Genomic DNA, 115,343 nt, shown 5'->3' with positions numbered 1-115,343 from the left:
AGGGATGAAATCCTTCTTTTTGCAGTTGTTTGGAACGCTCCAGCATGGGAAACCATAGAAGGACGGCCATTAAAAAAGCAGGGGTCACAGGTTTTTCATCCCGAATACGGGTATCCGTATTTCCCAAGGCAATACCCAAAAAAGCATTGATTGGATAATTACTGTTCAGCAGTTCAAAAGTTAAAGGAAATAGCCGTTCAAATAAACCGTATTTCAGTAGTAATCGTTGGACGGACTCAGCCTCTCCACATTGATATAATTTGGTGATTTCATCGAATAATCGTGAACCTGAAACATGAGTGATCAGATGATTAAGCTTTAATATGAATTGGGAGGTATCTTCGGCCAATTCAAAACCAAGTTTGGCGCTGAAACGCAATGCACGTAACATCCGTACAGGATCTTCCTGGTAACGCAACTCAGGGTTACCTATCATTCGAATGATGCCTTGCTCTATATCATTAACACCACCTGTCAAATCAATAATAGATGAATCATTAATGTTGTAGTAAAGAGAGTTAATGGTGAAGTCCCTTCGCCAGGCATCCTGCTCCAGCGTGCCGAAAACATTATCACGAATTAACATGCCGCGTTCATTGGTTTCAATAACATCACTTTGTGCACGAAAGGTGGCAACTTCAATGATTTCACGATGAAAAAGAATATGAACCAGCTTAAAGCGCCTTCCAATGATACGGCCATTACGAAAAAGTTTTTTTACTTCACTGGGTGTGGCATTGGTTGCGACATCAAAATCTTTCGGTACCTTATGAAGCAATAAGTCTCTGACGCTGCCACCTACAAGATAGGCTTGAAAGCCAGCGCCGGTAAGACGATTAAGTACTTTAAGAGCATTGGAGCTGATATCAGTTTTGGATATACAATGTCTGTTACGTGGGACAATATGTTCAGACTTAACCGCAGTGTTTGCAGATGCTTTGGATTTTCGCAACAGCTTTTTTACAAAATTGATGATTGTATCACCTGATAAGCTAATTAAAAATGAGCAATATTATAACCAAGCTCCTTAAGAAAGTGAATCATTTACCTTTAGTAAGTTTTTAAGGACAATAGCAACATTCAAGTTTTAAAGGTTTGAGAGATGGATATCATCGATATTATTTTAAGTTTATCAGCATTGGTTATCCTTGAAATTATCTTGGGGATTGATAATCTTGTTTTTTTGTCCATTTTGACAGAGAAACTTCCTAGAGAAAAAAGAAAAAAAGCCAGACGATGGGGATTAACCTTTGCTTGGGTAACACGTCTGTTGCTTTTGGCCTCGGCTGTATGGTTGGTCAAATTAACACGACCATTTCTGAGTCTCGGCGATTTCTCGCTATCTGTACGTGATGTGTTTTTATTGTGCGGAGGCGCTTTTCTCATCGCTAAAGCTACTCAGGAAATACACTTTGAGGTCGGTGAAGAAAGCATCGCCGAAAAAACGGATATCGATAAGGGAAAACTGACGTTTAAAGCGGTTATTTTTCAGGTAGCCATCTTGGACATTATTTTTTCACTGGACAGTGTTTTAACGGCTGTAGGTTTAACGAGTCGTTTCTGGGTCATGGCTCTGGCTATCACCGTTGCCATTATCGTCATGATCTATGCAAGCGAGCCGGTGAGCGCTTTTATTGAAAAATATCCCACCGTTAAAATGCTGGCTTTAAGTTTTTTAATTTTAATTGGAATGGTACTTGTTGCAGACGGACTATCTTTTCATGTACCTAGAGGATATGTTTATTTTGCCATGGGTTTTTCGTTAGGGGTAGAAGCTTTAAATATGCTGAAACGTACCCGGCGAAAATTAAATAAGGATAAATAAGTTGTTAGTGTATAAAGCATTTCATATTATTGCCATGGTGGCATGGTTTGCAGGTTTGTTTTATTTACCTCGTCTTTTTGTTTATCATGCTGATGCTACGGATGAAATCAGCATCAGACGATTCAAAATAATGGAGCGAAGGCTTTATTATGGGATCACCTGGCCTGCAGCCATTGTTACAACTGTTTTGGGGATCATTTTATTTTTTTATAATCCACATTATTATCTAATGGCAGGATGGATGCATGGTAAACTGATGTTTGTGGCCTTATTGTGGGTTTATCATTTAGCCTGCGGTCATTATTTAAATGCTTTTGCAAAAGATGAGAATCGTAAAAGCGCTCGTTTTTTCAGAATTTATAATGAATTACCTACTTTATTGTTAATTGTTATTGTATTGTTGGTGGTATCAAAACCTTTCTAAGAGATTTTTCTGCATTAGGTTCTGCGTACTTATCTCTTTGTCGCAGCGAAAATCTGGATGATACCGGCCTTCACCGGCACAAAGATTATGTGAAAACCATCCGCCATTATGATCTCCTGTTAAGTAAATTACCTAAATCAATAGCACAGGATATCGCTTATAATAATATGTTACGGTTATTACCCCAACAAAAAGCCATATTGACGGAAAAGGAACTTCAGGAATTAGACATCGCTAAAGAGAACATCTGAATGATTAAAGTGCTGTCTTAGCCCTTTTTACGGTTAATCTATTTCTACCATATCAAAATCTTCTTTACCGGCACCACAATCAGGGCAAAACCAATTCTCAGGGACATCTTCCCAACGTGTTCCTGGTTCAATACCATCTTCTGGCCAGCCTTCAGCTTCGTCATAGATAAATCCGCAAATCACACAAATATACCGTTTATATTCTTTCATTCAATTTATCTCAAGATTAAAAATGGCTTAATTTATCGGCTGCGAGCCTGAATGTAAAGTGTTATGGTCGAACACCTTGCCACCCAAGGTATAATCTTGCCTGGAAAATGATTACAGAAATTTTGACAACAAAATAAACATCCCGTAAAATTAGCTACTTATTTTTCTATGAGTTTAATAATGTTTCGTTTTGTTTTTTTATTGATCTGTATATTTTCGGCTGTTAGCGGTTTACAGGCTCAGGATCTTTCTTGCGGAGAGCATTATTGTGTAGCTGTCGTCGATGCCGGCAGTACGGGTTCAAGAGCTCATATATATAGCTACGATTTAGATAAAACCAATAGTCCGGTAAATATTAATGAAGTCTGGTCTAAAAAAATAAAACCTGGATTAGCTACTATCGAACCTAATCAGAATACAATTTACTCTTATTTACATCAGTTGTTTTCCGATGCCCCTGAGCAAAATATGCCCGTTTATTTTTATGCAACGGCGGGCATGCGACTTTTGCCGCAACCAAAACAACAAGTCTATTACCAATGGCTACAACAATGGTTTGCTCAGCAAAGTCAATGGCAGCTCATCGATGCCAAGACTATTACAGGCAAGCAAGAGGGTGTTTTTGACTGGCTTTCAATGAGTTATCAATCCGGTGCTTTGCTGTCAAATGAGAAGGAAACGCCAGGAGTCATAGATATAGGTGGGGCTTCAACGCAGATTGTATTTCCTGTTCAAAATAACACACAAATTAAGGAATCTGATAAGGAAGAACTGGATTTGTATGGTCGGCATTTAACTCTCTTTGTTCATAGCTTTTTGGGCTTAGGTCAAACTGAAGTGACCCATCAGTTCTTAGATGTTCCTGCCTGTTTTGCAAACGATTATCAAATGCCTGACGGATTACCTGCTCAAGGCGATGCAGTGGCTTGTGAGCATGAAGTAGATTCTTTGATGAATGATGTACATAATGTAAATAAAATTGTGCAGCCTGCCTTAACCGCAAATCCAGTAGATTCCTGGTACGTGATGGGCGGAATCGTGAATCTTGCTGAAGATAAATTATTCCAGTTTGATAATAATCAGCTAACGAACCAAAGCTTAATAGAGCAAGCCGACAGAGAAGTTTGCCATCAACAGTGGGATATTTTAAATAAAAAATTTCCAGATAATGAGTATCTGTATGGTTATTGTCTTTTTGCTTCCTATTATTATTCTTTAATGGTGGATGGCTACGGTTTGAATCCCGAACAAACCATAAAATATATGACTGGAAATAAAACAGCGGATTGGACTTTAGGAGTTGTGTTACATCATAATTCCTGAGCGATATTGAGCCGTTTCATCGTTGCGTTGCTGAAAATGAAGAAAATTGAACCATCAATATTTATGATTTAGTGAGCTATTTTCTCTTTTAAATCTTCTCTATTTTTAGCAAAAAGTTATGCTGCTGCCTGTAAATATCAGATCCGACAACAAAATGAACAGGAAAAATATCAAGGAGTATATATGAGTCGTTCTCAGGATTTGTTTCATCTTGCCCAAACAGTTATTCCTGGCGGTGTAAATTCGCCGGTAAGAGCATTTAAAGGGGTGGGTGGGGAGCCTGTTTTTTTTAAAAAGGCTAAAGGAGCTTATCTTATTGATGTAGATGACCGTCATTATATAGATTATGTTGGGTCCTGGGGTCCTTTAATTCTTGGTCATTGTCATCCTGCCGTTACACATGCGGTCAACCAAGCCGTTTATCAAGGACTCAGTTTTGGGGCGCCAACGGAACTTGAAATTAAACTGGCTCAGAAAATTATTTCTTTGATGCCTTCCATTGATAAACTGCGAATGGTTAATTCCGGTACAGAGGCAACAATGACAGCCATTCGTTTAGCAAGAGGTTTTACCGGTAAAAACAAACTGATTAAGTTTAACGGTTGCTATCATGGTCATAATGACAGTTTACTGGTGAAAGCAGGTTCAGGTCTACTCACTTTAGGTATTCCATCTACACCAGGTATTCCTGCAAGCATCACTGAGCATACATTAACGGTAGACTTCAATGATCTTGAAAATACATCAAGGTTATTTGAGCAGTATCAGGATGATATTGCTGCTGTTATTGTGGAACCTGTTGCTGGAAATATGGGTTTCGTATTGCCCGAACCTGAATTTTTACAAGGTTTACGAGAATTGTGTAACACGTATAACGCTGTTTTGATTTTCGATGAAGTGATGACCGGATTCCGAGTGGCGCTTGGAGGAGCTCAGCAAATTTACAATATTACTCCTGATTTAACGACTCTGGGCAAAGTTATTGGCGGTGGAATGCCAGTAGGGGCTTTGGGTGGGCGGGCAGATATCATGGCTCACTTATCTCCTGAGGGGCCTGTTTATCAGGCTGGAACACTTTCGGGTAATCCTCTGGCAATGGCTGCTGGTTTGGCAACTTTGTCTGAAGTTGAAAAACCAGAATTTTATGAACAGCTTACACAAACAACAAAAGATTTAATGAAAGCCTTACAAGATGTGGCTGATTCTTTTCATATCCCATTTTGCACAGCTTCTTTAGGCGGTATGTTTGGCTTCTGTTTTAATCAGAAAAAGCGGGTTTATCATTATGAAGACGTGGCAAGCTCCGACGAAGTTTTATTCAAGCGCTTTTTTCATGGTATGTTGCAAAAGGGTATTTATTTCGCTCCTTCCATGTATGAAGCAGGGTTTGTCTCCAGTGCGCATCAGCAGGAGGAAATTCGATTAACCCAAATGGCTGCCGAATCTGTTCTGGCTGCCTGTATCGCTATCAACTGATTTTTTGATTTTAATGAGCTTATTTTATCTTTAAATCAAATTTAGGCTGTGCATATTTAAATCATCAATGAACAGGCTATGATTTAAAAAATATATGCAAAATTGTGGCCAACTGGACATGACTTTTATTACGTGGCATAGTCCTTGATATCCTCAGCAAAGGAAAGCAAAAAATATGTCGATATTGAACCGTAGAAAAATGTTATGGAGTTCAATGCCCGAAGGTATGGTTCCGCTTTTTTTTATTCAAATTGTCGCCACATTGAGCTTTAGTGTTCTTTATTCAACCCTGGTTTTGTTCATGAAAGGAAAACTGGGATTGAAACCAAGCTCTGCCAATAGCATCATGGGCGTGTTTGTAGCGTTTAATTACGGCTTACATTTATTAGGTGGCTATTGGGGAGGACGATTATTTTCAAATCGTGCATTATTTTGTATTGGCATGGTCGCCCAGATTATCGGATGTATTTTTCTGTCATTCAGCTCTCAGGATTTTCTCTATTATGGACTTGCAGCATATTTAACAGGTGCGGGATTAAATGTAACCTGTCTGAATTGTATGTTGACACAACGTTTTAAGCCTGAGGATTCGCGGCGTGAAACTGCTTTTTTATGGAATTATTCCGGAATGAACATTGGTTTTTTTGTCGGTTTCACCATGAGTGGTTATTTTCAATTAACAGAAAATTATCAACGGTTGTTTTTGTTAAGCAGTATTGGAAATTTAATTGCTTTATTGATATGTCTTTATTATTGGCATCTCCTTGATGACAGGCATACAGCCTACTCCTGCAAGAATAAGAAAGCTCAAAAACGCAGTGTAATGGCAGGGCTTATGATGGTTATTTTATTACCCTTTGCATTAAGTCATATGCTGCATCATGCGGAGTGGGCCAACAGATTGGTATTACTGACATGTGCCGCCATGTTATATGTCATCTGTTGGCTTGCCTTCCGTCAGAAAAACAAAGAAGACAGAAATAAAATGCTGGCTTTTTCAATGCTTATGGGGGCAGGAATTATATTTTGGATGATGTATCAACTGGCTCCAATGGGTTTGACGCATTTTATAGATCACAACGTCCAGAGGCAATTTGGCAGCCTGATAATTCCGCCTCAATGGTTCCAGAACATCAATACCATCACCATTGTGATAGGTGGCCCTTTAATTGGTAGCCTCATGTTGCACATGCGAGCCAGAGGTATAAAAATAAATATTCCTTCACAATTTGCAGTTGCTCTTTTTTTAATGGCAATGGCCTTTATTATCTTACCTTTGGGAATTAATCGAGCTAATGCACAAGGTCTGGTAAATCCAGGTTGGGTGGTGCTGTGTTATTTTTTGCAAAGTGTTGGTGAGTTACTGATTTCCCCTATTGGCTATGCCATGATAGGTCTATTGGCTCCTGTCTCATTACAAGGAATTATGATGGGAATGTGGATGTTGGGGACAGGTGTGGGTGCAACGTTGTCAAGCTACAGTTCTAACTGGATGACTGCGGGCTTTGAAACAGTAGAGCCACTTTTAACGAACAGTAGTTATAGTTATGTTTTTATGATACTTGCGCTCTTTACTCTCATGGCTTCATTTCTTTTATTTATATTAATACCTAAATTAAAAACCTTGATGAAAGAGAAGCAAGATGACACAATTGCTGAGGTTGATTTAGCAACGGTTTAGCGTGAGTTGTCCTTTTATACCTATTGACACGGCAGAGCTGGAATGGCGTAACGGCCTGCCTTATTCCAAATTATTTGATGATATTTATTTTTCTGGCGAAAATGGTCTTGAAGAAAGCCGACATGTTTTTATAGATGGCAATCAACTTACTGAACGATGGCAAAAAATGCCTCTTTCAGGCCATTGTTCATTTGTTATTGCGGAAACAGGTTTTGGTACGGGGTTAAACTTCTTATTAACCTGGTCGTTATGGCTTAAACATGCTCCTGAGAGTTGCTGTTTGCATTTTATTTCCTGTGAAAAGTTTCCTTTATCCAAATCCGATTTAGCAAAATGTCTTGCACTTTGGCCGGAACTGACAGAACTTGCTGCACAGTTAATGCGTAAATATCCTGTTTTGACCCCTGGATTTCATACCCTTAATTTTAATGAGCGAAGAGTTAAATTAACCTTGATGTTAGGGGATGTAGTAGATTGTTTCCAACAATTGCTTATTTGTGGAGATAGGGCTCTGGAGGAGAAGTTGCGCGGATCGTTTATTGACGCCTGGTATCTGGATGGGTTTGCACCTGGTAAAAATGAAGATATGTGGACAAAGGAATTGTTCTCTCTTATGCAACTTTTATCTAAAAAAGGAACGACCATTGCCACCTATTCAGCAGCAAGACTTGTTAAAGAGCATTTGCAGCATTTTGGTTTTTCAGTGTCGAAGAGAAAAGGGTATGCTCGTAAACGCGATATGACCATTGCTTATTTTCATCATTCGCCACAGCCTGAAAATAAAAAACGTCAAACACCCTGGCATATCAGCAAACCTTTAAATCCAAAAAAGAAAAAGGCCATTGTCCTTGGCGCCGGACTTGCCGGCTGCTTTCTAACTCATTCTTTGACGAAAAGAGGGTGGAAGGTGAGTTTAATTGAAGCGAGTGATAAATTGGCGAGCGGAGCATCTGCTAACACGCAAGCGGTGTTGTTCCCAAAATTATCGGCCTATCGCTCACCTTTAACGGAATTTATGTTGGCTGGTTTTTTATTTTCTGTGGATTTTTATAAAGATTTATTGAGCCAAATTTCTTTGGGATGTTTAAACGGTATATTATTGCTCGCTTATCATGAAAAGGAAAAAAATGCTCAACTTGCTTTAAAAAACTGGTTGCGCCACTATCCGGAGCTTGCCTGCCTGGTGAGTAAAAATGAGGCTTCGGAATTGGCAGGTGTTCATTTGCCTTGTGGCGGTATGTTTATCCCTTATTCAGGCTGGATCAACTCACAGGCTTTATGCAACCACCTTATTCACAGTATAAATGTGGATTTATGTTTGAATACCAAGGTGGAAAATATTCAGTATGAAAATGGGCTATGGCACGTAGCGGACCAACAGGCTGAAGTACTGGTCATTGCCAATGGTTATCAAGCTACACAATTTCATCAAACCTCTTATTTACCCATTAAACCTATTCGGGGGCAAATGTCAGCTATCGCCGCAACATCAGAAAGTAGTCGCTTAAAACTTGCTGTCTGCGCCAATGGTCATGTTCTGCCTGCAACAAATGCAAGTCATTGGATAGGAGCTACGTACGATCTTGGTGAAGAAAAGAATGTTTATAAAATAGAAGATGATCAAAAAAACATACATCGTTTAAGGGAATATATCCCCCACTTGAATTGGTCCGACACTATCATTGACTCCTGGACAGCGGTTCGTGCAACGACTCCAGATTACTTGCCTCTGGTAGGTCCTGTGGCAAATACGGATAGTTTTAAAAATCAATATAAAAAATTTGCTGTAAATGCCAATATCTGGCTTCCGGAAATAGCTGATTATTACCAAGGCTTATTTCTCTGTACTGGATTTGGTTCAAGAGGATTAACGACAATTCCATTAGCAACGGAGTTTCTAGCCTCCTTAATCAATAATGAAATAAGTGTAGTGCCAACTAAGTTGAGCAAGGCAATTTCACCGGCGCGTTTTCTCAGAAAACAACTAATCAGAGGACTATAACGGCCTGGTTCGGTAAAAAATCTTGTTCACGGACCTTTATGATGGCAAGTTCAATATTAAAGTTAAAGAAATCCTTTATATAGCCGAATTCCTTACGCTTTAAGGCATGTTCAACTATACTGAAAATAAGTAGGTAACAAGGAGTTAGCTATGAGGACGACGACATGGAAGTTGAATAATTATTTATTGGCTTTAAAACAAGTAAGCAAGAAAGATACCATTCGACCATTTGACAAACATTCTCATGTTCAAGTAGAGCTCGGCCATGAGGCTAATCACCTCTCTCTACCGGAGCTTTCTCCTGAACAATATATTCCACCCAGTTTAAAGATTATAAATCAATTTTACCAAATTTTGCAGCCGGTTCTTTTGGAGCTTGAAGAGACCGATGAGTTTGATTGGGATGCTGGATACGGTAATTTATCGGCTAAAGATATCGCCAAAGCTTATTTATATTCTGCTTTCAACAACATTATACAAAAAAAAGAGTTATCGGCTATAAAGAAAAAAATGGATTGTCAAGAGTTTTTTCACGATCTATGCGATGCACTGGTGGAGGGGAAATCTGCCGAGGAGGTTTTAGAGCATGTAGCACATCGTCATTATATCAGCAAGACCTTCGATATATTAATAGATAGTTTATCTATTGATTATCCGAGCAAAGCCGCCTTGATTGTATATTTTAAAAATAAGCAGCTTTTTAATATGGCTTATAAAACCAGTTTATTTGAAGCAGAGGATATCGAGCAGGCCTTAACATTACGCTTGCAAAAGGTATTATTAAATGCAATTCACTATGTAAAATTAAGAAAATCTTTAAAGAAAAATGATATTTGTCCTTTACCGGATAAAAATATCATTGAAACAACAAATGATCTGACAAAAATACTGGATTATTATGACTCACTTATGGATGTATTACTAAAACTGGATTCAGAAAGCATTAAACGTAATGTGATTAATGAAATTGGAGCATCAGCATTTTTTAAAAAGCTGATTCCTGATGAATGGAATAGCAGCTCTAAATCAGTTATTAGTTGCATTAAGAATATACAACTTGCCATCGAATCTGCAAATAAACATCTTTTATCTCAGCATAAGAGGAAGTTATGGCTTGTTCATTATGAGAAGTCGCAGGAAAAGCCAAAGAACATTTAATATTATGCCTGTTTTGCCTCATTTCCGCGCAAGTCTGCTCGGAAATGACAAACTTTAATTCCTCTAAGAAACATTTATTAATCACCCCAGTTCTGAACTGGGGTTAATCAAAAGAGCATGAGCAGTGTATGATCTTCTCCTGTATGCTGCGAAATGTCGAGGTAAAAGTAAGCTTAAATTGTGAAGGATATCTTGCTTTTTTATCATTAGATCGTTAATCTTCGCTCTCCATTGTTTCCATTGAGGTCCCGGATGGATCATATTGAGATTTTTCAAATTGATGCATTCACCGATAAGGTGTTCTATGGCAATCCTGCAGCCGTTTGTTTGCTGGATGAATGGTTGAATGATGAACTAATGCAGGCCATTGCCGTTGAGAATAATTTATCTGAAACTGCGTTTGTCATTAAAGATGAACAAGGATTCAATATTCGTTGGTTTACTCCTAAATGCGAAATCAATTTATGTGGACATGCAACACTTGCAGCAGGATTTGTTTTATATGAATTAGGGAAATGCAGTGGCAACTTTGTCTCATTTTCCAGTTTAAGCGGTAAATTGGCTGTAGCAAAAAATGACGATATATATACCCTTGACTTTCCTCGATTAAATTACCATGAATGTTTAAATCCTGAACTTATCCATTCATTAATTGATAAATCTCCTGTCGGAACGTATGAAAGTGAGCTGGATTATTTGGTAGAACTTGCTGATGAAAGTCAGGTGGCTCAGGTCCAGATTAACTTGTCATCTCTGGCCAAACTGCCGAAAAGAGGTTTAATTGTTACTTCACAAGCTCAGGATATGGATTTTTATTCCCGATGTTTTTATCCCAAGCATAATATTGCTGAAGATCCTGTGACCGGTTCAGCACATTGTGTGCTAACACCTTTTTGGGCAGAAAAGCTGGGTAAAAATGTTTTGACAGCTAGACAAGGCTCATTTCGAAAAGGCACAGTCTCTTGTGAACTGAAGGAAAATCGCGTATATATTTCGGGTCATTGTCGCTGGTATTTAAAAGGGCATCTAGTGATATAGTCATATCCTAACCCCAGTGTTGACAGTAGTATAAACGACGGATTTGGGTTCAGGTTGCAAGAAAGAGAGTTCTAATAGGAAAAGTCAACGCCTAAATGGATAACGTGTTCCGTTCTATCCGCTGAAAAAAAATATCGATTTAAATAACCTACTCTAATGTATACATTTTGATTTATTTTACCCAGAATACCAATATAACTTCGATTTTGATCGAATGCTCCAGGAGCAACCCACACAGGATTATTCAAATTTATAAGGATTTCATCGAACCCATCTATATCGAGATGATCGGAAAGGGGGAGTAAAACCCTGACCCTCTCCCGAAGTTTAAAATTCCAGCTTTTAAAGGTTAAATGCCTGCGTTCCTCCAATCGTGTTCTGGAATAAAAATCATAAAGCCGATACTTGGAACCTACCGTCAATTGCTGCCATAATCGTAATATATTTTCACTTCCCGTTGTTTCTTTCTCATAACTCCAGGTTAGGCCTTGACTTAAAATGGTATGTTTTGCAACAAGATAACCTATTTCTCCGTGGCTGACTGACTCGTTATACTGCAGGCTTAAATTCTTAAAACGGGTTTGGGTACGAAGTGAATATAGAAAATCATTGTTTTTTTTGTTTACAGAGGCGAAAGTCCAGAGTCTGGTCTCTGCAGAATTCGAAATTCCTGAAATAAAAAAAATAAGAAGAATCAGGAAAATAAAAAAGATTTTATGATATTCAAGGTGTATTTGTTGCCTATGATCAAGCATAATAGTCATTTCTTTCGTGTGAAATAATGCTCGAATAACTGTGATTTTACAAACATAATGAAGTAGTCTGGATAGTCCTCAGAAAAGATAGACTATATATTGAAGAATAAAAAAAATACTTTCAAGGAGTGAATGGATAATGATTAACTCTCCTGGCAAACATTTCCGGCAAGCTATCCTGGATCACAAACCTCTCCAGGTTGTAGGCACAATTAATGCGTTTTCTGCGATGTTGGCTGACAAAGCTGGCTTTAAGGCCGTTTATTTATCTGGTGCAGGTGTGGCGAATGCATCTTATGGTCTACCTGATTTGGGCATGACCAACTTATCCGAAGTGCTAGAGGACGCCTGGCGAATTACACAAGCCTGCTCACTGCCCTTATTGGTCGATGTAGACACAGGGTGGGGGCATGCATTTAATATAGGCAGAACGGTAAAATGTATGGAGTCAAACGGTGTTGCGGCCATTCATATTGAAGATCAGATAGTAGCCAAACGTTGCGGCCATCGACCAAATAAGGCCGTCGTATCCATGCAGGAAATGGGCGATCGCATTAAAGCTGCAGTGGATGCCAGAACGAATCCTGATTTTGTGATTATGGCACGGACAGATGCGTATGCTGCGGAAGGAATGAATGCCACCATTGAGAGGGCATTATATTGTATTGAACTTGGCGCTGACATGATTTTCCCCGAAGCCATGAGCACCTTGGATGAGTATAGGAAACTCACCAGGCAATTGAATGTACCGGTTCTGGCTAACATTACCGAGTTTGGCAAAACACCTTTATTTACAAGAGATGAACTTGCCGAGGCAGGTATTTCAATCATTCTTTATCCTTTAAGTGCTTTTAGGGCCATGTCCAAAGCGGCATTTGAAGTGTATGAGGCTATTATCCAACAAGGAACGCAAGCATCCATGACAGAACGGATGCAGACAAGAAATGAGTTGTATGATGTGCTTGGATATTATGAGTACGAAAGAAAGCTAGATCAATTAATGGAGGATGAATATGGGCAGTAAAGCTGGAGGATTAGCCGGCGTCGTAGCAGGGCAGTCAGCCATTGCTACAGTAGGGCAATCAGGCAAAGGGTTAAACTATCGAGGGTATTCTATAGATGATTTGGCAGCAAAGGCGAGTTTTGAAGAAGTCGCTTATCTTCTGCACTATGCTCAATTGCCTAATCAACAACAGATTGATCAATACACAAAAAAATTAATGGGTTTGCGTCAGCTACCTGCACCGTTACAAACCCTATTAAAGCTTATCCCAAAAAATACACATCCTATGGATGTATTAAGGACGGCTTGTTCAATGCTGGGAACATTGGAGCCGGAAGAAAATTTTGAGCAGCAGTTTGACATTGCCGATCGTCTGTTGGCAGTTTTTCCAAGCATTATATGCTACTGGTATGCCTATCATTTTAAGAATAAGGAAATTGATACAGACAGTGACGAAACTAGCATTGGCGGACATTTTCTACATTTACTGCATGGACGAAGACCAGAGAAGATTGAAACTGATCTAATCAATGCTTCACTGATACTTTATGCAGAGCATGAGTTTAACGCATCAACCTTCGCTGCTCGTGTGACTGCGGCAACATTAGCTGATTTTTATTCTGCCATTACAACGGCCATTGGTACATTGCGAGGCCCTTTGCATGGAGGTGCTAATGAGGCGGCAATGGAACTGATTGAGCAGTTTGAAAGTCCTGATGAAGCTGAAGATAAAGTCATGCAGATGTTGGCGAACAAAGAGAAGATCATGGGGTTTGGTCATCGAGTATATACAGATTCTGACCCTCGCTCAGATATTATAAAAGCTTGGTCTAAAAAAATGGCGGAATTTAAAAATGACATGTTGCTTTATCGCGTGTCCGAACGCATTGAAGAAATTATGAGGCGTGAGAAAAAACTGTTTCCCAACCTCGATTTTTACAGTGCCTCAGCTTATCATTACTGTGATATTCCTACCTGCTTATTTACACCAGTATTCGTGATGTCACGAGTGACTGGTTGGTCTGCACACGTATTTGAGCAGCGCGCTGATAATCGCCTGATAAGACCTGTTTCGGAATATACAGGACCAGAAGCACGATCCTTTATCGCTATTGAAGAGAGAGAATGATATATGCGTTCTTATGTAGAAGAGAATATTAAACCCGAATATGATCAGGTGATGATAGATATTGCAGATTATATTTTGGATAAAGAGCTCCACAGTGAGGAAGCGTATGAAACAGCCAGGTTATGTCTGATGGATACCCTCGGATGTGGAATACTGGCATTGAATTTCCAGGAATGCACTAAGCTGCTTGGCCCTATTGTACAGGGCGCTAATTTGCCTGGGGGATCAAGGGTTCCTGGAACTCGTTACGAACTGGATCCGGTAAGGGCGGCATTTAATATCGGAACGATGATACGTTGGCTGGATTTTAATGATACCTGGCTGGCTGCTGAATGGGGACATCCTTCAGATAATCTGGGATCTATTCTGGCTGTTGCGGATTATGTCAGTCGTCAAAATGAAAAAAATAACCAGCCATCCTTGACCATGTATGATGTATTGACAGCCATGATTAAAGCTCATGAAATTCAAGGGTGCTTTGCTCTTGAAAACAGTTTTAATCGTGTGGGCCTTGATCATGTTATTTTGGTTAAACTGGCCAGCGCCGCTGTAGCTGCTCATTTGTTTGGCGGAGATCGCGATCAATTATTGAGAACATTGTCTCAAGTGTTTGTGGATGGTCAAAGCTTAAGAACTTATCGCCATGCCCCGAATGCCGGGTCAAGGAAATCTTGGGCAGCGGGAGATGCAACTGCACGGGCCGTGAATTTGGCACTTATTGCCAGGCAAGGTGAAATGGGCTATCCCAGTGCTTTGACGGTTTCCAATTGGGGCTTCTATGATGTATTGTTTAAAGGAAAGCCTTTCCAATTTCAACGCCCTTATGGGAGCTATGTTATGGAGAATGTGTTGTTTAAGCTCTCATATCCTGCGGAATTTCATGCTCAGACCGCTGTTGAATGCGCTGTGCAGTTGCATCCTTTAGTGAAGGAGCGATTTGAAGATATTCAATCCATTGAATTGACAACACATGAATCAGCTATTCGTATTATCAGCAAGAAAGGCCCTCTGCATAATCCAGCAGACAGGGATCATTGCTTGCAATATATGGTTGCGATCGGTCTTTTATATGGTGATCTGCGTGCTGAACATTATGAAGCTGATGTGGCCTCTGATCCGAGAATCAATCAATTAAGAGAAAAAATGCAGGTTGAGGAAAATAAACAGTTTTCCCATGACTATCTTGATCCGGAGAAACGTTCCATTGCAAACAGTATAAAATTAATATTTAAAGACGGCTCTGAAAGCGAACAGATAACTATTGAATATCCCATTGGTCATAAACGTCGCAGAAAAGAAGGAATACCGGTCCTGTTGGATAAATTTAAACGCAATCTCGCCACACGTTTTTCAGCTTCAGAATGTGAAAAAATATTAAATGCCATGAATGATACTCATTCATTAGCAAAGATGCCCGTGACTAATTTTATGTCTTTATGGGTGGTTTGAAAGATAAGTAAATAAGCTCGTTATAATCCACTGAATTTCCTCTCCCGAATCAAGTCAGGGAGAGGGGGATCTGATGTAAAGAAAGCTATTTAAAAAATCACATGGTACGTTAGAGCCTGTCGACAATCAGTATTTTCGTATGTAAATCATATCCATTTTCGCTTCGAAAATCTAATTGTCGACAGGCCCTAGTTTTTTTATATTTTTCGCTTAATTCCGGCGATACTCAGAACTTTAGTTGAAATTTCTTCTATAGAATATTTTGTGGAATCAAGATAAGGAATATTTTCTCGTTTATACATGGCCTCAACTTCAGACGTTTCCAACTGGCACTGAGTAATGGAGGCATAACGGCTGTTTGGACGGCGTTCATTGCGAATTTGCTGTAAGCGATTACAATCGATGGTTAAACCAAAAAGCTTCTTTTTATGCTTACGCAGGAGCTCAGGTAAATGAAAATGATTTAAATCCTCTTCAGTAAAAGGATAATTTGCCGCCAAAACACCGTATTGCAGTGCCATATAGAGGCAGCTTGGTGTTTTCCCACATCGTGAAACCCCAATTAAAATAATATCGGCTTTATCATAATCACGTGTTTTTATACCATCATCATGTGAAAGGGCATATTCAACGGCCTCAATGCGCTGACCATATGACTCATTATTAGCCACACCGTGTGTCCGTCCCACCTTATAGGAAGACTTGATGTTTAATTCTTCTTCAATCTGGCCGAGGAATGTGTTAAATAAATCGAATATACAGGCTTTGGCTGTTTTTATTTTTTGACTGATCTCTGGATTAACCAAGGTCATGAAAACCAATGGTTTCTGACCGCTTTCTTGATAGGACTGATTGATATTTAAAACGACATTATCGGCTTTTTCCAGCGTGTCCACATACGGGATGGTTATTTTTTCAAATTGTATATGTTCAAACTGCGTAATTAAACTGGTTCCCAATCCTTCTACTGTAATTCCAGTACCATCTGAAATCATGTAAACATAACGTTTCATTTTCTGCCTTTTCTATTTAATTCCAACGTGAATTATTTGTTGATTTTGACTCAGAAACCATTGCAGAATGCTGGTATTTCAATCCATGTATCATAAGATCGCAATAAACACCTATGTAGAATAGCTACACGCACATTTTTTTTCAATCATAAAATGTAACTCCAAACCTCATTCAGGTGAATGGGTAATAGTGCAAAGGCTGAAAGGTATAAATCATTTGTGATGCGAATAGACTTCTGCTATCTTCAAAATAACCCTTTTTACTGTGGAGCTGATGGATTGAGAATTTAGTTCATCATTGACGACTATGGAATACGATCGTTATCAAGTAAATCGCAAACTATTTATATTAGGGATAATCTGTTTGATTTTAAGTATAGTATTACTTTTATTCAGCGCATATATCCTTCCCTTTTTAGTTTGGCAGTTGGCCTATGATGTACCAGAGTTTATTGTTCACTGGCTTTATTGGTTCCAGGACGAACTCAGATGGCCTTATAATATCGGAGCGTGGATTATATTTTTGGTTTTTTTTGTTCCAGGTTTAATCGCCGGAATTATTTCTTATTATTCTTCAAATAAGATTGATGATGAAATTTACCATATGAAGCCTGAAAAGCAGGAAAACTTACCGTATAAACCTCGAACACGACAATGGAAATCATTTTCGTTTGGATTTAAGCTTTTGTTTTTGGTCGTTATGGTTTTTATTCTGGCAGAAATTGTTCATTGGCTAATATATATTGAACCTGGAACAGTCACTTCACCATAAATGGAGACAGCATGTTTAGTTTAAAACGATGGAAAATCAGGAAGCTTACCAAAAAATTGAAAGCCTTGAAGCATAACCGCTTAAGCGAACAACCCAGAGATGAAGTTATAAAAAAAGAAATTTCCTATTATTTTGAGCTGGCTGCTTTATATAAAACAGTCATCGGTAAAAAGAAATTTCCATATGCAAAACTTATGCTTCTTGAATGTTATCGGGCTGCCGCGGCCCTTGATGACTCTACAGCTAACTTTAATCTAGGTTACCATCTTTTGGAAGAAGCAAAATATCGGGACGCTTTACAAAAAGAAGGTCTTTTTGATAGTCAAAGAAATGAAGTTCGTATGTCGCAACTTTATGAAGAAGCCCATGCTTATCTTAAAGCCGCTGAGCAATTAGGACACATAGAAGCCAAACGCCTTAGAGGTCTGTGCTATATCAATGGTTGGGGAGTTGATGTCGATAAGGAAGGCGGGTTTGAATTAATTGTGGCCAGTATTGAGCAAGAAGGAAGCTGGGACAGGGTCCCACAGATTTTTGCTGCAATTGGTCTTAATAAGCCGGAATTTTTTTCGGCTATTATGCAACGAAGAAAAGGGCAGTAAGCAGTATTTTAATAAACCAATATTACCTTGCCTACTTATCTTTATCGAATCACTCATGTTGCGCAGCTTCGTTTTTTTTGCATTTTTGGACGCATTTTGAAATTTCAAATGCTCATTTACTCCATGTAAATTGCGCTTTAAAATTCCAAAATGCATCCAAATTCTCTAAAAAATTGCTGCGCAATATAAGTGAATAAGAGCTTCGCCCGCATTTTTTAAGATCAATTAATAAAAATGTAGATACCAGGAAATCAGTGAATGCCCCCAGAAAAGTGAAATCAGTCCTGCAATGCAGAGAAAAGGGCCAAAAGGTATTGCTGTGTCTTTTGATTTATTTTTCAGGTGCAGATAAATCAAACCAATGACAGCACCAGTGAAGGATGACAGCACTAGAATTAAAGGCAATTGAGTCCATCCAAACCAGGCTCCCATGGCAGCAAACAGTTTAAAATCACCATGCCCCATGCCTACCTTACCCGTGAGCAAATAAAACAGTTTTACAAAAATCCACAATGCGAGGTAAGCACCGGCAGCAGAAAGCACAGCGTTGGGCAGAGTGGTAAAAAGATCAGCGGTATTGGCAATTAAACCAAGCCATAATAGACTTAATGTCAAACTGTCAGGTAATAACTGATGTTCAAAATCAATAAAAATGAGACATATGATTATCCAGATAAACAACAAGGCAAAAAGGAGATTGAGATTCATCCCAAAGTGCAGGAAGCAATAAATGGATAGTATAAGTGTAAGGAGTTCAATGAAAGGATAACGTAAAGAAATGGATTTTCTGCAATAATAACATCGTCCTTTAAGAAACAAGTAACTGAATAATGGAATATTTTGCCAGGCTTTTACTGTTTTGTTGCAATTTGGACAAAATGAGCGGGGGTAGAATAAATTGATTTGTTTTATTTTATTTTCAGGCTTTATTTGCAACAGCTCATAACATTGTTCAGTCCATTCTGCTTTTAGCATTAATGGAACTCTGTAGATGATGACGTTTAAAAGACTGCCAACCGCCAGGAAAAAAAGACCGATAATGAGGTATGTTAGAAGGGGGTTTTCCAATAGTAGTATTTCGAACATTATTTAAACCACTGATCCAAGTTTGAAGATAGGTAAATACATGGCCACAACCAGCCCACCAACCAGAATGCCTAATATAGCCATAATAAGAGGTTCAAGTAAACTGCTTAATGAATCAACGGCATTATCCACTTCTTCTTCATAAAAATCAGCCACCTTGGACAGCATTTGCTCCAAAGCGCCCGATTCCTCACCAATCGCTACCATTTGTACTACCATATTGGGAAACATATGAGTATTTTCCATGGCGAGTTGCATTTGTTGGCCGGTCGAGACTTCTTCTCTGATTTTATCAGTCGCCTTGGCAAAAAGAATATTACCTGTGGCTCCGGCAACTGATTTTAAAGCATCAACCAAAGGCAAGCCGGCTGCAAACGTGATGGATAGCGTACGTGAAAATCGAGCAATGGCTGCTTTTTCAAGAATAGGACCTATAACAGGAAACTTAAGCATGACGCGATCTACCCCCTGAGCAAAATTAGGAGAATGATTTTTAGCGTAGATAAAAGCATAAACAGCAAGTGCTAAAACACCGAAAATAATATACCAATAAGCCTGGAATGTCTCAGATAAGCGAATGACCATCCGGGTCATGGCCGGTAAATCAGCTCCAAAACCTTGAAATAAAGACTCAAACTGAGGAACGACAAAAATCAACAAACCTGCGGTCACAAGAAAGGCTATCACCATAACGGCTATAGGATAAGTCAGCGCTTTTTTAATTTTCTTTTTGATGGATTCTATTTTTTCCTTATAAGTTGCGACTTTATTTAACATGACCTCCAGTGAACCTGATTTTTCTCCGGCATCGACCAGGTTGCAAAATAAATCATTAAAATAAGCCGGATGTTTCGCCAATGATTCAGCAAGTGTAAGTCCTGTTTCAACATCATTTTTTATGGTATTAATTAAATCCTGAACGCGCTTATTGCTTTGACCTTTTGCCACAATATCAAACGATTGTACCAAAGGAATACCGGCTTCTATCATGGTGGCCAACTGCCGACTGAAAACGGTAATATCAGCCTGAGTAATTTTTTTATTGGCTTTATCAAAAAGAGATTTTCTTTTCTTGATGACTTTTTTGGTAATAATTCCTTGTCGGCGAAGATCCGCTTTGGCAATAGCCAGACTCCTGGCTTCTATTTCACCTTTTGTTTTTTCTCCTGAACGATTGATGCCTTCATATTGAAAGGTAATCATTGGATTCGCATTTTTAGGCATGATTCTTAATCAACGGTTACCCGGTTGACCTCCTCAATCGTCGTTACCCCTTCCAATATTTTTTTCAATCCGGATTGAAAAATAGTTAACATGCCCTCATCTTGACCTTGTTTGAGTATATCCAAGGAATTCCCTCCTGACATAATGAGTCTTCCTATTGCCTTTGACATTGGCATGACTTCAAATAATCCTACTCTGCCCCGATAGCCACCGTTGCATTGATTACAACCCACAGCTTTGAATATGGGCTTTTTAGCTTCTTCTTCACTAAATCCTAATTCAATCATTCCTTTCTCAGTGATATCGTCTCTTTTTGTTTTACATTGTTCACAGAGGCGTCTTGCCAGACGCTGAGCGATGATTAAGCTTACCGAGCTTGCAATATTGAAAGAAGGCACACCCATGTTAACCAGGCGAGTCAATGTTTCTGCGGCACTGTTTGTGTGAAGAGTGGATAAAACAAGATGGCCTGTTTGAGCTGCCTTTACTGCAATTTCAGCTGTTTCAAGATCCCTAATTTCTCCAACCATGATGATGTCAGGATCTTGCCGTAAAAATGAACGAAGTGCACCAGAAAAAGTGAGTCCCGCTTTAGGGTTAATATTGACTTGATTGATACCGGGGACTTTAATTTCAACGGGATCTTCAGCGGTAGAGATGTTCCTCTCTTTGGTATTGAGAATATTCATGGCTGTATATAAAGTTACGGTTTTACCGCTTCCTGTAGGCCCTGTTACCAATATCATACCTTGCGGGCGTTCGATGGATTTTAAAAAATGAGTTTTTTGAATATCGCTAAATCCCAAAGCTTCGATTCCTAATTTTATACTTCCAGGATCAAGGATACGCATAACCACCTTTTCACCTCCCACGGTGGGGCAGGTACTTACCCTGAAATCTATAGCTCTCGATTTTGATAATTTCATTTTAAAGCGTCCATCCTGAGGCACACGTCTTTCAGAAATATCCAGATTTGACATGACCTTGATTCTTGCAGTGATACGTCCGGAAAGACTGACAGGAGGTGATGCGACTTCAGTTAGAACACCATCTTGGCGATATCGGATTCTATATGTTTGTTCATAAGGTTCAAAATGAATATCCGATACTGAATTTTTAATGGCATCAAGCAGAATTTTATTTACAAATTTGACTACAGGGGCATCTTCTGAAGCAGAGGCAGCTGATTCAATATCATGCTCTTCTTCTTCCGAACTGATTTCAAGGCCATCGAGGTCAACGGACTCATCGACATAATCATGCAGACCCTGGCTTTCTTTTTCCCGCAATAAATGCTCAATAAGTTGTGCTAACTTGTCTGTTTCAACGACAACAGGATGAGCATGCAGACCGGTGTGAAACTGTATTTCTTTCAGAGATGCCTGTTGACTGGGATCATCTGTTGCAAGGTATAAATGATTACCGCGGTGAAAAAGTGGAATCATATGATGGCGCCGGATAAGTTTTTCACTGACGAGTGTGGAGGGTATAGAATCAAACTCGATACAGTCCAAATCCAACAAAGGTACACCAAAATTTCTGGCAATCGCGGAAGCAATATTAACGGCACTGAGTATACTGTTATTGACCAGATATTGGAGTAAAGTTACATTATCGGCACTGGCTAATTGCTGATATTTCAGAGTCTTGTCTTTTTCCAGGAGTTGCTCAAGAACCAATAATTGGCCTATGCCTTGCAATCGTTGTTCTTCTGCGAGTGTTGCCATAAAATCCATTAGCACTGTTTTAATGATAACTATAGCTAAAAACTGGCAATTTTGCATTAAAGTATTGATCTGTTTCTATAAACATCTTACCAGAGTTAAGACATATTTGCGTGTTTAATCGCGTGTATGATACAACTAATTAAATTTCCACTTGTCAGGACAGGTATTTTGTCTATAGCTCAACAAATCATTAAATATCGCGCCCTTGATCAATGGTTTCAAACTCCCCAGGGCATGTGTGTTGAAGAAGCCATTGCCCAGGAGCTAATGCGCTTTAATCGGCTTGTTCGTGGAAAAAATCTATTGCAGCTTGGTGCGTGTGGAGACAATGCGTGGATGGATGTTTTTAAGCCGACTTCGTCCTGGATTGTATCCCCTGACAAATCGAATGAAAATGTGGATTTCATAAGTTTAATGAATCAATTACCTTTAGATAGAAATTGTATTGATATTGTAATTGCCCCCTTAAGCATGGAGGCATGCATTGAAAAAAACGCTTTAATTGATGAAATTGATCGAATATTAAAACCTATGGGTTTTATCATTATCATAGGAATTAATCCTTTTGGTCTCTGGAGTCTGGCTGCGAAACTTGGTTTTTTTTCCTGTTTTGGCGAAAAAAAACCAATTATACATTCTCCATTGAAGATGAATCGACTGTTTTTACAAAGGGGGTACAGGCAGTGTACACTGAAAGGTTTTTGGTATATTCCGCCTTTTAAAAATAAACAATCGATAAAGCGATTAAGTTTTTTAAATGAAGTAGGTAAAATGCTTTGGCCATTTCCAGCGGGTTTTTACTTTTATATTGCTCAAAAATATGAAGCTGCTCATCCGGATATGGCAATCGAGCTAAACGAAAAATCACTGGTGAAAGATTACAAATCCGGATTGCAGCCTGTTGCCAATTTAAGCTCAGAGTTGCCTCTAAATCAGAATGAAAATTAGCAATTTTCAAAACAGAATCTGGAGCAGATCGTCAACTCATATGAAGGTCGTAGATTATAATAATGCTTATAAGTTATAATACGCTATCGCTAATTATTTATTTTTAATTTGATGAGGCTTGGCCCATGACAAAAAAGTCATTGTACCGTATTACTTTCGCTAATCAGGATGCTGTTTATGAGATATATGCACGTTCGGTTACTGAAAGTGAGATGTTTGGTTTTTTACAGGTTGAAGAGTTGACGTTTGGTGAAAATACCTCTTTGGTGGTTGATCCTTCGGAAGAACGCTTAAAAATGGAATTTAATGGCGTCAAACGTACATACATTCCCATGCATTCGGTTTTTCGTATCGATGAAGTTAACAAGCAGGGACTTGCGAAAGTCAAAGAGAAAGGGTCAGATAGTAAAATCAGCCATTTTCCCGGAATAGAAGCCAAAAGAAAAGAATGATTTTTTAGAAACTGTCATCAGTTCTTCTGAAATATCCACTACGCTGTTTTTGTGAGCCATTTGTCAGTGTTCTTTCAAAGCGGTAATCTTTTGTAATTTATAATGTCGTTTATAGGTAATTTATGAGTATCCCAAATAAAATCAAAGAAGTGTATGAAAAATCCACTTGCTTATTTACAACCAATGAAGTTGAAGCTGCTTTGGATAGAATGGCCATTAATATTCATGAAAAACTGCATGATCAGAATCCCGTTCTTCTTTGTGTTATGGTGGGTGGTCTTGTTCCTTTAGGAAATTTATTGCCTCGTCTTGATTTTCCTCTTGAACTGAATTACGTGCATGCGACGCGTTATCGTGGTGATATAAGAGGAGGAGAATTACACTGGAAAGTTAAACCCTCTGTGGATTTAAAGGGAAGAACGGTGTTGGTTGTTGATGATATTCTCGACGGAGGGATAACTCTTGCAGCTATTATTGCGGAGATAGAACGCATGGGAGCCAAGAAGGTTTATAGTGCTGTTCTTGTGGACAAACACCATAAGCGCGTTGAGCATGGCTTGAAAAATGCCGATTTCGTCGGCCTTGAAGTGGATGATCATTATATTTTTGGTTACGGTATGGATTACAACGAATATTTGAGGAATGCGCCGGGAATATTCGTGGTTCATCCTGATCATGAGGCAGAAAGTATAGAATAATAAAATGACGTGATGTCTTTTTTATCGTTCTCTTAGAGCAGTTTTCTGAGCTTTTATGATAGGTTTTAAAATATATTCCAATACTGTTTTTTCACCTGTCAGAATGTCAACGGTAGCCAGCATGCCGGGAATGATGGGTAGTGGATTCTTTTCTGTGCCAAGGTGATTTTTTTCTGTTCTGACACGGATAACATAAAAACTTTCTTCTTTATTGTTGCTCTTTTCCTCGGTAATGGTGTCGGCAGAAATTTGCTCTACTTTTCCTTCCAGACCTCCATAAATGGAGAAATCGTAGGCGGAAATTTTCACCATGGCCTTTTGTCCCGGGTGGATAAATCCGATATCCCCGGGACGTATTTTAGCCTCTATAAGCAAGGTGTCCTCTAAGGGTACAATTTCAATAATATCCATTCCAGGTTTTATAACACCACCCATGGTATTTATTTTTATACGATTAATAATACCCTTAACCGGTGAACGAACGGTCGTTCGCGTTACTCTGTCTTTATCAGCCATATGAGCCTCTTTAAGAGCCAATAGTTCAGAGCGAGCCTGATTTAAACGCTCCAGCGCCTTGGATTTAAATTCGGAAATTTTACCTTTAAGTTCATTGATTGTTCTTTCAAGGCGTAATACTTCAACCTCAGAGACAGCACCTCGGGAAACCAGCGGCCGTGTCAGTTTAAGCTCTCGCTCAGCCAAGGCAAGTGCTTTATTCATCTGCTCTAATTCCTGTTTTTTGCTTTTGTCCAGAGCTTCTGCTACTTGCACCAGATTCGGCGAGCTTTTTATATATTTTTGCGGAATGGAAAGCGGTTTGTTCTGCATTAAGGCGTTCAGTCGTATAATTTCCAGTTCAAGAGCCGTCATTTTTTTTAATGCTTCATTATAAGTTGCCATGAAAAGGGTGTTGTCAATTTGCATTAAAGTTTGTCCTTTTTTGACAATATCGCCTTCAGAAACCATGATTTTCTCAACAATTCCACCCTCCAGGTTCTGGATAACCTGAATTTCGCTGGAAGGAATAACTTTGCCGCTCCCGGTCGTGACTTCATCAAGCTTGGCATAATAAGCCCAAATTAAAGCAGCAGCGATAAACAAGACTGACGTCCATAAGATAATATGTCCAAATAAGCGAGATCGATGTCGTTTTGCCATAATTTAAACCTTTTTAACTGCAACACCAGACTTAAGGGCATTTAAAACGGATTCTTTGCTGCCATCAGCAACAATTCTTCCGTAATCAACAACAATAATGCGTTCAACCAACTCAAGCATGGACATTTTATGAGTGATTAAAACCAATGTTCCATTAGCCGACAGTTGTTCCTTTAAATGCTTTTTTAAACGTCTTTCACTATTATCATCCATAAATGCGGTGGGTTCATCCAGGACCAATAGATTGGGCTTTAATAACAGCGCGCGAGCCATGGCTATGGCTTGACGTTGGCCACCGGAAAGTTCGTTGCCTTTTTCTCCTACTTGTCGGTCAAAACCCTGGGGATGGTGTTTTGTAAACTCAGTGACTCCTGCAATTTCGGCAGCCTTTAACAATGACTTGTCCTCAATAAAAGGTGCTCCAACTGAAATATTTTCTTTTATTGTTCCATAAAAAAGTGTTACATCTTGGGAAACATAACCGATTTGTTGTCGTAAATCATCAGGGTTTAATTGTCTATAATCCGTTCCATCCATATATATGACACCTTCCGTGGGCTCGTATAGTTTGACAATTAAACGGGCAATTGTTGATTTGCCTGATCCAACTCGCCCAATAATGGCTATTTTTTCACCTGATTTAACTTTAAAACTGACGTTATTCAATGCGCTTATTTTTTCTGAATAATAAGAAAAAGAAACGTTTTTAAACTCAAGTTCTCCTTGGATGGCTGGACGATGCAAATAATGATCCTCCTCGTCAATGTCTGTATTTAACTGCATGATTTTATCAAGAGATTTAAGTGCATTGACCGATTGATAATAACGGGTAAACAGGGAAGCGACCTGAGCCATGGGGGCTAAGGCACGTCCTGTTAAGATGGTGCAGGCGATAAGTCCACCAGTAGTTAATTCACCTTCACTAATCATATAAACACCGGCAATGACAACAAATATGGTCGCGACTTGCTGGGCAAGGGTGGTGATGTTTAAGCTTGAATTGGATATGAAGCGTAATCTCATACCGTTTTCTGATGCCAGTTTTATAATTTCTTCCCAACGATTCTGCAACTTTGATTCTGCTCCCGTTGTTTTAACCGCTTCAATGGCTGATAAGGACTCAATAAGAGTTGCCTGTTTTTCAGCGGAAAGTTGATATGATTTTCGTGTTAAACGAATAAGAGGTAACTGCAGAAGAAAACCTATCAAAAAAATCGTAGGAACGACAAGCATAGGTATCCAGAACAAGCTGCCGCCAATTAGATAAATCACCAGTAAAAAAATAACGACAAAAGGCAAATCAACCAATATTGTCATTGTCCCTGAGGTAATGAAGTCTCTGAACAATTCAAAGGATTGAACGGTATTGGCAAGAGCACCCACAGATTTTGGTCTTTCATCCATGCGCAGTCCAAGTATTTGTTGAAATATTTTTGCAGAAAGCTCTCTATCACTGTGTTTACTGGCGACATCAATAAAATAGGCTCTCAATGTTTTGAGGAGCATATCAAAGATAAACACCAGCCCGACCCCGCTGGCAAGTACCCACATGGTTTCAATGGCGTAATTGGGTACAACGCGATCATAGACGTTCATGATAAAAAGTGGGATGACTAAAGCAAAAAGATTAATCAGCAGAGAGGCAACCAATACTTCTGAATAAATCGACCAGGATTTAAACACCACTTTCCAGAACCAGTTTTTATGCTTTCTGTGAAGGGTTTCTTTTGCTCTTGCACTTTGTTTATATTGAGGTTTGACCACAATGATTTCACCACTATATTGATCAATGATTTCATCAGGGTCAGTAAACATTTTGGGGTTGTGAGGATGGATAACTTTTCTTTTACCTTCATCATCTGTAACAAGTAAACAGGCTTCATGGTTTTTCATCAGCAAAACAGCAGGAAGATCCTCTTTCTCGATTTTTTTAAATTTGCACCGGATAATTTCAGTTTCAAGGGATGCACGGGCTGCAGCCCGCTCAAACAAGTCAACGGTTAGTTGTCCTTTTTTTACCGGCAAACGAGCAATCAATGATTTGGCCGTAAAAGGATTTTGATAATATCTTGTCAATAAAACCAGACAAGAAAGCAAAGAATCTTTTTCAGATTCGAGCTCCATGTTGATATGAGACCAAGATTGTGTTCTGGCAAGTGGCATAGATATTTATAATTATTAGATGGTTATTTAAGATCATATTTAAAAAATAGACTATTTTAAGTGCTTTATCATTAAAATTGGGTATTTACTCAGAATTGATAAATTTATAACTCATGTTACGCAGCTTCCTCTTTTTTGCCTCTTTGGACGCATTTTGAAATTTTAAATGCTCATTTACTCCATGTAAACAGCGCTTTAAAATTTCAAAATGCGTCTAAATGTTCTAAAAAATACAGTGCTGCGTAACATGAGTTTATAAGTAAATTTCTTGTCAGAAGAATCGAACACTCTTTATATAACCATCTTATATTGATAAGATGATTGCTATCTATCATTAATAGAGGATCATAGTATGGGTGATTATTCAAAATTTCTTGCTGATAAAGAAACTGAATTGCAAGATCGTATAAAGCAAAATATAAACTCTCAACTTAAGGCTATTACCAGTAATTCTTTTTTGAATAATTTTCTTTTTTTTCTCAAAGATCCTAGTAAAGAATTTCTAAAAAAGATTCTAAATTCCCCTAGTTTAACACCCATGGAGAAGTTTGGGGCCGTAGCGGAGCATTATTCGAACTTAAAAAGTCAGGATCCATGGAAGCGTAAAATAGCTATGATATTTCAAAAACTGGGGGATGGTATTCCCACTGATGTTGCGTTACGTATTGAAAATGCAGCAATAACTGCTTATAAAAAGAAATGGGCCGCTCAGTATGAATATAAGTGTAACCCTCCCTTAAAATAGCACCATTTTCAATTAGAGTTTCTCCGGCATAATAAGCAAAAAAGAGGAGGAACGATGAAACGCAGTCGCTTTACAGAAAATCAAATTTTAAACATATTAAAATCAGTTGAAGTAGGACGATTGGTAAAGGATGTATGCCGGGAACATGGGATATCCGATGCCACCTATTACAACTGGAAAGCAAAATACGGTGGGATGGAAGCCTCAGATATTAAACGCATGAAGCAACTTGAGGAAGAAAATGCAAAGCTGAAACGGATGTTTGCTGATTTGTCTCTGGAAAACCGTGCACTGAAGGATGTTATAGAAAAAAAGCTTTGAAGCCGGCTGAAAAGAGGGAAATGGCTGATTATCTGGTGCAGGAACATGGTCTGAGTCTCAGGCGAAGCTGCTCGGTATTACGCTTAAGTCGTACAGCTTACTACTATCAGCCGGCGATGGATAAGGATGAAGCGGTGATAAAAGAATTGGTGACCATAACCGAACACTATCCGCGTTATGGTTTCAGGAAGTTGTTTATCAAATTGCGGCAGGCAGGTTTCTCCTGGAATCATAAAAGAGTATACCGTGTTTATTGTGAGTTGAAGTTAAATATAAGGCGAAAAGGAAAACGCAGATTAGCTTCCCGTCACCCGGAACCTCTTGCTGTGCCTGATTCCCTTAACCATACATGGTCAGCTGATTTTATGAGTGATGCCCTCAATTGCGGCAGAAGATTCAGGACTTTTAATGTGGTAGATGATTTTAATCGGGAAGCTTTGGCAATTGAAATTGATTTGAGCTTGCCTGCTCTAAGGGTTATTCGGGTACTTGACCATATTGCCGCCAATCGAGGATATCCTGCAAGGTTGCGACTTGATAATGGACCTGAGTTTATTTCCCTTGCGTTAGCGGATTGGGCAGAAAAGCATGGTGTTATTCTTGAGTTTATTCAGCCGGGAAAGCCAACTCAAAATTCATTTGTGGAGCGGTTCAATAGAACTTATCGGAATGAAATATTGGATTTTTATCTATTTAGAAGTCTCAATGAGGTACGTGATATTACCAGAAATTGGATGAAAGAATATAACGAAGAAAGACCACATGAATCACTCGGTGATATGTCACCTTTGGATTACAGATTGATTAAAAACAGGTCGGAAAACTCTAATTATAACTGGCACTAAAAAAGGGAGGTTTACATAAGGATTTTGCTGAAAAAAGTAAGGCTGATTTGAAAAATCGTATAAACAGCCAAATTGAGTCACTTCTTAAAAATGTGATTCATAATCCTTTATTTCCTTTTTTCAGAGATAGTAATCCTGATCCTATCAATGATTCCCTTAAGAAAATTAAAAATGATCGTAACCTAACTGCTTTTGAAAAGTTTGGTGCGATAGCAGAATATTATTCACAATTAAAAAAACAAAAAGATATTTCTGCCCAGGAGAAATCTTGGCTGGGTAAAATCGGTACCGTTGTATTCCAGCCACTAGGAAATGGTATACCTGCTGATCAATTTCTTGCAGTGGAATTAGAGGCAAAAAACGCTTATCGTAAAATTGAGCCATTAGCCGATACTATGGAAGTTAACCTTTAAGTAACCATTTAACAGAGTCTAAACCATGTTTCGACTCTGTTTGTTACTTTTTCACGTAGTTTGCCAGGGCGATTTCATCAAAGTTCAAAAATCCAATCACTTTTTTCAAATATTGAGTAGAAAGGGCAGCTTTCATTCGTTTTAAAGCAATGCCATCTTGGTTTGAAGTATCCTGGGTTAATAATTTAACTCATGTTACGCACAATCGACTTTAACGAGCCATATTTTTTAACTCCTGCATAGCAATTTGGTTAGCCCTGAGTATTAATTTGTACTTGATGGCAAAGTGATTCAATTTTGTCTTTATTTTCATCATTTCCAGTTTGCAGTATGCAATGATTGCGGCAAAGATATGGTTGGATTGTGTTTTAACCGTACGGGTTGGAGACTTGTTCAGGCTTGCATTTTGTTTAATTGACTTGTGATACTCTTCAATCCGCCACCGTTTCTGGTACACTTCATAAAGACGTTCGGCACTGCTGGTCATGTCATTAGAAACGAGATAGAGAACCCCTGTAGAACCATTTTCGTTTTTGAAAATTTTCTTCAAAAGCCTCACTGGGAAGTCTAATCCCTTGAGATAGACTGTGTGGGCTATGTCCTCTTCAAGCTCTAATTCTCTGACTTTTGTGTACCGTCCGTTGTTGGCGTCGTTTTTGGATAAAGCTAAGGTTCGATTAGATTTAATCCCAATAATAAACGATTTTTGAAGGTCATTATGGATGTAAGCCATATTGGCCTTCGAGCCAAACCAATTGTCCGCAAGTACAAAGTCAAACAACACATGATTACTAACCGCTTGTGCGATAAGCTTGCGAAAAAGTTCATTTTTAGTCGTGGATGACTTTCTGCGAGCTTGCCTTGTTTCAATGTCACAAAAAGCAACGTCTTTTTTGATAACTTCATAACCAACAGGAACACTGAAGTCACCATACCGAACCATGCAGGTCAGGATATTAATCCCTTTGACCACATCACCTTTAGCATGGGAATAATGCCAACAATTAATTTCATTCTCATCCGTGTAAGGCTTCTCCTCAATCGAGTCATCCAATAAAAGAACACCGTCTGATGCTTCACTCTCCCTGACTGACTTCTTGACATAATTCCAGAGCGCTTTGGAACCAAAATCTTGTAGTCGTAAAAATCGTGTCACCTTGTCGTGAGCAAATTCACCATCCAACATCTCCGATAAACCTGTAGCTGTTGCATATTTATTCTGGCAAATCAAATAGTCACTATAAATATCAAGCATATCCATTAAATCTTCCTCCCTAAAAATCAGGGATGAAATTTTAATTAAATTTCAGGGAGCAGCAAGGTTTAGTGCGTAACATGAGTAATTTAAGGACTATTTTACGCATAATGCTCAAATTTCTATCTGCATAGCCGCGATATATGGGGCATTGATCTTCGTTCATACCGACATCCAACTTATAGTGTAAGCCATTCTCTATTTGCCAATGGTCGCGAATTGCCTGACGCATTAAGTTGTGTTTTTTATAAGGCAGGGATGTCATGTAGTAACGTGTAGCCGTTTCAATGTCTCCTGTGGGTAGATGAGATGCCGCGTGGATTGCACACGGATATAGGCGCTTAAATCTTTCCATTGTTGACCGCAGGAAGGAAGGTACATGGCTGGTAATACGGTGTATGTTCTTTCTTCAAAACGGCTGTGGTCATAATTATTGGTGTCTTTTTGTTGGAAAACCATGGCCTTGTAATTTAAGGAATCCGCTTTTTGAAAGAGGTTATCCACTTTCCGGTGCATGCGTTTATGATTCTTTTTTTAAAGCAAGCACATAATGAGCTTGTTTGAGACGTATTAAATTGGCAATTCCCTTTTGCGTTCCCATTGCATCAATTGTTATTACTTTATCTTTGATATTGAGTGCTTTTAGTAGTACAGGTATCCCCTTTATTTCATTAGACTTGTCAGGTGTAACCGTGCTGCCAAGCGTCGCGGATAAGCGTGCGGAGTAAGCATTCACCAGATGGGTCGCCTTCTTATGGCCCCTTTGATAAGAGGAGCCACGACTTGTCTTACCATCAATCGCAATCAGCTCATCCATAAAAAATTGACTGATTCCTTCTATCCATGAACTTAAACAACGCTCAAATTCTAAAGGGTCAATCAGAGAAAATACCCGTGCCAATGTGTGATGGCTTGGCAAACCTTCACTGACGTCAATAAATTGGCTTAACCATCGCTTGCGGCTCCTGGCAAAAATCTCCATGGCTTTCCAACTGTCACAGCCACATATTAATCCGCATAAAACAATAATCAGTATCGTTAAAAGTGAATACGTGCAACGACCTCCAACTCGTGGATCGCGGATGGACAGAAAACAATGAAACAAATATTGATTTTTTCCAAATTTACGCGTACTTTCTAACACAATCAGGCTCCTTCTTAAGATTTTTATAATCTACGTCGGTCAACGTAGGTGACTGATTATTAACACTTTCTATTTTAATTTGCCAGATAAATCAACTCTCTCTTCTACAGTTGAGATACTCTTATCGTTTGATTTTTGAACTTTGATGAAATCGCCCTGGTAGTTTGCTGGTTTTGGATTTTTTGTAATCAAACTTTCTTCTTTACTTTTTGTACACGAAAAGGCTTTAGAGCGGTTTTAATTTGGGCATACAGCTCGGTCAACCAATTAGGTTGGCCGTAATGAGGTGTAATTGGCTTTTGATATCTTAAGTCATTGGGAGCAATAATCACTTGGACATGATCAAGCCCGACTCTTCTTGTCAACGTAAACAGTTGTTCAATGGCTTTATTTCCTATGGCAAGACAACCTACTGAATAGTGGCTTCCGTGGATAAAAATATTATTTCCTAGTTTCCTGCGCCTGTCCTGTTGGCCTTTCATTTTATCAAAATAATTTGGGTAATTGATCATTAGAGACAGATGCATGCTGCTGAAGGGATTAAAACTCACCAGTTTGTAAATACCTTCAGGTATCTGTTTGTCGTTTTCCTTAAGTTTAGGGCCTGAATGCCCACTGAAGGCTGTTAAAGGATACTTATGAATACGTGTCCATGAATGATTTTTGTCTTTAGCCCATAACTCAATCACTTTTTCAGATTTAAAGGCCAATAGCGCAATATCTTCGGCTGGATAGTCTATACCGACTTTGGAAAAATAATTTTTAAGCCGAGATTCCGCTTCCTGGCCATATCGTTCAACGGCATTATCAATGGCCTTTTCCCAATTGACTTTTGGTGCCATTCCGTAACTGACGATTTGATGAATCAATAAAAGAAGGGCGATAACTTGGCGCATAGTAATACATATTTAACCAACTGAACGCATTTTAACAATTATCTTTTAATAGAACAAATTTTTTACATTCAACATAAGATACTCATTATTTGTCCTCACTTGAAAAGTGTTCTGAGTTGTATAGTCAACCTCAATTTATAGCTGAGCTATCTCATGATGAGGACTATGGTGAACGGGCTTTATTTTGCTGTTTATCCAGAATATTTTTTAATATCGCGGGGGGCAATTGATGGGCAATAAATTCTGGTAATAAATGGAGTGTTCCTATTCCTGGAAGTAAGCCGTATTTGTTGGGGCATAAGTATCGAATCGAACCATCTTTGGTTACTGTATAAAAAATGTAGTGGTGTTTACAGTGACTGTTTATTGTATTATTCAGGTTTGCGACCTGCATCACTGGCGTGCCAGGCATACGATTTTCAATAAAATAGGCATTTATCCATACATTAGTAATTAACAGCAGGCAGCCTATGATGAAGACAGCTTTAAGCAAATGATTCAGAGATCTCCAGATATTGCCTTCTATTTTTATTTGCGATAATAAAAAAACCAAAGCGATTAAAACAATGATGATATTAATACTGTATATTGCTGCATTCATGTAGTTGAAATAATTTCCCAGAAGCTCACCGCCTGAAATTTCATAATGCAGGAGTAAGGTAATTAAACTTATCCACAGAGCAGTCGACACAGCTGTGTTTTTTCTTTGTTTAATACCGTATAGCAGGAAAAATGCAGCAATTACAGGAAAAAGGATGTGTATGATTTTAGCTAATAGATACATGTATTTCTTCCCTTAAATTGAGAATGTTTTTTATTTATTTATATCAATCTTTTACAATCTTATCCAGGCTCTATTGTGTTTTGCCCGGAGAAAGTCATGGTCGTTTAAATAATCAGTCAATTTGTTTTTCTTTCACAAGGAGAATTGAGTTTATACCAGATTTTTCATACATATTTTCAGGTATTTGTAGTTTTCTAACTTTAAAAGATTTCAGAATAGGCTCAATGTTTTTTAAAACATTTTTATCGGAAGAAATAGCGTCCAGCTTTCCTTTTTTAATCAGTTTATTCTGATTATTTCTATGAATACTCCCAATCCATATATATTTACCCAAGCGATTAAGATGATAATTTGACCGCCAGATTCGTAAAACAAACAGACAGTCACACTCACGGTCATCATAAGTCATCAGCAAAACAGGGCGTCGGTTATTATAGAGCTGAGTTAAAAGAGGTAACGCATCTTCTCGGGACTGGGCTGACATTCGTTTGAGGATTTCAGTCAACATGGATTCATCATATTTTTTCCATCCATATTTCTCTAAAGACTGCTTTAACAATGAAATGGAACCAACATACTGAATATTCAGTAAACTGGCAACATGACCAATTCGATTGTGCCTGTAAACCGGCAATACAGGCTGGCTCTGATTCCACCATTTTTCTTCAGTAATGAGAAATTCCTTTTGGTAGGGCGTGTGATTATGAACAAGTGTTTGATAATTAACTGAAAAATTAACAATGGTTGAGAAAAGTATCACCAGTAGAAAAATATTGGCTGGAAAAGATGTGGAATGTTCTTTGGACAGTTTTCTTCGATAAAAAATCCAGTGGATCAATGAAATTAGAATGCCCAAAATAAATGCAGCAATTACATCACTGAGCCAGTAATCACCTAAATAAAGTACTGCAAAGCCACTTGCAGGAAGAATGGATAGCAGAATAGTGATATGAATTTTTCGAAGCACTGAGTTTGAGGTTTTATTTAGATAAAAGCTTAAAAAGGAGAAAACTGCAGTTGCGAAACAAAGATTAACTTCTGGAAACGATGAGCCTGGTAAGTTAACAAGAATACCGTGTGGTCTGGGATATTTGATTAAAAAGGATAAGCCTTTGGCAATTAGAAAAGAACTGACCATAATACTTATCAAGTAACTTAATACTCTGATATTCTTTTTGTAAATAAAAAAAAGAATGACTGCCAGAGAAGAAGTGATTAAAGTTGCTGCGCTGATTAACTGGCTCAATAGAAGCATGAAACTGTCAATTTCTGTGATTCTTAAACTCTGTAAAAACAGATGAACAGAATAATTGACTTTGTTAATCCAGTTTTGTTCTATAAGAAAGATCAGCAAGGCCAAGAGAAGAAAAATATTGAAAGTGGTTAAAATGACCAATGCTGCCGTAGGGTAATGATCCTGTTCATCTATCGGAGTGATGGCTAAAAAATATTTGGACAGGGCAGGATGTTTTCGGGACCAAAGCCAGAATTCATGCAGATTAAGAGAGAGTATACGTTTAGCATAAGTAAGAAACTTTTTAATAATTATACTGAGCAACCAAATACAAATCAGCAAAACGAGAATAAATAAAAATAATCTAGTGGCATTTTCTGCTGAAAGTTCATTGCTGGCAGCTCCTATAAGAATACCGGGCACAACATAAACAATCGACCAGCCAATGGCCGAAATAACATTGGCAATTAAAAATTTCCACTGGCTCATGTGCATCATGCCTGCAATAACAGGAATGACAGGCCGCAAAGGGCCAAAAAAACGACCGATTAAAACACTTTTCCCTCCATGACGAGAAAAATAATGCTTGCCTAAAGTAAGCCAATGAGGGTGGCGACTAAAGGGCCATACATTAATCAGTCTATCGCGAAAATAATATCCTAGAAAATAACTGGCATTGTCACCAAGTATTGCTCCTGCTATGGCAGCCAGAAGGGTTAAATCGATGCGCATGACGCCTGAACCCGCTAAAATGCCAATCGCTGTCATGGTGACTGAGCCGGGAACAATGCTGCCAATGATAGCCAGCGATTCCCCAAATGATATGGCAAAGGTAATGGTTAATGCCCACTGTGGGTTGTCATGAAGCCAAGTTGTTAAAGGTTGAACGTAATCTGCGAATAAATTCATGGCAATCTATTGCTCGAAAAAGTTAATAAAATTTTTTACAAATTGTTCGCAAACCTGTTCCATTTGAATGTCAGGAGAAAAGGCAGAAATCTGGGTCATTTCCATTTGTCTGAATCCGCAAGGATTAATGCCTTTAAAAGGGGTTAAATCCATATTGACATTAAGGGCAATCCCATGATAAGTGCAACCATTTTTAACACGCAAGCCAATAGAAGCAATTTTTTTATCATCAACATAAACACCTGGCGCGCCACAGCGAATGTTTGCTTTTATATCAAAATGACAAAGAACAGCTATTAGGATTTTTTCAAGTGAGGAAACCAAGGTACGAATACCTATGTTTTTTCGTTTAATATCCATTAATACATAGACAACCAATTGCCCTGGACCATGGTAAGTGATCTGGCCACCTCGGTCAGTTTGTATGACAGGAATATCTTGTGGATTAAGAATGTGTTCGGCTTTACCAGCCTGGCCTTGGGTATAGACAGACATATGCTCAAGCAGCCATAGCTCATCGTCACTAAATGGATTGCGCTCCATAGTAAAGTTCTTCATCTGTTGCCAGATGGCCTGATAGGGTTGCATTCCAAGCTGTTTTATTCTAATCATAAGATCATATGAACCTGCGGGTGACTGCTTACTTCTTGATAGAATGCATCAAGACAGGTTTGATTTAATACATAAACCGTTATAGTTAAGCTTATATAATTCTTATTCCTGCTCTGTTTGTGTAGTATAGTTTCCAGATCAAAATCAGGAAAGTGTTTTACGATAATTCCTCTCATTTCCCCAATAAAATCAGCGTGATTATTCCCGATGATTTTTATGGGGAAATGGCAAGGAAAATCAATCTTTTCTTTCTTGTTGGTCATTTTGTTTCTTCACCAGTTTTTGATACATGGAATTGATTTTAGTCCAAAGAGGACCAGGCTTTCCTGTACCAATTAATTCGCCATCAACATAACTGACAGGATAAATTTCTTTTGTTGTGCTCGTTATCCATATTTCCTGTGCGTTGAGAATATCTGATTTGGAAATTTTATCCTCAAATACCTTCACTTGTAACTCAGCAAGCAATTCTATAGTGATTTGCCTTGTTATTCCAGGTAGGCAATCTTCATTCAAAGGAGAGGTTCTGACTTTCATGGCATTATCAATGACAAATACATTTGAAGTGCTACCTTCTGATAAAAATCCATTCCGCAATAGTATTGCAGTGTCATTGCCCTGGCTGACAGCTTCATCATTAAGTAGGATATTGGCTAATAGCGAGATCGATTTAATATTGCATTTATGCCAGCGAAAATCCTCAACCAGGCTGGCATGTAGACCTTTTTGTTTCTTTATTTCAGATGGAAAAGGGTTATGCAGGGTAAATGCTACAACGGTTGGAGGAAGATTATCAGGAATATCATGAGTTCTTATGCCCTGATTACCGCGTGTAACCTGCAGATAAATCTGCAAATCTCCTCCGCCATTGAGTTGAATTAATTTTTGGCAAATATCTTGCCAATTATATTGAGGCGAAGGAATTTTACTTTGTTTCAGACTGGATGCTAATCGTTGGAAATGCCTGTCCGCAAAACACAGTAGACTTTGGTATACAGGTATGACCTCATAAACACCGTCGCCAAAAAGAAATCCACGATCAAATATAGAAATTTTTGCTTTGGTGGATTCAATGTACTCGCCATTAACAAAAGCTGTTTTCATTTTGTCATCAACGGGCCTATCAGGAGCCAAACCAGTTCTTGAAAGTCAGGCTGATAGAGTCTTTAATGCGTTTAAAAAAACCGCCTGAAGGTACGGATTGCAAAGCATATATAGGTTTGGTCTCAATAATATTCTCATCAAATTTAATGATTAAATAGCCGACTTTCTCACCTTTTTTTATAGGAGCCTGTAGATAGGCAGGGACTTTTGTTTGAACATGCAGACGTTGATATTGACCGCTGGGAATGGTTACATATTGATCGGTTTTCAATCCGACACTGATGCTGTTTTGAATTCCTTTGTATAATTTAAGATCCGTGACTGGTTGTTGGCTGTTATATAATTTATGGGTTTCATAAAATCTGAAACCATAATTAATAAGTCGCTCGCTATCATCGGCACGAGAACTTTCACTCGGCGCACCCAAAACCACAGCAAGCAGACGCATGTTGTCCCGCTTTGCGGATACAACCATGCAGTAGCCTGCTTTATCGGTATGACCTGTTTTTATACCATCAATCTGTTTGTCACGCCATAACAGACGATTACGATTTGGTTGTCGTATCCCGTTATAGGTAAACCATTTTTGCTTGTACCAATGATAATATTGAGGAAAATCAGTAATTAAAGCACGACCAAGAATAGCAAGATCTTTAGCTGTGGAATAAAGCTCGGGATCCGGGAGGCCGGTACTGTCAGTAAAATGCGTATTTTCCATGCCTAAAAGCTGAGCGCGCTGGTTCATAATATCACTAAAGCTTTCTTCACTTCCGCTTAGATGTTCTGCCATGGCTACACAAGCGTCATTACCCGAATCTACAATAATGCCTTTCAATAGATTTTCAACCGTTACTTGCTCACCTTCTTTGACAAACATTCGTGAACCGGTGATTTTCCAAGCTTTTTTGCTGATTCTTACCGTATCTTTTAAAGAAATTTGCTGATTTTGCAAAGCGCTGGATATGACATAAAGGGTCATCATTTTCGTAAGGCTGGCTGGTGGAAGTCGTTCATCACTGTTTTTTTCAGCAATAATTTTTCCACTATTGACATCGATGAGGATGTAGGATTTTGCATTGACAGAAGGCGGGGAAGGAATGGTAAGCGGCTTTTTAGCAACAGAGGAAGCACGAGACAAACCTCGCGGTAAAATTTGTCCTGACTCTGCACTGGTGTATTGTATTGGGAAAACAACCAGAAAAAAAGAAGCGATAAAAATTAGCGTAGCTTTGGACATTTACTCAACTCATGTAGTTAAAAATAAAAAACACAAGCATTTATTTTGCAGCAATCAACTTCTCTTTTGCAAGCACAATAAACGCGTTAAAGCAGATTTGCCAACAATTCTGTCGTGTCAGTTTTATTTGACGTTAGAATATTATCACAGGCTTTTATAGCTGAACAAATAATAATTTTTTTAAAAAAGTTTTTTCCAGAGCCATTTAATTGTATATTCAAAAATTATTTCATGAATTAAAATTGACTTAAAAATGCGACATTTAATCTTTTTGTTCCTCCTGCTACTTAGCTCATGCAATTCACATCATCCTATTAACAATGAAAAAAAAATAAAACCATTAACCGAAAAGATAGAGCCGGCAAGCACATTGGAGGAGGATGGCCCTCCGCGTGCAATGAAAGAAGCTTCTTTTATAGAAGCGGTACCTGTCAGTGAACCGCTGAGTCGATATGGTAATCCTCAAGCATATGACGTTGAAGGCAAAACTTATAATGTATTGCAAACAGCAAGTGGGTATAAATCGCGAGGAATTGCGTCCTGGTATGGCACAAAGTTTCACAAGAAAAGAACCTCCAGCGGCGAAGAATACAACATGTACGCCATGACTGCCGCCCATAAAACACTCCCTTTGCCCACTTACGTGAAGGTTAAAAATTTGAAAAACGGACGCGTGGCTATTGTTAAAGTCAATGACCGCGGTCCTTTTCGCAAAGACAGAATCATCGATCTTTCTTATGCTGCCGCGGCGAAATTAGGATTGCTTCCAGAAGGTACGGCTCCCGTTGAGATTGAAACTTTAAAAAGTGCAGAAAAAAAAGCACTTTATTATATTCAAGCCGGCGCTTTTCATTCAGAGAAACTGGCCAAGTCATTACAAAAAAAGTTAGCCTTGTTGATATCATCGCCCGTTTTTGTTGCTCATTTTGATACGCATTTTCTGGTAAAGGCCGGGCCTTTCAAAAATATAAGTCATATTGAAGAGGCTCAGAAAGTGTTAGATGCGAATGGAATAAAAGGCAGTTTTGCGACCTTGAATTAGGAATCGTTCTGGAGTGCCACGCAGAAAATTTTTCCAACTACCGCTTTATACGAGCTGTTATTTTTCAATAAACGAAGGCTGATTTTCTCAACTTTGCCATTTTTTAGGGATAGAACCTCAGCTACTTGATAGCGGAGTCCATACGACACTTTGCAATACCACCGTAATTCGTGCCATTCCATTTTCTCAAGTCATCGATTTACAGTGACTTTGATAAATACAACGATGCGCTTGTATGGTTTTTAATCTATTGCTTTCCTTAAAAAATGGTTAAAGCCCAGTATTTTACTCATGAGTTTTTTAGTGTAACGGGGAAAAACATGTACTCAGCGCCTGCTATGGACAAATAATTCATGCTGTTATACATTGACACTTTTTTATGTGGGAAAAAGTAAATGCGTATTGCCTTAGGGGTAGAATACGATGGTAGCCAATATCATGGTTGGCAAGCGCAAGCGGGTTTGCACACAGTACAACAAGTCATTGAAAACGCCTTATCCAAAGTTGCAGATGCTTCAGTATCTGTAATTTGTGCTGGACGGACAGATACGGGTGTTCATGCAACGAATCAAGTCATCCATTTTGATACGGAAAAGGAAAGAACCACACGCTCCTGGATCCATGGGGCCAATTCTTTTCTGCCAAAAGATGTCTGCATAAAGTGGGCGAAGGAAATGCCAGAAGATTTCCATGCGCGTTATTCGGCTTTATCAAGACGCTATCGCTACATAATATATAATGGGCCTATCAGGCCTGCCATATTAAGAAGTGCTGTCACTTGGCAGCACCGACAACTGGATCACCGGATCATGAATGAGGCGGCCCAGCATTTAATCGGCGAGTTGGATTTTACTTCCTTTCGTTCCGTTGAGTGTCAGTCGAAAACACCAATGAGAAATGTACATCAGATAAAAATTACACGCTCAGCCGATTTGGTGATAATAGATATTACGGCAAACGCCTTTCTGCATCATATGGTTAGAAACATAGCCGGTGTATTGATAGCCGTTGGCTCTGGAAAACGACCGGCAAAATGGGTAAGAGAGGTGCTTTTGGCAAAAGATCGTAAACTGGGTGCGGAAACTGCGCCACCCTATGGTCTATATCTGGTCAATGTCGTTTATCCAGATCGGTTTTCAGTGGTTAAACCCCCTCCGGGTCCTTTATTTCTTTGGGAGTAATGCATGTCGAGGATCCGGATTAAATTTTGTGGAATGACTCGAAAAGAGGATATTATTCTCGCTACGTCTCTTGGGGTTGATGCAATTGGGTTGATCTTTGCTTCGGAAAGTTCTCGTTGTGTAACGGTTCAAAAAGCTAAATATTTATTATCCGATATTCCCCCTTTTATTGATGCTGTCGCTGTACTGGTCAATCCTAAACCGGATCGGGTAAAGCAAATTTTGCAAGAAATTCCAGTACAATTATTACAGTTTCATGGAAACGAATCTCCCGAGTTTTGCGAGCAGTTTAATTTTCCTTATATTAAAGCCGTGGCAGCAAACACATCAGAGATCCTCACAGAGTCGGCGCAGTCCTATCGTTCATCATCGGCAATATTGCTTGATACACCTTCCACAAAGATACATGGTGGGACAGGGCGGACTTTTGATTGGCAGATGATTCCCGAGATCTTGCCCAAGCCATATATTTTGGCAGGCGGGCTGAATGACGCTAATATTAAAAGGGCTTTGCAGTATAATCCTTATGCTGTTGATGTTTGTAGCGGCGTAGAACTATCACCTGGCATTAAAGACCATGATAAAATGAAACGTTTTGTAAAATTAATGAGAGTGAACAATGATCAATAAACAACTTCCTGATGAACACGGACATTTTGGCCCTTACGGTGGGATGTTTGTTGCTGATACCTTGATGAATGCCCTTCAACAATTGCAGGAGGCGTATCAGAATTATCATGATGATCCTGCTTTTCTTGAAGAATTGCAGCAAGAGTTAACAGATTATGTTGGTCGTCCTTCACCTCTTTATCATGCTCATCGTTTAAGTGAACAGGCAGGGGGTGCACAAATTTATTTAAAGCGAGAAGATTTAAACCATACTGGTGCGCATAAAATTAACAATACGGTAGGTCAGGCTCTGTTGGCCAAACGGATGGGAAAAAAAAGAATCATTGCTGAAACTGGTGCTGGCCAGCACGGTGTAGCCTCCGCCACAGTGGCAGCCAAGCTGGGAATGGAATGTGTCGTTTATATGGGCTCAGAGGACATCAAGCGCCAATCCAGTAATGTTTATCGGATGAAATTATTAGGTGCTGAGGTTATATCAGTGGATTCTGGTTCCAGAACTTTAAAAGATGCACTGAATGAAGCGATGAGAGATTGGGTGACTCATGTGGATGATACCTTTTATATTATTGGTACCGTTGCAGGACCGCATCCTTATCCAAAAATGGTGCGGGATTTTCAGGCAGTCATTGGTCGTGAAGTACGTGAACAATTGTTGACAAAGATAGGTCGATTACCTGATGCGCTTGTAGCTTGTGTCGGTGGTGGTTCAAATGCAATTGGATTATTTTATCCCTTTCTTGAGGATGCTTCAGTGCGCATGTACGGTGTAGAGGCTGGCGGCAAAGGTTTGCAAACAGGGGAGCATGCGGCCTCCTTGTTAGCTGGAAAGCCAGGCGTTTTACATGGCAATCGTACCTATCTTTTATGTGATAAAAACGGTCAGGTTCAAGATACTTACTCTATTTCTGCGGGTCTGGATTATCCAGGAGTAGGGCCGGAACATGCTTATTTGAAAGACATTGGACGTGTAAATTACGTGGCTATTAATGATGATGAAGCATTATCAGCATTTCATACTTTAACGAGGGTTGAAGGCATCATCCCTGCACTTGAATCCAGCCATGCAGTAGCCTATGCGATGAAGTTGGCCAAAACGATGAAATCGGATCAACATGTTATTGTAAATTTATCAGGCCGTGGCGATAAGGATATTCATACGGTTGCAAGTATAGACGGAGTAACGATATAACCGACACCGCAAACCGAGACTTTTGCCAAATTTTCAATAAAGCCAATGTTTTTGACGAACTTGAAAAGCGTTTTTTCATTTCGATGTTTATCAAAGATGGTCTATAAAATACTGTGCTGCGTAACATGAGTAAGTTATGATTTTCTTTTCAATTTATTTTGGGATACGTTATGAATCGAATTGATAAAAAGCTTTCCTATTTAAAGGATAATCATCGGAAAATGTTGAGTCCCTATATCACTGCAGGAGATCCACGTCCGGATTTAACGGTTCAATTAATGCATTATCTCGTTCAGGAAGGCGCTGATATCATTGAGCTTGGAATTCCATTTTCTGATCCCATGGCAGAAGGGCCTGCCATCCAGTCAGCTATGGAAAGAGCGCTTGCTTTTGAGGTAAACTGCAACGATGTATTGAACATGGTGGTTGAATTCCGAAAACAAGATGGTGAAACCCCCATCGTGCTTATGGGTTATCTTAATCCTGTTGAGCAATACGGTTATGAGAATTTTGCCCGCGATGCAAAGAAATCTGGCGTTGACGGTACGATTTTGGTGGATTTACCGCCCGAGGAAACGGAGACTGTAGCAAATATATGGGAAAAAAATAATTTATACAGTATATATTTATGTTCACCGACCACTTCAGATAACCGTATGAAAAAGATTAATCAATATGGAAAAGGTTATCTGTATTATGTATCGCTAAAGGGTGTGACAGGAGCAGATACATTTGATATAGAGCAGGTCAAATCGGATTATATGCGCAGAAAGTCACAAACGGATTTACCTCTGATGGTAGGATTCGGTATAAAAACAGCAGAAATGGCAAAAAAGGTATCTGAATTTGCTGATGGTGTGATTGTCGGTGCCGCACTTATTTCTCAAATTTTAACGGCTTATGAAAAAGATCAAAAGGATATTCGTGCCGGTGTTACACTTATAGGTAATATGAGAAAAGCCATTGACTATAATGGAAAATAATGATGACAGATGTAATTGAAAAACGACCACATTTTATTCGCCAGTTAATAAAAGATGACTTGGCTTCTGGACAGTATGAAGCGATCGTAACCCGTTTTCCTCCCGAGCCAAATGGTTATCTTCACATTGGACATGCCAAATCGATTTGCCTGAATTTTGAATTGGCCAGAGAATTTAACGGACGATGTTATTTGCGCTTTGATGACACCAATCCCATAAAAGAAGAAAAAGAATTTGTGGAGGCCATTATTGATGATGTCAAATGGCTCGGTTATCAGTGGCACGACATTACTTACTCTTCTGATTATTATCAGAAACTTTATGAATATGCTGTTCATTTAATCAAGCAGGGTAAGGCTTATGTTGACAGCTTATCCATGGCTGAGATTCGTGCCTACAGGGGAACTTTGCAGGAACGGGGAATAGAAAGTCCGCAGCGTAACCGTCCTGTTGAGGAAAACTTAGAGTTATTTGAAAGAATGAAAGCCGGTGAATTTGCCGATGGTGCCTATGTATTGCGGGCTAAAATAGACATGTCTTCCGGTAATATTAACATGAGGGATCCGGTCATGTATCGAATTCGCCATGTTCATCATCAACGCACAGGCGATGAGTGGTGTATTTATCCCATGTATGATTATGCTCATCCTGTCTCCGATGCTTTGGAGTATATTACCCATTCACTTTGTACCCTTGAATTCCAGGATCACAGGCCTTTATACGATTGGTTTATTCATCATTTGCCTGTGCCTTCAAAACCCGTGCAAACTGAGTTTGCCCGATTAAATTTATCTCATACAGTAACCAGTAAACGTAAATTACGTGAACTGGTTGAAAAAAAGGTGGTAAGTGGATGGGATGATCCACGTATGCCAACATTAAAAGGCATGAAAAAACGTGGTTATCCACCTGCTGCCATTCGTCAATTTTGTGAAATGATAGGTGTATCTCGCAGTGACTCGGTGATAGATATGTCCCTTTTGGAAGAGTGTGTACGTAATGAATTAAATCTTACGGCTAAAAGAGCACTTTGTGTGACTAGTCCTATCAAGGTGATTATTGAAAATTACCCGGAAGATAAAGTTGAAGAATTTTCTGTAAATTATTCGCAAAATAATCCTGATTTAGGACATCGTACTTTACCCTTTACGCGGGAAATATACATTGATCGAAATGATTTTATGGAAAATCCGCCAAAAAATTATTTCAGACTTTCGCCTGGAGCCGAAGTGCGCTTAAGACATGCCTATGTTATTAAATGCGAACGCGCCGTATATGATGATAAAGGTCAAGTGATTGAATTGCGTTGTACTTATGATGAAAAAACACTGGGTCAAAAGCCTGAAGGTAGAAAAGTGAAGGGTGTTATACATTGGGTAAGTTGTAAATATGCTTATCCAGTGACTATTTATCAATACGACCGTCTATTTAATGATCCAAATCCTGCCCGAGAAGAGGATTATTTTCAGTTTTTAAATCATGATTCACTGAAGGAGCAGAAAGGATTTTGCGAGCCTTCACTGGCTTTTCAGCCGGAAGGTGAGGTTTTTCAATTTGAGCGACTGGGTTATTATTGCGTCAACAAAGTTACTGAGAGAAAAGTTCAGGCTTTTCACCGCGTGGTAGACTTGAAAGATACCTGGGGAAAAATAAGTTAAGGGGATCATAAATGTTACAGGTATATAATTCATTAACACGTACCAAGGAAAAGTTTAAACCCATAACACCCGGGAAAATTGGGCTTTATGTATGTGGCATTACCGTTTATGATCGTTGCCATCTAGGGCATGCTCGCTCAATGGTTTGCTTTGATGTCATGGTCAGGTTTTTGCGCTCCCAGGGCTTTAAGGTTAAATTTGTCCGTAATATTACCGATATTGATGATAAGATCATTGCCCGTGCTGCAGAAAGAAATATATCCATAGAAGCATTGACCGAGCAATATATCACCGCCATGCATGAGGATATGCGGGCTTTAAACATTCTTCTGCCAGATATCGAACCTCGTGCTACTACACATATCGATTCCATTATCCAGTTAATTGAGCGTCTGCTCAAAAAAGGGTATGCCTATATCAGTGAAAATGGAGATGTCTGTTATCAGGTAGAGAAGTTTAAGGATTATGGAAAATTGTCTCATAAAGACATTGAGGGTTTAATGTCTGGTGCTCGCGTAGACATTGTTAAGGAAAAACGCTCTCCGCTCGATTTTGTTTTATGGAAAAAGGCAAAACTCGCAGAGCCCAGTTGGCCTTCGCCCTGGGGTGAGGGTAGGCCGGGGTGGCACATTGAATGCTCTGCCATGTCCATGCATGAGCTTGGGGAACATTTTGACATTCATGGAGGAGGATTGGATTTGCAGTTTCCTCATCATGAAAATGAAATTGCTCAAAGTGAAGCTGTTAGTGGTAAAGCCCTTGCAAATTATTGGATTCATGTAGGGATGTTACAAGTCAATAATGAAAAAATGGCCAAATCCTTAGGAAATTTTTTCACCATTCAGGATGTTTTAAAAGTACATCATTCTGAGGTGGTTCGTTATTTTCTATTAAGCAGTCATTATCGCAGTCCTCTCAATTATTCTGAAGAAAACCTGCACAATGCTGCCAGAGGATTAACTCGACTATACCAAACCATTAAAGATGTACCTTTAGAAGATCATGCACAACATCTCGATGAGCAATGGCTGAGCCAATTTAATGAGGCCATGAATGATGATTTTAATACGCCTGAGGCTTTATCTGTTATGTTTCAACTAAGTCACGAAGTGAATAAAAGATATGATCCCGTCTTAGTAGCAACCTTAAAACATATGGCTTCCATATTAGGTATTATGCAGAGTTCCGCTATTTCTTTCTTGCAGGGTGGTCTTAAAGAAGTTGATAAAAAAGAGATAGAAGACTTGATTCAACAACGACTGGAAGCCCGTGCCCAACGCAACTGGCAAAAAGCAGATGAAATAAGGGATTTACTGATTTTAAAAGGAATTGAACTGGAAGATGGTCCTACAGGAACAAGTTGGAGAACAAAAAAGAATAACCTATAATATTCATTTTGCCAGTAAAAGCAAATAGGTTAAAAGATATTGGTAGCGTTATGTTTATCAGAATCCTCTACGAATTGATAAGTTGAAAGTTAAGCCTACGAATTACCGCGGCATCAACAACCGCGGTCTATTGCATCTAAATTTATCGTCCTCCTCTAACCCATGCGAGCTGCTCTGCCAGTGACAGATCTGAGCCGTTTGAATCTGAAGGATATTCAGATTTAAGGTCTGAAATTATCTTGTCCCAATCCTGCTTTGACAGGTTTGTTTCCTGAATCTGATTAAAATAATTTCCTTCCTGAATATCGTATTCATCATCCATGACAGATGTAGAATCATCATAGGATTTGGAACTTCCTTCTGCCAAATGAGCGCTTTTTAAATGCTCCTTGCCGATGACAAGATCTAGATCAAATGTAGTTTGAATATCTTGTGCCAAGACAAAAACATAATTTCGGAAGGAATGTTTTTTGTGGCTACTGGATTTTATGTTTTTAAATAATTTTAAGAAGGATCGTTTGATTTCTTGATTTAAAATATTTAAACACTCAGTGGCATCTTGGCCGTCAGTGATTTGATTATTATAGGTAGACAGGCAATGCCATAGGTCTTTATTCCAGGCTTCCATTGCTTGAAGGGCGATTTTTCTTCCATTAGCATTATGTTTGAAAAACATTGAACGATCAAAGTTTTTGGCCTTATCGCAATAATCTTTTAGTGCGATGGCGCCCATGTTAATTATTTTACTGATTTTTTTAAATTGAATGAATTTTATTACTTCGTCCTGATTGAGTTTAAATGAATAATTCTCGTTAGAGGAGTCTTCTTCATTAAAGAAATCATCAATATCAATAGAGGATTCATCAATAAAGAGAGTTTTTTGACTTTCATAAGCCTTGCTCCTCACAGTAGAATCCTCTAATGATGAATCCTCTTCCTTAGAGAATGGGTCAACATCAATAGATGACTCATTACCAATAAAGAGACTTTTTTGCCATTGATATGCTTCTCTCCGCAAAGCAGGATCCTCAAATAGAGCATCTGGATAATTATGGTTACCAGGAAGCAATAATTCTGCAATCACTCCAAATGAATAGTAATCAGACCAGGGGCCTATTGTGTCACTCGAGGCGTTGGGGTCCATGTACTCTGGCGCAACATGTGGCTGCAGAGATAATTGTATCTTTCTAAATATTTTGTAAGCTGTATTTGAACTTTGAAAGGAGTCAAACAAGCTGTATTGTGGATCACTGTCATCGATGTTTATCGCCCGGCCAAAGTCAATAATAGTACAGGTTTGTGTTTCAGGCTCATAAAAAATATTATCCAGCTTCAAATCGCGGTGGATTATGCCATGTTCGTGGAGTTCTAAAAGCTTTGAAAATAGAGATTGGAGAAATTGTTCTTTTTCTTCATCTGTTCTTTCCTGATTAAAATAATCTTGAGCAGAGCTGCCCGGTGCTCTTGGAATTTCAAAGGCAAAAGAGCCTTTGAGCCTGTATATCTTTAATTGCTTATTTTTGTTGAGTTTTTTAAGTATATTGTATTCATGGGATGCCCGTATGGGATCTTCATCGGTTTTTAAGCATTTATCGCCTAATTCATTGTTTTCAGTGTACAGTGAATACACCACTCCACGATTTCCCTTCCCGATTAATTTATAATCAACAATGCCAGTCAATGAATGATCGACAATCAACTCATCAATGGAATCATGTGGCCTGAGAGAATTGTCCGCAACATTAAGGCGTTGATAGACTTGAATAGCCTCGAGCATTTTATTTGGTTTGGCGTTGGGTACAGGGATTCCGGCATCAAGTAAGGCCTTTTGTATTTCTTCTAAAGCATAAAACAGCTGTTGAATGCCCGCCGGATCAAGCTCTTCGCTTTTAAAATACTCTGAAAGAAAGCTGATATAAAATACATGTAAAGTTTGTAATTGATTTTTTACCGTTTCAAAATGACGATCATCTATTCCCTTAATAATTTTATCTTTTGTTAAAATAATATATGGAAACAGACTCGATCTGGTGTCTTCATAAGGTAAATCACTGTTTTCAAGGAGCGATGAAGTTAAACTTTGAATATTTGAAATAACAATAGAATCTTGAACATGAGAGGTGCTTCCTAACATAGAATTAAATAAAGAAGTAGACATGGCTACTTTAATTGAATCTAAAGTAAGTTGTTCATCAATTTTTAATTCTTTTAGGGCGTTGAAATATTGTTCCACATCATCCTGTTCACTGCCATTACTGGGTTGCAATACAGTGTTAAGCATGGCATCGATATATTCATCCAGAATTTCGCCTAAAAACAAAATCTTTTTGTATTTTTTAGACAGATTTTCTGTTTTTTCTTTTAATCGATTAACTGTATTTTTAATTTCTGAGGGTTGCTCGAGCTGTAACTTTTGAGAGACGCGCAGCATTTCCGAAAGTAAGGTACTCATTCGCACGGTAAATAAGTTAGGAATCGTGCTGTCATTGTTTAATGGTATCCATTGATTTTTATCTTCAATTCCTGAAAGCAAATGCTGCATGCTTTTACTAAATAAACGAGTATGCAACATAGCTGCCATTTGATTGGTAAATTCTGGATTGGATGTTTGTTCATAACGATGAAAAGAGCTTAATTTTTCCATTATGGTGGAAATTGTAGAGAGACACTTTAGCAATGATTCATGCTCTTTTTCTGTAGCGTCATTTTCAAAATCAAGTTGACGCAGGAGTTCAATTTGCTCAGTGATAATGGTTTCAATATTATTCCCATCAAGCATTGTATCGGAGAGAACGTTTTTACTCAGGATTTCATAGGATTGATTAAGTTCACTTTGTTTACTGTCGGCCCATTTGATTTCTTCAGACTGAATAACCCGCTGGCTCACCAGGGTCATATTATTGTAGATGGTAAAAAATTCAGACAACTGTTGGTACAAGGTGATTAAGATTTGTTTTATTTCATTTGCATTCATGGCAGGTTCCTACTGAAATTATGATTTTGTGTGAGTGACTTGGGTAGACGACTGTGTATAAGGGATTGTAAATTTCGTTTATTAATAAAAAATTAATGGACTGTCGTATAGTTGCCATCAGCTCTTTGCAAAATAAAGTTTTGCACTTAAGACATAAAAAGTAAAAACAGGGAATGGAATAAATAACTCACTGATTTAATTCAAATAATTTATGCTTTGTTTTGTGAAAAAGGAGGTATAAATAAAGAACAGGACCTTATTTGAATTAGTTTCGACTTAATCTGACATAACCACTTGAAAAGGTGAGAGTTTCCGGTTTTGATAGAAGTGCAAACTTTAACAAAACCAAAAGGAAAACTCTCATGATAGATAATAACGTTAAAATTATTAAACACAAAGTTGGCTTACTAAATTTAGCTGAAGAATTAGGCAATGTATCGAAAGCCTGTAAGGTAATGGGTTTATCACGAGACACCTTCTATCGTTATAAATCAGCGGTAGAATCTGGTGGGGTAGATGCCTTATTTGATAAGTCACGAAGGCAACCTAATCACAAGAACCGTGTTGACGATTCTATAGAGCAAGCGGTAAAAGAGTACGCCATAGAATATCCAGCTCATGGTCAACTACGCACCAGTAATGAGTTGCGTAAGAAAGGGATTTTTGTATCCCCTAGTGGCGTTCGCAGCGTCTGGCTTAGGCATAATTTAGCTAACTTTAAAGACCGTTTGAAGGCACTTGAAGCCAAAGTAGCATCAGAGGGCATTATTCTCACAGAAGCACAAATTGCAGCTTTGGAGAAGAAGAAGTTTGATGATGAGGCTTGCGGCGAAATTGAAACAGCACATCCTGGCTATCTTGGTTCCCAAGATACATTCTATGTGGGAACTATCAAAGGAGTTGGCCGCATTTATCAGCAGACTTTTGTTGATACTTATAGCAAAGTGGCATTTGCCAAGCTCTATACAACAAAAACGCCTATTACATCAGCAGATCTCCTTAACGACAAGGTCTTGCCGTTCTTTGAGCAGCAGCAGTTACCTATGCTGCGTGTTTTAACTGACCGGGGTACAGAGTATTGTGGGAAAGTAGAACAGCATGACTATCAGCTTTATTTAGCTATTAACAACATTGATCACACGAAAACTAAAGCACAATCACCGCAAACAAACGGTATTTGTGAGCGTTTCCACAAAACGATTTTGCAGGAGTTTTATCAAATCACATTCCGTAAGAAAGTTTACGATGACATGGATGAACTGCAAAAAGATCTGGACGTATGGCTTCATTATTATAATAATGAGCGCACCCATCAAGGCAAAATGTGCTGTGGACGTACTCCAATGCAAACATTGATTGATGGCAAACAAATCTGGAAGGAAAAATTGATAGGCTGAATTTGACCTGACAGACACTTCTGAAAAACCGGTAACTGTCAGATCAAGTTTGAACTACTACACCTTATTTACAGGCTAAAACTATTTTCCTGAACATTTTCAAATTCGAAAAAGCGCTCTGTTCCCGTTACTTGAAAATAACACTCAGTAGTGATCTCACTTATATTTGGGTTGAGAGCAATCAATTCATCTAATTTTTCTCGATAATTTGAATACAAACCAGTCTCTACATAATATTGCTCTGCAATCCTTAGACGATCATTAGCTGAGAGTTCTTCTAGATCATCAACAGGAGTTTCCATTTGAATCTTAAACTGAGTGTTCGCCCATGGATCTGCTACGATTAACCAATCAGAATGACCATCCTTTGCAATCACAAAATGATGAGCTCCACCCAAACCAAATATTTTTGCCTCAATGTCCTGGGCTAACAATGCATCGCATAAAAAACAAGCAAGTGTTGTACAATTTGCATAATGTATACTCTCAGCCTGTTGTCGGTATTCAGTCATACTACTGGATAATGCCCTCGCTTCTATTAATTGCTCATCCAGGGCGCGGTATTCCTCTTCGGTTTTTCGGTTGCTTCCATAGGATTCTGTAAATATATCAGGAAGTTCCTTGCCATTGGTGAGAGGGGTCTCCCCACAAAGGTCAAGCAATTCAACACCGGTTCTGCTAATAAAAAATGTTGAGGTAAGTTTTTCTATTTCTCTTCTTGTAATCTTCTCAGCGTCTTGATGGGTATATCTTGCAAGAAAATCTTTTTCACTCTCATGACGGTGCCTCACGGTATTTTGATATTGTTCTTTAAAAAAGGCAAATGTCTGTTTTGTCATACCGGTTCTACCAAGGCTGATTTTATCAGCGGCTTTTGAGCCTAATTTTTCAACAGCATGCAATAATTTAACCCAGCTTATGTTTTTACCATTTGACTCAGCGAGAGATGCATTTGAAATCATTTTCATTATTTTCGCAATATTTTTAGGTACGGTGGCTTGATGTGTTACGAGACCATTTTTATCTTGAATGTCGATATTCACGCCGCCACTTCCGGTGTCCCATTTTGTGTATGCGAATGTTTCGAAAAGCCCTTTTAATACTTTGTGTGCCTGTTCTTCTGCTCCTTCATGACATAAGTCTTCATTTGGAGAAGAAACAATCTCAGCCAAATGATGTAGCTGGTAATCTAACAGTTTTGATCTGGCCTTCTTTTTTTCATCTTCACTTAGTAGTGAATGATCAATATCAATATTTATTTGCTTTATCGCACCATTACGATGATGTATATCACGCAAAAAATCATCTCTATAGTCATCATTTAAAATTAATCCAACTCCATATTCATTCGTAATAATATTTTCGTGATCTACTCGCGCACAAAGGGGGGCGATGGGTAACTCATCACTTGCATCGAGTATCTCTTCAATATTATGTTCGCTATCGTCAAGATAGTGTATGGTGCATGAATTACTTCTATATCTCTTTTGAATATCTTCACACAAATATCGAAACTGCAATACTTTCCCGCGTGGATGAATAAGATCCACGTTATCGGCCTCAAATTGAATTGTATCTAAATCTAAAGGTTCATATTCATCAAATAATTGCTCTATTAGATGAGGTTCAATAATCTCACCCAGCTTTTGTTTTTTTATATCTTCATCTGTATCCTCAGCTAATATTTCATTTATTCTATTTTTAATATGGTCTAATTCCTCTTGCGTAATGTCTAAAATGTCTTCAGAAGTTCTCCCTTCAGCAATCAATGGATCTTGTAATACTTTATTTTCAAATTCATTTAAGTGCTCAGAAAAATAGCTTGTGGGTTTACCGTATAAATGGTCCATTGATGTAGAAACTTTAATCTCTTTACCGGTAAGCTCCTGTAGTTCGTTCACAATGCTTGAAGTCGTGGGAAAATAATCGGTTTCATCATGATAAGCTCTGGATATTGCCGGCCTTTGAATGATGCGACTTCTTTGTGTGAATAAAATGATTTCATCGTAATTTTCTTTTTGGATATGCTCAATAATTGCAGGGTTTAGTTGCCCATTTACTTTCAGACAATTATCAATGTCTAAGATTAGGATTTTTGGATTTGGATTTCTTGCAATTAAATTAAATTTTTCTCCCTTTGCAATATTTGGAGAATCTATACTTAATTTTTCTCCTTTTGATAATGATTTAGGCAGGCGAATATCAAAGTGATCAATACAAAATTCGTGTAGCTCAGAAGCAAAAATACTATTTGACTCAAGACCCAGGCGTCCTTTACCTCCGCTTCTTAAAATATGCCTGTACTCCTTGAGGATGGCTTCGGTAAAGGTATAGATTTTTCCTTCAGGTGATAAATCCATCTTTTCGATAACATCTAATTGCTCTAACAACCTTTTAGCGCTATTTCTTTTAGAAGGTACATTTTCAGCCAGCTCTTTAAAAGAATCACGGACGTTTTCCCAATGTTCCTCTACATTTATCTCATGTATGTCTTCATAGGAATCCGAATTTGATAAATCAGGTTGATTGTTTTCCACCCATTCAACTAACCAAGGACAGTTGTTGTTGATATATTCTGCATGTTCACCATGAACTAAATGATTAACAGCATTCCAAAATCGCTTGGTATGATTATTCATACCTCTTCCTTTTACCAGGACTGCAGCAGCATGCATTCCTCGTTCGAATTCTTCTTTTGTTAACGGGTTTTCTAACAAAATCGATTTCATTAAATTATAATAAAGAGATTGTACTGCTGCTCTATCAATACCATCCTTGCATTGATCACTTATAGAAATTGGGTTTAATTTTTCTATAATGTAATTTTTTAACTCATATTTTGAAAAATGAAACAGTATTGCTTGTTGTTCGCTTGAGCTAAAACTGGTTTTATTCTCAAGACCTAATGCATGCAAAGTATTGTCATAAAGCTCTTCAAGTATTGCTTCTTGATCATCTTCAAAAATTAATTCACGAGCTTTGGGACTGATATGGAAATCATTAAGCTCCTCTGAAAGACTAGGATCTTCACTTGCAAGTTTGATTATAAAATCTTTAAATTCTTCTTTTTCAATGGGCACAAACTGCTTTTCCAGTCTCTCTATACTCATTAAACCTAGATCAGCGGGTAAGGTAATCACCACGACGTTTGGATGCTCATTCTCTAATTCATGAAGTTTTGAAGACATTTCTTTTTCGATATTGCGCTCAAACTTAGCTTTTCCAGTTAGTCCTTTATTGGAATAACCCAGCCCGTTGAAATAAATATGGGTAATACTTGCAGGATACTTTTGTTCCTGAACTTCGAGATATCGCTTAAATAGGGGACTTACGATAGGATCACGTATATGCCGTTGGGCTTGTGTACCCATTCTGATTTCAATGGGTAAGTCCAATTCTTGTTTATATTGATAATGTTTAACAGAAGGCTGACTGGTTGTTCTTTGCGGTTTAAAACTTGGAGCGAGCGCAGTATCCCATACTCTGGTTAATGTTTCCTCTCTTTTAACGGGGGTGATGCTGTTCCGTTTATAACCCGATTTTTTCATGCGTTCTTTGAGCGCAACATTAAATTCATCTGATGTTTGATTAATTAATAGTTCTTCCCCTATCATAGTGTGCGCTCTCTCGAGAGCATGATTTTCGTTTAAATAAATACATTCAACAATACCATCCAGCTTACTTAACTCTTCCTTATCAGTGGCTTCTCGTATAAAACTTTCTATTTTTGACATGAATTTAGTATATAAATCACCATAAGAGAATGAGTCATTATATTCCTCACATTCATTGTAAATTTGGTTAAACAATTTCTTTAAGTCTTGAGGGAAAGAAGCGGGATTTTCGAAAAAGTCCAGATTGTGTTCTACGATATAACGCAAGTATTCATAGCTATTAATATTACGTAACTGATCGCTGTTTTTTATATAAAAAATGCCGTAGTTATTGGAAAAATCTTTTTTCTCGCGATCTTCATTGATCATGTAATAAAAATTAGTTTCAGCATCGACATTATGTAGATTTAACTCAGTGCTTTTCTCTATACTGCGAGGCAGGTTTATAAATAAATGATCTTGACAGAACTGCCTAAATTCTTTTGCCAGTCTGCTATTTGATTCAAAACCTAAACTTCCTTTACCTCCTGTCGTCAAAATTAATTTATATTCATCAAGGAGTTCTGATGTAAATTCTATAATTTTGTCTTCATCCGATTTTTCTTTGTCATTTATTCGTTCGATTTTAGTCAGTAAACGTCTCAGCCCTTGTCTATTTGTATTTGAGTTGTCGGCTAATTCATGGAAAGATTGGCGAATATTCTGCCATTCGGGAATAAGAACTGAATCATTTTCAAAGTGTTTTATTACACCCAATAAACCACGAATTTTCCTATAATCTTCATGTTCCATGAGATATTGCTTTCTGCTAATATTAACGTCTTTAACATGTTGCTCATATTCACGTAACTTTCTTGCATATTCAGCATACTCTTCTTCGTATTGCGGGTTACGTACTTGAGGAGGATCTATCCATATAGAGATTGGATTAAAATGAGGATCATCGATATATTCTTCTGGTGGAAAGGGTTTTCTAATCTGCGGAGGATATTTGTTTCTCGCCTCTTTAATGATCTCACTTAATCTTTCATTAAGTTCTGTTTGTATTGCTGATAACCAATCAGAAAATTCTTCTTCATTGTTAATATCAGGAATATCAATGGTGGGATAGATATCAAAAAGTGCTTGATATATATCTAATTCATTATAATCATTAATTTTCTGACCATTAAGAAAACGTTTCATTTTATTATCCTGATATTTTGTTTTTGTGTTTGTATCCACAAATTAATTAATAAAATTTTAAAATTAATACTGTCATAAGATGGAATAATATATTTGCAATATGCCTTATATTATAACAAAAAGTCAGTGTTTACCCCAAATAGTTTATTTGTAAATAGGATATTAAAGCGCAATACCTCATTGCATTATCTAAAAAATCGATGGTTTTAAATGTTAATAAATTGCGCAGAATTTTTTAAAAATGATGAATTATCAGTTGGTTATCTTTTTCATGCTGAATGGTTCGGTTTAATAGTGACAACTCCACCGCAGTATATGTCGAATTTCCGCCATACAATTAATAAATTCTTTAAATAATTTGTGTAATATTTAATCTAAGAAAATTATTAATTTCAAATTATGCCTAACAAAGCTACGGTCAAGTCCAAAAAGTGCTGTAAATTCCCATTAATTCAGCCTATCAAGTTAGTACGTTATTTAGTCAAAGCATTCATCCCTACAACATTAGACTTTCCGGCTTCATTCTCAGCCAGCCAGTCATTAAATTCGTCCATATTAAGATAACGCCTTGATTGCCACTGCTCGTTTTGTTCAGCTAATAAAGCGCCAATCAGCCGCCATGCAGAATCATCATTAGGAAATATCCTTATCACTCGTTCTCGGCGCCTGATTTCCTCGTTAATTCGCTCTTGCATGTTGGTGGTGCGAAGTCGCTTCCTGTATTTCTCCGGCAACGCCATAACTACCATGGCATCGTCAAAAGCCTCCTCAAGGCAGGTAACTGATTTTGGTGCTTTTTTCTCAAAGGCATCAATAAAATCATCGCGTCTACGCCTGGCTTCTTCCATATCAGGTGCCTGAAAAACAAGCTTTGCCTTTTCAGCAACATCTTTGCGGTGTCTGACAGAGCAGTGCCCGAGGATGTTGCGCATCAAGTGAACTTGGCATCGTTGCCAGGTTGCACCTTGAAAGTGCTTTCTAGCCGCTTCCACAAGCCCTGCATGCTGGTCTGACACAACATACATCACGCCTTTTAGCCCACGAGATTTTAGCCATTTAAACGCTTCATCCCATGTAGCATAGCTCTCAGTGTCACCAATGCGAAGGCCCAGTATTTCACGGTAGCCATCACTTCTGATACCCGAGATGGTCAAGGCTGCTCGAGACACGACTCTGTCACCATCACGACACTTGATAAACATCGCATCAACCATGATAAATGGGTAGTTGTCACCATCAAACCGACGCTCGTTGAAGGCTCTGACTCTTGCATCAAGACCAGAACACAGTTGACTGACGGTTGACTTTGAAAAACTAGCACCGCAAAGTTCTTCAGTAATGTTATTAACTTTTCTGGTTGATACGCCATTAACAACCATTTCCATCAGAGCCAATACAAAAGCCTGCTCACTGCGTTGATAGCGCTTAAAAATATCGGTAGAAAAAGAGCCATCACGTGTCTGCGGCACTTGAAGAGTGACTGGTCCCACACGAGTGTATAGTTGTCTTGGACGGTAACCGTTACGATAGCCTATACGTTCACCTGAACGTTCATGCTTGTCTGCTCCCAGACTTTCTGACACCTGTGCCTCCAATACCTGATTCAATACACCTTCAACAAGCTTTGCGAGCCCATCCTGGCTTGATAAAAGTTCTGGAAGCAATTCCTTTCCAACTGTAATATTGTAATCCGTCATCGCTAATCTCCTTCGATAGTTATTGTTTTTCACAACTCAATAGTACCGAATTTTAGCGATGACTCCACTCCTAAAAAGTCAACCTGAATTTACAGCAGTTTACGGACATAACCAAAGCTACACCTCAATCTCTATTTAAAGATGACAATCAAGCAAACAATCCACTGCATGATGCGATTTTAGATTGTGATGTTAAAGTGTTTCGAATTTTATTGAGAACTACTGATGCCGATACGCTTCAATTCTGGCTAAAAGAAAAATCATTTGGTAATACCCCCTTGCTCTTGGCTACTAAAACCTGCGCAGTAGATATAGTAAAAGAAATCAGTGTTCTTTCCTCTGAAGGTTTTGATATCGGAGTTGAAGAAGAAGATAGCTCTTACTTAAGGCCCCTGCACTGGGCTGCATTATTTAAATCAAAAGAAATGATAGAGTCATTGGTCAAATCTGGGGCGCATCCTAAGAATGGTTATAGAATAAATTGGGATAAGCATCTGATAGCGTCAGACTTATTAAGGATACCCCCAGCATACTATGCAAAAGCATTTGAAAATGTTATCGCTTTAGAACGTATAAAAGAAAAAGATCAGGAGTTTCTGGAAGCCAGTCAATTAAACGATGGAAAGTACAAAATAAATTTTTCGGATGCTTTTTTCCACTGGGATAGAATTTGTATTAATTTAGGGCTAATTGATAAAAATCAATTTTTCAACAGAGATGTGCGGCAGTCAGCAAAGTATTTTATGGAAAATACTATTGATGCGCGATATCTTTTTATCAATTATTTAGAAGGACAGCAACAAGAATTAGAAAGTATAGACGATGTATTAGGGAGCACAACTATATCTTCGAAACAAAATTTATCTGTATATATGAATATGATTGCACAAGTAGAGCTTGATGATGCTCCAGCCTATTTACAGGATCAAACTGATTTTAAAAAGAAACTACTGAGTATTGGGGCAGATTGTTGTCGACAGGATAACTTCATTAAAGCTTGTGAAGAATTAAATGATGTAACACAAGATTATCGAAACGAACGAGATAATAACATCAAATCCTTGAAAAAATCGGGTAAAAAGGTATTGGTTTCTTTCCAAAAACTGGCCCATGAAGGTAAATTAGATACACCAGATAAAATCACTCAAGCCACTCGTTATATACAAGGAACAACAAATGTAGTATGCAATCCAACCGTAGACAATATAAGACGACATGCTCAAAATACTTCCGCCATGATAGGCAAACATCGGAATTGGGGAAAGATGGCTTGCTCAGCCATGTTAGCTGTTCTTGGCTTAGGTATGATAGGCACGGCCATAACTTTGGGCATCCTGTCATCTGGATTTTCAACCCCTTTATCTATTGCAGGGATAAAAATTGGAGCAGCATTGGTGGCCAAAGCAGCAATAGGAGTCAGCATTGCTGGTACAGGTTTATTGGCAGAGGGTGGATTTTTTGCAAATCGAGGCAGAAAAGGCGATGTTGCAGTTGAAATGGAAGACTTCGCTGACAAAGCAGATAAAGTTGAACGGAATCTTCAATTTATTTAGAACCCCCGGGTTCGGAGTTTTTTCAGCAGCTCATATGCAGTGGGCGAAGGTGGTTTTTGTTGTTTACAGCAGAAATTTGCAAAGTCGTCATATTCATTGGGTAATCCCCCATTTTTCCCTGTGATTTTAAGTTTTGACCGAATTTGTTTTCAATTTTCGCGGACGAGCTTTAGCAAAAGCCGTAACAAACAGCCCTAAAAAGATAACTATTATTCCAAATACTTCGGGACTAGTGGGTATCTCATCTAATAAGAAAAATGCTAAAAGCAGTGTAATAGCAGGTGATAGAAGTGAAAGTTTCGACACTAAATTTAAAGAAATATTCAATTTTAGTGCCTTAAGCCAAAGTACATCAGCCAGCACAATAGTTAGGCCAGCATAAACCAACATAATTATCCAAAGTTCGCCATGAAAAACTCCTAGGAAGTGTTCCCAACCAAAAGAAAGATAGGTAATCCAAAAGAAAATAATCGCAGAAAATAAATTTGTTACGGAAGTTATCGTCATGAAAGAGCAATCCTCGATAAGTCTTTTATCTATCACCTCTATTGCATTAATACAAATCGTAGCCAGAACAACAAGCCAATCGCCGATTCGAAAAGTAAAACCGCTTTTATAGAAAAGAATAGAAAATGTACCAATGGTAATAATGGAATATCCCCAAATTTCATTGCGCGAAACTTTAATACCAATAATTAACGTGCTGATAATAATGAAAAATACGCCGTCTAATTGCGAAATAAGCGTGACATTAATGACCGTGGTACGTTCTAACGCAAAATAAATTAACATAGGATATAAAAAAGTGAAAAACGTGCTTCCCATAAGAAATAAAAAGGTTCGGCGTGGTATGTACCAAACTTCTTTTGCAATAGCCGCTGGGTTTTTAAATAAAAATGGAACAAGGCCTGCGCACAAATTACCTACGAACAAAACATTACAAAACCGGATAGCATCTGGATATTTAAGTGTAGTAGTTCAAACTTGATCTGACAGTTACCGGTTTTTCAGAAGTGTCTGTCAGGTCAAATTCAGCCTATCAATTTTTCCTTCCAGATTTGTTTGCCATCAATCAATGTTTGCATTGGAGTACGTCCACAGCACATTTTGCCTTGATGGGTGCGCTCATTATTATAATAATGAAGCCATACGTCCAGATCTTTTTGCAGTTCATCCATGTCATCGTAAACTTTCTTACGGAATGTGATTTGATAAAACTCCTGCAAAATCGTTTTGTGGAAACGCTCACAAATACCGTTTGTTTGCGGTGATTGTGCTTTAGTTTTCGTGTGATCAATGTTGTTAATAGCTAAATAAAGCTGATAGTCATGCTGTTCTACTTTCCCACAATACTCTGTACCCCGGTCAGTTAAAACACGCAGCATAGGTAACTGCTGCTGCTCAAAGAACGGCAAGACCTTGTCGTTAAGGAGATCTGCTGATGTAATAGGCGTTTTTGTTGTATAGAGCTTGGCAAATGCCACTTTGCTATAAGTATCAACAAAAGTCTGCTGATAAATGCGGCCAACTCCTTTGATAGTTCCCACATAGAATGTATCTTGGGAACCAAGATAGCCAGGATGTGCTGTTTCAATTTCGCCGCAAGCCTCATCATCAAACTTCTTCTTCTCCAAAGCTGCAATTTGTGCTTCTGTGAGAATAATGCCCTCTGATGCTACTTTGGCTTCAAGTGCCTTCAAACGGTCTTTAAAGTTAGCTAAATTATGCCTAAGCCAGACGCTGCGAACGCCACTAGGGGATACAAAAATCCCTTTCTTACGCAACTCATTACTGGTGCGTAGTTGACCATGAGCTGGATATTCTATGGCGTACTCTTTTACCGCTTGCTCTATAGAATCGTCAACACGGTTCTTGTGATTAGGTTGCCTTCGTGACTTATCAAATAAGGCATCTACCCCACCAGATTCTACCGCTGATTTATAACGATAGAAGGTGTCTCGTGATAAACCCATTACCTTACAGGCTTTCGATACATTGCCTAATTCTTCAGCTAAATTTAGTAAGCCAACTTTGTGTTTAATAATTTTAACGTTATTATCTATCATGAGAGTTTTCCTTTTGGTTTTGTTAAAGTTTGCACTTCTATCAAAACCGGAAACTCTCACCTTTTCAAGTGGTTATGTCAGATTAAGTCGAAACTAATTCAATTTAAGTCCAATTTCTTTGCCGTGATCAATGAGTAGCTTTAAAGCAGGGCTGCTCAACGCAAATAGAAGTATCGAGCAAATAAAAAGCAACACAGCCTTTTTTTTCTTTTCCATAAGAAGGAATTGTCCAATTTTTGATTGGTTTTACTTAATCTGTTAGATTATAGGATATCCGAATTTATCGTCAATTTAATTTGCTAACTAAAGAAGAGTCATTTTCTTCTTCTTTTTCTTCTTTTTGTTGTGAGTTCATTTTTTCTTCTTTAAAAGCTCCCATTTTTTCTTTAATTTCCTGTTGGTTTTGCTGGTTTCGCATTTTTTTTACATCTTCGATATCTTGTGAACCGTTGGGAAGCATTGCCATATTTTTATTAAATAATCGTTGCATAAATTCATTTGCAGAAGCTTCATCAGGAAAGGTAAATACATGCACAGTAGATGGACCATCTAATTTTTCATATTTGAAACTTCCTTCTGGAAATACAGGATGACCTTTCTCATCTTTTTTATCCATTTGTTCTTTTTTAAAATCCTCAAATTCATTGATGATCTCTTTTATACCTACGAGAGGGACGAAGCTAATGCCTTTCTTGTCTTCTGTTTTTAAGTCCATAGAAGGATGGCTGGTTAATGCGGTATCATATCTTTTTCTTTTTTCTTCATCTTCGAGAATTTCAAGAGCTCTCTTCATTTTTTCAAGATTGGCTTGTTCCAGTTCTGTTATGTTTTCTTTCTTATTTTGTATTTCTTGAATTTTAGTATTTAATTGTTTAATAACTTCTTGCTGATTGTTGATGGCTTTTTTTGCAGCCAAGCGGTTTTCATTTTCCAGGTTTAACAGTTCATTAAGATATTTGTAATGATCTTTACTATGTGGATTATTAATCATAATACGACTCCAGAGGGTGCTCTTTATTAATTTTAGCTCATTTACTATATTCATCTGAGTGCTTATCCTAATATAAATTATCAGCTTGAATTAATTTTTATTTAGAATTTTACTGATATTTTACAAAAAGAAAATTTACAGATCTCTTTGTCTTGAAAGGAAACATCCGAAAAATGCTCTAAGCCAGAGATTGAAAAAATACTTATTTAAATATTGATTTTATTCAATTTTTTTGGTGGTTATAAGATTATTTTTCCCCATATGCGCTGATTGCTGTTTGAATCGTTTTTCGTTGTTCCAGCTTTTTATACCATTGCATAAGATGGGGAAATTTGCCTTCATCGACTTTGCTTTCATAAAAATGTTGATAACAATGAAACCATGGCCAGATAGCCATGTCGGCTATGGTATAGGCTGAGCCACTAATAAACTGGTGATTGAATAACTGTTTTTCCATAACGCTCATCAAACGTTCACATTCATCCGCATAACGCTTTTTGGCATAAGGGATATCTTCATCCGCATAGCGGTGAAAATGACCGTACTGGCCAAACATGGGACCAATATGACCTACCTGAAAATAGCACCATTGCAAAACGGTAAATTTACTTTTCAGATCCTGGGGAAGAAATTGCTGATGTTTTTCCGCTAAATATTGTAAAATAGCCACACTTTCAAACAGGTTCAAATCATTTTCATCATCATGCATGGCAGGAATTTTATTGTTCGGTGATATCTTTAAAAATTCAGGATTAAATTGCTCGCCTTGAGTGATATCCACAATTTTAATTTTATAAGGAACCTGTAACTCTTCAAGCATAATAGTGGGTTTAAAACCATTAGGTGTGCCAAAAGAATAAAGTGTATACATAGGATACGTCCTTGTCTGAATAAGCGTTCAAATTATCTTTTTAGATATAGGATAAATGATTTTATACCGCAAATTTATTTTTTTATACCCTTTATATCTTGATATTGAATTTTTTTCAGGTATTTTACAGTTAAGAAAATAAAGGTTAGAATGTCAGCATGAAAATTTTAGCCAAATTTTTTCAAATAATATTCATGCTTAGTCTGGTTTTAGTATTGATAAAACCTACGCTATTCATGGAAATGAATTCATCGCCTTCAAAAAGTGCTCAATATTCCATTCATCACGAATGCTCTTCACGTACTTCAGTGATTTCATCTTCCTGCCAGCTCTCCGCATGGTATTTGCAGGAGGAGCAAGCCTCTGCACAATTGTATTCCTTTTTATTTTTAGGATTATTGATTTTTATTCTTTTTCAATTTAAATATCGTTCACCCATCGAATCTATCGATAAACCTCCCATTTTTCCTTTCTAAAGCAACTATTCGTTGAGTTTCTCAGTTCAGAGATTTTTGTCCGCGTAGCGATAAAAAGCAATGCTCTCACATTTAATGGTGCATCATGCGGGATGAAATCAAAAATAGCGAGCGATCAAGGAAACTTAACACCAGCGGTTTGTACTGACGATTCTCAAGAGTGCTATCAAATCCTCTTACGATAGAGGTTTATTAATGATGCATAGAAGGATGTTGTTCAGTACACGATTTACCTGAAATATATTAATTAATTTATAGAAAGGAAAAATATGAAAAACATTAAACATTTAACGATGTTGTTTGCATTATGTCTGGTATCGCAGATGGTTTGGTCTTCACCTGGATTTGAAAGTTCGAATCCAGCCATGATTATGCAATTCATACAAGGTCACAGTGCTATTGTTTATTTGGCTGCATTTTTTGGCCTGGGTATCTTATTGGCTTTTACTCCTTGTGTCTTACCCATGGTACCTATCTTGTCCGGCATTATTGTCGGGCAGCAATCATTATCTCCTGATAAGGCATTTAAGCTTTCGCTGAGTTATGTTTTAGGTATGGCGATAACTTATGCTGTTGCGGGTATGCTTACAGGGTTAATGGGTAGCACAATACAAACCATTATGCAGACACCTTCAGTGATTATTGGCTTTAGTCTCGTCTTTGTTTTAATGGCTCTTTCCATGTTCGGTCTATTTGAATTACGCCTTCCTGCCAGATTAAACACCAGGCTAAATGCTCTAAGCCAATCTGGTAGCCGACAAAATTATATATCCGTAGCCTTAATGGGGGTTATTTCAACCTTGGTTGTTTCTCCTTGTGTGACTGCTCCTTTGATCGGTGTTTTGACTTACATTGGCCAGCAAGGTGAGGTCATGATGGGAGGTCTAATTCTTTTTGTTATGGCGTTGGGAATGGGAATTCCACTGTTGCTTGTGGGTTCTGGATATGGTTCAATTTTGCCAAAAACGGGTGCATGGATGTTGAAAATTAAACAATTGTTTGGTTTTATGATGCTGGCTATAGCCATTTGGATGTTGTCAAGAGTTTTTCCACATGGACTTACAAATTTGCTATGGGCAGCATTATTGATTATTTCCAGCATAAGTATGGGAAGCTTAAAAACACAGACTGGAAAACCAGCAAAATTTTTCCAGATCATGGGTGTTTGCATCATGATGGCTGGTGGAGTAATTGCATATAATACCGTAACGGCAAGTTTTGAGGTCTCAGCAGAAAAACCGGTAACGGCTTTTACTCTGGTGCACAGTGAAGCTGAACTGCAAGAAAAACTCAATATGGCCAGAAAGGAGCATAAAAAAGTGTTTGTTGAGTTTTTTGCCGGTTGGTGCAGTGACTGCCAGGCCATGGATAAAACCGTTTTTAATCAACCCGAAATACAGCAGGCAATGAACAAGCTAGTGAATGTTCGAGTTGATATCAGCGAGAAAACAGAGGAAGTGAACCGTATTAAAAAACATTATGGTATTTATGGTATACCGACCTTGATGTTTTTTGACGGTCAGGGAAATCCACTAAGTCAATTGCAGGCAGCAGGATTTGTGAGTAAGAATGAGATGCTTCGTTTGCTAAAAGCGGTGAATGAAATTTCCTGAGTTCATGCCGGATTAAGCAACGCTTGAATTTATCTTGATGAAGACAATCTGAAAAGATTCAAGAGGCATCTTAAATTTGTAATATTTGAATGGCCGACGAAAGTCGGTCTTCATTGTAATAACACCAACTATTGACAGAAAATACACATGAATCCATCTTTTTGGAATTTAAATACCCGTGTACAGGCTCTAAATGGTTTTCCGGAAAATTGCTATGTTAAGCGTGATGATGAGCTTTCATGTACTATCAGTGGTACAAAACTAAGGAAATATGCATCCCTGATACCCGCTTTGATCCGACAACAAGTAAAGCGTTTGCTGGTTATAGCCGGACCACAGTCCAATAATTTATTGGCAGCTGTTCAGCTGGCACGTGAAAACAAAATGCAAATCACCGCCTTTCTGATTAAACCATGGAAGCCTATATATCAGGGGAATTATATCTTCAGTCGTTTGTTTATAGAGGATGAAGATATCGTATGGATTGAGAGAAAGAACTGGCCTGCAGTTGAAACTTTGGTGTCAGAATATGCTAAAAATTTAAAAGAAAATTATTTTATCTTAAAGGAAGGCGCAAGTGTTGCGGAAGCTATGCCAGGCGCCATGACTTTAGGGGATGATATTGTTCGCAATGAAAAAGAATTGAACATTGGCTTTCAACATATTTTTATTGATGCGGGAACGGGATTTTCCGCCATTGGTTTGATTAAATCATTAACAGAAAAGAAGCATTCTGCTTATATTCATGTTTTATTACTTGCAGACAATGAAGCATTGTTTTATGAAAAACTATCTAAATGGATGGAAGTAAAGCCAAAATCCGTTAAATGTTTTTATCCTCAGACAGCCAAAGCGTTTGGTTCGGTAAATCAGCAGATTAAAAATGAGATAAGAAAGATTGCCAAAGAAGAAGGCATATTGCTTGATCCTGTTTATTCAGCAAAATTGTTTTACGAAGCAAGACATAAAATCATCAATGAACATCTTCAAGGCAATAAACTGCTTATTCATTCAGGGGGATTATTGTCTTTATGTGGTTTTGATATATGCAAGATGTTCCAGATAGGAGATTAATATGAAGCGGATAAAGGGAAGTAAAAATGGCCATCAAGAAAGACCCTTATCTGCCATAAAGGCGAAACATATGATTGATGGACATTTTTTGGTGATGATATAGGGGGTTTAAGATGTTAACGGTGATACAAAGGGTAACAGAAGCTTCTGTACGAATTGATGAAAAGGTCGTGGGGAAAATTGAGGGGGGGTTATTAATCCTCTGCGGTTTTGCCCCTGAGGATAACTCAGATACATTGAGTAAAATGTTGACTAAATGTCTTCAATATCGCATTTTTTCTGATAATGAAGGAAAAATGAATTTAAATCTGAAGAAGATTGAAGGTGGTTTATTGTTGGTTCCGCAGTTTACCTTAATGGCGGATACCAGCCGCGGTTTACGTCCTGGCTTTTCCAGAGCTGCACCCCCAGAGGAGGGAAAACAATTATTTGCTGAATTAATTGAACTTGCTAAAGCTATGCATCCTATCGTTGAATATGGAGTTTTTGGCGCAGATATGAAGGTTAGCCTATGCAATGATGGGCCAGTGACTTTTGTCATGGAGTTTTAGAATTACCTGTTATGTTGCTTCATCAAGGATGAAATAAAATAAAGATCCATTTACCAATGGAAGAACGCTGCAACGCCGTCTACTATTACAAGTAGTTATTCAGTTCAAGGGAAAACAATGAATAAGGAAGTTTATCAAAAACTGATGTCTTTGCTTAATGAGACTGTTGAACCATTGCAGGAAAATGGTGATAAATATGCATCCTTACTGAATAAAATTGGTGAAGCACGTTTTGTCTTAATGGGGGAGGCAACTCATGGAACTGAAGAGTTTTACCAGGCGCGGATAGAAATCAGTCAGCAGTTAATTTTGAAAAAGGGCTTCATGGCCATTGCTATAGAAGGTGACTGGCCTGATGCTTATCAGATCCACCGTTACATACAAAACACAAATAATAAGTCCGTCCCTGATGCAAAAGCCGCCTTAACCGGCTTTACTCGTTTTCCAAGATGGATGTGGCGCAATATCACGATACCACCTTTCCTTGAATGGTTACGCAAACACAATGATCATTTAAGCTCCATCAGTGAGAAAATTGGTTTTTACGGTCTTGATTTATACAGTATGAACGCTTCAATGTCTGCGGTCATACGGTATCTGGAAACAGTGGACCCTCAAGCAGCTAAACATGCCAAAGAAAGATATGCCTGTTTTGATACCATGAGCACAGAGCCTCAGACTTACGGCTATCTGACCAACTTAGGAATCAAAAAAGCCTGTATTGAAGAAGCCATTGAACAATTAATGGAGTTGCAACATCGTGCTGCGGATTATCTTGAGCAGAACGGGATAGAGGCTGAGGATAAATATTTTTTTGCTCTCCAGAATGCTCGCCTCGTTAAAAATGCAGAAAATTACTATCGCTCCATGTTTGAAGGCCATGTCTCTTCCTGGAACATCCGTGATACTCATATGGCTGAAACAGTTGATATTCTGGCGGATCATCTGGAAAAGCGTTTTAACCGCCCAGCTAAAATCATTCTATGGGCACATAATTCTCATATTGGTGATGCCAGAGCGACAGAAATGGGCGAGCGTGGTGAAGTGAATCTTGGTCAATTAATTCGTGAACGACATGATAGCAATACTTATTCCATTGGATTTTCTACTTATGAAGGAACTGTAGCTGCTGCTAGGGACTGGGATGAACCTGTGGAATGTAAAAACATCGCTCCCGGACTTGAAGGTAGTTATGAGGCTTTATTCCATGATGTGAAGCATAAAAATTTTATTTTGGATTGTGGGCATCATAAAGGACTGGAGCATTATTTAAAAATTCCGCGTCTACAACGGGCTATTGGCGTAATTTATCGCCCGGAGACTGAACGATTAAGCCATTACTTTTTTTCCAGGCTGCCTTATCAGTTTGATGGACTGATTCATTTTGATCATACAAACGCTCTACAACCTCTGGATGTCAAAAAATGGGCTAAGGATTCTGAAAATGACAAAAAAAGATTTGGAAGAGTATAAAAAGAAAAGAAATCTGGAAAAAACAAAAGAACCCGGCAATGAAGAATCTCAGGAAAAATCCGAGCGTTTATTTGTTATTCAGAAACATGATGCCAGCAGGCTACACTATGATTTTCGTATACAAATAGAGGATGCATTGGTTTCTTGGGCTGTTCCCAAAGGTTTATCCACAGAGGCTAACAAAAAAAGATTGGCTGTACGCACAGAAGATCACCCACTGGATTATGCAAAGTTTGAAGGCGTCATACCTGAAGGAGAATATGGAGCAGGTACGGTGCTGGTATGGGATATCGGGGAATATGAACCGATGGCTGAAAATGGTGATGAAAAATCAATGAAGGATGCTTTGGAGGATGGAGCCTTAAAATTTAAATTGAAGGGAAAGAAATTAAAAGGCGGTTATGCGATGGCTCGTATGAATAGCAGTGAGGATGAACAATGGGTTATTTTTAAACTGGATGATGAAGAGGCGGATGCAAGACGTAATCCTGTAAGCAGTGAGCCGAATTCGGCCTTAAGTGGTCGTTCATTGGATGAAGTCGCTGAAGAAGAAGGGAACGATGAATAAAATATTGGAAAAGTTACCAAAAGATACACAGAAGAAATTGAAGAAAAAGGAGCAGACAGAAAAGGTTTCCCTCATGCTGGCAACCCTGACAAAGGATTATTTTTCTGATCCCGAATGGCTCTATGAACGTAAGCTCGATGGGGAGCGTTGCCTTTTATATAAAAAAAACGGGGAAGTGAAAATGATTTCACGGAATGAAAAACTGCAAAATGATTATTACCCTGAAATCAGTAAGGCCTTAAATGATTTTCCTGGCGATTTTATTCTTGACAGCGAGCTGGTCACATTTGATGGAAAAATAACCAGCTTTTCAAAATTACAAAATCGTATGCATGTTAAACATCCAAGCGAAGAATTAATAAAAAAATATCCGGTATATGCTTATGTTTTCGATATTTTGTATCTGGATGATTATAGCCTGCAAGAATTGCCCTTACGTAAAAGAAAATTCATTTTAAAAAATGCGTTCTCCTACCATTCATTTCTTCGTTATTTGCCGCATCGCAATAAAGAAGGGGAAAAATATTTAAAGAAAGCTTGTGATAAAGGCTGGGAGGGCATTATTGCCAAAGACGCAAACAGTGAATATGTCCATAGCCGTTCTAAAAAATGGTTAAAGTTTAAATGTGCGCATGAACAGGAGTTTGTGATAGGGGGGTATACGGCTCCACAGGGAAGCCGTATCGGCTTTGGAGCACTTCTGATTGGTTACTATGAAGATGACGACTTAAAATATGCCGGAAAGGTAGGTACCGGATTTGATGATGATATGCTGGAATTTTTACATGAACACATGAAAAAACGCCAGACTGATCATTGTCCTTTTAGTCACTGTTCTGAGTCAGAAGATGACGTCACCTGGATTAAACCAGAGCTAGTCGCAGAAGTAGCCTTTACAGAGTGGACAAATGCCGACAAATTACGTCATCCGCGTTTTAAGGGTTTGCGTAAGGATAAGGACGCCAGGGAAGTTCATCGGGAGGTTACCAATGGCGGATAAAGGGAATCATATATATATTGGTACTTCGGGGTGGAGTTTTGATAGCTGGATTGGGAGTTTCTATCCGAAAGATATAAAAAATAACGATAGACTAAGCCATTACGCAGAAACCTTTTCTACGGTTGAATTAAATAACAGCTTTTATCAATTACCCAGCAAAAAAAGCATTCAGCATTGGCTTAAGGCCACATCAGATGATTTTATTTTTTCCTGTAAAGCGAGCCGCTATATTACACATATGAAAAAATTAAATGATGCCAAGCCTGATGTTGATCATTTATTTGAATCCCTGGAGCATTTTGGTGAGCAATTAGGTCCTGTTTTGTTTCAACTTCCTCCTAACTGGTACATGGATATTGAACGATTGGCAAAGTTTGTCAGAACACTGCCAAAAGATCATCGATATACCTTTGAGTTCAGGGATAAAAGCTGGCTTTGCGAGCAAGTATATGACTTATTGGAAAAATACGATATTGCTCTTTGCTTTTATGATTTTAAAGGCTATCAATCACCGGAAGTGATCACCAGCGATTTTATTTATGTTCGGCTGCATGGACCAACAGAGCAGGCTTATGAGGGGGCCTACGATGGACGAACACTTGCTGGCTATGCGCAAAAATTTATTCGATGGCAAAAAGAAGGTAAGTCCGTCTTTTGTTATTTTGACAATGATCAAAAAGCTAATGCACCTAAAGATGCAGTAAAGTTAATGGACAGTCTGGAACGTCAAAAATGAAAATTGAGAACATTGAAATTAGTCATCCTGATAAAATAATGTATCCAAAGGATCAACTAACAAAAAAAAATATTGCTGAATATTATGCCAAAATTTCTTCTTATCTTTTGCCCTATGTAAAAGACAGACCAATTACCATGAGGCGTTATCCCGATGGTATTGAAGAAGATGGATTCTACAACAAGCATATCCCTGATTATTTTCCTGATTTTATCCGTCGCCTAAGTGTTCCCATGAAGAAGGATGATTCTTACATGGAGATGGTCGGCGCTGAGGAATCACGCGATTTGGTATATCTGGCAGACCAAAATACCATTGAGTTGCATGTGGCTTTGGCAAAAGTTTCAGATATTGATAAACCGGATCAAATCATATTTGATTTTGATCCTTCCGATGATGACTTTGAAAAAGTAAGAAGAGCCGCTCTGGCTTTCAAAGACTTGCTGGACGATTCAGACTTGATTTCTTTTGTTAAAACCACAGGCTCGCGTGGTGTGCATATTCATATTCCCGTTGAGGTCAATTATGGTTTTCAAAAAGTCAAAGCAATGACCAAAAAAATGGCAGAAAAACTGCATGATAAATGCTCAGAAATAACCACACTTGAACAACGTAAGGGCAAAAGGGGTGACAAAGTATTTATAGATTATTTGCGCAATGATTATGGCATGACCGCTATTGCTCCTTATTCATTACGCGCTAAACCAAAGGCGCCTATTGCTGTTCCTTTAGACTGGGAAGAATTAAAGGATAAATCGATTGAGCCTCGTTCTTTTAATTTATCGAATATTTTTCGCCGCCTCGGACAGAAACAGGATCCCTGGGCGGATTTCTATAACAAAAGGAAGAAAAATCAATTAAACATGAATTCGATATAACTGTTCAAGAATTATTTATCGGTAGGAAAAAAAGTCTATAATTACTTCATAAATTGACTCTCAACCATCAGCTGCCGATTAATCAACAAGCTACATCTTTTGCAATCCTTTTTATTATCGAATTATCGAGGCGACTATATGAATCAGGAGGCGACTACATGAGTCAGCTCGCAGAATATGTACAAAAGTCATTGATAAATTATGAATACATTCAAAGTCTTTCTACTGTAGAAGAGAAGAATGAGTATAGGAAAAATCTAACAGAACTTGAACTAATGGGAGTGGGGTGGGCAAATCGATTTCAAAGCTCAAAAATGTACTCAATACTCTATATTTTGAGTCGCGCTTTGGGCGAATATGAAAATTATAATAAATGGTTTTTATCATGGGAACAACCGGAGCAAAGAACCAACTTTACGCAGCTAGATGTCGAATTTGTTCAATCATTGGATGAAAATTACTTAGCAGACACTGGAAAAGATAGATCAAAAATCATAGAAGAAGGCAGAATATACATTCCTGCAAAAGGAGCAAGGTTAAGGGCCTTCATATCGCTTTTTAATGTTAACGACCCTGAAAAGCTCGCAAAAGACATCTATAATAAAAGTATTGAGTATTTGGATGAAATTGACTCCGAGTATGGTTTCGTAATATTTGATATCAGATCTAATCTCGAAAACCTTTTGCAAAATCCAATTGATTTTATTACAAAGGATATCCTGGATGAATTATTAATGGAGGAATTTCATAATAATCATACTTCAGATGTAAATAATACTTTTCACACATTTTGTAGTGAAGTTAATTTTCTTCGCATGTTAGTCAATTTAAGTCAAGAGCAGTGGCCATTGTCAGACAATAATCAACCATACATAACTTTTCTACAAAAACTTGGATCATTTTATATCACTGGCAAAAACCTACTCGAAGATAAAAATGAGTGTAGTTCTTTTATCAAATCAAACCAAGATTTTTATGAACTCATTAAAAACGCGAAGGATAACACTGAGAATGGAGAAGATCCTTATGAGATGCTTGCTAACTCAATTGATTGTGAGAAGGAAGACATCTTAAAGTTTGAAATGCAATACAGTAAAAGGCAGACAAAGATTTCAAGCTTGACTAACCTGGAAATTTTACTTGAACAACTTAATACGACTATTATGAAATGTGTGGTTGTCTTAGTCGAAAGGATGCATCAAGGGTCTGACCCGGCTCTGGAGCTTCAAGAAGGCTGGGAGGTGGGAGAATTAATCAATGGTTACGATCGAGTCGAGCTCATAAGATCTATCAATATTGCTTTTGGGTGTGGAAATGAAGATCAATGCCTATTAAGGGAGCTCTTGCTTAATATTTGCCATCCTGAAAACACTGAACGCAGCCTGGTTGAAGTCATTGCGGATACGATAAACCTTGAAACCCTGACAACTTCTCCAGAACATGATGAAAGTCTGATTACATCAATTACACATATTTAAATATTATCCAGGCTCTAGGCTCTGCGCACTTATCTTTTACCGGCGGTTGATTTGCTCAAATTTAAGCTTGAGCTTGTTAAATAGGACTGGCTATTCGCCTCACTCAAGTTTAAATTTGAGCTAAATCACCCAAATTTTCGCTACGATAAAAGATAAGTGCACAGAGCCTAGTAAATCTTTTTCTTAATCTGATATTATTTAAGTCAGATAACCTACTTATCTATCACAAATATGTTAATATGAAGAAAAACGAAATAAGTGTAGAAGTAAAAAGATGAGTATTAACCAAAAAATATTGATACAGGAACTGCAGGAAAAGTTGAAAGACAGAAAAATTTCACAACCCCTGTTAACAGAAAATGAACAGAATCAAATGGTTGACTATTTATCCCAGGTGAAAAAGACCTTTAACCTGCCATCAGTACTGAGTTTTTTTGGAAACGAAGACGAAGGCGCCCAGCATGGAAGGTTATTTTTTCACGATTCTGAAATTGATTTATCCCGGGAATTAACCGAGCAATTCGGCTCTAACGATTTCTTACTGGCAAATATAAAGGAAAAAATCAGGGAGATTCCAGAGGAATACAGCATGGAAAATTATGCTTTTATCTGGAATGAAATTCTTTTGCCTTATCTGAAAGAGCTGGAACAAAATCGACGATGGCAAAATTTTTGGCAGGAAGAAGCCGTTACACTGAATGTGGATGAAGTACGTATAGCCAAAAAACGCGTAGTCAGTGCCCTGACTTTTAAATTGTTTTCCGAGCTTGTCCGTCAATCTCCGGAGGTATGGGATTACTCTGCCCGAACAACCTTTGTTGAACTAGCCAATTGTATTAATTTTAAAGACACACAAGTTAAGATGCGTAGTAGATTATGCGCAGAGGTTTTATCATATGTTCAAAGGGTGGAAGACAAAAAGAACTCTTCCCAATTGAACCATAAGTCCTTGTTGAAAAAAATAACGAAAGATCCTCGTTCATCCGCCTTGACTGAGGAGGAAATATATTTAGTAATAATTGAGGGTGTTGCTAAAGCCTGTCAAAATAATAGCAGGCATTTTAAGTTATTAATAAAGAGCATTGAGAATACACAGAAAAAATTCCCCACTGAGAACTTTAAGGAAGATATTAAAGCAATTTTAAGACAATTGCCTTTCAATGAGATTCCAGGAAAATACAAAGAAAAACTCAAGGAATTTTATGAGAATCAGGAAGAGAAAGAAGTATCGTTGAGCACTTTGCCTCAACTTTCCAGCGTACATTCAACCTTTTATTATTCAAATAAAAAAAGAGAACTTTCTGAGAAAAATTTCGAGGATGTTACTTTTATGCCCTCAAGTTAGTAACTCATGTTACGCAGCTTCATTTTTTTTGCCTCTTTGGAGACATTTTGGCATTTCAAATGCTCATTTACTCCATGTAAACTGCGCTTTAAAATTCCAAAATGCGTCCAAATCTTCTAAAAAATACTGTGCCGCATAACATGAGTAGCAAGTGCGCAAGCCTTGCTATTGTCAACATAGAGGGTTGAGCCATTATTTAATTATTGCCATTAAAGAAATTATTCACTTATGTTATGCAGTGGCTGATTATTAAAATTATGGAGTTTATGATAAGAAATAGATTCCCGCTTACGAGATAAGTTTTGAAGACTTCATTCATGATTTACTTCATAAAAACATTTATTAATCAAAGGGTATGATTTTACCCTGTCTTGAACCATTAAGAAGTTGATCCTTTCTGTAATTATTGTAAAATCAGACTAGGACGCGTCCTCAGTTATCTGATCGTTCAATTTGTTCATTATTATTGCTCTCTTTACGGTTAATTACAGAAGTTGGTTATTCTATAATTCGTCATTCATCTCGGAGATGCGTGTAGCTAGTGATAACTCATGTTTCATTTAAGGATATGATATGTCTCAATCGTTAAACAAAGCCTGTGATTTGCTTTTGTTCGGCACTAAAGGAGATCTTGCAACGCGTAAGTTGCTTCCTGCTTTATATCAGCTGGAAGTCTCAGAGCTTCTGCATCCGGAAACAAGAATTACCGGAATTGCCCGAGACGATATGTCACCCTCTGTTTATTCTGAGTTTGTATATAATAACTTACAGAAATTCCTGAAAGATTCTATTGATCCCCATGCCTGGGAGCGCTTTCAGCAGAAACTGCAATACATGCAACTTGATATATCTCAATTGAGGGATTATGAAAAATTCCTTGCCATGACGGATATTCGTTCACGGATTCCTATCAGTTATTTTGCTACTCCACCCTCTTTATATGGTCAAATTTGTGAAGGGCTGGCTATTGCCGGGCTTTGCGCAGAGCCTGCAAGAGTTATCCTGGAAAAGCCTATAGGGCATGATTTATTCTCTTCAAGACAGATTAACGATCAAGTGGCCAAATATTTTAATGAAAGCCAGATTTACCGTATTGATCATTATTTAGGAAAAGAAACCGTTTTAAATCTTCTGGCTCTGCGTTTTGCCAATGCTATTTTTGCTTCGAACTGGGACAGAAACAGCATCGATTACGTGCAGATTTCAGTTGCAGAAGAAGTAGGGGTAGAAGGACGCTGGGCTTATTATGATAATGCAGGGCAAATGCGTGACATGGTTCAGAATCATTTGTTGCAGGTTTTATCATTAATTGCCATGGAGCCGCCAGTCAGCCTGGAAGCTGACAGTATACGTGAGGAAAAATTAAAAGTATTAAAAGCACTGCGCCCCATTGATACCGGAAATGTACGTGAGAATACAGTTCGCGGCCAGTATACACAAGGTTTTGTCCGTGACAAAGCTGTCCCAGGCTATCTGGAAGAGAGTGGTTCCGGGCAGAACAGTACCACTGAGACATTCGTGGCTTTGAAGGTGAATATCGATAATTGGCGCTGGGCAGGTGTTCCATTTTATCTGCGAACAGGTAAACGTATGCCGAAAAAACTCAGTGAAGTGGTGGTTTCTTTTAAATCCCAGCCACATAATATTTTTTACAAAGCCTATAAATCTTTACCTGCCAATAAACTCATTATCCGTTTACAGCCGGATGAGGGTGTGGAAATTCAAATGATGAATAAAGTACCGGGGCTTGAGGAAACCATGCAGCTACAGCAAAGCAAACTGGATTTAAGCTTTGATAAAACATTTCGGTTTAAGCGTATTGCAGATGCTTACGAGCGTTTGCTGCTGGAAGCGATGTTGGGAAATCAATATTTGTTTGTTCACAGAAATGAAGTGGAGGAAGCCTGGCGCTGGGTAGATAGTGTGATTGCCGCCTGGAAAAGCTGCCATGATATTCCCCTGGACTATCAGGCAGGTACATGGGGACCTGCCGCATCTATTTCTTTACTGGCTCGTGACGGGCGTAACTGGGATGAGTAAATGCAATTACATCGTTTTTTAGACACTAAAGCACTAAATCAACATTTTGTCAGAGAATTGACTCGCATTCTGCAAAAAGCCATTGCTGCAAGAGGCAAGGCTTTTCTTGTTGTATCCGGCGGAAAAACCCCTGTGGGTTTATTTCAGATGTTATCAAAAACCAATGAAATTGACTGGAAAAAAGTGACTGTCACTTTGGCTGATGAGCGCTGGGTTGATCCTGCTCAGGAAGACAGTAATGAAAATCTAGTCAAAAAACATCTTTTACAGAATCAGGCTGAATGTGCCCAGTTTGTGAGTTTATTTTCTTCAGAAAACAGCATTGCTGAGGGAATCAATATCATCAATGAGCGGCTGCAGTCCTTGCCTGTGTTTGATATTGTTATTCTGGGCATGGGAGAAGATGGTCATACGGCCTCCCTCTTTCCGTGCAGTGAAGAAATTCATAAAGCACTTGCTGAGCAAAAACCGGCTACGGTGATAACGCCGAAAACGGCTTCTTATCGTCGGATTTCTTTAACTCCATCCCGCCTACTGAATAGTAGGCATGTTTTTTTGCATCTTGTAGGAGAGAGCAAACTGGAAGTTTTAAATCAAGCCATGAGTGGAGATGAGGTATTACAGATGCCAGTGCGTACTTTTTTGCATCATCCAACGGTTGACGTTCAGGTGATGTTTGCATCGTAAAAATCCCAACCGAACTCCTGTTAACGGATGAAGTCCGGGAGCAGCAATTTGAGATAAAAGACAGTTTAAATTTAAATCATATGGGTCTGTCGACAATCAGTATTTTCGGCTGTAAATTGATCTAATGTCGACAGCCCCTAGTAAAGCCAGGATATATTTGGGGGGAGCCAATAGTATGCATAAGACCATCCAACAAGTGACCAAGCGAATTATGGCCCGAAGTGGTAGTTCCCGCGATCACTATTTGACCAGGATTGAAAAAGCACGTTTAAGTGGCCCACATCGTGGAGCTTTGCAATGTGGTAATCTGGCTCATGGTTTTGCTGCCTGCTGTGCTAAGGACAAACAGGATTTACGGGGCATGACGAAAGCTAATATTGCCATCATTTCTTCGTACAATGATATGTTATCGGCCCATCAACCTTATGAGACTTATCCCCATCTGCTTAAAAGGGTGATTCATGAAGCGGGAGGTGTTGCCCAGTTTGCCGGAGGTGTTCCGGCGATGTGTGATGGTATTACTCAAGGACAACCCGGCATGGAATTAAGTTTAATGAGTCGCGATGTCATTGCTATGTCTGCGGCAGTTGGATTGTCGCATAATATGTTTGACGGTGCGTTGATGCTCGGTATTTGCGATAAAATTGTACCCGGACTGTTAATTGCGGCTCTTAGTTTTGGTCATCTGCCTTTTGTTTTCGTTCCTGCAGGCCCTATGCCTTCAGGGATATCCAATCAGGAAAAATCTCGCATTCGACAGTTATATGCAGAAGGTAAGGTGGATAAAACTGCTTTAATGGATGTGGAGGCGGCTTCTTATCATACGGCCGGAACATGCACATTTTATGGTACAGCTAACTCCAATCAATTGCTCATGGAGATCATGGGCTTGCATTTGCCTGGGGCTTCATTTATTGCGCCAAATACAAATTTGCGCGAAGAGTTAACCAAAGCAGCTGCACAGCAGGTTTTGCAATGGACAGATTTAGGCGAGTGTTACATGCCAATTGGACAATTGTTTGATGCCAAGACTTTAGTTAATGGCATTGTCGGTTTACTGGCAACGGGCGGCTCGACAAATCATACCATGCATTTAATTGCTATTGCCCGAGCAGCTGGTTTTATTCTGAATTGGGATGATTTTGCCGAGCTATCGGCTGTGGTTCCGCTCATCACTAAAATATATCCGAATGGTTATGCTGATATCAACCAGTTCCAACAGGCCGGAGGTATGGCTTATTTAATCCGTACATTATTGGAGGCTGAATTGTTGCATGAGGATGTTCATACGGTGGATGGTTTTGGATTGCAACGCTATACAAGAGAGCCTTGTTTGCAGGACGGACAATTAAAATGGCAGAATGGCCCCGAACGGTCGACCGATGAGCGTGTTCTAAGGTCTATAAAACGACCTTTCAAATCTCATGGAGGTTTGCAGGTGCTTTCCGGTAATATTGGACGCGCAGTGATGAAAACCTCTTCTTTAAAGGAGGGGCAAAGTACCATACAGGCACCAGCTGTCGTTTTCTCAAATCAATCTGAATTGAATGCAGCATTTAAAGCCGGCGAGTTGAACAAAGATTGTGTCGTTGTGGTTCGCTATCAGGGACCCAAAGCTTGTGGCATGCCAGAACTGCATCAATTAACCCCTCCTTTAGGTGTTTTGCAGGATAAGGGTTTTAAAGTGGCGTTGGTTACGGATGGGCGTATGTCAGGAGCATCGGGTAAAGTTCCTGCAGCCATTCATGTGACTCCGGAAGCGGTAAACGGTGGTGTTATTGCCAAAATCAGAACAGGGGACATAGTGTTGGTGGATGGAGTTAAAGGGATTTTACAATTAATGATATCGGATGAAGAATTAGCTGAACGTGCTGTCGAAAACGCGAAATCAGCAGAGGAAGCTTTTGGCATGGGGCGAGAATTATTCACTGGAATACGAATGCATTTAAGTGGTGCTGAGGATGGTGCATGTAGTTTATTTGTTAAGGAAGGATGGATAAATGCTTAATCTTTGTCAGCCGGATTCCGTTGTTCATGCGATCGTTGCTGATATTGGCGGAACCAATGCTCGCTTCGGTTATGTCAATCTGGATAATCTGAACATTGATAAACTGTCAGTTTATTCTTGTAAGGACTTTTCGACACCTGCAGATGCTTTAAATTTTTATCAGGAAAAACAATCCTTACAACATGTTAAGCATGTGGCGATTGCCATCGCATGTCCAGTCGCCAGTGATTTTATCAGCATGACCAATTTTTGCTGGCAATTTTCAGCCAGTGATTTGAAAAATCAACTGGGCTTGTCACACTTGCAGGTGATGAATGATTTCACGGCAATGGCAATGAGCCTGCCACAGCTAACCAGTCAAGAAAAAATTCAAATTGGCTCAGGCGTTAGTGACCCACAGAAACCCATGGTGGTATTGGGGGCTGGGACAGGACTTGGTGTTGCCACTCTTATTCCTGACAAGCAACGCTTTATTTCTGTTCCTGGTGAAGGAGGGCATATAAACTGGGCACCACAAAATGAGCAGGAATGGTTTATTCAGCAGTTTTTAACTAAACAATTTGGACGCGTTTCAGCAGAGCGGCTATTGTCTGGGCCGGGTATAGAAAATATTTATCGAGCCCTCGCTGCTTATTATAAGAAAAAAGTGGACTTTCTTAATGCCAGTGAAATAGCTCATTTGGCATTGACAGAGAAACATCCACTTGCACTGGCAACCGTGAAGCAATTTTTTGCGAGTCTTGGTGGTTTTGCCGGAGACTTGGCATTGACGCTTGGCGCATTCGGCGGTGTATATATTGCTGGTGGTATTGTACCGAAATTACTGCCTCTTCTTCATGAAAGCGAGTTTCGCGCACGCTTTGAAGCAAAAGGACGTTTTGATGTTTATAATCGCCATATTCCTACCTATGTGGTTTCAGCAGAACAACCTGGTATACTGGGAGCGGCAGTGCTTTTAAAACAAAAAATAATGGATGAACAGTATGGCCTTTAGATATTGGACTTTACAGCCTGAGTATTTATTTACGCGTTCTCCGGTGATTCCGGTGATAGTTCTTCAGAAACTTGAACATGTACTTCCTTTGGCAAAAGCTTTGATTGCCGGGGGACTTAATGTATTGGAAATCACGTTAAGAACAGAAATTGCCTTAGAGGCTATACAATTGCTCACGGAAGAAATGCCAGAAGCCTTGATTGGCGCCGGTACAGTAAAAACGGTTCATGAACTGGAGCAATGCGCTAAGGCAGGCGCACGTTTTGCTTTGAGCCCAGGTTCAACAGAAGCTTTATTAGAGGCCGGAGCAGAGATAGAAATTCCTTATATTCCAGGTGTCGCTAGTGCTTCAGAATTAATGAAAGGTATCGATTCAGGCTATCGCTTTTTTAAATTTTTTCCGGCGGAAGCCGCTGGGGGGATAAAAGCACTTAATGCGATGGCAGGGCCATTTCCGGAAGTTTCATTTTGTCCCACTGGAGGCATCAGCAAAGATAATTTTCTTGATTATCTGCGCTTGCCAAATGTACCTTGCGTGGGCGGCTCATGGGTATTGCCTGATGAGTTTATTCAGCAAAATAATTGGCCGGTTATCAGCGATTTGTGTTTAAATACGGTAAAACTTGCTAAAGAAACCTATTTTAAATAATGGCCCAAACAGCCAGGTCTGTGTTCAGAGTGACTTATATGAGCATTTTGTAGTGAAGCTTTCTTGCAAGATGGACCTAAATATGGCTTTTTCCAGAACAAGACTGAGTGCTTATATTTTTAATAATGAATTAGCGCGTGTCGTCACGCTCTAGCAAAACTGACGCTCACTAAGGTAACGAAATCGATAGAAAGAAAAAAAGAGCAGAAATAAGGGAATCAACAGTACGTAGAAAGCATGCCTTCCACCAAATACAGCAAACAAATTACCGGTTATCATACTACCTGTTGTTCCCCCCAAAGCAGAGAAAAAAAGGATTAAGCCCGTCATTGCCGCATGCTTTGTTTTGGGAAGAGCTGATAACATCACCGAATTGATTGCCGGGTAAATGGGCGCCATAAATAAGCCAATCATAGGAAGTAAAAAGGCTACAGCTGGGGCATCACGCCAACTTGACAGTGTTTCTGAGGCAGAGACTTGATAAGTGAAGGGTAATGTCAGTACGATGAGCAAACTCATTGCTATCAGGCTCGAGACTAACAGTGTGTACCAGTCTATTTTTTGCAACAGAATGCTGGTAAGAAAACGTCCTAAAACCAGTGATAAGGCAAAAATGCTCGCTGCCTGTACACTCATGGTTTTTGAAAATTGTAAAATTTCATTGTTAAACGTAGGTAACCAGGTGCCGATGCTTTGCTCAAGGAGGACATACAGAAAAGAGGAAAGAATAAAAACAAAAATCATCGGTTTTAAAATGAGTTTTAACATGGAATGAAAATCTTCTGATAAAGAAGCTGAGGCAGCAGGTGCCTCATTCTCGATTTTGATGCCGCTGAGCAATAAAATATTAATGAGGCATAAGACACTTATCCACCAATAGACATTTAGCCAATGATGATTAATGGTTGCTGTTTCATTTATGAATAAACTGAATAACCAATATCCCAAAAGTAAACCCAGCATAAAAAAGCCTTCCAGCATATTAAGCAGAGAAGCATGCTGGTTTTTATCTTTGGCAATCAAACCAACTATCGTATAGACCGAAATTTTAACAAGAGCAAAGCTTATTCCAACCGCTAAAAACATCAGTTTTGTAGTAAAAAAACTGGGAAATAAGGGCATACATACGCAAGCCAACATGGTTAGAATAAGTCCGGATTGTAAGGCCTTTATATATCCCAGACGTGGCAAAAAGGAAGCAAAAAAAAAGGAAACCAGAGCAATGGGTAAATCTTTATATCCTTCCAGGATACTGGCTTGTGGTTTGCTGACGCCGTAGTGATGAATTACCTGGAGTATGACTGTCCCGACACTGTTTAATAATAAAGAAAAGATAATATAACTTAGAATTAACGAGAGAATAATCGGTCCTCTTTTCATTACTGCATCCTTATTTAATCTCGATGATTTAGGTTCTGTGCACTTATCTTTTACCGGCGAAGGCCGGCATCCTCCAAATTTCGCTACGACAAAAGATAAATATATAACCTTAAGATTTCGTCAATAGACCCTTTCAGCAAGAAAAAATGTTTTTCAGTTTACCGAAAAAAAAAGTTTTTGCAATCAATCATAAATTGAGTAATATGGGTAACTCCGAAGACTATAAAGGTTTCAATATGGCACTGCACTTCGAATCCTCTGGTCTGATAACAGACTCCTGGTGTTTTAAAGTCAATCAATTTTTACCAGAGCAACAAATGTTGCTGGAAACGTTATTTGCACAGGCCAATGGATATATAGGCAGTCGCGGCAGTTATGAAGAGAGTTTAAGTGAAGATGTTGTTAGCTGTGAAGGTGTTTTTTTAAATGGTGTTTATCATCAGGAGCCTATAATCTACGGTGAGAAAGCCTATGGTTTTGCCACCCATAATCAGAAAATTCTGCAAGTGCCTAATGGTAAATACATTTGTCTATCAGTCGATGGTGAACCATTAAGTGCTTGTGATGAGCGCGCAGAAGGTCAAAGGGAGCTTGATTTTCGTACAGGCGTTTTCTATCGTCAACAAAAATGGCACACTCAGAATGGGAAAAAATTGACGTTGAAAAGTCGTCGTTTCGTTTCTTTGGCAAATCAGCATATTATGGGAATAGCATATCAAATTACCGCTGATAATTTTACAGGTTCGATATCGCTTTGCTCAGTCTTGGATGCCGGTTATAAGTTTACGGCCAGGAATGAAGATGATCCAAGAATAGGCTGCTTATCCATTGCTAACAGTCTTAAATGCATTGAACAGCAACAACAAACTGCCTTAAATGCTTTTCTTCACGAGGTAGAGGGTACCGATTTTATCGTTGCTTCTGCTTCTCTCGATATATTACCTCAGGAAGCAGAACACCTGTCCTTGGAAAATGAGCGAAACGAATTGCTGCGACAAAATTATCAAATTCATTTGCAAAAAGGGCAGCCCGTAACCTTTTTTAAATGGATTGCCTATCATCATTGTGATGCTGCTGACAATAAAAAAACAATGTTATCAGGCCTGATAGAATTGATGGAAAACGTGGCAAAAAAAGGGTTTGAGGAAGAGTTGCGTCAGCATCAGCAGGAGTTGGATGAGTTCTGGCAAAACTGTGATGTTGTCATCGAAGGTGATGAACGCCTGCAACAAGGTATTCGTTTTAATCTTTTCCATGTATTTCAGTCGGCGGGCAGAACAGGTTTTGCTAATATCGGGGCGAAAGGTTTGACCGGCCATGGTTATGATGGCCATTATTTTTGGGACACGGAGATCTATGTAATACCCTTTCTTTGCTTTAGTCAGCCAGAGATAGCACGTAAACTCATTGAATTCAGGATAAATACTTTGCCAAAAGCAAGGGAGCGGGCGCGACAGATGGCTCATGATATCGGAGCGCTTTATCCATGGAGGACTATAGGGGGAGAAGAGTGTTCGGCTTATTTTCCTGCAGGAACAGCTCAATACCATATCAATGCGGCCATTGCCTATGCCTTGAAGCAATATTTAAATGCGACAGATGAAGAGCAGATTCTCTGGGACGGTGGTGCAGAAATGCTTATAGAAACAGCGCGTTTATGGATGGATCTTGGACATTTCAATTTGAGTCGGGAAGGGAGGTTCTGTATCGATGGTGTCACAGGCCCTGATGAGTATACTGCCATTGTGAATAATAATTTTTACACGAATGTCATGGCTCAAATGCATCTACGATTTGCTGTGGAAATCACTCAGCGATTAAGGACATCATCTCCAAAGGATTTTAAAAAACTTGCTGTGAATTTGAGTTTAACAGATAAGGAGATCAATGACTGGCAGAAAGCAGCTGATCATATGTACCTTCCTTTTGATGAATCGTTGCAGATTCATTTACAGGATGACAGCTTTCTCAATAAGAAAATATGGGATTTCAACAATACACCACAGGATAAATACCCCTTGCTATTACATTTTCATCCTTTAGTCATTTACCGTCATCAGGTACTGAAGCAAGCTGATGTGATTCTTGCGATGTATTTATTGGATGATCAGTTTGATACTGAACAAAAAAGGCGTAATCTGTCTTATTATGCGCCTATAACCACTCATGATTCCACATTATCAGCCTGCATTCATGCCATTGAATACTGTGAGACGGGGGATGATAAAAAGGCCTATTCGTTTTTTGAAAATACTGTAAGAATGGATTTAGATAATCATCATGCGAACAGTGAATACGGTGTCCATATCGCCTGTATGTCAGGTTCATGGGCATGTATTGTACATGGCTTTGCCGGTTTCAGAGCCAGGACCGATGGCTTACACTTTAAGCCATCCTTGCCTTCACAATGGGTGGCATACAGTTTCAGGTTAAGATATCGTAATCAGCATCTAAGGGTTAGAGTTGCAAAAGAAGGGATTGTGTATGAATTATTAAAAGGAAATACGCTGGATGTCTATCATTTTAACCAAAAAGTCCGCCTGGATTTGAACAATCCCATACAAATATTGAGTTGGTGGCAGGAGAATTTAAGGCCGGAGCTATCCGATGCAGAGGGTGTTGTATGAGCGTTAAGGCTATGATTTTCGATCTGGATGGTGTTATCACTGACACAGCAAAATATCATTTTCAAGCTTGGCAAACGCTTGCCAATGAGTTGGATATCCAATTGGATGAGAACGATCATGAAGCATTGAAAGGCATTGACCGTCTTGCTTCCCTTGAATTGATTTTAGCAAAAGCTTCCATTTGCAAAACAGAAAAGGAAAAGCTTCAACTGGCTGAACGAAAAAACCAATATTATCGCAGATTAATTCAGTCAATGGGGCCTAAAGAAAGATTCGCGGGTGTAGAAGAATTTTTAATAGCCCTTCGTCAGCACGGTATATTAATTGGCCTTGCCTCATCGAGCAAAAATGCGGGTCTGGTTATCGAGCGACTTTCGCTTAAAGCCTATTTTGATTATATTGCTGATGCAAATAAAATCAAACATGGTAAACCCCATCCGGAAATTTTTTTAACAGTAGCACAAGCATTCAATATAGCACCTGGACATTGTATAGGTGTTGAAGACGCAGTAGCCGGTGTCAGGGCCATTAAAGCAGCGGGCATGATGGCTGCTGGCATTGGTAATAAACAGGTTCTGAAAGAAGCTGATTGGGTTTTTTCCTCGATTATTAATATGAATTTGCAGGAAATTTTATCTGTAAAGGTATTTTGTGGTTAAATTTGCTCTGCGCGCCCTCATCTCATTTGTCTGCGCTTAAATGACACAAAAAAGGCATAATATAATCAAAATATAATTTTGCACTACCCAGTGATAAAAATTGCTGGACTATTCATTTTTGCATAAGTTAAAGTTGCAAAGGTTTTTTTATGTTTTTAAAGGATTAAAGAATGATTTGGCTTGTTGCAATTATAGGCTCTGTTACTGGATTTCTGTTTGGTTATGATGAAGGGATTATTGCAGGCTCTCTTGAACTGGTCAAAAACCATTTTGCATTGACACCAGGTTACATCGGTGCCATGGCCTCTGCATTGCCATTTGGTGCGCTATTAGGCTCAATTCTTATAGGTGGTTTTCTTGCTTCAAAATGGGTTAATGGTATTGGGCGTCGCTTAATCTTGTCTTTTGCTGGTGTGTTGTTCTTTTGCGGGGCAATGGGGGCAGGTTTTGCCAATTCTACCTTTATGCTGATTTTATCAAGAACGATTCTGGGACTTGCTATTGGCACAGCCTCTGTGATTACACCCTTATACTTAGCAGAAGCAGCACCTGCATCGTTACGCGGAGCGATTGTAGCTATCTATCAATTGGCAATTACGGTGGGTATTGTCAGTGCCTATTCTGTCAATTATTTGTTGCTTGAACATCAAGCGTGGAGGGCAATGTTTGCATCCAGCGCCATACCTGCCACTATTTTAGGCATCGGTATTTTGTTTTTACCGGAATCTCCTCGCTGGCTATGCAGTGTTGGTAAACGTCATGCTGCCATCGATTCATTAAAAAAATTAAGAAAAAACCAAAAGATAGAAGAGGAAGTTGTGGATATTGAGAAAACGCTGGCAAATGAACCTAAAGATAGCAGTTGGCGTGATTTATATAAAAAAAGATTGCTTCCTGTTTTAATGCTGGGAATCATGCTGTCCAGTTTACAGCAACTCAGTGGCATTAACGTTATCATTTATTATGCTCCTGAAATTTTTAAAAGTCTTGGTGTGAGTGATACAATTGGCCAAATTTTGGCCACTCTTGGCATTGGTGTCGTTAATTTGCTTGTCACCATTGTGGCTTTGATCTATGTGGATAAACTTGGTCGACGGAAATTACTGTTGTTTGGGTTTGCTGGAACTTTTATCAGCCTTGGATTACTTTGTATATTTACGGTTTATCAGATCAAATGGCTTGCTTTCTTGTCCGTCTTTTGTCTTACTCTTTATATCTTCTCTTTTGCTATCAGTCTTGGTCCCGTTCCCTTTATTGCCATGGCTGAAATATTTCCACTGCATGTCCGAGGTGCAGGAATGGGAGCATCAATGGCAGCAAACTGGATTTTCAATACGATTGTGGTTTTCAGCTTTCCTTTGTTCGAAAAACAATTTGGCATTGAATACACTTTTGCTATGTATGCGCTGATATGCTTTGCAGGTCTCGTATATGCATACTATTTCATGCCTGAGACGAAAAATTTAAGCTTGGAAAATATAGAAAATTATCTAATGGCTGGAAAACCGCTTCGTCAATTGGGTCGAACAGATATCAATGAAGCGACGCCACCTATGGATATATCTCTTAACACTTTTGACCAATATAAAAATGGCCTGAAAACTTGATTTACAATATTAAAGTATCCAGTATAGAAATAGCTGGGCAGAGCAAGGATATACTTTTGATTAATAAAGCTTTCATAAAGGGATTATAATACATCATTTCCGAGCAGTTTTGCGCGGAAATGACAAAAATAAGATACAATATAATCAAAGTATGATTTTGCCATGATTTTGTGGAAAACTATTCTTTTTTGATGTATTTTCTTTCGCTACTTTGCATATAATTTGGAAATTGAAGGATTTTATCTCATTTAATTTTAGTAAAATCACCTCTGAAAGTGTTTAAGATTCACAGGAATAAAAAACAAATGTTTTACCGCAAAATGCTAAAATCAAAAATTCATCGAGCTACAGTGACCCAGGCGGATCTGGACTATGAAGGTAGTATTACCATTTCCTCGCAATTGCTTGAGGCTGCGAATATCCTGCCTAATGAAGCCGTTTCAGTATGGAACGTTACAGCAGGTACGCGTTTTGAAACCTATACCATTGAAGAGAGGAAAAACTCAGGTGAAATCTGTGTAAATGGTGCTGCAGCACATTTAGTCACGCCTGGTGATATCATTATTATTGCTTCATTTATACAGTTGGCTGAAGAACACTGTCGAGTGCATATACCAAGGGTAATTTTCGTTGATCAAAACAATCAAATAAAAGAGATGCGTCAGGAAAATGCCTCTTTGAATAAAATGAAAAACGCCAGTAGAAGTGAATTAGTGGAGGAAGTTTAGACGAAGCACATGACCGAATTGAAAATTTTTTGCCTAAAAAAGAATTGGCAACAGCCTATGGTGCGAAAAGTCGGTTATAGAATTCTTTTTGATAAACTCCGAACCGGGGTTTTTGATAAAAAATAAAATCTTAGTGCTTTCCATAAACACCTACTCTTGCCGGGTGCATTTAACCCCGATAAGATGAATTTTTATTAAGGAGCGCAGAGATGTTTTTTAACATAACGGGCACTTATACGGATCAGTATCAGCTCACTATGGGACAAGCTTATTTTTTAAAGGGTCAAAAAGATGATAAAGCGATTTTTGATTATTTTTTTCGCAAGCTCCCATTTGATGGAGGCTATGCGGTTTTTGCCGGTTTAGGAGACTTGCTGGAACAAATTGAACATCTTCGTTTTGATGCTGAGGATATTTCATATTTGAAATCTCAGGGATTTAATTCGGATTATCTCAATTATTTAAAAAATTTTCACTTCACAGGGAATATATATTCTTCGAAAGAGGGAGAAATCGTATTTCCTACCAGTCCGGTTTTGACCGTTGAGGCTAATATCATTGAAGCTCAGCTTATCGAAACCATGCTGCTCAATATTTTGAATTTTCAGACTTTGATAGCCACAAAAGCAAGTCGCATGCGATTTGTGGCGGGAAAACGAAAATTGATTGAATTTGGTTTAAGAAGAGCTCAGGGAGCAGGCGGATATTTTGCCAGCAAAGCTTCAGTGATCGGTGGATTTGATTCAACCAGTCATGTTCGTGTCGGTCGTGATTATGATATACCTATTTCAGGAACTATGGCTCACTCTTTTGTTCAAAGCTATGATGATGAAATATCTGCATTTCGAGATTTTTCCGAAGTCTGGTCTGATAACTGTGTCTTGTTGGTCGATACTTATAATACGCTTGAACAAGGCGTTCCCAATGCAATCAAGATTGGCAAAGAAATGGAGAAACGGGGTAATAAACTTAAAGGAATTCGTCTCGATAGTGGTGATTTGGCTTATCTGGCAAAGAAATCACGTCAACTGCTGGATGAAGCCGGGCTGGATTATGTCGAGATAGCAGCTTCAAATCAGTTAGATGAGCATGTCATTAAAAGTTTGTTGGAGCAAAAAGCACCTATTGATATTTTTGGCGTGGGGACAAATCTGGCCATAGGGGCACCAGATGCTGCATTGGATGGTGTCTACAAACTTGCATTTGCAAGAGGTAAACCCAGGATTAAACTTTCTGAAAGCTTAAATAAAATCACTTTGCCAGGGAAAAAACAAGTCTATCGCTTTTTCAATGGAAATGGGGACTTCTTAGGCGCAGATATTATTGCTTTAGCTGAAGAGAGCAATCATTTCAGTAAAATGTTTCATCCTTTTGAGTCTGCCAAATCGATGTCTGTAAAAGGATATGAAATGGAACCTTTGCTACATAAGGTAATGGAGAATGGAAAACCAACCATGCAAACAAAAACGCTTAAAGAGACAATGAATTATCACCAAAAACGCTTAAAGCTATTGCCGTCAGAATATAAACGTTTCGAGAATCCTCATATTTATAAAATAGGTTTAAGCTTAGAGCTGATGAATAAGAGAGAAGATTTAAGAAAAAAACATGAGCAGGAATAAACATGAAAACCTTGGTGATCATTGATGTACAAAATGATTTTATGCCGGGAGGTGCATTGGAAGTTCAGGATGGCGACGCTATTGTACCAGTCATCAACCGTATCTCCAGCTCTTTTGAGCTCGTTATTGCAACTCAGGACTGGCACCCGGCAAATCACAAAAGTTTTGCTTCAAATCATGCTGACCACAAACCTTTTGACAAAATAAAACTACATGGTGTCGAGCAGATCCTATGGCCTGATCACTGCGTTCAAATGTCTTTTGGTGCTGAATTTCATCCACAATTAAATATTGCTCCGATAGAAACCATTTTTCGCAAAGGAACCAATCCCGAAATGGATAGTTACAGTGGTTTTTATGATAATGGTCATCAGAAAAGCACCGGTCTTAGTGGCTATCTTCGTGAAAAAAAAGCCAACGAGCTTTATTTTTGTGGCTTAGCTGCGGACATTTGTGTTTATTATTCAATTAAAGACGCCATGAAAGAACATTTTAAATGCTGGTTATTGGAAGATGCGGTACGTCCCCTGGATGTTGAACAATATAAACGCCTAAAAAACGAGCTTGTGAATGAAGGGGTAAATATTACTAGCAGTTCAATCGTTAAGAAAAAGACAGGATTTTCTTCATGAGCATTTCTAAATTTAACCTCACCGTAAAAACTTTATAGGTATAATGCCCCAAAAGGTATTCACGCTTTTATGTGAACTCACGCAATTTATTAAATCCTATCTTGCAAAATCTTTAGCAGATTGTTATAAGAAAAGAGAGTGCCTCTATTCTGAAGAATGAGGCATTAAGCTGCCACGGGGAAATGCATACGGAAAAAATAGATTTTAAGCTTACAAAAATCGAGCTGTTTTCCGTATCAGTCCAATATTTATAATTTGCGAGTGCCAGAACCCATACATGATATGGGCATGTGTCATAAAAAATGGGAATGGATTCATTCGCTAGGCTTGAAAATCCTTTTCAAGGAGGGTATATGGCATACACCCCACCAATCTTTAGTGAGCTTTTACAGAAAACCCACAATTTGATACATACTTTTTCGGCGATTGCCAGACGTTATAATCCACCAGGTAGAGCCTCTCTTGATAGTCCAAAAGAATGGTCTGAAATTTATAAACTGCCTAGTTTGGCCAGTGATAATCCATCGAGTTTGGACGTTCTTTTGGTGTTGATAAATGAGGAAATGTTAAAAAAAAAGAATTGTTCTGATCGTGCCTCACAAATTGAAGTATTCAGAAAGTTATATACCGAACTTTTCCCAGTAGCTTTGCAATCGAACGAAGAAAATAAAAAAGCGGCTTTACAGATGTTGCTGGGGGCGTTGTTTCATCGCTATTATAGAATTATTGCTGAATATAGTTGGTCTTATTCTTTTTGGGGCACCAGGGATGAAGAAGAAGTAAAAAAACGTTGTAGGCGACAATGCAGGCTGTTTGTGGTGATAGAAGATATTCTGGGCATAACGAAAGAAAATCACTTGGATCCTTTGACGGTTACAACTTGCTGCCAGACGTTTCGTGCTAATATGGAATTGGATGATAATTATAAAAAATTTCCTCATTTCAAAGATGATCCTAATTTTTTTATTTATTTAGATAGAATCATTAAGGAGCAGGAGCAGAAGTCTACACCTTATAAGAAACAAATTGAAGGAATAGATTTTTTAGAATCTTTAGCGGAAATGGTTGAACAGCTTCATCAAAATGTTCATTCAGCTTTGGAAGATGTATTTAAGACATTGGAAAATTCTTCTTCTCATGAAAAATTCAGTTTAGATATAGTAAGAGAGCTATCCCTTGAAAACATCAAGGATTCCGATATTAGAAAAAAGGTAGCAGAGCTTATTTCTTCAGCTTGTAATTATATCTGTTCTGAAACCCCGGAGAAAAGTGAAGACGCTCTATGGTTTAAGGAGGTTGTTACAGCTTGCTTAAATTCCCGAAGCCAATATGCTTTATTTGGTGCTTTTGTGGCTATGCTTTACCGACCGATAAAAATGGAGCAATTAACGAAATCTTTAAAACTGGTTTTGGAATGTAGCAGTGAGAACAATATTAATACAGATCACCAAGCCTGTTTTCAGGGTCTTGATATGCTACAACGTTGGTTATTGGATTCAGGTTCGGAAGGCAGCCATTTTCAACTTAATTGCAAGACTTGGGGAAGTCTGGACGTATTTAAGGACCAAGTTACTCTGCAGAGGGCAGAATTTTTAAAACTGGTAGAGAAAGAAAATGAAAAACAAATAAGTTTTAGCCTTTTATAAACTCCGAACCGTGGTTTATAAGAAAATTGACCTATATTATTTTTCTCATGATTTAAAAATCAGTTGCTTATTTTTATAGCTGACCCTTATCGAATCACCGGGTTTGAACTTTCCAGTCAATAGATCCTGGGCCAAAGGGTTTTCCAATTTTTGCTGAATGACTCGTTTTAAAGGTCGTGCTCCATATACTGGATCAAAACCGCTCTCAGCTATATAGGCAAGCGCCTCTGGTTTGACATCCAATCGCATATTTTGTTGCTCTAGCTTTTTTTGTAGATGATTGATTTGAATTTTGGCAATGGTGGCGATTTGATCTTTTTCCAAAGAGTGAAAAACCACACTATCATCAATGCGATTAACAAATTCGGGTCGAAAATGCTCGTTGACCACACCCATAACAGCTTCCTTCATTTGTTCATAGCTGAGTTTACTGCTCATTTCCTGAATTAGATGTGAACCAAGATTTGAAGTCATAACGATGACTGTGTTACGAAAGTCAACCGTTCGACCTTGGCCGTCGGTCAGACGACCATCGTCCAGCACTTGTAATAAAATATTAAAAACATCACCGTGTGCTTTTTCAATTTCATCAAGTAGTATGACCGAGTATGGTCGACGACGGACAGCCTCTGTTAAATATCCTCCCTCTTCATAACCGACATAACCTGGAGGAGCACCGATGAGTCTTGCCACAGAGTGTTTTTCCATAAATTCCGACATATCAATGCGCACCATGGCTTCTTCAGTGTCAAAGAGGAAAGCAGCGAGAGCTTTACATAACTCTGTTTTACCCACACCTGTCGGGCCTAAAAAGAGAAAAGAGCCAATAGGGCGATTGGGGTCAGAAAGTCCGGCACGAGAGCGCCGAATGGCATTGGAGACCACGCTAACGGCTTCATCCTGACCAACCAATCGTTTGTGAAGGGCTTCTTCCATATGCAATAGCTTTTCTTTCTCACCTTCCAGCATTTTAGCAACTGGAATACCTGTCCATTTGGACACCACTTCAGCAACTTCTTCATCTGTGACTTTGTTTCGGACCAGTTTTGTCTCTTGTGATTCGGTTGCAGATACGTCTTTTAATTGTTTTTCCAGTTCAGGTATTCGACCATATTGTAGTTCAGACATGCGTGTTAGATCACCGGCTCGTCTAGCCGTTTCCAACTCAAGTTTAGCTTGCTCAAGGGCTTCTTTGATATGAGTGGTACCTTGCAGCGCCGCTTTTTCTGTTTTCCATATTTCTTCAAGATCAGAGTAATTTTTTTCCAGCTCTTCGATGGATTTTTCCAGGTCCTCAAAGCGTTTTCTGGAGGCCTCATCCGTTTCTTTCTTGAGAGCTTCTCTCTCAATTTTGAGTTGAATAAGTCTGCGGTCAAGTTTGTCAAGGCTTTCTGGCTTGGAGTCGATTTCCATTCGAATTTGACTTGCTGCCTCATCGATTAAATCAATGGCCTTATCAGGGAGTTGTCGATCAGAAATATATCGATGGGAAAGTGTTGCGGCTGCAACGATAGCAGGATCCGTAATTTCTACGCCATGATGGACTTCATAGCGTTCCTTTAAGCCGCGCAAAATGGCTACAGTATCTTCAACACTGGGTTCATTCACAAGAACTTTTTGAAAACGGCGCTCCAAGGCGGCATCTTTTTCTACGTATTGACGGTATTCATCAAGCGTGGTAGCTCCAATACAATGAAGTTCCCCGCGAGCGAGCGCTGGTTTTAGCATATTTCCTGCATCCATGGCTCCTTCTGCTTTACCGGCGCCTACCATGGTGTGCAATTCATCAATAAATAAGATGATTTGTCCTTCCTGTTTAGCCAGATCATTTAGAACGGCTTTCAAGCGTTCTTCAAATTCACCTCGATATTTGGCGCCGGCAATCAAGGCTCCCATGTCCAGAGCAAGCAAGCGTTTATTTTTCAGGCCTTCAGGAACTTCCCCATTGATGATGCGTTGGGCCAAACCTTCAACGATAGCAGTCTTACCTACACCGGGCTCACCGATGAGTACAGGATTATTTTTGGTGCGTCTTTGTAGAACTTGAATGGTTCGACGTATCTCATCATCCCGACCGATGACAGGGTCAAGTTTACCTTGCTCAGCGCGTTCTGTAAGATCGAGGGTATATTTTTCCAGTGCTTGTCGCTGTTCTTCAGCATTGGGATCTTGAATGGATTCCCCGCCTCTGAGCTCATCAATGGCTTTTTCGATGGCATTTTTATCCCCACCTGCCTGCTTTAAAAGCCGGGCAAGAGTCCCATCTTCACTGATTGCTGCAAGAATGAATAATTCACTGGAAATGTAATGGTCCTTACGTTTTTGCGCCAGCTTGTCTGTCAGATTAAGTAATTTGGCCAGATCATTGGATACGTGAATTTCACCACCTATTCCGGAAACTTTAGGCAGATTGTCGAGGGCTTGATCGATGGAAGTTCTTAGCTGGGCAATATTGACGCCTGATTTGCTAAGTAAAGGGCGACAGCTGCCTCCTTCTTGATCCAGTAATGCTTTCATTAAATGTTCTGGCTCAACAAAACCGTTATCACGACCTAAGGCAAGTGATTGAGCATCAGCTAAAGCCAGTTGAAATTTTGAAGTGAGTTTGTCCATTCGCATAGTATGACCTTAAAAATAGGGATTTCATTTATTGCATTACTTACGTAAAATGAGGTTCTTTTCTTTAAATTCAAGTGCCTAAATATGAATAATGAAAGTTCTTCAAATGATAAACAGGATTCACAAGCGCTATTGAATACTATGATTCTAGAATATATGCGTGAGCAAAGGCGCAAACGGCGCTGGCGCTGGTTGTTTCGTATTTTTATTTTATTATTTATTATTTTTTTATTTTTCAAAATAAATCAAATCAACATGGACGATAAAACGGCAACTATTTTAAAACCGCATGCTGGCTTAATCGATCTTACCGGAACCATATTTGAAGGGCGATCTGCGAGTTCTGATAATTTAGTTAAGGCACTTGATAATGCTTATCAAAATAAAAACATGAAAGGATTGATTCTGCGCATCAACAGTCCTGGGGGAAGTCCTGTTCAAGCGGAATACATGTATAATTCCATACGTTATTATCAGCAAAAATATCCGGACATTAAAATTTATGCTGTCTGTGTGGATGCCTGCTTGTCCGCTGGTTATTATGTGGCCTCCGCAGCTGACGAAATCTACGCAAGTCCGGTCAGTCTGGTAGGCTCTATTGGCGTGGTCTATAATGGATTTGGTTTTGTGGACACGATCGATAAACTGGGAATGACAAGACGTTTGCAGACTGCGGGTATGAATAAGGCTTTTCTTGATCCTTTTTCACCAGAAAAACCCAAAGATAAACAATATTTGCAAACCATGCTTGACTTGATCCACCAACAGTTTATTTCTCGAGTCAAAGAAGGACGGAAAAGCCGATTGCACATTGACAGTGATACATTTTCCGGTCTTTTCTGGACTGGGGAGCAGTCGTTAGGCCAAGGTTTAATCGATGGTTTTGGCAGCAGTGGTGATGTGGCCCGCGTTAAAATTAATGTCGATGACATCATTGATTACACTTATAAACCCAATTTATTTGAGCGTTTTGCTAAGAACGTGGGAACGGCGATGGCTAACGAATTGCCGAGCGCTTTGGGAATAAAACAGGGCATTAGCTAACTTAAAGCCCATAAATGTAAAAAGATAAGGGCAGACTGTTTATGCACACCTGTTATTGAGAAGTATACTCGTTTAGCGACATCAAAGAGCATGCCTTTGATGTCGAGTTGAGGTTATTTTAGTTGCCTCCAGGATTGTCTGCCGAAGATCTGGCTTCCAGGATTCTCATTGATTTTCTGGATATCGCCGCTGGTACCAGGTAGATATTTGTATTCCTTATCACCGGCATTTAATACTGAAGGGGTTGCAATCAACCCTACTTGTGATTTAAGGCCGCTCACAGGGACTGTGATCGTTTGACTGTTGCTGTCGACATAAGTACCGCTGTCCCCACTATCGATTGTACCGTCATTATTAACATCAAAAACATTATAGTCGAGCCTGCTGCCATCCAGAGCATTTAGCTCCATTAACCAGCTTTCTCCTCCAAAATCACAAGGGTCATCGGTGGGAATGAGTGTGGAAAAAATAATTTTATCATTGAGAAAAACAAGGTTGGACACCACACGTTCTCCTCGGGCTACTCCATTCACAATGAGATCCAGATACCACCCTCGATCATTGTTTGCCAACAAGTTCTCGCTGGTAATACGGGTATTCTCTGATTCCGAGATGATCGTTTGCTCTCTTAGCTGAGATCGACCAGTGATGACACCGGTATTATTGTCACGTAAAGCATAGACTGATTGTATTGATAAATCCGTTTTATCGGATACTTCCAAATATTTTCCTGTACCAAAATAAACTTGAAAGGCCGATTGATTGAAACTTAATCTGGATACAATAGGGCGTGAGGTAATGGGTTGACGATTTCCATTTGCATCCTGGGCTACAAAAAGAGGAGCAGGGGAACTGCCTTGTTTAAAGCTGAAGCCCCAACTGTTTGGATTATTAGCGGAAATGTCTATTTTCCATAAATTCCCAAACATATCTCCTGCATAGATAAAGTCGGCGATGCTATTGCCATCTACGTCTACAATGATTGGCGTTGACATGCCATTGGGTCTGCCAAGAGCTAGTGGATCTGCACTCATCCCAACACCTGTGTCAAATTTTTTAATAATGGCCTTGGTTTCAATGTCCACAATGTAAATGACAGCATTGCCTGTGGTGCTAACAAAATTATCCGACGCTGTGTTGTTGTATCCATTACCAAAAATGGCTGCCCACTTGCCGTTAGCAAGTCTTACGATGGAAGGTTGACTGTAGGTGAGGCCAAGATCAGGATCATCGGCGTCAGTGAATTCCCAAAGCACAATGTTATCAGCAGAGGCCTCGTTAAACTGATTGGGATCGGTAATATCTAATGCATATACCGCTTGTCCTCCTCCATTCAGTCCCGCAGCAAGAACCGTTCGCCACTGGTTATTAACCAGAGCGTCAATGACCGTAGGGGAGCCATCAACAAAATAGCGATGATTGTAATCCTGTGAAGTCAATTGTGGTAAAGAGGATATGATTTTCGCCGGAATATAGGCAAACAACTCACTTCCATTGTCAGCGTCAAAAGCATGCAGTATGCCATCATTGGCGCCGACATAAATGACATTTTTTCGATTTGCATTATTTTCCTTAAAGGTAGTATAGGATACGTTATTTTCTGGAGCTCCATCGATCCAGATAAGAGGGTACTGTTGCTCAGGCTGAGCTACAGAAATGGGGGTTGAATTAATGATATCTCCCAGAGGTGTTATCCTATCTCTGAACGTTCCTCCATTTTGAACTTCCTGAGCTTTATTGCCCCGAATGTATTCGAGTCTTGCCTGTCCGAGATTATCGACAGTGGCTGTTGTCGGGTTCGTATTTAATGCCGTAATCTGAGCTATATCCATTTCGGATAGCCCTGGAGAGGCTTCATTCGCCGGCCAACGGAATGGGATACCTATTTGAGTCGAGGGTTTATAGGTAATTATCCGTCTGCCTGAATCAAAATTCTGGCTCTGTAAGGTTTGAGAAGCATCCCATAGTGAACCCATAGGCCCGCTTCCATTTCTTAAAATGTTACCTGTAGCTGGATCAATAGCAAAAGCCAGCAACTGCCCGCTCCAGTCTTTTGTACGGAATATGGCTTGATAAATACGAGTATTTTCTGCCAGAAAACCGCTGCTTAAAGCAGCCGATGAAAATGATCCTGTTCGCTCAATGATTTGCTCGAATACCTTGGCAATTTGTTCCCGTAAGCTGGTAGCATTCGTGATGAGGAAATAATTATCGGGATCTCCGTTACCTGTAGTATCCCATTCGGAGGCTTGGTCAGGAATGTTGTTGCCGTTAGTATCGTTAAATCCTCCCCATTTAGCAGTATACCATAAAGGAGACTTTAATGTGATGGCTGCCGGTTGATTGCTGGGAGTAAATGTACGTGTTGCTGAAAGAGGTAAAGCAGCCCCGTCCTGCCAAAGCTGGCCAGGTAATTGACCAGGCGGAGTATCAAGAAAATAATCCGGATCATTACCTTCTGCAGTATCAAAATCCCTTACTTCAAGATAGACACCATCTTCTGTTGTCCCGGAAATCACATATCCCATGTGTTGTATAATGGAACCAGCAGCATAGGTGGAATCAAGATGAACCGTGAGTGTATTGTCGGCATTCACCGTTACGGTGTATTGAACGATAGCATCCATGTCAAAGTCAGCACCCTGTTGTACATCTTCAAAATTAATACGGAAAACGGCTGATGTTGTGGTAAGCTGATCAATGTAAACGTCAACGATATTATTAGAAGGCTGATATTGTCCTTGAGTTGGATCGATACTGAAGCCTCCTACTGACTTGGCGAAAGGAACAATACGGATAAGGTTATCACCAACGTTGAATTTAAATTCCGGTAAAGGAGATGAAAGAGCTGCGATGTATGATTTGACGCTTTGTTTCCCTTGAGCGCTATTGATATCATTGATCCAGGCATAATAAGAAACGGCCGCACTATAATAACTTCCTTCAGAATTAGCTTCCTGTGGAGCAAGACCGCGAATATTACTGAAGCTGTTGACAGTTTTAGGAGTGGGAGCGCCATCGATATTGCTGCCGGATTGCCCAATAAAAGCCAGTAAACTGCTAAAACCTTCACCTGAAAAAATGGTTTGTGCCAGTTGGGACGCATTAAAATTATCTAAATCACCAGTGAAACTGTTAAAATAACTGCCAGGGATTAAATTGCTGTCATATGAAGGATATAGATCACTGATCACCAACATATTTGCAGTTGAGCAGCGAGGATATTCATTGTATGGGTTTTGCCAGGAAGGTTTGGCAAGGCCCAGGCTGCTATCCGTTCCACTGGAATAATTATAACTGGAAGTTGGTGAATTTTTCCCTGCAAAATAACGAGTCGCTTCATACATCATTTCTGCAATGGGATTTCCCCACATTTCACATTCACCATTATTAATATTACGTGTTGTTATCCAGCCGCAGCTATAGGTGTAATCCGTCTGAAAACCAGTCACCGTAAGTTTGTCTAATGTCGCGATGATCCCATTTAAAGCGGTAAACTGTCCAGTATTTAAATTAATTTCATCGGTAATGGATGAAATATTTTTACGTAAAACTCCGCCAGCGAGATTGTTGGTATAACTTCCTGTAATTAAGCCAAAAAGCATAGCGTCATTTTCGCCGAATTCCTGTAACAGACCTATGGGTTTATATTCCCCATTAGGATAGACACGACAGTTAGCTTCCAATCCCACCGTTGCATCACAAACTTTAACGCGTACGACATAATCCTGAATGCCACTTATGAGAGGACCTGAGCTTCCATTCAAGGCTCGACTTCCTGCCACTGGTCTTTCTATACTAACCCACTCCCAGATTCTGTAAGGTTGATTTGGGGCAACCCTTAACAATGGAGCAGCCGTACCGTTTCTCAGTGTGGTATTGGCAAAAAGATGATAGCTTGTGGAAGAGGAAGGTGCCGATAGAGGTGTATAGTCACTGATGTTATAACCGTCTACAGCAGCGCTGTTGTATTCTTTTCCCCAGCTATGACCGTCCTGCGGAATGTATGTGCGTTGCAGAATGGTTTCATTTTCGCTGTCAATTGCGCGATAACCACCGTAGAGAACCTTACGTATCGCGTCCAGCCTTGCAGTGGTAATATAATTCAAAAAATTACCACTCCAGTTTCCGGAACATTGTTTGGTAGCGGACTTGGAAACAGGGTAGAAATATTGGTTGGCACTGTCATAGGCATAACATTTATAACTGTCGAAATAACCGTAGTAATCGATGCTCGGTATAAACTTCAAATCGATTTGTCCATCGCCATTTACATCAGAAACATCGTTATAAGCTTCAAAATAAAGTTTATGATCACGACCTATAACAAGCATTGTTAATGGTGGAACACTGTCCGTAAGAAATAAAGGTGTTTGTGATATATTCAGGGGCGCTGCAATCAGCATGTTAATGCATAGCCAACCGGTAAAAAAAGATGCACATAAACGAAGTTTAAGCATCAGTATCTCCTTGCAACGGTGGTTTGCAAAATACTGACAGAATCATTTGTAGCTCCTGTACCTCGAGCAGTAATTTGATAATAAAATACACCCGTGCTTTTAACAGAAGAGCTTCCTACGACAGGTGCGTCTGGAATAAATTGCATAAATTCAATGAAATAACGTGGAGGAGTGGCTATATCACTCAGACTGGCAGGGTAGACTGCGGAATGAGCTGTCCACCATGATGTATTTTGTTGTGTAAAATCTATATTGTACTTTCGCTCCTGTACGCAAGGATGTGAAGGACAAGTGGCATGCACTTTGGGTTCTGTAGGTTGATTCAAGACCCATTTCTCCCCAGCTCTGAGCGCGGATTCGGCAGAGGAAAACGATAATAATTTATCCTGCAGGTTGGAACTCATTTTTTCTTCCATATGGGTGACCTGCATGGCACTTACGCCTAACAAGGTAATCACCAATAAAAGCAGTAATGAAACTGCAAGAGTTGCGCCTTTTTGCGTATTCATCCTGGCAACGCCCTGTTTCTTAAAGTGACAAAGGTATTCCACTGACGACGTAACTTACGGTCGGAGGGTGTTACCGTTGTTCCGTTAAACGTATAAGACTCAGCTTTAGTATTTACATTTTCAATGGTTGCAAACAGTAAATTGATATTTACGCTGATGACGCTATTCCAATTATTCGCACTATTAACCTGCGCTGCAGATTGATAGCTGTCTGCTGCGCGATCTCCATTGGTATCCACACCATAAGTAATTTGCATTTGTTCAACGCCTTCGGCGATTTCTTCTTCAACACCGTTGATGTTTTGTCGATATAACGCCAGAATAGGCTGGCCCTGTGCGTTTGTTCGGCCAGTGTCTTTGATGTAAAATACATAGTAGAAAAAGCGCATCACTTGCGCATTTGTCAAATAAGGGATGCTAAGGTGATTGGATGTATTGTTGCTTACCGTGTGGGTAATGGCTGTGGCGTTGGTATTTGCACCGGCTTCAAAGATATCGGCTACAGAACAATCAGTGATCATGACAATTTCACCTGCCTGAATTCCTAGACGATCATCTACCAGAACAGGATTGTTGGTTTGATTCATGTCCGATGTAAGATTCACACTATGAAATGAAGCCATGCGGATTTCCAATACGTCATTGCCGGGAACAGGATTTGCCGTTAAATATGTAGGCAATGAAGGACTAAAGCTGGAAGAAAGGCCGTCGTAACCTTTAATAGCGATGTCATAATCTGACAAATTTGGTTGGTTTGAGACCAAATTGGTCGTATTTATTTTGCTTTGATTTCCACACCCATGATGCCCAGCCATACGCAATTCTTTACTGAGTAAAAAATTCGCATATCTGCCATTCTCCTGTAATCGTGCTAAAGCAGCTTGTATGGTATTTGTGGTACGGTTGCTAAGATATATTTCTCCCACAGTGGCAATAATTAATGTGCCAAGCGCAATGGAAACCATCAACTCCACAATGGAGAACCCCCTGCTTTTTCGCAAGATCATAACTGGACCTCCACAATAAAGCAGCTGAGATCAATGGCCGCATTACCGCTGCAGCCTGTCCCCGTCGCTCCTGTACGATTGCCATCCCAACGCAGTGTAATGATGTGACGGTTGCCATTAACGGTTACAGTACCTTGTCCGGAAGGTAATAATTGAGCATTAGTTGTATTCCATTGATTAGTATCTCGCTGGGCAATTTGGCTTAAGGTACAGGTGGTACAATTCGGGTCGGGAGGAATCCCTGTGATGTTATTATAATGACCTGTTTCTACTCCTTCCAGGTTTGCATACATCCGATCTACCATGTTATTGACTTGGGATATGGCAATAGAGCGCAAATGGGCTGAATGATTGTAGCGAGTAGAATGACCCTGTAGAGCAGCAATCCCCAATAAACCAATAGCAATAACAACGACACTTACTAGAACTTCAATCAAGGTTGTTCCTTTTTGTTGGTTTCTTAAATTCATTTTTAATTAAATTGTATGTTTTTGTATAAATATGTGCATAAATTATACCGTTGTTTTTTCAAATGGTCTTATCCAAAGTTATTCAAAAGATCAATGCAATAAGTAGAGCACAGTAAATAATGTTCGACATAAAAGATATTCGCGTTTTTATATTGCTAAACGAAGCAAAGTTTTTACACAGGATTAAGGCAAAAGTTGGGCAATTAGTCCTTTATAAGTCATTTGCCATCGAAGCTATATAACTGGTACATAATAAAAATAGAGAGTAGAGGTTATAAGTCGCAATAAAAGGATGAAAAAAAGAAAAATTTCATTTTACAACTCTTAAAGACCCAGCAAAAGGCTATCGTCCTGAACATAGTTCTTGACTGCAGAATCCAGTGATGCGGAGAGATTTCTGGATCCTGCAAACGAGCCTAGGGATATGGAAAGTGTATGTAAAGCAATACATTTGTTCTATTCTAATTCAAATATTGGTTGTACATTTTTAGATCATTAGCTGCTCTAGTCAAATGAATAACTATATCTCGAACTGTAGCCATTTTCTTCATTGGAACGTTCTATAGCTTTCCAAAGCTCTTTCTGACCCAGCAATTTACTGTAATGGTGGTTTTTCATAAATAACTCATCGCCGCTGGTTTTTAGTAGCTCCAACACAGTCGTTGTTGTTGAATGTTTGCTTAATTGTTTGCTTAGGTTATCACTATCATAACGATCACAAAATTGAACCAGGGTCATATTAAAAGGATTTTCCCGTCCTAATCTTGCATGAAAAAACTCTGCTAACTGTTCGACGATGACCGTAAGTTCAGCCTGGCGTTGACTGCTCGTCATGCTTTTGCCTTCTTCATAAAGACGTGCAAGAAATATCAGTTGTTTTGTCAGTATTGTTTGAAATTTTTCAATCACCTCAGGAGTTGATTCTATGTACAGAGGGTTTACTACCGTTTGCCCGTTTTGAATTAATCTGATTTCCTTGACTGCAGAAAGAGGTAATGCGGTTAGCGCATGCTCATGTTCTGAATATTTAGTATAAAAGCCAGTCCCTTTTTGTTTTACTATCGCCTCAACGTCAATTAACTGATTTTGTACAAAAGCAGGATTAACGTACAAAATAGCATTGCGATGAGCACGCCAGGAGTTTGACAATTTTAAAGCACTCTCTTTACTGGACGTAGTACCAATTAATCGAGCACTTCCCTGATGACGTACTATATCCTCAGGGGTTATGGTACCTTGTATCTTGGCAATTCGATACCAAACAAGTTCCAGGAGATTAAACTTTAATATTGCCGGTTGGTTATTGTAGGAATTAAACTTAATATGATCAATACGATATAAGTCCTCCGGTGAAGAGGGCATAACACTCTGCTCATAAGAGTGAGGCTGTTTTGATGGGTGGCTTGTAAAAAAGCGGTGTTGTCTCTTACTGATTTTTTTAATTTTTCTGACTTTATCTTTATGAATATAGTTCTGGATTGAACGCAAAGGTAACATAATTATTCCTCAATAACCTGCTTGAAGATTAATTATTCTATATGAATATTATGTGGGCATTAACAATATGGGTGTAAAATGCGCCATTGATATGAGAGCTATCATAAAAATTCAATTCAAAGTTATCTTTTTCAAATAGGCCTTTATTGTAAGAACGGGAGAAAAAGTAGGGTTAAGTTTGACAGTGAACTTTCATATGCTTCAATATTCAACAGGCTTCAAATTGGCAGGTCAAATATCAAACAGCTATACCACGAATAACCCTCGAGTATGCTATCGATTTGAAAAACTCTTGTTTGAGCGGTATAAACCATCATTCCAGTTAAATCAACAACCCGGTTTTTGCGGAATATAACTTCTTAATCGTTGTGCAAACAAACGCAACACATCCAAGCTTGACTCTTCTGCCTGTTTGCACCACATTTGTAATGATTCGAGCAATTCGCTTTGGGATGATGCGGTTTTCAACCATATCTGTTGTAGCGATTGGCGATAACTATACACTAATTGCAAAGGTTCAAAATGATGCAGTATGTCATGCAATCGAGAATGGGCACTCGGGGATAATAGTTTCTCCTGACGCTTTAGCAACCGACTACCATGATGAAACAAGCGTTTGGTCTCTTTGCTTTTTACACTGTTGCGCTTTTCATGAAGTAGAACAGGATAGACAACTCTTCGGTAATAATCAGACATCACCTGGTAGCGGTTAGTTATGACGGCTTTGGCAGTTTCCAGATCAATCTGGCATTTACCTTCTTCGCTGCGTAATTTGGGAGGTAATTTTTTAATCTTGGCAAGTCTGAGAAAAGATAAACAGCGGATGTACATCCAACCTAAATCAAACTCCCACCATTTCACCGAAAATTTAGCCGAGGAAGCAAAGGTATGATGATTATTATGCAATTCTTCACCGCCGATAAAAAATCCCCAGGGAATAACATTAGTTGAGGCGTCTGGACATTCAAAATTACGATAACCCCAGTAATGACCAATACCGTTAACAACACCTGCTGAAATTGGTATCCAGAGCATCTGTATCGCCCATATAGTTATTCCCGGAATACCAAACAACAACATATCCAACAAGAGCATAATTAGTACTCCTTTGCCACTATGGCGAGAATACAGTTGACGTTCAATCCAGTCTTTTGGAGTTCCATGTGAATATTTTTCAATCATGCATTTATCTTTAGCTGCTTCACGGTATAATTCGGGTACTTCCCAAAATACTTTTTTCAAACCAAATATTGTAGGGCTATGAGGATCGCCTGTGGCATCGGTGGTTGCATGGTGTTTCCGATGAATAGCTACCCATTCCGCTGTCACCATACCGGTTGTTAACCAAAGCCAGAATCGAAAAAAATGGCTGATCACAGGATGCAGCGTCAAAGCACGATGAGTTTGATAGCGATGTAAATAGATAGTGACCGAGGCAATGGTTACTTGCGTTAAAACGAGACAGGCTAAAAAATAGCCCCAAAAGGATAGATTCAATAAACCAAATACCATTATGATTACTCCATAAAATCAGAATTTTCTTCTTCAGAGAGCTGATTTTGAAAGACTCTGTGGAGAAAATCATCTTAAATAATAAAAACAGTTCAACGCTTGTGAACGTCTTCAATAGTGTTGTAATGCTAACATAAACCACTATACAACTGATTGCCGCTTATATTAAAGCGGCTTATTAGCATTATAGATGATACAGAAAGAAAAAAGTTTCAACAACCTTCAAATCTTATCTTTATACCGTAGAAATAGATTCACGCAGCGGGAATTGCCGTAAGCCCCCTTGCTTACAGATCAGGGTTAGGGGAAACCAGGCTTTCGCTAACTGCGTATTCATCTTTAGCAACTTTCTTGTAGAAGGCATGTAAGTCTGAGCGCCTAAGGCAATGGTCATTAATCGATGCTTTTTGCGCTACTTTCATTATTTCATCCAATGCCTGGCATGCACATTCTGGATTCACTGCGTATTGTTGGTATAGCTGATACATTTTAGCCAGATTTTTTGGAATTTTAAGCTTAGAGGGGATTCCTAAAACATTACTGGTATGGTTGACATTAGCAGTGGTACCACCAATGACAAAACCCATAATTTTCTTTTGAATGTTGCTTTCTTCAATAAGAGCATCCATGTCACGCTTAATTGCATCCAGTGTTACAACCGCTTCTTTATGAGAAAATTCCAACACGCTGCTCGTTGCAATTTCATGATATAGGCTAAAAGGTGCTATTTTCTCCCAGCTGCGAGCCTGCCTCTTACCTTCATTAGCGTGGCGACATGCAGCGCGGGCTGCATTCAATTTTATATTTTTATAGACTTGAGTCCACGTGGCCAATCCGCGGGCTGCTTTGCGCATGTCTTCAATCATATGATGCATCGTCTGTGATATGAGATTATTTTCATATGATTTTCCAGCAGGAGAACGAATATCCCAGTTGGTGCGAATTATTTTGCTACGCATTTTTAGGCAATACTGTTTACAAAGCTGTTCTTCAATTTGTAATCCTGGGTTATCTGTTTGTAGCTTACTGGCGAACAGATAAACTTGTCCTTTGGCTGTATTATCATTGTCTAAAATGCCATGTTTGAGACAAGCTTCCTTTCCAAGTCGAGCAATTTGATATTGGGCCTGGCGTGTTGTTATTTTACCCTGCCTGGCTTTTTCCACCCAGTCCATCATTTTTTTCATGGTATCCGTTATCTTAACAGACACCTTTCTGGTTTGTTCCTGGTCATTTTCTTCAGGTTGCCTAGCAGTGTAACTGTAACTGCTCTTATTACCTGAGAAAAAAGATAAGCTATAGGGATTTGCAGATTCCTCTTCTTGATTAATCCTAAAAATTTTATCTGCCAATTCATTTAACTTGTTTTTTGCTGAGGCATGTTGATTAAACAAGGAGGTGATGTTTTGATTAACGATGCGCTTGAACTTTTCACCTAATTCTAAATCATCCTCAATCTCAGTATCCAGATTCTTTAGATTTTCCCCATTGCCTTGAATCAATGATTTTGCATATTCGTAGCATTCTTCCAAGTCACTTAAGAGCAGCGTTTCAATGTTTTCAGATTGACAATACTGTTCTACTTTTAGAGCAAGTTGATGAGCAATGACTTTATAGCTTTCATCAGTTAACTCTGAGGTAATATGGCTATGGGCTTCAACCAGTGCATAACTAAGTGTGACATTATTAGCAGCTAAGTAATCTCTGGCCGTATCTATACGGTTGTGGTACCTTTCTTGGTTTCTAAATTTATTTACTATACGCTCCACATGACTAAAAAAATTATCTCCAATATTGATGTCTTCATTATCTCTTCTGTAGGTTAATTCAGTAATAATGGCTTGTTTTTTGTCATTACTTAAGTCTGAAAAAGAAGCAGCAATCGGTCTAAACCAGAGATGTTGGCAGTTATCCTGTAAAAAGTAAGCAAATATGTGATCATTTTCATTTTCTGAAGCAAGTAATAAATTAGTACCCATTATGTGATTTTTAATCGCACTTATATTTTGGCCATTGGCTAGAATTGAGCTTTTAATTAAATCAATTAATTTTTCTTTTCGCTCATTATCAAGGTCTAATCTTTCTAAACTTTGAATATCATCGATGAGTAGATTAAATCTTGCATTGGCTTTAAATATCAGATATTCATCATCCTCTTGTTCATCGATGGCGGCTTTGATAGCCTTATTGATTTGTACCAATAAAGGCTCAACATCGTCTTCTGCAAGAAGATTAATCTCATATCTATCTTGCAATAATTGTGTGATGATATCTTTTAAACTACCTTTTTTTTCATGAATAGCTGCATAGATTAATCGTGCTTGTTCTTCGGTGAGTTCATTTAAACAAACCGTTATATCTGAAAGATCATTCTCAGGATTCATTGCCTCCCAAATGACCTGTTGCTCATTGAATAATAAAGTGTTTCCTTGTTTTAAGTCACTAATTAACTGGAAGGCGAAGCGCTGCATAGCTGTGGGGCTTGCTACCTCCAGATCCAGTGGTTGTTCAAAAGTCAGCTCTGCTGGTATATCCGTTGTCGTGTGATAATGATAAGCGCCTGTCAAATTATATTTTCCTAAATCATTATCGACATTTAACATGCGCTCATGGTATGACTGTGCGGGATTTTCATCATCTACAACTATAGGCACAAAGCCTTCTTGGTCCGCATTTTGGTTATTGATTAGATTTAAATATCGTCTTACATCACCCTCGTGGCCATGTACAGTACTTAGCCAATCGGGTAAGTTTAATTCTTTAATAGATTCTATGTTTCCGGCCCTATGCCATAGTAGCCTGACAATAGGGTGTTCCAGAGAAACGGGGTTGCCTACCCCGAATGCTAATTGTTCATCATTTAATTTATCAGCAAGACTGGCAATTTCCTGATCAAAATTATCATGAAAGTATTGGTTGATTGCATCGATACAATGAGCAAAATGTTCTTGACTGCCTCGATATTTTATACCGTATTTTTTTGCTAAAGCGATAACGGTTTCTAAGGCAGAGGGCGCATGCGTGTAGAGAGTTTGATTATTGTTCTCATCATGGCTATGACTCAATAGGCGTAAGCAAGGTTTGTAGGCGCTTTCAACTAAATAAGTAATTTCTTGTTCTGAGATTAAATTATTGTTAATTAATGTACTTAATCCTTGGATGGAGTTATCATAACCGGGTATTGTCGTCTTAGGGTCTCTAAGAGTGTTATTTTGATAATTAGTCAGAAACTCAATGCTGTGGTTAGACAGCATTATTTCAACTGGCATATTCACTTGCTTAAGCTTATTTAATACAACCAGCGTAAAATAATCATTTTGGCCACGGTCGCACAGTTCATCGCCAATTAACTTAAGATGTCGAGAAGTAATTTCAGCATCTGCAATGATTTGATTAAACGAATTGATATGCTCACAAGTTAATTGTTCAGCCGGTGTTTGATAAATGTTAGTGAGCTTTTCATATTCGTTTTCCTCGATAACCATTACACCTGATTGCACTAGTGTCCAAACTAACTTTAAGGCATTACCATGTAAGTCACCAATAATGATCGCTTCATTTTCATCCAAAGCGTTAATAGGGTCTGGGTAATTATTTAAATCAATATTATCAAACTGAGGCATACACGGTTCTCCATAAACTATGATGACTCTATGATAAAAAATACTTTCTTAAGAAAGTCTTAAAGTAATGGCGTGAATGTGACATAGGACATAGGCAGAGCGATTTCTGCGCCCCGAGAGGCGCTATAACTAACTGCTGAAAGGGCAGTCATGAAAGCACTGTCCTGGCTCATTGTGTATCGAGTCTTGGGGTAACCCGGCGGGCTTAGCGTAGACAGAGAGATTATAGGCCGTAAACCGCAGAGTTAAATGTGATTGAACCGCGTTAAAGTCGCTTGAGGGATGGCCGACCGCTTGGCGGTCCATTCGATATATTTTACTTACTGACTCACATCAAGATTATGTTTGTTAAATTCAAGCTATAATTTTGTTGAAGAGTCTTAATTGCAAACCTTATTTCTTAGTCACTGACATTAAAGTCTGTATAAGGGCTTTGAAAATTTTAGGATTGCCGGCCACGATATTCCCTGTTTTGAAATAATTTTCACCACCTTGTAGATCACTGACTAAACCGCCGGCTTCTCGTATTAATAAAGTAGCTGCTGCAATATCCCAGGGACGTAAGCCGAATTCCCAGAACCCGTCTAGTCGCCCGCTGGCAACATAACAGAGATCCAGCGCGGCGGAACCGCATCTTCTTATACCTGCACATTTGCTAAAAAGCTCTTCGAAAGTAGGTAGATAAGCCTGAGCCAATGTCTGATTATGAGAGGGGAATCCTGTACCAAGCAAGGCTGCATTTAATTGTGTCTGTTTAGATACTCGAATACGACGATCATTCATCTGGGCGCCATAACCACGGCTGGCTGAAAAACATTCATGTCGCAATGGGTCATAGACAACTCCATGTTCAATACGATTTTTTATTCTTAATGCAATGGAAACGGAAAAAAAAGGATATCCATGCAGATAATTTGTAGTTCCATCTAAAGGATCAATAATCCATACGGCTTCAGCATCATCCTGATATACACCACTCTCTTCCGCTATAATTCCATGACTTGGATAAGTCTTTCTTATGGTGTTAATGATGGCCTGCTCTGCTTTGATATCCACTTCACTGAAATAATCATGGTCACTTTTTGTAGAAACTTTAAGCCTGTCTATTTGTTCTAGATGCCGAAGAATAATATCACCGGCTTGTCTTGCAGCACTAATTGCAATATTGAGTGTAGGTTGCATATAGGTATCGTTCACTTAAAAATGAAGCGATTCTAACATATTTTTTTCTTTTGTAAGCTTAGGACGTATGATCAATTATATTTTTGGCTTTAAATTTATGCAATTTCAGGTTGAGGTCGTTCATGAAACGGGCTATTCGCTTCACTCTGTCTAAAATCTATTTCACTTCAGAAAATATATTGACAGCACGATATAAACTAAAAATATCCTCTTCTGTATAATCCGGGATAAATGTCGCAAATTTTTTTTTGAGCGGTATACTATGCACTATCAATTATGATGTAGATGAACCGTTTTAATGAGATTTGATTCCATTCGTATAGTGTTAGTAGAGACATCCCATCCCGGGAATATTGGCTCTGCTGCAAGAGCAATGAAAACCATGGGATTAGGTAGATTATATCTGGTTAATCCGAAGTTTTTTCCAGACAAACGTGCTAACGACATGGCGGCAGGTGCTGATGATGTGGTCGCTCAAGCGATAGTTACAGCCTCACTGCAGGAAGCTCTCCTTGGCTGTCAACTGATTGTCGGCACTAGTGCAAGGCCACGAGGTATCGGGTTGCCCGGGTTGATTCCCGCAGATTGCGCCCGTCTGGTCAGTTCCCAACCTGATGATACAGAAGTTGCCCTGGTTTTTGGCAGAGAGCATGCTGGATTAACCAATGAGGAGCTGTTGTCTTGCCATTATCATTTACATATTCCATCTAATTCAGAATACAGTTCACTGAATTTAGCTCAGGCTGTGCAAATCATTGCTTATGAAATCCGAATGAAAATACTGAATCCTGTGGTAGAGGTGGAATTGCGGCCTGACAAGCTTGCAGCAGCACAGGATATTGAACGTTTTTATCAACATTTAAAAGATGTTCTTTTGGAAATCGGATTTTTAAAACCGTCAAATCCCAGAAGATTAATGCAGCGAATAAAACGATTGTTTAATCGAGCTCAATTAGAAGATATGGAAGTGCGTCTTTTACGAGGCATGCTAAGCAGAATACAGAATGCCCTAAAATATGCCAAAATAAATAATAAGGAGTTTTAATATGAGAAACATGCCTATATATTTTGACTACATGTCAACAACACCTGTGGACCAGCGTGTAATAAATGTGATGGTGAATTACCTGGGTTACGAGAAGATGAATTTCGGCAACCCAGCCTCAACGACTCATGTATATGGTAAAAAAGCCATGGAAGCCGTTGAACATGCACGTTCTCAAGTTGCAGCTTCCATCAATGCCACACCCCAGGAAATCGTTTTTACTTCCGGTGCAACGGAAGCTGATAATTTGGCCATTATAGGTGCCGCTCATTTTTATCAACGCAAAGGTAAGCACTTAATTACCATGAAAACAGAACACAAGGCTGTGCTTGATAGCTTTAAGCATTTAGAAAAAGAAGGATTCCATGTGACCTATCTTGATCCAGAACCGGATGGATTACTTAATCTTCAGACGCTTACAGAAGCCATCCAGGAGGAAACGATTTTAGTTTCCGTGATGCATGTTAATAATGAAACTGGAGTGATTCAAGATATCAGCTCTATTGGCAATTTGGTTCGTGAAAAAGGCATTCTTTTCCATGTGGATGCTGCTCAAAGTGCAGGTAAGCTGCCCATTGACTTACACCAGTTGCCGGTTGATTTAATGTCATTTTCAGCTCATAAAAATTATGGTCCTAAAGGTATAGGAGCATTATATGTACGAAACAGGCCGCGTGTCCGTTTACAACCACAAAGTTTTGGGGGAGGGCATGAGGCTGGATTACGTTCAGGCACTTTAGCTACCCATCAGATTGTAGGTATGGGGGAGGCTTTTGCTTTAGCGGAACAGTCTCGAGAAGAAGAACAAAGGCGTATTTTAAGTTTAAGAAAAAAACTTTGGGAAGGTATTAAACATTTGTCCGGTATTCGCCTGAATGGTCATGATATACAGCGCATTGCCGGTAATCTCAACCTGAGTTTTTCCGGGATAGACGGGGATTCCTTGTTACTTGCCTTACGTGATCTTGCTGTTTCAACCACTTCTGCCTGCTCATCAGCTAGTTTACAACCCTCTTATGTGCTTAAGGCTCTGGGGTTGAGTGATGAGTTGGCATATAGCTCGGTCCGTTTGTCAATCGGTCGATTTACAACAGATGAAGACATACGATATGCTGTGGACATTATCAATTCTCAAGTATCAAGATTGCATGAAATATTACCCATATGATGTATAATAAATTAGTTGAAGATTGTTTTTTTTCTACAGAGCATGTGGGTGTGCTGAATGATGCACATAATGACTGTGTCAGTTTCAGGAGCAGTCTTGCCGGGCCTGGTGGCATCATTGAATTATCAATACGATGTGACCATTATGGTTTAATCACTGATGCTTGTTTCAAGACACAAGGCAATCCTTATACGATAGCTATGTTGGAGTGGCTTTGCCGGCAGTTAGAAGGTGAACCCTTATATCTTCATCCAAGATGGAATTATCAGCAGATTCTTGAACTCTTTGACGTTCCTGATACCCAGTATCCCGTAGCCATACGAATTGAGGACATCTATACTGAAATTATCAAGAGAATGAAAAAGAAATTAAAAGAGGTAAATCATGACAATAGTGATGCAACATTCGAATGAGAATGAGCCAATGGTTTCGTTGACACCCGCGGCAGAAAGACACATTTTAACTTATTTATCTAAAAATGATGAAAATAAAGGGATTCGTTTTTCTGTAAAAAAAACGGGTTGTTCCGGCTGGTCTTATGTCATTGATTATGTTTCTTCGCCTGAGGATAATGATATTGTGACTCCTTTTTTAGATCATTATTTACTTTGCATCGATAAAAAAAGTTATCCTTTTCTTAAAGGGATGGAAATCGATTATGTTAAACAAGGATTGAACCATAAATTTATATTTCATAATCCAAATCAAACGGGGCAGTGTGGTTGCGGTGAAAGTTTTACCATTGATTAAACCAACTTATTAGACTCTGTGCGCCTATCTTTTGTCGTAGCGAAGTATAACGGGATTTTAATCAACATCTGTGATTGCTTCGCTTCGCAAGGACCATATTCAGACTTTATTTTCCAAAATGTCTAAAATTCAGCACATCTCACTCTGCAATTGTTAAACCAATGCATTTTACTTCTATATGACACTCGTCTAGCGATATAAAAGACATAATTGCTTTTATAGTGAACACGTTAATTATGGACATTTTGGCGTTTTTTTAATTCCATTGCCTGAATTGAGTTTGTGATGTATTGCAATTAGTCAAAAAATCACTTAATATTCCCTTAAGAAATGAATATGATTAGATCAATATTTACATAGATTGTAATGTTTGATACTATATAGTCCACAATGCTCCATGAATGACTCATATGAGAGTATTAGTTAACATGTTTATCAGGTTAGGAGATAAAAAATGAATGCAGTATTACAAGATGTGATGCAGAATGAAAGCGCGCTATCAAATCATGTGATCAGTGCTGTAAAAAACTATTTAAATACAGTGAATAATCGAAACGCTAATTTAAATCTTTATCAATTAATAGTTGAAGAAGTTGAAGCTCCTCTTTTTCGCACGGTGATGGAATTAACCCGTTATAATCAATCAAAAGCTGCACGCGTTTTAGGTGTTAGTCGCGGTACTTTACGTACTAAGTTAAAGCGTTATTTTGATGATGAATTTATTGGAACACGTGACGTTTAATCTGGCTTTTTGCTATTCATTTTGCTAGTATTGATAACAAAGTCGGTCAGGTAATCGCTCTTTGTTTCAGGCTCAGTTGAATTTAAAACTCAACTGGCCTGCAAAGGGAGGAAAGTCCGGGCTCCTCAGGACAGAGTGCCAGGTAACGCCTGGGAGGCGTAAGCCTACGGAAAGTGCCACAGAAAATATACCGCCTGTTATTGCTAAGCGACAAACAGGTAAGGGTGAAATGGTGCGGTAAGAGCGCACCGCGCGATTGGTAACAGTCGTGGCAGGGAAAACCCCACTTGGAGCAAGACCAAATAGGAATCCATTTGGCTGATTTGCCATCACGTACGGTCCGTACGGGATTCGGGTAGGTCGCTTGAGGTATACGGTGACGTGTATCCCAGATGAATGATTACCCACGACAGAACCCGGCTTATCGACCGACTTTTTTATAACGGATTGGCACCTGCTTGGTGAGCCTGAACGAAAATAAGACTGAAAAAGCGCAAGATGGACCAAATACGTCTGTTCAAGGCAGGAGATTGATCTCTTACAATCAAAGCATGATTTTTTAACCGCACTTAAGAGCAATTGTCAGCCAGGATTTTAACCCATCCTCTTTGAACGGTCTTTTCCTTATTTCTTGAGTTCTTCTTTGAATAATTGATTAACCTGTTCAGGGTTTGCTGTTCCTTTACTTTGCTTCATGATTTGCCCCACAAAAAAAGCAAGAAGCTTTTCTTTTCCAGCTTTATAATCTGCGGCCTGCTGAGGGTATTTTTTTATCGTATCTTGAATTAATTTTCGAAGATGTAAGTCATCATCCTGTTGTTGAAAACCTTCGGTTTCCATTATTTTTTCTACGTTTGTTTCGCCAGCCCAGAGTCTGGAAAATATTATTTTTGCCATGTGATGGTTGATTTTTTTTTCCGTTAATAAATTAAGAAGGGCGGCCATTTGTGAAGCGGCTACGGGAGGCTTTTCAAAATTATGATGCGTTTCATTAAGGGCCGCTGTATATTGGCCTTTTAGCCAGTTAATAATGAGTTTTTCATCAGCTTTTGTCTGTCCTCTGATGGCAATAAAAAAACGATATACGGCAGGTGAGGAAAGAATAAACTGTATATCTTCCTCAGTCATTAATGGATTTTTTGCCATTTCTGCTCTTATGCACTCTGGTCGATCAGGCATATTGTTTTTTATTTTTTCAATGTCTTCACTCGTGATATGAATTGGCAATAAGTCCGGGTCAGGGAAATAGCGGTAGTCAGCTTCCGTTTCTTTTTTCCTGAGCAATTGGGTGGTTCCTGTCTCCGGACAAAATAATCGTGTCTGTGCAAGTACAGGTTGACCATTTTCCAACAACTCCTGTTGCCTGGCTTGTTCATATAAAATAGCCTTTTCAATAAATCGAAAAGAGTTAAGGTTCTTTAACTCGGCACGAGTGCCAAATTTTTCTGAGCCTTTTGGCTTAAGGGATAAATTAACATCACAGCGAAAAGAACCTTCCTGCATGTTTCCATCACAAATATCAAGAAACCTAACCAACAAATGAAGTTTTTTCAAAAAGCTAATGGCCTCGTCGGCTGAATTCATGCATGGAGCCGTTACAATTTCAAGTAAAGGGGTGCCAGCACGATTTAAGTCAATACCTGTATAATGGTTATGAATATTGTGTATTGACTTACCCGCATCTTCTTCCAGATGAGCTCTGCTAATCAATATTTGTTTTTGATTTTTGAATCCCTCATTAATAAGCAGATAACCATTG

Annotated in this window: 94 protein-coding genes, 1 other RNA gene and 2 pseudogenes (2 of these 97 cut by a window edge); 59 read left to right on the top strand and 38 right to left on the bottom strand. The window is 38.9% G+C overall.

Annotated features, from left to right (window positions below; translation table 11 throughout):
• Positions 1 to 955, bottom strand: the 5' portion of a protein-coding gene (gene pcnB / locus E4T55_RS01480) for a polynucleotide adenylyltransferase PcnB (protein ID WP_058502269.1). The gene continues 365 nt to the left of window position 1, outside the view; 955 of the gene's 1,320 nt are visible here — the first part of the coding sequence; it begins with the start codon at positions 953 to 955; its stop codon lies beyond the left edge, outside the window.
• 147 nt (positions 956 to 1,102) lie between these two features.
• Between pcnB and E4T55_RS01475 the strand changes: the two genes are divergently transcribed.
• The 3 genes from E4T55_RS01475 to E4T55_RS15150 all read left to right on the top strand — a co-directional run bounded on the left by E4T55_RS01475 (position 1,103) and on the right by E4T55_RS15150 (position 2,500).
• Complete coding sequence (locus E4T55_RS01475; protein ID WP_058502270.1) at positions 1,103 to 1,825, top strand: TerC family protein; 723 nt, start codon at positions 1,103 to 1,105, stop codon at positions 1,823 to 1,825.
• A 1-nt stretch (position 1,826) separates the two neighbouring features.
• On the top strand, positions 1,827 to 2,249 hold the full coding sequence (gene hemJ, locus E4T55_RS01470) for a protoporphyrinogen oxidase HemJ (RefSeq protein ID WP_058502271.1): 423 nt from the start codon (positions 1,827 to 1,829) through the stop codon (positions 2,247 to 2,249).
• A gap of 89 nt (positions 2,250 to 2,338) precedes the next feature.
• Entirely contained in the window at positions 2,339 to 2,500 is a 162-nt protein-coding gene (locus E4T55_RS15150) for a hypothetical protein (RefSeq protein WP_156411812.1), read from the top strand.
• A 33-nt stretch (positions 2,501 to 2,533) separates the two neighbouring features.
• On the opposite strand, the gene E4T55_RS01465 is transcribed toward E4T55_RS15150, so the two are convergent.
• Positions 2,534 to 2,710 (bottom strand): rubredoxin, encoded by a 177-nt coding sequence (locus tag E4T55_RS01465; protein ID WP_058502272.1) that lies wholly within the window; start codon positions 2,708 to 2,710, stop codon positions 2,534 to 2,536.
• Between the two features lie 180 nt (positions 2,711 to 2,890).
• Between E4T55_RS01465 and E4T55_RS01460 the strand changes: the two genes are divergently transcribed.
• From E4T55_RS01460 to E4T55_RS01435, 6 genes are all read left to right on the top strand, one after another.
• Positions 2,891 to 4,033, top strand: a complete 1,143-nt coding sequence (locus E4T55_RS01460; RefSeq protein ID WP_058502273.1) for an acetate and sugar kinases/Hsc70/actin family protein — start codon at positions 2,891 to 2,893, stop codon at positions 4,031 to 4,033.
• A gap of 183 nt (positions 4,034 to 4,216) precedes the next feature.
• Positions 4,217 to 5,509 carry a glutamate-1-semialdehyde 2,1-aminomutase gene (gene hemL / locus E4T55_RS01455; protein WP_058502274.1) on the top strand — a complete coding sequence of 431 codons (1,293 nt, stop codon included), beginning with the start codon at positions 4,217 to 4,219 and terminating at the stop codon, positions 5,507 to 5,509.
• Positions 5,510 to 5,684: 175 nt separating this feature from the next.
• Positions 5,685 to 7,190 carry a peptide MFS transporter gene (locus E4T55_RS01450; protein ID WP_058502275.1) on the top strand — a complete coding sequence of 502 codons (1,506 nt, stop codon included), beginning with the start codon at positions 5,685 to 5,687 and terminating at the stop codon, positions 7,188 to 7,190.
• A gap of 1 nt (position 7,191) precedes the next feature.
• The gene (mnmC, locus tag E4T55_RS01445; protein ID WP_058502276.1) at positions 7,192 to 9,192 is read left to right on the top strand and encodes a bifunctional tRNA (5-methylaminomethyl-2-thiouridine)(34)-methyltransferase MnmC2/FAD-dependent 5-carboxymethylaminomethyl-2-thiouridine(34) oxidoreductase MnmC1; all 2,001 of its coding nucleotides are present in this window, start codon (positions 7,192 to 7,194) and stop codon (positions 9,190 to 9,192) included.
• Positions 9,193 to 9,342: 150 nt separating this feature from the next.
• Positions 9,343 to 10,350 carry a hypothetical protein gene (locus E4T55_RS01440; protein WP_058502277.1) on the top strand — a complete coding sequence of 336 codons (1,008 nt, stop codon included), beginning with the start codon at positions 9,343 to 9,345 and terminating at the stop codon, positions 10,348 to 10,350.
• A gap of 252 nt (positions 10,351 to 10,602) precedes the next feature.
• Complete coding sequence (locus E4T55_RS01435; protein WP_058502278.1) at positions 10,603 to 11,388, top strand: PhzF family phenazine biosynthesis protein; 786 nt, start codon at positions 10,603 to 10,605, stop codon at positions 11,386 to 11,388.
• 71 nt (positions 11,389 to 11,459) lie between these two features.
• Here the strand turns inward: E4T55_RS01435 and E4T55_RS01430 are convergent, their stop codons facing one another.
• Entirely contained in the window at positions 11,460 to 12,143 is a 684-nt protein-coding gene (locus tag E4T55_RS01430) for a DUF2490 domain-containing protein (RefSeq protein WP_058502279.1), read from the bottom strand.
• A 139-nt stretch (positions 12,144 to 12,282) separates the two neighbouring features.
• On the opposite strand from E4T55_RS01430, the gene prpB reads away from it, so the two are divergent.
• The 3 genes from prpB to E4T55_RS01415 are packed head-to-tail and all read left to right on the top strand — an operon-like array spanning position 12,283 to position 15,724.
• The gene (gene prpB, locus E4T55_RS01425) at positions 12,283 to 13,167 is read left to right on the top strand and encodes a methylisocitrate lyase (RefSeq protein ID WP_058502280.1); all 885 of its coding nucleotides are present in this window, start codon (positions 12,283 to 12,285) and stop codon (positions 13,165 to 13,167) included.
• Complete coding sequence (gene prpC / locus E4T55_RS01420; protein WP_058502281.1) at positions 13,157 to 14,275, top strand: bifunctional 2-methylcitrate synthase/citrate synthase; 1,119 nt, start codon at positions 13,157 to 13,159, stop codon at positions 14,273 to 14,275. The genes prpB and prpC overlap by 11 nt, the downstream gene beginning before the upstream one ends.
• 3 nt (positions 14,276 to 14,278) lie before the next feature.
• Complete coding sequence (locus tag E4T55_RS01415) at positions 14,279 to 15,724, top strand: bifunctional 2-methylcitrate dehydratase/aconitate hydratase (RefSeq protein ID WP_058502282.1); 1,446 nt, start codon at positions 14,279 to 14,281, stop codon at positions 15,722 to 15,724.
• 197 nt (positions 15,725 to 15,921) lie between these two features.
• Here E4T55_RS01415 and ppsR read toward each other — a convergent pair whose 3' ends face one another.
• Positions 15,922 to 16,737, bottom strand: a complete 816-nt coding sequence (gene ppsR, locus E4T55_RS01410; RefSeq protein WP_058502283.1) for a posphoenolpyruvate synthetase regulatory kinase/phosphorylase PpsR — start codon at positions 16,735 to 16,737, stop codon at positions 15,922 to 15,924.
• Between the two features lie 307 nt (positions 16,738 to 17,044).
• Between ppsR and E4T55_RS01405 the strand changes: the two genes are divergently transcribed.
• Together E4T55_RS01405 and E4T55_RS01400 are read left to right on the top strand one after the other, a co-directional pair.
• Entirely contained in the window at positions 17,045 to 17,509 is a 465-nt protein-coding gene (locus E4T55_RS01405; protein ID WP_058502284.1) for a hypothetical protein, read from the top strand.
• 11 nt (positions 17,510 to 17,520) lie between these two features.
• Positions 17,521 to 18,111, top strand: coding sequence for an SEL1-like repeat protein (locus tag E4T55_RS01400; RefSeq protein ID WP_058502285.1), 591 nt, complete (start codon positions 17,521 to 17,523; stop codon positions 18,109 to 18,111).
• Between the two features lie 225 nt (positions 18,112 to 18,336).
• Here the strand turns inward: E4T55_RS01400 and E4T55_RS01395 are convergent, their stop codons facing one another.
• From E4T55_RS01395 to pilB, 3 genes are read right to left on the bottom strand one after another with little or no spacing between them, the layout of a single operon-like run.
• Positions 18,337 to 19,197 carry a prepilin peptidase gene (locus E4T55_RS01395; RefSeq protein WP_058502286.1) on the bottom strand — a complete coding sequence of 287 codons (861 nt, stop codon included), beginning with the start codon at positions 19,195 to 19,197 and terminating at the stop codon, positions 18,337 to 18,339.
• Between the two features lie 3 nt (positions 19,198 to 19,200).
• Positions 19,201 to 20,421, bottom strand: coding sequence for a type II secretion system F family protein (locus tag E4T55_RS01390; RefSeq protein ID WP_058502287.1), 1,221 nt, complete (start codon positions 20,419 to 20,421; stop codon positions 19,201 to 19,203).
• 5 nt (positions 20,422 to 20,426) lie between these two features.
• The gene (gene pilB / locus E4T55_RS01385) at positions 20,427 to 22,148 is read right to left on the bottom strand and encodes a type IV-A pilus assembly ATPase PilB (RefSeq protein WP_058502405.1); all 1,722 of its coding nucleotides are present in this window, start codon (positions 22,146 to 22,148) and stop codon (positions 20,427 to 20,429) included.
• Between the two features lie 168 nt (positions 22,149 to 22,316).
• Between pilB and E4T55_RS01380 the strand changes: the two genes are divergently transcribed.
• The 3 genes from E4T55_RS01380 (at position 22,317) to E4T55_RS01370 (ending at position 24,246) form a co-directional block, all read left to right on the top strand.
• Complete coding sequence (locus E4T55_RS01380; RefSeq protein ID WP_058502288.1) at positions 22,317 to 23,096, top strand: class I SAM-dependent methyltransferase; 780 nt, start codon at positions 22,317 to 22,319, stop codon at positions 23,094 to 23,096.
• Between the two features lie 125 nt (positions 23,097 to 23,221).
• Positions 23,222 to 23,548, top strand: coding sequence for a DUF1820 family protein (locus E4T55_RS01375; protein WP_058502289.1), 327 nt, complete (start codon positions 23,222 to 23,224; stop codon positions 23,546 to 23,548).
• A 122-nt stretch (positions 23,549 to 23,670) separates the two neighbouring features.
• Entirely contained in the window at positions 23,671 to 24,246 is a 576-nt protein-coding gene (locus tag E4T55_RS01370; RefSeq protein WP_058502290.1) for a hypoxanthine-guanine phosphoribosyltransferase, read from the top strand.
• Positions 24,247 to 24,267: 21 nt separating this feature from the next.
• Here the strand turns inward: E4T55_RS01370 and E4T55_RS01365 are convergent, their stop codons facing one another.
• Positions 24,268 to 25,404 (bottom strand): HlyD family type I secretion periplasmic adaptor subunit, encoded by a 1,137-nt coding sequence (locus tag E4T55_RS01365; RefSeq protein ID WP_058502291.1) that lies wholly within the window; start codon positions 25,402 to 25,404, stop codon positions 24,268 to 24,270.
• Positions 25,405 to 25,407: 3 nt separating this feature from the next.
• Complete coding sequence (locus E4T55_RS01360; RefSeq protein ID WP_223168281.1) at positions 25,408 to 27,528, bottom strand: type I secretion system permease/ATPase; 2,121 nt, start codon at positions 27,526 to 27,528, stop codon at positions 25,408 to 25,410.
• Positions 27,529 to 27,919: 391 nt separating this feature from the next.
• On the opposite strand from E4T55_RS01360, the gene E4T55_RS01355 reads away from it, so the two are divergent.
• The 3 genes from E4T55_RS01355 to E4T55_RS01345 all read left to right on the top strand — a co-directional run bounded on the left by E4T55_RS01355 (position 27,920) and on the right by E4T55_RS01345 (position 29,891).
• On the top strand, positions 27,920 to 28,312 hold the full coding sequence (locus tag E4T55_RS01355; RefSeq protein ID WP_058502293.1) for a hypothetical protein: 393 nt from the start codon (positions 27,920 to 27,922) through the stop codon (positions 28,310 to 28,312).
• Positions 28,313 to 28,366: 54 nt separating this feature from the next.
• Positions 28,367 to 29,478, top strand: a protein-coding gene (locus tag E4T55_RS01350; protein WP_245183899.1) for an IS3 family transposase whose coding sequence is annotated in 2 segments (ribosomal slippage) — positions 28,367 to 28,619 and positions 28,619 to 29,478 — 1,113 coding nt in all. Because the reading frame shifts where the segments join, the coding sequence is not laid out codon by codon here.
• 47 nt (positions 29,479 to 29,525) lie between these two features.
• The gene (locus tag E4T55_RS01345) at positions 29,526 to 29,891 is read left to right on the top strand and encodes a hypothetical protein (protein ID WP_058502119.1); all 366 of its coding nucleotides are present in this window, start codon (positions 29,526 to 29,528) and stop codon (positions 29,889 to 29,891) included.
• A gap of 211 nt (positions 29,892 to 30,102) precedes the next feature.
• Here the strand turns inward: E4T55_RS01345 and E4T55_RS01340 are convergent, their stop codons facing one another.
• The 11 genes from E4T55_RS01340 to E4T55_RS01290 all read right to left on the bottom strand — a co-directional run bounded on the left by E4T55_RS01340 (position 30,103) and on the right by E4T55_RS01290 (position 39,066).
• Positions 30,103 to 31,152, bottom strand: coding sequence for an IS701 family transposase (locus E4T55_RS01340; RefSeq protein WP_115325247.1), 1,050 nt, complete (start codon positions 31,150 to 31,152; stop codon positions 30,103 to 30,105).
• 34 nt (positions 31,153 to 31,186) lie between these two features.
• Positions 31,187 to 31,501, bottom strand: a complete 315-nt coding sequence (locus E4T55_RS01335; RefSeq protein ID WP_115325246.1) for an ISAs1 family transposase — start codon at positions 31,499 to 31,501, stop codon at positions 31,187 to 31,189.
• Complete coding sequence (locus tag E4T55_RS01330) at positions 31,408 to 31,662, bottom strand: hypothetical protein (protein ID WP_135121905.1); 255 nt, start codon at positions 31,660 to 31,662, stop codon at positions 31,408 to 31,410. The genes E4T55_RS01335 and E4T55_RS01330 overlap by 94 nt, the downstream gene beginning before the upstream one ends.
• Before the next feature lie 4 nt (positions 31,663 to 31,666).
• Positions 31,667 to 32,290, bottom strand: coding sequence for an ISAs1 family transposase (locus E4T55_RS01325; RefSeq protein ID WP_167758040.1), 624 nt, complete (start codon positions 32,288 to 32,290; stop codon positions 31,667 to 31,669).
• Positions 32,291 to 32,478: 188 nt separating this feature from the next.
• Positions 32,479 to 33,186 (bottom strand): L,D-transpeptidase family protein, encoded by a 708-nt coding sequence (locus E4T55_RS01320; RefSeq protein WP_223168319.1) that lies wholly within the window; start codon positions 33,184 to 33,186, stop codon positions 32,479 to 32,481.
• Positions 33,187 to 33,349: 163 nt separating this feature from the next.
• Positions 33,350 to 33,970: a hypothetical protein gene (locus tag E4T55_RS01315; RefSeq protein WP_058501680.1), complete on the bottom strand. Its 621-nt coding sequence runs from the start codon at positions 33,968 to 33,970 to the stop codon at positions 33,350 to 33,352.
• A 112-nt stretch (positions 33,971 to 34,082) separates the two neighbouring features.
• Positions 34,083 to 36,113 carry a bifunctional DedA family/phosphatase PAP2 family protein gene (locus E4T55_RS01310; protein ID WP_058501681.1) on the bottom strand — a complete coding sequence of 677 codons (2,031 nt, stop codon included), beginning with the start codon at positions 36,111 to 36,113 and terminating at the stop codon, positions 34,083 to 34,085.
• A gap of 6 nt (positions 36,114 to 36,119) precedes the next feature.
• Positions 36,120 to 36,722: a lipoyl(octanoyl) transferase LipB gene (lipB, locus tag E4T55_RS01305; protein ID WP_058501764.1), complete on the bottom strand. Its 603-nt coding sequence runs from the start codon at positions 36,720 to 36,722 to the stop codon at positions 36,120 to 36,122.
• Entirely contained in the window at positions 36,722 to 36,988 is a 267-nt protein-coding gene (locus E4T55_RS01300; protein ID WP_058501682.1) for an HP0495 family protein, read from the bottom strand. The genes lipB and E4T55_RS01300 overlap by 1 nt, the downstream gene beginning before the upstream one ends.
• Positions 36,963 to 37,829: a D-amino acid aminotransferase gene (locus E4T55_RS01295; protein WP_058501765.1), complete on the bottom strand. Its 867-nt coding sequence runs from the start codon at positions 37,827 to 37,829 to the stop codon at positions 36,963 to 36,965. Before E4T55_RS01295 ends, E4T55_RS01300 begins: the two co-directional genes overlap by 26 nt.
• A gap of 19 nt (positions 37,830 to 37,848) precedes the next feature.
• A complete protein-coding gene (locus E4T55_RS01290) occupies positions 37,849 to 39,066 on the bottom strand; it encodes a D-alanyl-D-alanine carboxypeptidase family protein (protein WP_058501683.1) in 1,218 nt (405 codons plus the stop codon).
• A 253-nt stretch (positions 39,067 to 39,319) separates the two neighbouring features.
• Between E4T55_RS01290 and E4T55_RS01285 the strand changes: the two genes are divergently transcribed.
• The 7 genes from E4T55_RS01285 to cysS all read left to right on the top strand — a co-directional run bounded on the left by E4T55_RS01285 (position 39,320) and on the right by cysS (position 47,137).
• Positions 39,320 to 40,108, top strand: coding sequence for a septal ring lytic transglycosylase RlpA family protein (locus E4T55_RS01285; protein ID WP_058501684.1), 789 nt, complete (start codon positions 39,320 to 39,322; stop codon positions 40,106 to 40,108).
• A 395-nt stretch (positions 40,109 to 40,503) separates the two neighbouring features.
• Positions 40,504 to 41,289: a tRNA pseudouridine(38-40) synthase TruA gene (gene truA, locus E4T55_RS01280; protein WP_058501685.1), complete on the top strand. Its 786-nt coding sequence runs from the start codon at positions 40,504 to 40,506 to the stop codon at positions 41,287 to 41,289.
• A 3-nt stretch (positions 41,290 to 41,292) separates the two neighbouring features.
• Entirely contained in the window at positions 41,293 to 41,919 is a 627-nt protein-coding gene (locus E4T55_RS01275) for a phosphoribosylanthranilate isomerase (protein ID WP_058501686.1), read from the top strand.
• A complete protein-coding gene (trpB, locus tag E4T55_RS01270; protein WP_058501687.1) occupies positions 41,909 to 43,108 on the top strand; it encodes a tryptophan synthase subunit beta in 1,200 nt (399 codons plus the stop codon). The genes E4T55_RS01275 and trpB overlap by 11 nt, the downstream gene beginning before the upstream one ends.
• A 170-nt stretch (positions 43,109 to 43,278) precedes the next feature.
• Positions 43,279 to 44,091: a tryptophan synthase subunit alpha gene (gene trpA, locus E4T55_RS01265; RefSeq protein WP_058501688.1), complete on the top strand. Its 813-nt coding sequence runs from the start codon at positions 43,279 to 43,281 to the stop codon at positions 44,089 to 44,091.
• Between the two features lie 2 nt (positions 44,092 to 44,093).
• Positions 44,094 to 45,749 (top strand): glutamine--tRNA ligase/YqeY domain fusion protein, encoded by a 1,656-nt coding sequence (locus E4T55_RS01260; protein WP_058501689.1) that lies wholly within the window; start codon positions 44,094 to 44,096, stop codon positions 45,747 to 45,749.
• A gap of 11 nt (positions 45,750 to 45,760) precedes the next feature.
• A complete protein-coding gene (cysS, locus tag E4T55_RS01255; protein WP_058501690.1) occupies positions 45,761 to 47,137 on the top strand; it encodes a cysteine--tRNA ligase in 1,377 nt (458 codons plus the stop codon).
• A gap of 142 nt (positions 47,138 to 47,279) precedes the next feature.
• Here cysS and E4T55_RS01250 read toward each other — a convergent pair whose 3' ends face one another.
• A complete protein-coding gene (locus E4T55_RS01250; RefSeq protein ID WP_058501691.1) occupies positions 47,280 to 50,111 on the bottom strand; it encodes a protein kinase domain-containing protein in 2,832 nt (943 codons plus the stop codon).
• Between the two features lie 362 nt (positions 50,112 to 50,473).
• Between E4T55_RS01250 and E4T55_RS01245 the strand changes: the two are divergent.
• A pseudogene (locus E4T55_RS01245) lies at positions 50,474 to 51,587 on the top strand (IS481 family transposase).
• Here the strand turns inward: E4T55_RS01245 and E4T55_RS01240 are convergent.
• Together E4T55_RS01240 and E4T55_RS01235 are read right to left on the bottom strand one after the other, a co-directional pair.
• Positions 51,577 to 56,307, bottom strand: a complete 4,731-nt coding sequence (locus tag E4T55_RS01240) for a hypothetical protein (protein WP_058501834.1) — start codon at positions 56,305 to 56,307, stop codon at positions 51,577 to 51,579. The pseudogene E4T55_RS01245 and the gene E4T55_RS01240 sit on opposite strands and share 11 nt — an antisense overlap.
• 473 nt (positions 56,308 to 56,780) lie before the next feature.
• Positions 56,781 to 58,004: an IS256 family transposase gene (locus E4T55_RS01235; protein ID WP_115325208.1), complete on the bottom strand. Its 1,224-nt coding sequence runs from the start codon at positions 58,002 to 58,004 to the stop codon at positions 56,781 to 56,783.
• Between the two features lie 197 nt (positions 58,005 to 58,201).
• On the opposite strand from E4T55_RS01235, the gene E4T55_RS01230 reads away from it, so the two are divergent.
• Positions 58,202 to 59,557 carry an ankyrin repeat domain-containing protein gene (locus E4T55_RS01230; protein ID WP_058502118.1) on the top strand — a complete coding sequence of 452 codons (1,356 nt, stop codon included), beginning with the start codon at positions 58,202 to 58,204 and terminating at the stop codon, positions 59,555 to 59,557.
• Positions 59,558 to 59,683: 126 nt separating this feature from the next.
• Here E4T55_RS01230 and E4T55_RS01225 read toward each other — a convergent pair whose 3' ends face one another.
• The 4 genes and pseudogenes from E4T55_RS01225 to E4T55_RS01210 all read right to left on the bottom strand — a co-directional run bounded on the left by E4T55_RS01225 (position 59,684) and on the right by E4T55_RS01210 (position 63,485).
• Complete coding sequence (locus E4T55_RS01225) at positions 59,684 to 60,490, bottom strand: DMT family transporter (protein ID WP_082636543.1); 807 nt, start codon at positions 60,488 to 60,490, stop codon at positions 59,684 to 59,686.
• A 31-nt stretch (positions 60,491 to 60,521) separates the two neighbouring features.
• Positions 60,522 to 61,623 (bottom strand): annotated as a pseudogene (locus tag E4T55_RS01220) (IS481 family transposase).
• A 286-nt stretch (positions 61,624 to 61,909) separates the two neighbouring features.
• On the bottom strand, positions 61,910 to 62,614 hold the full coding sequence (locus E4T55_RS01215) for a hypothetical protein (RefSeq protein ID WP_058501499.1): 705 nt from the start codon (positions 62,612 to 62,614) through the stop codon (positions 61,910 to 61,912).
• Positions 62,615 to 62,861: 247 nt separating this feature from the next.
• The gene (locus E4T55_RS01210; RefSeq protein WP_058501498.1) at positions 62,862 to 63,485 is read right to left on the bottom strand and encodes a glutathione S-transferase family protein; all 624 of its coding nucleotides are present in this window, start codon (positions 63,483 to 63,485) and stop codon (positions 62,862 to 62,864) included.
• 158 nt (positions 63,486 to 63,643) lie between these two features.
• Between E4T55_RS01210 and E4T55_RS01205 the strand changes: the two genes are divergently transcribed.
• The 16 genes from E4T55_RS01205 (at position 63,644) to E4T55_RS01130 (ending at position 81,055) form a co-directional block, all read left to right on the top strand.
• On the top strand, positions 63,644 to 63,961 hold the full coding sequence (locus E4T55_RS01205; protein WP_058501497.1) for a lpg1681 family protein: 318 nt from the start codon (positions 63,644 to 63,646) through the stop codon (positions 63,959 to 63,961).
• Positions 63,962 to 64,230: 269 nt separating this feature from the next.
• Positions 64,231 to 65,574 (top strand): protein-disulfide reductase DsbD, encoded by a 1,344-nt coding sequence (gene dsbD, locus E4T55_RS01200; protein ID WP_058501496.1) that lies wholly within the window; start codon positions 64,231 to 64,233, stop codon positions 65,572 to 65,574.
• A gap of 147 nt (positions 65,575 to 65,721) precedes the next feature.
• Positions 65,722 to 66,648 (top strand): pyridoxal-phosphate dependent enzyme, encoded by a 927-nt coding sequence (locus E4T55_RS01195; protein ID WP_058501495.1) that lies wholly within the window; start codon positions 65,722 to 65,724, stop codon positions 66,646 to 66,648.
• A 113-nt stretch (positions 66,649 to 66,761) separates the two neighbouring features.
• Positions 66,762 to 67,199, top strand: coding sequence for a D-aminoacyl-tRNA deacylase (gene dtd / locus E4T55_RS01190; protein ID WP_058501494.1), 438 nt, complete (start codon positions 66,762 to 66,764; stop codon positions 67,197 to 67,199).
• A 117-nt stretch (positions 67,200 to 67,316) separates the two neighbouring features.
• Positions 67,317 to 68,672 (top strand): erythromycin esterase family protein, encoded by a 1,356-nt coding sequence (locus E4T55_RS01185; protein WP_058501493.1) that lies wholly within the window; start codon positions 67,317 to 67,319, stop codon positions 68,670 to 68,672.
• Positions 68,644 to 69,240: a DNA polymerase ligase N-terminal domain-containing protein gene (locus E4T55_RS01180; protein ID WP_058501492.1), complete on the top strand. Its 597-nt coding sequence runs from the start codon at positions 68,644 to 68,646 to the stop codon at positions 69,238 to 69,240. Before E4T55_RS01185 ends, E4T55_RS01180 begins: the two co-directional genes overlap by 29 nt.
• Entirely contained in the window at positions 69,233 to 70,240 is a 1,008-nt protein-coding gene (gene ligD / locus E4T55_RS01175) for a non-homologous end-joining DNA ligase (RefSeq protein ID WP_202967187.1), read from the top strand. The genes E4T55_RS01180 and ligD (E4T55_RS01175) overlap by 8 nt, the downstream gene beginning before the upstream one ends.
• On the top strand, positions 70,230 to 70,976 hold the full coding sequence (locus E4T55_RS01170) for a DUF72 domain-containing protein (RefSeq protein WP_058501491.1): 747 nt from the start codon (positions 70,230 to 70,232) through the stop codon (positions 70,974 to 70,976). Before ligD (E4T55_RS01175) ends, E4T55_RS01170 begins: the two co-directional genes overlap by 11 nt.
• Positions 70,973 to 71,854 carry a non-homologous end-joining DNA ligase gene (gene ligD, locus E4T55_RS01165; protein WP_058501490.1) on the top strand — a complete coding sequence of 294 codons (882 nt, stop codon included), beginning with the start codon at positions 70,973 to 70,975 and terminating at the stop codon, positions 71,852 to 71,854. Before E4T55_RS01170 ends, ligD (E4T55_RS01165) begins: the two co-directional genes overlap by 4 nt.
• A gap of 158 nt (positions 71,855 to 72,012) precedes the next feature.
• The gene (locus tag E4T55_RS01160; protein ID WP_058501489.1) at positions 72,013 to 73,332 is read left to right on the top strand and encodes a hypothetical protein; all 1,320 of its coding nucleotides are present in this window, start codon (positions 72,013 to 72,015) and stop codon (positions 73,330 to 73,332) included.
• Positions 73,333 to 73,606: 274 nt separating this feature from the next.
• The gene (locus E4T55_RS01155; protein WP_058501488.1) at positions 73,607 to 74,677 is read left to right on the top strand and encodes a hypothetical protein; all 1,071 of its coding nucleotides are present in this window, start codon (positions 73,607 to 73,609) and stop codon (positions 74,675 to 74,677) included.
• A 573-nt stretch (positions 74,678 to 75,250) separates the two neighbouring features.
• Positions 75,251 to 76,717, top strand: coding sequence for a glucose-6-phosphate dehydrogenase (zwf, locus tag E4T55_RS01150; RefSeq protein ID WP_058501487.1), 1,467 nt, complete (start codon positions 75,251 to 75,253; stop codon positions 76,715 to 76,717).
• Positions 76,718 to 77,404, top strand: a complete 687-nt coding sequence (gene pgl, locus E4T55_RS01145) for a 6-phosphogluconolactonase (RefSeq protein ID WP_058501486.1) — start codon at positions 76,718 to 76,720, stop codon at positions 77,402 to 77,404.
• A 175-nt stretch (positions 77,405 to 77,579) separates the two neighbouring features.
• Complete coding sequence (edd, locus tag E4T55_RS01140; RefSeq protein ID WP_058501485.1) at positions 77,580 to 79,412, top strand: phosphogluconate dehydratase; 1,833 nt, start codon at positions 77,580 to 77,582, stop codon at positions 79,410 to 79,412.
• Positions 79,405 to 80,406 (top strand): glucokinase, encoded by a 1,002-nt coding sequence (locus E4T55_RS01135; RefSeq protein ID WP_058501484.1) that lies wholly within the window; start codon positions 79,405 to 79,407, stop codon positions 80,404 to 80,406. The genes edd and E4T55_RS01135 overlap by 8 nt, the downstream gene beginning before the upstream one ends.
• Positions 80,396 to 81,055 (top strand): bifunctional 4-hydroxy-2-oxoglutarate aldolase/2-dehydro-3-deoxy-phosphogluconate aldolase, encoded by a 660-nt coding sequence (locus tag E4T55_RS01130; RefSeq protein ID WP_058501483.1) that lies wholly within the window; start codon positions 80,396 to 80,398, stop codon positions 81,053 to 81,055. Before E4T55_RS01135 ends, E4T55_RS01130 begins: the two co-directional genes overlap by 11 nt.
• Before the next feature lie 150 nt (positions 81,056 to 81,205).
• On the opposite strand, the gene E4T55_RS01125 is transcribed toward E4T55_RS01130, so the two are convergent.
• The gene (locus E4T55_RS01125) at positions 81,206 to 82,435 is read right to left on the bottom strand and encodes an MFS transporter (RefSeq protein ID WP_058501482.1); all 1,230 of its coding nucleotides are present in this window, start codon (positions 82,433 to 82,435) and stop codon (positions 81,206 to 81,208) included.
• A gap of 236 nt (positions 82,436 to 82,671) precedes the next feature.
• On the opposite strand from E4T55_RS01125, the gene E4T55_RS01120 reads away from it, so the two are divergent.
• The 7 genes from E4T55_RS01120 to E4T55_RS01090 all read left to right on the top strand — a co-directional run bounded on the left by E4T55_RS01120 (position 82,672) and on the right by E4T55_RS01090 (position 91,956).
• Positions 82,672 to 85,062, top strand: coding sequence for a glycoside hydrolase family 65 protein (locus E4T55_RS01120; protein ID WP_065235980.1), 2,391 nt, complete (start codon positions 82,672 to 82,674; stop codon positions 85,060 to 85,062).
• Positions 85,059 to 85,721, top strand: coding sequence for a beta-phosphoglucomutase (gene pgmB, locus E4T55_RS01115; RefSeq protein WP_058501481.1), 663 nt, complete (start codon positions 85,059 to 85,061; stop codon positions 85,719 to 85,721). The genes E4T55_RS01120 and pgmB overlap by 4 nt, the downstream gene beginning before the upstream one ends.
• A 170-nt stretch (positions 85,722 to 85,891) precedes the next feature.
• Complete coding sequence (locus E4T55_RS01110; protein WP_058501480.1) at positions 85,892 to 87,328, top strand: sugar porter family MFS transporter; 1,437 nt, start codon at positions 85,892 to 85,894, stop codon at positions 87,326 to 87,328.
• 305 nt (positions 87,329 to 87,633) lie between these two features.
• Positions 87,634 to 88,056 carry an aspartate 1-decarboxylase gene (gene panD, locus E4T55_RS01105; protein ID WP_058501479.1) on the top strand — a complete coding sequence of 141 codons (423 nt, stop codon included), beginning with the start codon at positions 87,634 to 87,636 and terminating at the stop codon, positions 88,054 to 88,056.
• Between the two features lie 209 nt (positions 88,057 to 88,265).
• Positions 88,266 to 89,678 carry a nicotinate phosphoribosyltransferase gene (locus E4T55_RS01100; protein WP_058501478.1) on the top strand — a complete coding sequence of 471 codons (1,413 nt, stop codon included), beginning with the start codon at positions 88,266 to 88,268 and terminating at the stop codon, positions 89,676 to 89,678.
• A 2-nt stretch (positions 89,679 to 89,680) separates the two neighbouring features.
• Positions 89,681 to 90,310, top strand: a complete 630-nt coding sequence (gene pncA, locus E4T55_RS01095) for a bifunctional nicotinamidase/pyrazinamidase (protein ID WP_058501477.1) — start codon at positions 89,681 to 89,683, stop codon at positions 90,308 to 90,310.
• Positions 90,311 to 90,663: 353 nt separating this feature from the next.
• A complete protein-coding gene (locus tag E4T55_RS01090; protein ID WP_058501476.1) occupies positions 90,664 to 91,956 on the top strand; it encodes a hypothetical protein in 1,293 nt (430 codons plus the stop codon).
• A 45-nt stretch (positions 91,957 to 92,001) separates the two neighbouring features.
• Here E4T55_RS01090 and clpB read toward each other — a convergent pair whose 3' ends face one another.
• Positions 92,002 to 94,575: an ATP-dependent chaperone ClpB gene (gene clpB / locus E4T55_RS01085; protein WP_058501475.1), complete on the bottom strand. Its 2,574-nt coding sequence runs from the start codon at positions 94,573 to 94,575 to the stop codon at positions 92,002 to 92,004.
• Positions 94,576 to 94,659: 84 nt separating this feature from the next.
• Here clpB and E4T55_RS01080 point away from each other — a divergent pair, with 84 nt between their 5' ends.
• The gene (locus tag E4T55_RS01080; RefSeq protein ID WP_058501474.1) at positions 94,660 to 95,619 is read left to right on the top strand and encodes a S49 family peptidase; all 960 of its coding nucleotides are present in this window, start codon (positions 94,660 to 94,662) and stop codon (positions 95,617 to 95,619) included.
• A 113-nt stretch (positions 95,620 to 95,732) separates the two neighbouring features.
• Here the strand turns inward: E4T55_RS01080 and E4T55_RS01075 are convergent, their stop codons facing one another.
• The 8 genes from E4T55_RS01075 to E4T55_RS01040 form a co-directional block, all read right to left on the bottom strand.
• On the bottom strand, positions 95,733 to 100,079 hold the full coding sequence (locus E4T55_RS01075; RefSeq protein WP_058501473.1) for a pilus assembly protein: 4,347 nt from the start codon (positions 100,077 to 100,079) through the stop codon (positions 95,733 to 95,735).
• Positions 100,079 to 100,588, bottom strand: coding sequence for a pilus assembly PilX family protein (locus tag E4T55_RS15145; protein ID WP_058501472.1), 510 nt, complete (start codon positions 100,586 to 100,588; stop codon positions 100,079 to 100,081). The genes E4T55_RS01075 and E4T55_RS15145 overlap by 1 nt, the downstream gene beginning before the upstream one ends.
• Positions 100,585 to 101,595 (bottom strand): PilW family protein, encoded by a 1,011-nt coding sequence (locus E4T55_RS01065; RefSeq protein ID WP_058501471.1) that lies wholly within the window; start codon positions 101,593 to 101,595, stop codon positions 100,585 to 100,587. The genes E4T55_RS15145 and E4T55_RS01065 overlap by 4 nt, the downstream gene beginning before the upstream one ends.
• Positions 101,592 to 102,032: a type IV pilus modification protein PilV gene (gene pilV / locus E4T55_RS01060; protein ID WP_058501470.1), complete on the bottom strand. Its 441-nt coding sequence runs from the start codon at positions 102,030 to 102,032 to the stop codon at positions 101,592 to 101,594. The genes E4T55_RS01065 and pilV overlap by 4 nt, the downstream gene beginning before the upstream one ends.
• A gap of 537 nt (positions 102,033 to 102,569) precedes the next feature.
• Positions 102,570 to 103,562: a hypothetical protein gene (locus E4T55_RS01055; protein ID WP_058501469.1), complete on the bottom strand. Its 993-nt coding sequence runs from the start codon at positions 103,560 to 103,562 to the stop codon at positions 102,570 to 102,572.
• 327 nt (positions 103,563 to 103,889) lie between these two features.
• Positions 103,890 to 105,074: a DesA family fatty acid desaturase gene (locus E4T55_RS01050; protein WP_058501468.1), complete on the bottom strand. Its 1,185-nt coding sequence runs from the start codon at positions 105,072 to 105,074 to the stop codon at positions 103,890 to 103,892.
• 287 nt (positions 105,075 to 105,361) lie between these two features.
• Positions 105,362 to 108,697 (bottom strand): hypothetical protein, encoded by a 3,336-nt coding sequence (locus E4T55_RS01045; RefSeq protein ID WP_058501467.1) that lies wholly within the window; start codon positions 108,695 to 108,697, stop codon positions 105,362 to 105,364.
• Positions 108,698 to 109,090: 393 nt separating this feature from the next.
• Positions 109,091 to 109,879, bottom strand: coding sequence for an inositol monophosphatase family protein (locus E4T55_RS01040; RefSeq protein WP_058501466.1), 789 nt, complete (start codon positions 109,877 to 109,879; stop codon positions 109,091 to 109,093).
• 298 nt (positions 109,880 to 110,177) lie between these two features.
• Between E4T55_RS01040 and trmJ the strand changes: the two genes are divergently transcribed.
• The 6 genes from trmJ to rnpB all read left to right on the top strand — a co-directional run bounded on the left by trmJ (position 110,178) and on the right by rnpB (position 114,024).
• A complete protein-coding gene (gene trmJ / locus E4T55_RS01035) occupies positions 110,178 to 110,924 on the top strand; it encodes a tRNA (cytosine(32)/uridine(32)-2'-O)-methyltransferase TrmJ (protein ID WP_058501465.1) in 747 nt (248 codons plus the stop codon).
• Position 110,925: 1 nt separating this feature from the next.
• Positions 110,926 to 112,092, top strand: coding sequence for an IscS subfamily cysteine desulfurase (locus tag E4T55_RS01030; RefSeq protein ID WP_058501464.1), 1,167 nt, complete (start codon positions 110,926 to 110,928; stop codon positions 112,090 to 112,092).
• On the top strand, positions 112,089 to 112,505 hold the full coding sequence (locus E4T55_RS01025) for an iron-sulfur cluster assembly scaffold protein (protein WP_058501463.1): 417 nt from the start codon (positions 112,089 to 112,091) through the stop codon (positions 112,503 to 112,505). Before E4T55_RS01030 ends, E4T55_RS01025 begins: the two co-directional genes overlap by 4 nt.
• Complete coding sequence (locus E4T55_RS01020; RefSeq protein WP_058501462.1) at positions 112,477 to 112,842, top strand: HesB/IscA family protein; 366 nt, start codon at positions 112,477 to 112,479, stop codon at positions 112,840 to 112,842. The genes E4T55_RS01025 and E4T55_RS01020 overlap by 29 nt, the downstream gene beginning before the upstream one ends.
• Positions 112,843 to 113,296: 454 nt before the next feature.
• Positions 113,297 to 113,584, top strand: a complete 288-nt coding sequence (locus tag E4T55_RS01015) for a helix-turn-helix domain-containing protein (protein WP_058501461.1) — start codon at positions 113,297 to 113,299, stop codon at positions 113,582 to 113,584.
• 38 nt (positions 113,585 to 113,622) lie between these two features.
• An RNA gene (gene rnpB / locus E4T55_RS01010) (RNase P RNA component class A) lies at positions 113,623 to 114,024 on the top strand.
• A 184-nt stretch (positions 114,025 to 114,208) separates the two neighbouring features.
• Here the strand turns inward: rnpB and gatB are convergent.
• On the bottom strand, positions 114,209 to 115,343 hold the 3' portion of the coding sequence (gatB, locus tag E4T55_RS01005) for an Asp-tRNA(Asn)/Glu-tRNA(Gln) amidotransferase subunit GatB (protein WP_058501460.1). The gene runs 302 nt beyond the window's last position; the window shows 1,135 of its 1,437 coding nt (coding positions 303-1,437); its start codon lies beyond the right edge, outside the window; the stop codon is at positions 114,209 to 114,211.

The organism is Legionella israelensis (genome assembly GCF_004571175.1).
GTDB classification, from domain to species: domain Bacteria; phylum Pseudomonadota; class Gammaproteobacteria; order Legionellales; family Legionellaceae; genus Legionella_D; species Legionella_D israelensis.
The sequence above is the reverse complement of the archived record's forward strand: the minus strand, read 5'-3'. Positions and strand labels throughout refer to the sequence as shown.

What these genes read in the sequence shown, in the direction of transcription:
- E4T55_RS01475 (WP_058502270.1), top strand. Translation starts at nt 1,103, where the DNA reads ATGGATATCATCGATATTATTTTAAGTTTATCAGCATTGGTTATCCTT.
- E4T55_RS01465 (WP_058502272.1), bottom strand. Translation starts at nt 2,710, where the DNA reads ATGAAAGAATATAAACGGTATATTTGTGTGATTTGCGGATTTATCTAT.
- E4T55_RS01460 (WP_058502273.1), top strand. Translation starts at nt 2,891, where the DNA reads ATGTTTCGTTTTGTTTTTTTATTGATCTGTATATTTTCGGCTGTTAGC.
- hemL (WP_058502274.1), top strand. Translation starts at nt 4,217, where the DNA reads ATGAGTCGTTCTCAGGATTTGTTTCATCTTGCCCAAACAGTTATTCCT.
- E4T55_RS01450 (WP_058502275.1), top strand. Translation starts at nt 5,685, where the DNA reads ATGTCGATATTGAACCGTAGAAAAATGTTATGGAGTTCAATGCCCGAA.
- E4T55_RS01440 (WP_058502277.1), top strand. Translation starts at nt 9,343, where the DNA reads ATGAGGACGACGACATGGAAGTTGAATAATTATTTATTGGCTTTAAAA.
- E4T55_RS01435 (WP_058502278.1), top strand. Translation starts at nt 10,603, where the DNA reads ATGGATCATATTGAGATTTTTCAAATTGATGCATTCACCGATAAGGTG.
- E4T55_RS01430 (WP_058502279.1), bottom strand. Translation starts at nt 12,143, where the DNA reads ATGCTTGATCATAGGCAACAAATACACCTTGAATATCATAAAATCTTT.
- prpB (WP_058502280.1), top strand. Translation starts at nt 12,283, where the DNA reads ATGATTAACTCTCCTGGCAAACATTTCCGGCAAGCTATCCTGGATCAC.
- prpC (WP_058502281.1), top strand. Translation starts at nt 13,157, where the DNA reads ATGGGCAGTAAAGCTGGAGGATTAGCCGGCGTCGTAGCAGGGCAGTCA.
- E4T55_RS01415 (WP_058502282.1), top strand. Translation starts at nt 14,279, where the DNA reads ATGCGTTCTTATGTAGAAGAGAATATTAAACCCGAATATGATCAGGTG.
- ppsR (WP_058502283.1), bottom strand. Translation starts at nt 16,737, where the DNA reads ATGAAACGTTATGTTTACATGATTTCAGATGGTACTGGAATTACAGTA.
- E4T55_RS01405 (WP_058502284.1), top strand. Translation starts at nt 17,045, where the DNA reads ATGGAATACGATCGTTATCAAGTAAATCGCAAACTATTTATATTAGGG.
- E4T55_RS01400 (WP_058502285.1), top strand. Translation starts at nt 17,521, where the DNA reads ATGTTTAGTTTAAAACGATGGAAAATCAGGAAGCTTACCAAAAAATTG.
- E4T55_RS01395 (WP_058502286.1), bottom strand. Translation starts at nt 19,197, where the DNA reads ATGTTCGAAATACTACTATTGGAAAACCCCCTTCTAACATACCTCATT.
- E4T55_RS01390 (WP_058502287.1), bottom strand. Translation starts at nt 20,421, where the DNA reads ATGCCTAAAAATGCGAATCCAATGATTACCTTTCAATATGAAGGCATC.
- pilB (WP_058502405.1), bottom strand. Translation starts at nt 22,148, where the DNA reads ATGGCAACACTCGCAGAAGAACAACGATTGCAAGGCATAGGCCAATTA.
- E4T55_RS01375 (WP_058502289.1), top strand. Translation starts at nt 23,222, where the DNA reads ATGACAAAAAAGTCATTGTACCGTATTACTTTCGCTAATCAGGATGCT.
- E4T55_RS01370 (WP_058502290.1), top strand. Translation starts at nt 23,671, where the DNA reads ATGAGTATCCCAAATAAAATCAAAGAAGTGTATGAAAAATCCACTTGC.
- E4T55_RS01365 (WP_058502291.1), bottom strand. Translation starts at nt 25,404, where the DNA reads ATGGCAAAACGACATCGATCTCGCTTATTTGGACATATTATCTTATGG.
- E4T55_RS01360 (WP_223168281.1), bottom strand. Translation starts at nt 27,528, where the DNA reads ATGGAGCTCGAATCTGAAAAAGATTCTTTGCTTTCTTGTCTGGTTTTA.
- E4T55_RS01355 (WP_058502293.1), top strand. Translation starts at nt 27,920, where the DNA reads ATGGGTGATTATTCAAAATTTCTTGCTGATAAAGAAACTGAATTGCAA.
- E4T55_RS01340 (WP_115325247.1), bottom strand. Translation starts at nt 31,152, where the DNA reads ATGGATATGCTTGATATTTATAGTGACTATTTGATTTGCCAGAATAAA.
- E4T55_RS01335 (WP_115325246.1), bottom strand. Translation starts at nt 31,501, where the DNA reads ATGGAAAGATTTAAGCGCCTATATCCGTGTGCAATCCACGCGGCATCT.
- E4T55_RS01330 (WP_135121905.1), bottom strand. Translation starts at nt 31,662, where the DNA reads ATGCACCGGAAAGTGGATAACCTCTTTCAAAAAGCGGATTCCTTAAAT.
- E4T55_RS01320 (WP_223168319.1), bottom strand. Translation starts at nt 33,186, where the DNA reads ATGCGCCAAGTTATCGCCCTTCTTTTATTGATTCATCAAATCGTCAGT.
- E4T55_RS01315 (WP_058501680.1), bottom strand. Translation starts at nt 33,970, where the DNA reads ATGTATCTATTAGCTAAAATCATACACATCCTTTTTCCTGTAATTGCT.
- E4T55_RS01310 (WP_058501681.1), bottom strand. Translation starts at nt 36,113, where the DNA reads ATGAATTTATTCGCAGATTACGTTCAACCTTTAACAACTTGGCTTCAT.
- E4T55_RS01300 (WP_058501682.1), bottom strand. Translation starts at nt 36,988, where the DNA reads ATGACCAACAAGAAAGAAAAGATTGATTTTCCTTGCCATTTCCCCATA.
- E4T55_RS01295 (WP_058501765.1), bottom strand. Translation starts at nt 37,829, where the DNA reads ATGAAAACAGCTTTTGTTAATGGCGAGTACATTGAATCCACCAAAGCA.
- E4T55_RS01290 (WP_058501683.1), bottom strand. Translation starts at nt 39,066, where the DNA reads ATGTCCAAAGCTACGCTAATTTTTATCGCTTCTTTTTTTCTGGTTGTT.
- E4T55_RS01285 (WP_058501684.1), top strand. Translation starts at nt 39,320, where the DNA reads ATGCGACATTTAATCTTTTTGTTCCTCCTGCTACTTAGCTCATGCAAT.
- truA (WP_058501685.1), top strand. Translation starts at nt 40,504, where the DNA reads ATGCGTATTGCCTTAGGGGTAGAATACGATGGTAGCCAATATCATGGT.
- E4T55_RS01275 (WP_058501686.1), top strand. Translation starts at nt 41,293, where the DNA reads ATGTCGAGGATCCGGATTAAATTTTGTGGAATGACTCGAAAAGAGGAT.
- trpB (WP_058501687.1), top strand. Translation starts at nt 41,909, where the DNA reads ATGATCAATAAACAACTTCCTGATGAACACGGACATTTTGGCCCTTAC.
- trpA (WP_058501688.1), top strand. Translation starts at nt 43,279, where the DNA reads ATGAATCGAATTGATAAAAAGCTTTCCTATTTAAAGGATAATCATCGG.
- E4T55_RS01260 (WP_058501689.1), top strand. Translation starts at nt 44,094, where the DNA reads ATGACAGATGTAATTGAAAAACGACCACATTTTATTCGCCAGTTAATA.
- cysS (WP_058501690.1), top strand. Translation starts at nt 45,761, where the DNA reads ATGTTACAGGTATATAATTCATTAACACGTACCAAGGAAAAGTTTAAA.
- E4T55_RS01250 (WP_058501691.1), bottom strand. Translation starts at nt 50,111, where the DNA reads ATGAATGCAAATGAAATAAAACAAATCTTAATCACCTTGTACCAACAG.
- E4T55_RS01240 (WP_058501834.1), bottom strand. Translation starts at nt 56,307, where the DNA reads ATGAAACGTTTTCTTAATGGTCAGAAAATTAATGATTATAATGAATTA.
- E4T55_RS01235 (WP_115325208.1), bottom strand. Translation starts at nt 58,004, where the DNA reads ATGACGGATTACAATATTACAGTTGGAAAGGAATTGCTTCCAGAACTT.
- E4T55_RS01215 (WP_058501499.1), bottom strand. Translation starts at nt 62,614, where the DNA reads ATGATTAATAATCCACATAGTAAAGATCATTACAAATATCTTAATGAA.
- E4T55_RS01210 (WP_058501498.1), bottom strand. Translation starts at nt 63,485, where the DNA reads ATGTATACACTTTATTCTTTTGGCACACCTAATGGTTTTAAACCCACT.
- E4T55_RS01205 (WP_058501497.1), top strand. Translation starts at nt 63,644, where the DNA reads ATGAAAATTTTAGCCAAATTTTTTCAAATAATATTCATGCTTAGTCTG.
- dsbD (WP_058501496.1), top strand. Translation starts at nt 64,231, where the DNA reads ATGAAAAACATTAAACATTTAACGATGTTGTTTGCATTATGTCTGGTA.
- E4T55_RS01195 (WP_058501495.1), top strand. Translation starts at nt 65,722, where the DNA reads ATGAATCCATCTTTTTGGAATTTAAATACCCGTGTACAGGCTCTAAAT.
- dtd (WP_058501494.1), top strand. Translation starts at nt 66,762, where the DNA reads ATGTTAACGGTGATACAAAGGGTAACAGAAGCTTCTGTACGAATTGAT.
- E4T55_RS01185 (WP_058501493.1), top strand. Translation starts at nt 67,317, where the DNA reads ATGAATAAGGAAGTTTATCAAAAACTGATGTCTTTGCTTAATGAGACT.
- E4T55_RS01180 (WP_058501492.1), top strand. Translation starts at nt 68,644, where the DNA reads ATGACAAAAAAAGATTTGGAAGAGTATAAAAAGAAAAGAAATCTGGAA.
- ligD (WP_202967187.1), top strand. Translation starts at nt 69,233, where the DNA reads ATGAATAAAATATTGGAAAAGTTACCAAAAGATACACAGAAGAAATTG.
- E4T55_RS01170 (WP_058501491.1), top strand. Translation starts at nt 70,230, where the DNA reads ATGGCGGATAAAGGGAATCATATATATATTGGTACTTCGGGGTGGAGT.
- ligD (WP_058501490.1), top strand. Translation starts at nt 70,973, where the DNA reads ATGAAAATTGAGAACATTGAAATTAGTCATCCTGATAAAATAATGTAT.
- E4T55_RS01160 (WP_058501489.1), top strand. Translation starts at nt 72,013, where the DNA reads ATGAGTCAGCTCGCAGAATATGTACAAAAGTCATTGATAAATTATGAA.
- E4T55_RS01155 (WP_058501488.1), top strand. Translation starts at nt 73,607, where the DNA reads ATGAGTATTAACCAAAAAATATTGATACAGGAACTGCAGGAAAAGTTG.
- zwf (WP_058501487.1), top strand. Translation starts at nt 75,251, where the DNA reads ATGTCTCAATCGTTAAACAAAGCCTGTGATTTGCTTTTGTTCGGCACT.
- pgl (WP_058501486.1), top strand. Translation starts at nt 76,718, where the DNA reads ATGCAATTACATCGTTTTTTAGACACTAAAGCACTAAATCAACATTTT.
- edd (WP_058501485.1), top strand. Translation starts at nt 77,580, where the DNA reads ATGCATAAGACCATCCAACAAGTGACCAAGCGAATTATGGCCCGAAGT.
- E4T55_RS01135 (WP_058501484.1), top strand. Translation starts at nt 79,405, where the DNA reads ATGCTTAATCTTTGTCAGCCGGATTCCGTTGTTCATGCGATCGTTGCT.
- E4T55_RS01130 (WP_058501483.1), top strand. Translation starts at nt 80,396, where the DNA reads ATGGCCTTTAGATATTGGACTTTACAGCCTGAGTATTTATTTACGCGT.
- E4T55_RS01125 (WP_058501482.1), bottom strand. Translation starts at nt 82,435, where the DNA reads ATGAAAAGAGGACCGATTATTCTCTCGTTAATTCTAAGTTATATTATC.
- E4T55_RS01120 (WP_065235980.1), top strand. Translation starts at nt 82,672, where the DNA reads ATGGCACTGCACTTCGAATCCTCTGGTCTGATAACAGACTCCTGGTGT.
- pgmB (WP_058501481.1), top strand. Translation starts at nt 85,059, where the DNA reads ATGAGCGTTAAGGCTATGATTTTCGATCTGGATGGTGTTATCACTGAC.
- E4T55_RS01110 (WP_058501480.1), top strand. Translation starts at nt 85,892, where the DNA reads ATGATTTGGCTTGTTGCAATTATAGGCTCTGTTACTGGATTTCTGTTT.
- panD (WP_058501479.1), top strand. Translation starts at nt 87,634, where the DNA reads ATGTTTTACCGCAAAATGCTAAAATCAAAAATTCATCGAGCTACAGTG.
- E4T55_RS01100 (WP_058501478.1), top strand. Translation starts at nt 88,266, where the DNA reads ATGTTTTTTAACATAACGGGCACTTATACGGATCAGTATCAGCTCACT.
- pncA (WP_058501477.1), top strand. Translation starts at nt 89,681, where the DNA reads ATGAAAACCTTGGTGATCATTGATGTACAAAATGATTTTATGCCGGGA.
- E4T55_RS01090 (WP_058501476.1), top strand. Translation starts at nt 90,664, where the DNA reads ATGGCATACACCCCACCAATCTTTAGTGAGCTTTTACAGAAAACCCAC.
- clpB (WP_058501475.1), bottom strand. Translation starts at nt 94,575, where the DNA reads ATGCGAATGGACAAACTCACTTCAAAATTTCAACTGGCTTTAGCTGAT.
- E4T55_RS01080 (WP_058501474.1), top strand. Translation starts at nt 94,660, where the DNA reads ATGAATAATGAAAGTTCTTCAAATGATAAACAGGATTCACAAGCGCTA.
- E4T55_RS01075 (WP_058501473.1), bottom strand. Translation starts at nt 100,079, where the DNA reads ATGCTTAAACTTCGTTTATGTGCATCTTTTTTTACCGGTTGGCTATGC.
- E4T55_RS15145 (WP_058501472.1), bottom strand. Translation starts at nt 100,588, where the DNA reads ATGAATACGCAAAAAGGCGCAACTCTTGCAGTTTCATTACTGCTTTTA.
- E4T55_RS01065 (WP_058501471.1), bottom strand. Translation starts at nt 101,595, where the DNA reads ATGATCTTGCGAAAAAGCAGGGGGTTCTCCATTGTGGAGTTGATGGTT.
- E4T55_RS01055 (WP_058501469.1), bottom strand. Translation starts at nt 103,562, where the DNA reads ATGTTACCTTTGCGTTCAATCCAGAACTATATTCATAAAGATAAAGTC.
- E4T55_RS01050 (WP_058501468.1), bottom strand. Translation starts at nt 105,074, where the DNA reads ATGGTATTTGGTTTATTGAATCTATCCTTTTGGGGCTATTTTTTAGCC.
- E4T55_RS01045 (WP_058501467.1), bottom strand. Translation starts at nt 108,697, where the DNA reads ATGCCTCAGTTTGATAATATTGATTTAAATAATTACCCAGACCCTATT.
- E4T55_RS01040 (WP_058501466.1), bottom strand. Translation starts at nt 109,879, where the DNA reads ATGCAACCTACACTCAATATTGCAATTAGTGCTGCAAGACAAGCCGGT.
- trmJ (WP_058501465.1), top strand. Translation starts at nt 110,178, where the DNA reads ATGAGATTTGATTCCATTCGTATAGTGTTAGTAGAGACATCCCATCCC.
- E4T55_RS01030 (WP_058501464.1), top strand. Translation starts at nt 110,926, where the DNA reads ATGAGAAACATGCCTATATATTTTGACTACATGTCAACAACACCTGTG.
- E4T55_RS01025 (WP_058501463.1), top strand. Translation starts at nt 112,089, where the DNA reads ATGATGTATAATAAATTAGTTGAAGATTGTTTTTTTTCTACAGAGCAT.
- E4T55_RS01020 (WP_058501462.1), top strand. Translation starts at nt 112,477, where the DNA reads ATGACAATAGTGATGCAACATTCGAATGAGAATGAGCCAATGGTTTCG.
- E4T55_RS01015 (WP_058501461.1), top strand. Translation starts at nt 113,297, where the DNA reads ATGAATGCAGTATTACAAGATGTGATGCAGAATGAAAGCGCGCTATCA.